Below are 114,406 nucleotides of genomic sequence, written 5' to 3'. Positions count from 1 at the left end.
CCGGCTTGGCGGCGTCGCGCGGGAGCACGAAGTCTCCGCCCACCGCAGTGGCGGAAATCGTGTCACCAGGCTTCAACGCCAACAGGGTCTTCTTGGCAGTGGACAATGGCTCGGCAGTTCCAACGCCGAAAGTTACTTCCGGAGCGCCGGGGGCGCTGGTGATGCTAAAGACGCGGCGGCGGCCCTTCCCGTCGGATCCTGAATGCGGCAGGTTCAGCTCCATGAATTGACCGGCTGTGAAGCGGACAGGGCGCTTTGGCTCGAACCGGAACTCCCTGGTACCCGGCGTGAGGGCACGGGATCCTTTGAACGCCAGCTCCACGCGGCCTCGCTGGCCGAGGAAGAAAGCGATGAGGTTGCCCACCAAGAGCGCGAGCTCAGGGGAATTGGCCACGAAGCCGAGGTTGTACGGAACCGCAAAGACAACGCCTACGACGCCGGCAAGCGCCAGTTGCTGCCAGCGGCGGGGAGGGAGTGTGAGCGGCTCGGTAAGCATGAAACCCACGAAGAAGAGCAGGGGGCGCTGGGCCAACGGCTGCCACAGGGCCTGGCCGAACGTCATGCCGCGGCCCAACAATTCCACACAGACGATACTTGTGGCCATCAGGAGGAAAACTGTGGCCATGAGTATTTTTCGGGTGCGGTAAAGGACCGCAAGCACCCCTGGAACAAGGAGCCACAACATGGCGGGCGTTGCTGCCCACCACGTGGCTATGTTCAGTCCAGTCAGGCCCGTGATGAAAGCGCCCGCGGCAGCCGGGTTGAAAACGTGGCGCCCACGGAAAGCCAATGCGTACTTGGAAGCGCTGGCCAGGACGCAAGCCAGCGCAACACCCACCATGTCGGTGGGGACGAACGTGGGCCAGAACAGGAAATACAGGAGCAAACCGGTAATGAGTGAAGACTCCGAATGCGGTGTGGTCCTGAAAACGACGGCAAGCAGACGGTTTGACGCATAGGTCACGCCCAGGCACAGGCAAAGGTGAACCAGCATCTGTGGCAGGCCAAACGTCAGCCACCCCAGGACGTTCAAAAGCAGGCTGTAGCCCGCCAGCACACCGAGCACCCACAAAATCAAGCGGTACATCGTGAACCGGCCCAACCAGGTGTCCAATCCCGACTTCATGGCATTCATGTGAACAGTCTCCCCTCAAAGCCAGCCGAAAATGTGGCTGTACCATCCGAAAACACCCGCAGCCACGAAAAGTCGAACTCAGCCTCAAGGAGGGCGGGCTCCACCATGAAGAGAGCCGTGGCCAGCGCATCGGCCACCATCGCGCTCGCAGCCATGGTCCAGGTGGCGACTGTGGTTTGAATGGGTTGCCCGGTGATTCCATCCAGTACGTGGTGCAGTCCGTCGCCCCAGGTCCGGCGGTTGGAAGCAGAAGCGCAGAGGGCGGAATTATCCAACTCCACAGTGCCGATTGCCTGCTTCGGGTTGTACGGATGTTCCAAGGCCACAGTCACGGGCAGGCTTCCCGCATGCAGCAAGTCACCGCTGCCATCCACAAGGAAGTCCAGATGGCCGGCGGAACGGAGGACTTCACCGATCAGGTCCACCAGCTGTCCTTTTCCTGCGGCGCCAACGTCCAGTACCAAAGGAACCTTGGCCGATACCGTGGCCCCCGACCATTCAAGGACGTCTTCCCACTTGGCCGCACCCTCCGGGCTGCCTGAAGGAATCAAGGTGTAGCTGGAGTCATAACCAAGGCGGTTCAAGCTACTGCCGATCAGGGGTGTCATGGACCCATTACTGAGCCGGTACAGCGTTTCGTAGACGTCGTGGAGGGCCACAGCGTGCCCGGGCAGGGAAATCCGCCCTGGCCCGCGCTGCAGTTTGGACACCAGGGAATCGGACCTGAACCGCGAATAGGTTTGGTCGTAATCAGCCACGGTTGCAAGCACTTGGCGCTGAACATCCGGCGCCAGAATCGCCGACGTGGAAATCTCCCAGTGCGTACCGATCCCTTCGAAGCTGAAGATGCTCCAGCCCGGGTGCGGCATGGCTGCTACTTTGCCTGGGACTTGATCTGTTCCACGGCTTCGTTGAAGCCGCCAGAGGTCAGGGATGAGCCGGCCACCTTGGAAACGTTGAGTTCGTCGATGTCTTTGCCGACGATCTGCGCCGCGATACCGCTGGCGAACTCGCCTTGGAACTTTTTCGTGTTTGGGTTGGACGGGTGAACGGTGATGTTCACGGCCGATACCTTGTCCCCGGCCAGCGTGAGCTCAACTCCAACTGTCTCCTGGCCGTTCGGCGATGTGTACGTTCCGTCTGCGCTGTATGTGCCGTCCTTATACGTTGAGCTACCGTTTCCAGCCGAAGCGGATGAAGAGGGACTGCCCGTCGAGGCCTGACCGCCATTCTGGGTAGCGGGCGACTGGGTTGAAGGGGCTTGCGTTGCCGGGGCGCAGGCAGCTGCCGTCCCGATGATGGAGACGCTGGCGAAGCCGACGTAGAGGCTCTTGCGGAGTGGCGTAGTCACGTTCTGCTCGTTTCAACTGGACAAGATGTGGTCAACGGATGGTTGCGGTCCCTGGATGACCGCTAAAGCCACCTCTTACGTCTTCACAACGTTGAAATCAGCGTAATGGTTCAGCCTGTGGGCGCCGCCAGCCGTTTATGTGTATCCGCTGTGTCCAACATATCCACATATACGAGCCTTAATTCCTCGAGTTCGCAGGCCCCCGGTAGGCTGGATACGTGACTCCCGAAGAACTCTCTGCTGCCATATCCACCTGCCTTAAGGACGCCGTCTCTGCCGGCGAAATCGCCTTGGCGGAATCCGCTGTCCCCGGCGAAGTCCGGGTGGAGCGCCCCAAGAACAGGGACCACGGAGACTGGGCCACCAATATCGCCCTCCAATTGGCTAAGCAGGCCGGCACGAATCCGCGCGAGTTCGCGGGGATCCTTAGCAATCGCCTGCAGGAAATCCCCGGCGTGACCGGGGTGGAAATCGCAGGCCCCGGCTTCCTGAACATCACCGTTGATGCTGCCACGGCAGGCGCGCTCGCCAAAGCGATCGTTGAGGCGGGCTCGGCGTACGGGACCAACCGGGCGCTCGCGGGCCATGTAGTAAACATGGAATTCGTTTCTGCCAATCCCACCGGTCCCCTTCATATCGGCCATACCCGGTGGGCCGCGCTCGGCGACGCGATTGCGCGTGTACTCCGGGCTTCCGGTGCCGATGTCACTGCCGAGTACTACATCAACGACGCCGGTTCGCAGATGAACGTGTTTGCCAACTCCGTACTCTCCCGGCTCCATGGCCGGGGCGTCCCCGAGGGCGGCTACCCCGGTGAGTACATTCGCGAACTCGGCGATGAAGTGCTCAGGGCCCACCCGGACATCCACGAACTGACGGACGAGGCTGCGCTGCCAGTCATCCGTGCTGCTGCCTACGAGGCACAAATGGCGGATATCAAGGCAACGCTGGCAGATTTCGGTGTGGAGTTCGACGTCTTCTTCTCAGAGAAGGAACTGCACGACGCCGGTGCCATCGAATCTGCCGTTGCCCGCCTACGCGAACAAGGCCACGTGTTCGACGACGGCGGTGCGGTTTGGTTGCGCACCACCGACTTCGGCGATGACAAAGACCGCGTCATGATCCGCGCCAACGGCGAACCGACATACTTCGCTGCCGATGCCGCGTACTACCTCTCCAAGAAGGACCGCGGTTTCACCGAGAAGATTTACCTACTCGGTGCCGACCACCACGGTTACATCAACCGCCTGAAGGCCATTGCGGCGTGCGCGGGCGACGATCCCGAAGTGAACATCGAGGTCCTCATCGGACAATTAGTGTCCGTCAACGGCGCCAAGTTGTCCAAGCGTGCGGGCAACATCATCGAACTCAAGGACCTCATTTCCTGGCTGGGCAAGGATGCAGTGCGCTACTCCCTGGCGCGGTTCCCGGCTGATTCGCCTCTAACGCTGGATCCGGAGCTGCTCAAGAAGAACAGCAACGAGAACCCCGTGTTCTACGTCCAATACGCCCATGCCCGCTCCAGGGGAACCGCGCGCAATGCCGCCGAGGCTGGCGTGGACCGTTCCGTGTTCGACGCATCACTTCTGGATCACGCGACGGAGAACGAGCTTCTCTCCTACCTAGGCAGTTACCCCTCCATCGTGGCCAAAGCCGCCGAGCTCCGCGAACCGCACCGCGTGGCACGCCACCTTGAAGTCATCGCCGGCGCCTACCACCGCTGGTACGACGCCTGCCGTGTCTCGCCGCAGGGCGAAGAGCCTGTCCAGGACGTCAACCGCACGCGACTGTGGCTCAACGACGCCACCAGCCAGGTGCTTGCCAATGGACTCGGACTGCTGGGCGTTTCAGCCCCGGAACGGATGTAGAGCCATGAACACGAACGCTTCGCCGCTGGCCCCTGGGTGGTTGGCTGTCCCTGAAGACCTCAACGCACTGCAGTCGCCCATGTGGGCTGCCGGAGTGGAGAAGAACGATGCCGGTGAGGTCACCATTGATGGTATTTCCGTCAGTGACCTGAAGGAACAATTCGGCACGCCCCTCTTCGTGATGAGTGAAACTGACTTCCGGTCCCGTGCACGTGCCTTCAAGGACGCCTTCGACGACGCTTTCGCAGACATCTGCGGGGGAGTGGACGTCTACTACGCAGGCAAGTCCTTCTTATGCACGGCCGTGGCCAGTTGGGTGGCCGAGGAAGGCCTGCGCCTGGACACGTGCTCAGGCGGCGAACTTGCCGTTGCAGCCCGCGCAGGAATCGACGGCGCCAACCTCGGTCTGCACGGCAACAACAAGTCCGATGCCGAGATCACCCGCGCGCTGGACATGAAGCTGGGCAGGATCGTGGTGGATAGCCTCGACGAGTTGGAACGTGTGGCGAAAATCGCATCGAGCCGCGGCGAAACGGCCAAGGTGATGCTGCGCCTGACCCCCGGTGTCCACGCCCATACGCACGAGTTCATCGCCACAGCACATGAGGACCAGAAGTTCGGGCTCTCCATGGCTGAGGACTCCACCGAAGAAGCCGGATTGTCCGCCGCCGAAGAAGCCGTAGCTGCAGCGACGTCCTACCCGAGCGTGGAGCTTCTGGGCCTGCACTGCCACATCGGCTCACAGATTTTTGAGCCGGACGGCTTCGAGCTGGCAGCAGAGAAGCTCCTGGGCTTCCTCGCCGTCATGCAGGCCAAGTACTCCATCGTCCTGCCGGAATTGGACCTCGGAGGTGGATACGGCATCGCCTACACCCCGGTGGACACGCCGCGCCCGCCAGCCGAGATCGCGCAGGCGATGGCCGCCGTCGTACGGTCCAAGTGCGCCGAGTTGGGCATCACATCACCGCGTATTTCCATCGAACCTGGCCGCGCCATTGTTGGCAGCAGCACGTTCACCTTGTACGAGGTCGGTACGCTGAAAACGGTCCGCGTAGACGCACCCGGTGAAGCCGAAGGGCAAGAGAACGTTACGTATCCGCGTCGCTATGTGTCGGTAGATGGCGGAATGAGCGACAACGCCCGTCCGGTGCTTTACGACGCGGATTATTCGGCGATTTTGGCGTCCCGTGACTCCGACGCAGCTCCGCAGCTGTCCCGCGTAGTGGGCAAACATTGCGAGAGCGGCGACATAGTTGTTAGAGATGTATATCTGCCCGCGGATGTGGCAGCCGGTGATTTGCTCGCAGTACCGGGTACCGGCGCCTATTGCTGGGCCCTCTCAAGCAACTACAACTACCTGGCCCGGCCTGGCGTTGTCGCTGTGCGCGACGGAGCCGCCAGGCTTATTGTCCGCGGGGAAACCGAAGAAGATCTCTTGAACCGCGACATGGGAGTGGCGAATGTCTGAAGTGCGAACCCTGAAGGTGGCCCTGCTGGGCTGTGGCAACGTTGGGGCCCAGGTCGCGCGGATTCTTATTGACGACGCCGAGGCATTGGCTGCACGCAGCGGTGCCCGTCTGGAGCTTTCCGGTATTGCTGTTCGCAATATCGATTCCCCCCGCGACGTCGAACTGCCGCGTGAACTCTTTACCACGGACGCCGAGACCCTGGTTAAGGACGCAGACCTCGTCATCGAGCTCATGGGCGGGATCGAACCCGCGCGTACGCTTATTGTCACCGCCATCCAGAATGGTGCATGCGTTGTCACCGGCAACAAGGCATTGCTCGCCCAGGACGGCCCCACTCTTTATGAAGAGGCTGACAAAGCTGGAGTCCAGCTGTCCTATGAAGCCGCGGTGGCCGGTGCCATTCCCATCCTGCGTCCGATTCGCGACAGCCTCTCCGGGGACCGCATCACCCGCGTGCTCGGCATCGTCAACGGAACCACCAACTTCATCCTTGACCAGATGGACAGCACCGGTGCCCAATTCGCGGACGCCCTCGCTGAAGCGCAGCGCCTGGGCTATGCAGAGGCTGACCCTACGGCAGACGTCGAAGGCCATGACGCAGCTGCCAAGGCCGCAATCCTGGCATCACTGTCCTTCCACACCCGCTTCTCCTTGGACGATGTCTACTGCGAAGGGATCACCAAGGTCAGCGCCGCCGACATCGCCTCGGCCAAGGAAGCCGGCTTCGTCATCAAGCTGCTCGCGATCGCCGAGAAGATCGACAATTCAGAAAGCGGCATTTCGGTACGCGTGCACCCGACGCTCCTGCCCCGCGAACACCCGCTGGCCGCCGTCCGCGGTGCCTTCAACGCCGTCTTCATCGAGGCCGAAAACGCCGGTGAGCTGATGTTCTACGGCCAGGGTGCCGGCGGTACCCCGACGGCGTCTGCCGTGCTCGGTGACCTCGTCTCCGCTGCCCGGCGCTTGGTCCTGGGTGGTCCAGGCCGAACGGAAACAACTACCGGGCACGTTCCGGCACTGTCCATTGACGCTTCCAACACCAGCTATTACATCGGTCTGGACGTAGCGGACCAAGCTGGAGTGTTGGCTCGCATCGCCCACATTTTTGCGGAGAACGGCGTATCCATCGAAATCATGCGTCAAACGATCCACCGCGATTCTGCCTCGAATGTTGAGTCGGCTGAGCTGAAAATCGTGACGCACCGTGCATCCGAAGCTGCACTCGCAGCAACCGTCGAGGCCGTGAAGGGCTTGGACGTCATCAATTCTGTGACATCCGTACTGCGGGTAGAAGGGGTCTAAGTGGCTCACCAATGGCGCGGAGTAATCCGCGAATACGCTGATCGTTTGCCCGTAACGGAAGCCACCAAGGTCATTACACTCGGCGAGGGCGGCACGCCCCTCGTCCACGCCCAGAAGCTTTCCGAGCTGACCGGCTCGCAGGTGTACCTGAAGGTCGAGGGCATGAACCCCACAGGTTCCTTCAAGGACCGCGGCATGACCATGGCCATGACTGCGGCCGTGGAAGCGGGCGCCAAGGCTGTGGTGTGCGCTTCCACCGGTAACACCTCGGCCTCGGCCGCGGCTTACGCAACGGCTGCCGGCCTCAAGTGCGCCGTGCTGGTCCCCGAGGGCAAGATCTCCATGGGCAAGCTCAGCCAGGCGATCGCGCACGGCGCCACGCTGCTGCAGGTTGACGGCAACTTCGACGACTGCCTGGACATCGCCCGCAAGCTTGGCGAGTCCTACCCGGTGTTCCTGGTGAACTCGGTCAACCCTGCACGTATCCAGGGCCAGAAGACCGGTGCCTTCGAGGTTGTGGACTCCCTGGGCGATGCCCCGGACATCCATGTGCTGCCTGTCGGCAACGCCGGCAACATCACTGCCTACTGGAAGGGCTACAAGGAGTACTCTGCTCCCTTCGAGACGGCCAACGGCACACTGCCCGCCGTTTCCACCAAGACGCCGGTCATGTGGGGTTTCCAGGCCGCAGGTGCCGCGCCGTTCGTTGCCGGGCACCCCATCACGGAGCCTGACACCATTGCCACTGCCATCCGCATCGGCAACCCGGCTTCATGGGACACCGCTGTCGCTGCCCGCGACGAATCCGGCGGCCTGATCGAAGCTGTCACGGACGAGGAAATCCTGGACGCCCACCGCTGGCTCTCTTCCAAGGAAGGCGTCTTCGTTGAGCCGGGCTCTGCTGCGGGTGTGGCAGGCCTTATCAAGAAGCACGCTGCTGGTGAAGTTCCTTCCGGCAAGACCATCGTCATCACTGTTACCGGCCACGGACTCAAGGACCCCCAATGGGCTCTCCGTACGGAGGACGGTAGCGACGTCCAGCCGGTCAAGGTTTCCAACGACGTCGTTACCGTTGCCGCGGAACTGGGACTGGAAGAAAAGTAAGAGTGGAACAAACGCAGCCCACCGCGACCGATCGTGAATTCGTCGCGGCAGGCCAGCGGCTGACCGTCAAGGTCCCTGGTACGAGCGCCAACCTGGGTCCCGGCTACGACAGCCTCGGCTTGGCCCTGTCCATTTACGACACCTTGACGGTGGAAACGCTCACCACCGGAGAGCTCGAATTCGAGCTCTCCGGTGAGGGCGCCGATACCCTTCCCCGCGACTCCAGCCATTTGGTGGTCCGTGCGATCGACCTCGCCTTGGACCGATTGGGTTTCAAGCACTCGGGCCTGAGGATCACGGCGGACAACGTCAATCCACATGGACGCGGATTGGGTTCCTCGGCCTCTGCAGTCGTGGCGGCCGTTACGGCTGCCAATGCTTTGGTTCCGAAAGAGGCACAGCGGGATCTCGACTGGATCCTTCAACTGACCAGCGAAATGGAAGGCCACCCGGACAACGTCGCCCCCGCGATTTTCGGCGGACTGGCGCTGTCATGGCAGGACAGCGAGCAGTACAGCAGTACGCGTGCTGAAGTAGCCCGGTCCGTGGTTCCCGTGGTGGCTGTTCCGGATTACGAACTCTCCACCGAAACTGCCCGGGGGCTTTTGCCTGCGTCTGTGGGCCACCACGCTGCTGCAATGAACTCCGGGCGCGCAGCGTTGCTGATCCACGCGCTGACCACCCAGCCGGAATTCCTGCTGCCCGGCACCGAAGACTACCTACACCAGAGCTACCGCGCCGAAGCGATGCGGCCCAGCGCAGACCTCATTGCAGCGCTGCGGACTGCCGGCCACGCCGCAGTGGTTTCCGGTGCTGGTCCTACGGTCATGGTTCTCGCCAACGGGCCCGGCGAGGCCGCAACGGTTGCCGAATTCATCGAGGCCTTCACAGCGGCCAACACACCCAACGTCAGTTGGCGCGTGATGACGCTGGCTGTGGACGTTGAAGGTGCTAGAGTGGAAGTGCACCGGCGGTAAAGCCGCGGGCAGTTCCCTGATTTTGGATCTTGGCGGTTTCGCTGTTCCTTTCGTCAACTGTGCCAACGTCTGGCGGTGCCGTCTCCTTCCGGCCTGTCTCAGGTGCCGCAGAACTCTCTCTGTTCCCTGAATATTCAGTCGGCTGTCCGGGCAACTGGATTCAATGAAGACGATCAGTATCCGGCCCTGTTGGCCACAATCCATCAGGCACGGCCGAAATCACCGGCTGCAGATCTGAACTGCAGCCCAGAACAAATCATCGCGTCCAGCTCTCGCTCTGGACGCCGTCGAGGGGGAAGGATCCTTCGTGACAGAAACCACTGAGCTGGCTTCAGCTGTGGACACAACAACTTCTGCTGCTGAGTCGTCAACAGCAGCAACCACCAAGAGCAGTGGCCTTGCAGGCCTTAAGCTCGCCCAGCTTCAGGCTCTTGCCAGCCAGCTGGGGATCTCGGGCGGGTCCCGTATGCGCAAAGGGGACCTGGTAACCGCCATTTCCGCCCATCGTGCCGGGACCTCTACCGCCAAGGCCCCGGCCAAGGCGTCGTCGAGGGCTGCCACCGCGCCCAAGGAAGCGCCGGCTGCCGAGGTCAAGGTTGCAGAAAGCAGCGCTCCTGCCGCTGAAATAAGCGCCGAAGCGCCGACGCAGGAAGCTCCTCGCGGACGTGGACGTGGCCGAAGCCGCCGCGCCACCAGCGATGGCGTTGTGGCAGCGGCAGACTCTGCTGCGCCGGCTGAAACGCAGACAGCGCCGGTTTCGGAGGCTGAAGCAGCACCGGAGGCCAGCGAAGCCGGCACCGAGCGCCGCCAGCCCCGCACCCGCAATCGCCGTCGCGGCGAGGCGGCTGCAGCTCCGGTCGAAACCGAAGAAGCCCCGGCCGCTGAGCAGCGTGCCGAGCGGACGGAACAGCGTGAGCAGCGTGCTGAGCGGACCGAACAGCGTGCTGAGCGGACCGAACAGCGCGAACAGCGTGCTGAGCGGACCGAACAGCGCGAGCAGCGTGCTGAGCGGACCGAACAGCGTGCTGAGCGGACCGAACAGCGCGAACAGGCTGACTCCGGCGATCAGTCGCAGCGTGAACGTCGTGACTCCCGCGGACGGCGCGAGGACAGCGTCGATACCGAAGAGACTGGCAACCGCCGCAACCGCCGCAACCGTCGTGATCGCAATGATCAGAACGACCGTAGCGACCGCCGCGGTCAGGACAGCCGGGACGGCAACACCCGCAGCGACCGCTTCCGCGATCGCAACGAACGCCGCCGTGGCCGTGCACAGGGACCGGATGTTGACGACATCGAAGTCACCGAAGACGACGTCCTGCTGCCCGTAGCAGGCATCCTGGATGTCCTGGAGAACTACGCGTTCATCCGTACGTCCGGCTACCTCCCGGGAGCAAACGACGTTTACGTTTCCCTGGCGCAGGTCAAGAAGTACAACCTTCGCAAGGGTGACGCCGTAGTTGGTGCCATCCGTGCACCACGCGAAGGTGAAGACCGCAACCAGCAGTCCTCACGCCAGAAGTTCAATGCCCTCGTTCGCGTCACTTCAGTCAACGGTAAGACGCCGGAAGAACTGAAGGACCGCGTCGAGTTCGCCAAACTGGTGCCGCTGTACCCGTCTGAGCGCCTGCGCCTGGAAACGGACCCCAAGAAGATTGGTCCGCGTGTCATCGACCTCGTGGCTCCGATCGGCAAGGGCCAGCGTGGCTTGATCGTCTCCCCGCCGAAGGCAGGCAAGACGCTCATCCTGCAGTCCATCGCCAACGCGATCACAACCAACAACCCTGAGGTCCACCTCATGATGGTGTTGGTTGACGAACGTCCCGAAGAAGTAACGGACATGCAGCGCACCGTCAAGGGCGAGGTCATTGCCTCCACCTTCGATCGTCCCGCAGATGACCACACCACGGTTGCTGAGCTCTCCATTGAACGTGCCAAGCGCCTCGTGGAAATGGGCATGGACGTGGTGGTCCTGCTGGACTCCATGACCCGCCTTGGCCGTGCGTACAACCTGGCAGCACCGGCCTCCGGCCGCATCCTGTCCGGTGGTGTGGACTCCGCAGCCCTGTACCCGCCCAAGCGCTTCTTCGGTGCAGCCCGAAACATCGAGAACGGTGGCTCGCTCACCATCCTGGCAACCGCTCTCGTCGAGACCGGCTCCAAGATGGACGAAGTCATCTTCGAAGAGTTCAAGGGCACTGGCAACATGGAGCTCCGCCTGTCCCGCCAGCTGGCAGACAAGCGCATCTTCCCGGCCGTGGACGTCAACGCATCCGGTACGCGCCGCGAAGAGAACCTGCTCTCGCCTGAAGAAGTCAAGATCATGTGGAAGCTGCGCCGCGTGCTTTCCGGCCTGGAGCAGCAGCAGAGCCTTGAGCTGCTGACCAACAAGATCCGGGAGACGCAGAGCAACGTCGAGTTCCTCATGCAGGTACAGAAGACGACGCTCGGAGCGAAGTCGGACAACGACAAATAGCGTTACGTGGGGTGGGGCCGTCAAGTATTTTTGCCGGCCCCGCCCCTTCGCGTTGCTACGACAGGCCCGATGCCACTCCCGGGCCGGCAAAATTACACGACGGCGGACTCGTCACCTTTGCGTCCAGCCGTCACCTCCCCGGCGCGGGAATTCGTGCGGCCTACGGAATCGTTGGCGCAAATTAGACTTGGATACGAGTCGAAAGAGGTTTGAAAATGTTTGAGTCCGTACAGGGATTGCTTGATGAGCATGCTGCTATCCAGGCGCAGTTGAGCGATCCTGCTGTTTATGCCGATCAGTCTGCGGCCCGGAAGTTGGGGCGGCGTTCTGCCCAGCTCCAGGGCATTGTGGAGGCGTACAACAAATGGCGCGGGCTCAATGATGATTTGGAAGCTGCCAAAGAGATGGCAGACGAAGATCCCGAATTCGCTGCAGAAGTTGTGCAGTTGGAGGAGCAGATTCCTGCGGCACAGGAGCGGCTGCGCCGTTTGTTGATCCCTCGTGATCCGGACGATGCCCGCAACGTGATTCTTGAAGTCAAGGGCGGCGAAGGTGGCGACGAAGCTGCCTTGTTCGCTGGCGACCTTCTGCGGATGTACATGCGTTACGCCGAGTCGCGGGGCTGGAAGACTGAAATGATCTCCGCCACCGAATCCGATCTTGGTGGATACAAAGACGTCGCCGTGGCCATCAAGGGCAACTCCAACGACCCCGCAGAGGGCGTCTTTGCGCGGTTGAAGTTTGAAGGTGGCGTCCACCGCGTGCAGCGCGTTCCGGTGACGGAATCGCAGGGCCGCATCCACACTTCCGCGGCGGGTGTCCTGGTGCTTCCCGAAGTGGACGAACCCGAAGAACTTGAAATCAACCAGAACGACCTCAAGATCGACGTCTACCGGTCCTCCGGTCCCGGTGGCCAGTCCGTGAACACCACCGACTCAGCAGTCCGCATCACCCACTTGCCTACGGGCATCGTGGTGGCCATGCAGAACGAGAAGTCGCAGCTACAAAACCGCGAAGCGGGTATGCGCGTGCTCCGCGCCCGGCTCCTGGCCCACCAGCAGGAACAGATCGACGCCGCCAACTCCGAACAGCGCAAGTCGCAGATCCGTACAATGGACCGCTCGGAGCGCATCCGCACCTACAACTTCCCGGAAAACCGCATTGCGGACCACCGCACGGGCTACAAGGCGTACAACCTCGACGCCGTGATGAATGGTGATCTGGAACCCGTTATCCAGTCGGCGATTGAAGCGGATGAGCAGTCCCGCTTGGACGCCCTCGGCGAATAGCCGAGCACCACGGGTATAGATATGACGTTTTACCCAGGACAGAGCCTCGCGGACGCGGTTCGCGAGGCTACTGCCGTTTTGTCCGACGCCGGTGTCCCCACCCCGCGCGTCGATGCCGAACTTCTTGCGGAGCACCTGTTGGGAGTGGGGCTGGGCCGGTTGCGGGCAATGCTCCTGGGTGATTCCCCCGCCCCTGAAGGCTACGCCGAACTGGTGGCTGAGCGTGCCGGACGCGTACCGCTTCAGCACATCACCGGCGTCGCGTATTTCCGCCACCTTGAGCTGCAGGTGGGGCCGGGTGTGTTTATTCCCCGGCCCGAAACGGAATCCGTTGTCCAGCTTGTCATCGACCACGTCGCCGGCATGTCCCACCCTAAGATCGTGGATCTCGGCACCGGTTCCGGAGCCATTGCCGGTTCAATAGCCCACGAGGTTCCAGGAGCCGAAGTCCATGCAGTGGAATTCAGCATATTTGCCCATGCCTGGGCCAGCAGGAACCTGGAACCGCTGGGAGTCACGTTGATCCAAGGCGATCTCAGGAATGCGCTGCCCGAACTCAACGGCAGCTTCGACGTCGTCGTTTCGAATCCGCCGTACATCCCAGCCGAAGCCATACCAAACGAACCCGAAGTGGCGCTGCACGATCCTCCTGAGGCACTGTACGGTGGGGGAGCTGACGGCATGGAACTCCCGACGGCGGCAGCAGCCTCTGCACGCCGCCTCCTGAAGCCTGGCGGCTACTTCGTCATGGAACACGCGGAAGTCCAGGCCGACTGGATCACCGGCATGTTGCGTCGCGCGGGACGTTGGCAGGACATCACCACGCACTTTGACCTTAACGGCAAGGAACGTGCCACGAGCGCGGTGCTGGCAAACAAGGCTCCTGATGAGTGAAAGAATAGCGCTGTGACCACAACCTACAATTGCACTTCCGATGACCAGCGGGCTGAAGGACTTCAACACGCGCAGCGTGCCATCAGCGAAAAGAAGTGCATCGTGCTGCCCACGGACACCGTATATGGCATCGCAGCAGACGCCTTTTCCCCCTTGGCCGTGACAATGTTGTTGGCTTCCAAGGGACGCAGCCGGCAAATGCCCCCGCCGGTCCTGATTCCACGCATCAATGCCCTGGATGGACTGGCGAGCGATGTGACTGCCGACGCCAGGGCTTTGGCACAGGCGTTCTGGCCAGGTGGCCTGACGCTCATCCTGCATGCCCAGCCGTCCTTGGACTGGGATCTGGGTGATACAAAGGGCACGGTTGCCCTGAGGATGCCCGACGACGAACTCGCCCTTGAGCTCCTGGGCCTCACCGGGCCACTGGCTGTCTCATCAGCCAACCGCACGGGTCAGGAAGCAGCCCAGACCGCTTCCGAAGCACGGCTGCAGCTGGCAGATTCCGTAGAGGTGTACCTTGAGGGCGGCTTCCGGCCTGTGCAAGGTACTGCTGCAGTGCCGTCCACGATCGTGGATGCGACGTCCTCGCCGTTCCGGGTAGTGCGTCAGGGAGCCATATCCCTGGAACGCCTCCGTGAGGTTGTTCCTTCCGTTGTGGGCGTTGACGAGCCCGTCTCCGAGGCGGCCACAACGCAAGAGGCACCGATCGAAGTAACGGAAGCCCCCGCCGTCGAGGATCCGGCCCCTGCTGTCTCAGCATCCGAGCCCGACGCCCCACGTGAAGTCAAGCCCGAATGATTCCAGACCGCCAGCGCGTCCCCGTCCTTGACGTCGACGCGACTCCGCTGCGCGTCAATGAACTGATCGATGCCCTGGGCGGACTCATCTCTGCCGGAACCACCGGTACTGTGCTGGGTCACAATCTTCACAGCATTACGCTCTTCCATTCGTGTGCAGATTTCCGTTTACTTTACGATCAAAGCTCGATCGTCCTCCTCGACGGCGCCCCGGTAGCCATGCTTTGGGGCTTGGCCCATAAACGGCAACTGAAGCCGCTGGGACAGGGCCCTATGGCATACCGGCTGGGTTCGATGGACTGGATTCCTGCCCTTGGGGGAGTGCATGGCCTGGAACGCGTGGCCGTGATCGGTGCCGGACGCGCAGCCAATACGCAAGCGGTGGCCCGGCTACGGTCGATTATTCCTGAGGCAACAGTAGACGGCATGCCCGGCGAAGGATGGGACGACGCCCTGGAAATCGCTGTCGTTGAGTGGCTAAAGAGCTTCCGTCCGCAACTGGTGCTGCTGGGCCTTGGCATGCCGCTCCAGGAGACCGTCCTGCGTCGACGACTCACGGAGTTTCCGCCCGCTGTGTATTGTGCCGTTGGCGGCGCCATCGAACAGGTTGCCGGCGTCCAGAAGCTCGCGCCACGTTGGCTCGGCCGCCTGGGCCTCGAATGGGCGTGGCGCCTGGTTCTCCACCCCGGCCGCGTTGCCTACAGAGTTTTTGTTGAACCGTGGAAGCTTGCGGGCCTGCTGATCCGGCGCCACTTCCAACCATCCCAGACCAAAGGCCAGTAAATGTCGTCCAAACCTGTTGTGGTCGCCGTCGTGGTGACCTTTAACCGGCGTGAACTCCTTGAGACCACTTTGGCGGGCATCACCGCCGGCACCGAGGTGCCGGACGCCGTCGTTGTCGTGGACAATGCCTCCACGGACGGAACGGCAGAATTCCTCAGAACCTACAGTGGCCCCGTCCCCACGGACGTCGTTACGCTCAATGCCAATGTGGGCGGTGCGGGAGGTTTTGTCGTGGGCATGGAGCGTGCGGTCCTGGACCACCGGGCCGACCACGTCTGGATCATGGACGACGACACCGAGCCGCAGCCGGGCGCACTTCGCGAGGCCCTGGAGGTGTCCGAGGCCTACGAGCAGGAAACGGGCGAAGCTCCCGCCTTCATCGCCAGCCGGGTGGTGTGGACAGACGGGCGTGACCACCCTATGAATCGCATGCGTCCACGCATTGGGGCCAGCGAGGCGGCGCGCAGCATGGCTACCCGCTTGGGCGCGGTACAGATTCGCAGCGCTTCGTTCGTTTCCGTCCTGATTCGTGCGGACGAGATCCGGCGTCACGGACTCCCCATTGCCGACTACTTCATCTGGAACGACGACCTCGAATTTACGGCGAGGGTTTCGCGCCACGGAACTGCCTTGGCCACCAACGCATCGGTAGCCAACCACCACACCAAAGTGTTCGGAGATGCAGGCGCGGACCCTGGTCCCCGTTTTTACTACGAAGTCCGTAACAAGCTCTGGGTCTACACGCGATCCAACGCTTTGGCCCCATGGGAAAAGGTCCTCTTTACCGGAGCGTCCCTGCGCAACTGGGCAAAGACCATTGCTTCTTCGTCGAACCGCAAAGTACTGCTTGAAGGCTTGTTCAAGGGCTTGCGGCACAGTTTGAAGGCACCCAGGTCCAATGCCGAAGTGCTTGAAGGCATCTACGCCCTGCGCAACGTCCAGGAGCCAGCCAAATAGAAGCCTGCCGCTTTGGCACAGCACATCTGCTGTGGCTTTGCGGCTGCGTCACGCCGGTAGTCACGGCCGTTGGCATTAGTATCGTGACTAGAGTCCACAGAAATCCCAGCATCATTCGGCACAGCCGGTGCAGGCATGGCGACGGAGTAGTTCCATTTATCGACAGACAGAAATCCACACCTTGACCTGCCCAGAACTGCATGGCTTTCCAGCGGCGCACCGGCTGCGTACGTTGGTCTGCGTTCCTGATACGGGCAGCGGGCAGCCTTCCGGAGCCGCGTCATGATCATGTATCTGCTGATGGCACTCACGGCTGCAGTGGTGTCTTATGCGGGAACGTGGGGAGCCCGCGTGCTGGGGAACAAATTGCGGCTTTACCGTCCCATCCGCAGCAGGGACATGCACTCCGCGCTCATCTCGAAACTGGGCGGGCTTGGCATCTTTGCGGGCTTTTTTGTTGCCCTTGTGGTGTCAAGCAACTCCTTCTTCGTCAAGGACATCTTCAGGCACAACGATGCTCCCTGGGGCATTCTCGCCGGAGCCGTAGTGATCGTGGCGGTGGGGGTGGCAGACGACATCCTCGACATCCGCTGGTGGATCAAACTCCTCGGGCAGGCAGCAGCCGCTTTCATCGTCGCGATTTGGGGTGTGAGGATGTCCGTGGTTCCTTTCATCCCGGAACCGATACTGATTGATTCCGAACTCATCCAGATTGTCCTGACAGCCGGGCTGATTGTTACCACCATGAATGCCGTCAATTTCATTGATGGCCTGGATGGACTGGCTGCCGGGGTAGCCACGATAGGCGGCGGGGCATTCTTCCTCACGGCGTACTGGGTCCACCGGAACAACCCTTCAACTGACAATTCAGATCTGGCGACACTCCTAATGGCCATCCTGGTGGGTGGCTGCATCGGATTCCTTCCGCATAACTGGTTTCCGGCCAAGATCTTCATGGGCGACTCCGGCGCCATGCTCATCGGTCTCCTGATGGCTTCAGCCGGTGTAGTGGCCACGGGCCAAATTGGATCCGGGCTCTATGACCGCGCCAACGGTATTCCTACGATCATCCCGATCGTCTTGCCGTTCGCCGTACTATCCCTTCCACTCCTGGATTTCGGAATGGCCGTGGTTCGCAGGACTGCGCGTGGGCAGTCTCCCTGGTCCGCAGACCGTGGGCACCTCCACCACAAGCTGGTGGACCTCGGGTACTCGCACCGCACGGCCGTCGTCATGCTTTATGTTTGGACCTGCATCCTGGCCTTCGGCGGCGTGGCCTTTGCGGTTTTCCCTTGGCAGATTGTTTTGATTGTGGTGGTTGTTGCGGCCCTTGTCATGGCCGCCGTAACGGCATGGCCATACTTCACCCGGAATGCGGCGAGGCCGGGGGAACGCTCATGACGTCCGGTTATGGTCACAGTTCTATCTCATGTAGAATTCTTTCTGCGGACAGTCACTCGCCCGTAACCCCACTTTGAGAATATGGCACCTGTGCCACGAGGATTGGTATCCCCATGACATCCAACGCCGATTCCGGACGCCCGTCCGGTAAACGTGTTGTTGGAGTTTCCGGGGAGACGTCCAATCTGTGGCTCCGCTTGCTGCTCTTGAGTTCCGCTGCTGCTCTAGCCGGCCTGGCCGTGACAAGTATCGTGGCAGCATTCATGAATGGCGGCCAAGGCGCGCTTTCAGCGGCTTTCGGGGCCGCGCTGGTCATGCTTTTCTTTGCGATCAGCCTCTTGATCGGTCATTTTGTTGGCCGCAATAACCCTTCCGGCGCTGTCGGCCTGTTCGTTGCGACGTACTTCGTAAAGGTCGTTGGATTTGCCGTGGTCCTATTTGTGATCGGCACTCCCGACTGGCTGCACGGCCGATGGTTCATCATCGGGGCAGTTGTGGCGGTGGTCCTTTGGCAGGCTGCAGAGATCTATGGTTTCAGCAAAGCCCGCCTGCAGATCTACAACGATCCTGCGGATGGGAAAGGCGGCCCTGATGTATCTGCGTAAGCGCAATTCCCGGCAGGCCAGCCCCGCTCAATCGCAAGGTGTGGCCAACGAATCTTCCGAGGCCGGAAACGATGGCGGATACAACGCCGGCATCGCCGTCTTCAGCTACATCGTTGGCGGGATCATTGTCTGGAGTTTGATAGGCTGGGGTCTGGATAATCTGTGGGGGACCCGCTGGATTGTGCTCCTTGGCGCTCTGCTGGGAGCCGCAGGAGGGTTCTATCTTTCCCATATGCACGGCCTCACCAGGCAAAGCTCTTCTTCTGGCGAGAGCAACGCAGACAGCGGTCCGTCCACGGACGGGGACAGTAATGCCAAATAATTTCACACGGAATATGGATGCGTCGAGCGCGTCCGGCTTCCAACCAATGCCCAATGATGGACACAGCAGAGAGGAAACGCGTTGATCGCGCTTGCGCTCCCCGCCCAGGATTCGGGGTCATTCACCCCACCCGGAATCGACGAAATGCACCTGCCGGCAATCCTGCCTTGGGGTGCGCACGATGGCTTCTCCAAGCAGATGCTGCTGGTGATCCTTTCGGTCGTCATTATCGCTACATTCTTCATCCTCGCTGCACGTAAGCAGCAGCTGGTTCCCGGCAAGCTGCAGTTCGCAGGCGAAATGGCCTATGGCTTCGTCCGCAACAGCATCGCCAAGGACATCATCGGCGGCAAGGACTTCATCAAGTATGTCCCGCTGTTGTTCAGCTTGTTCTTCTTCATTCTGGTGAACAACATCTACGGCGCCATCCCCGTGATCCAGCTCCCGAGCTTCTCGCACGTAGGCGGCGCCTATGTGCTGGCCGGCATCGTGTACTTCACCTGGATCATTATCGGCATCAAGAAGAACGGCCTGAAGTATTTCAAGCTCGCAACCGTTCCGTCCGGCGTGCCGTGGTACATCCTGCCGATCGTTGTTCCGATCGAAATCATCTCCAACTTCCTGGTCCGTCCCGTTACGCACAGCCTTCGTCTGTTCGCGACCATGCTGGCAGGCCACTTGATCGTCATGCTCGCCGGTTCCGGTATTGAGTTCCTGATCATGCAGGAGAACGTCCTCTTGAAGGGCACTTCCGTTCTCGTCCTCGTCGGCGCTATCGCCATGTACATGCTGGAGGCCCTGATCATGGCCCTGCAGGCTTACGTGTTCACGCTGCTGACCGCGATCTACATCGAAGGCGCACTGCACGCCGACAGCCACTAGGCTCAAAAACTTCCCCTTGAGGGGATTGAAGTAAACCAAACAACCTGCCACATGGGTGGCATCTTGAAAGGAAAAAAATGGAAGGCAATCTCAACCTCGTAGGTTACGGTCTGTCCGCAATCGGCGGTGGTATCGGTGTGGGTCTCGTATTCGCGGCTTACATCAACGGTGTTGCTCGTCAGCCGGAAGCTCAGCGCGTGCTGCAGCCGATCGCATTCCTTGGTCTGGCACTGACCGAAGCTCTTGCCATCCTCGGCCTCGTCTTCGCTTTCGTTCTCTAGTCTTCGGCTTCCGAACAAAGCGAATTCCGCAACCGAGTAGATAGGACGGGTGAAATATGAATCAGCTGATCATCTCAGCCGCCACTGAAGGCGAAGAGGCCACTAACCCTCTCGTTCCCAATGTTTGGGAAATGGGCGTCGTCCTCGTCGGCTTTGCTGTCCTCCTGTACATCGTGGTCAAGTTCATTGTCCCGATGTTCGAGAAGACGTTCGCAGAGCGCGCCGAAGCGATTGAAGGTGGCATCGCAAAGGCAGAAAAGGCTCAGGCCGAAGCTTCTGCAGCTCTCGAAGAGTACAAGCAGCAGCTCACCGATGCCCGCGCCGAAGCCAACCGGATCCGCGAAGAAGCACGCGCTGAAGGCGCCCAGATCCTCGCTGACCTGAAGGCCAAGGCAGCTGCCGAGTCTGCCCGCATCACCGAGCAGGCACACGCCGCCATTGAGTCCGAGCGCCAGGCAGCTGTTGTCTCGCTTCGCTCAGAGGTGGGTACTTTGGCTACCACGTTGGCTGGCCGCATTGTTGGTGAAGCACTCACTGATGATGAGCGCGCCGCACGCGTTGTGGACCGCTTCCTGGCAGATCTGGAGACCCAGAACGCAGGTGCAGCTAAGTAATGGCAGGTATATCGAGCGAATCGCTGACCACGGCGCTGGCGCAGTTGGAAGCCAAGCTTCCTTTTGCCTCGCTGCAGTTGGCAAAGGACCTCTTCGGAATCCTGGGAACGGTGGACAGCTCGGCTGGCTTGCGCCGCGCCCTGACTGACCCGTCCCGTAGCGGAGACGAGAAGTCGGCGCTGGTCAAGCAGCTGTTTAGCGGAAAAGTCTCCGCTGATGCTGCTGAAATCGCAGGCGGATTGGCTAGCTTACGCTGGGCATCTGCACGCGATATCGGCGATGCACTCGAGACTCTTGCCGCCACGGTTGTCATTGCCGTAGCTGAAAACAAGTCGGCCGTTTCTGCCTCTGGTATTACGGGGCTGGAAGAGCTGGAAAACGATCTGTTTGCTTTCAACCAGACCGTCGCTTCCAGCCACGAAGTACAACGTGCTCTGTCTGAGCCGCAGGCATCCGCCGCGGCCAAGGTGGTACTGGCCGAGAAACTTGTTCCTGGCATCAGCGAGGAAGCAAAGGTTCTCATTGGCCAGGCCGTAACACAGCCGCGCGGTGTCAAGCCGAGCAAGCTCGTCGAGTCCTTCGCCAAGCTTGCAGCAAAGCGTCAGCAGCGCTGGATTGCAACTGTCAGCGTTACCCGTCCGTTGACGGAAACGCAGGCCAGCCGTCTGCAGGCCGGGCTGGATGCCCTGTACGGCCGCGAGCTCAAGGTCAACGTCAATGTTGACCCGCGCCTGATTGGTGGAATCCGCGTCCAGGTAGGCGATGAAGTGCTTGACGCTTCAGTTATCGGCCGCCTGACCGACCTCCGCCGTCAGCTCGCTGGCTAGCCAGACAAAGCACAACTTAACTGATATAAAACCCGGTCATCGTGAGCAACGATGATCACGAAAACAGGAGAGCAGGGACTGCAGATGGCCGAATTGACCATCAACGCCGACGACGTCCGTAATGCGTTGAACGAGTTCGCGGCGTCCTACGAACCCGGAAACGCAGAGCGCGTAGAGGTTGGTCGTGTGACCACCGCAAGTGACGGCATCGCCCGTGTTGAGGGTCTTCCCTCGGTCATGGCGAACGAGCTGCTTCGCTTCGAAGATGGCACGCTGGGCCTCGCCCAGAACCTTGACGTCCGCGAGATCGGTGTCATTATCCTCGGTGACTTCACCGGTATCGAAGAAGGCCAGGAAGTTCACCGCACCGGTGAGATCCTGTCCGTTCCGGTTGGCGATGCCTTCCTCGGTCGCGTTGTCGACCCGCTGGGCCAGCCGATCGACGACCTCGGCGAGATCAAGGCCGAGACCACCCGTGCACTGGAACTCCAGGCTCCGGGCGTCACCGAGCGCAAGTCGGTTCACGAACCGATGCAGACCGGCCTCAAGGCTATTGACGCCATGATTCCGATCGGCCGTGGCCAGCGTCAGCTGATCATTGGTGACCGCCAGACGGGCAAGACCGCAATCGCTGTGGACACCATCATCAACCAGAAGGCCAACTGGGCTTCCGGCGATGTTACCAAGCAGGTACGTTGCGTTTACGTTGGTGTTGGCCAGAAGGCTTCCACCATTGCCGCAGTACGCCAGACCCTTGAGGACCACGGCGCGCTGGAATACACCACCATCGTGGCCTCCCCGGCCTCGGACCCCGCTGGCTTCAAGTACCTGGCACCGTATGCAGGATCGGCCATCGGCCAGCACTGGATGTATGGCGGCAAGCACGTTCTGGTGATCTTCGATGACCTGTCCAAGCAGGCTGAAGCCTACCGCGCCGTGTCGCTGCTGCTGCGTCGTCCGCCGGGACGTGAAGCTTACCCCGGTGACGTCTTCTACTTGCACTCCCGCTTGCTGGAGCGTTGCGCAAAGCTCTCCGACGAGCTCGGCGCAGGCTCGATGACCGGCCTTCCGATCGTCGAAACCAAGGCAAACGACGTTTCCGCCTACATCCCCACCAACGTGATCTCCATCACCGATGGCCAGATCTTCCTCCAGTCGGACCTCTTCAACGCCAACCAGCGCCCTGCTGTTGACGTTGGTGTGTCCGTCTCCCGCGTTGGTGGCGCTGCCCAGGTCAAGTCGATGAAGAAGGTCTCCGGTACCTTGAAGCTGGACCTTGCCCAGTACCGAGACATGCAGGCATTCGCCATGTTCGCCTCGGACCTGGATGCGGCTTCCCGCCAGCAGCTGACCCGTGGCGCACGCCTGATGGAACTGCTCAAGCAGGGCCAGTACTCACCGTTCCCGGTTGAGGACCAGGTTGTTTCCATCTGGGCTGGTACCAACGGCTACCTGGACGACGTCCCGGTTGAGGACATCAGCCGCTTCGAGTCCGAGTTCCTGGAGCACCTGAAGCACAAGTCTTCCATCCTGACCACGCTGGCTCAGACCAACGTCCTGGATGACGACACCGCCGCAGCACTGAAGGAAGCAATCTTGTCCTTCAAGAAGGGCTTCTTCGGTGAAGGCGACAACCGACTGGTTGGCGCCGGCCACGAAGAGCACGAAGCGATTTCCGGCGGCGACGTCGACCAGGAAAAGATCGTCAAGCAGAAGCGCTAGTTTCGATGACCTGTTCTGCCGGGGTCCGCAAGGGCCCCGGCAGGGCAGTACATCGAGAACTTAGGAAAGGATAAGTATGGGAGCCCAGATTCGGGTCTACCGTCAGAAGATCAGCTCGACGACGTCGATGCGCAAGATCTTCAAGGCGATGGAACTGATCGCTACCTCGCGCATCGGTAAGGCCCGCGCCCGCGTAGCAGCTTCACTGCCTTACGCGAACGCGATTACCCGCGCCGTTTCTGCTGTCGCAACTCAGAGCGAAATCGACCACCCGCTGACCACTGAGCCGGAGCAGATCCGCCGTGCCGCAGTCCTGATTATTACTTCGGACCGTGGCCTTGCAGGATCCTACTCCGCGAGTGTAATGAAGCAGGCTGAAGGTCTCACCGAGCTTCTTCACGCAGAAGGCAAGGAAGTCAAGGCGTACCTGATGGGCCGCAAGGCGCAGGCGTACTTCGATTTCCGCAACCGTGAATACGCCCGCAATTGGACTGGCGGCACGGATGCACCGGAATTCGAAACCGCACAGGAAGTCGGAGCTGCACTCCTCGAAGACTTCGCCACTGACTACGAAGAAGGTGGCGTGGACGAAATCCACGTCGTTTACACCCGCTTCAAGTCCATGGTGACGCAGGAGCCGACGGTTATCCGTTTGCTCCCGCTGGAGGTCGTCGAAGAAGAAGCTGCTTCGGAGTCCGATCTGCTGCCGTTGTACGAGTTTGAACCGGAAACGGAGCAGGTCCTTGATGCCCTGCTCCCGCGTTACATCGAGTCCCGCATCTTTGCAGCCATGCTGCAGGCTGCAGCTTCCGAGCTCGCTGCCCGCCAGCGCGCCATGAAGTCGGCCGGTGACAACGCCACGGAACTGATCAAGAAGTACACGCGCCTTCGCAACACGGCCCGCCAGGCCGAGATTACGCAGGAGCTTTCCGAGATCGTGGCCGGCGCCGACGCCCTCGCGTCCTAGCCGGTAACGGATTCGGCTCGAAGCCGCACCTGCACCAAACAGATAAACTTAACCCCACGCCATCTACTGAGTGAAGTGAGAGAGATGACTGCCACTGCTACCGAACACGTAGCAACGGCCGGTGCCACCGGCCGCATTGCCCGTGTTATTGGTCCGGTTGTCGACGTCGAATTCCCGGCTGACGCAATCCCCTCGATTTACAACGCTCTGACCACTGAGATCACACTCAATGGCCAGACCAAGACCATCACGTTCGAGACCTCCCAGCACCTGGGTGACAACCTCGTCCGCGCCATCTCCCTGCAGGCTACCGACGGACTCGTCCGCGGTACCACCGTGCGGGACTCCGGCGCTCCGATCTCCGTGCCCGTCGGCGACGGCGTCAAGGGCCACATCTTCAACGTCCTCGGCAAGCCGCTGGACGTCGAAGAATCCGAGATCAAGGCTGACGCCTACTGGCCGATCCACCGCAAGGCTCCGGCCTTCGCTTCCCTCGAGGGCTCCACGGAGATGCTCGAGACCGGCATCAAGGTTATCGACCTCCTCACCCCGTACATCAAGGGTGGAAAGATCGGCCTGTTCGGTGGCGCCGGTGTTGGCAAGACGGTTCTGATTCAGGAAATGATCACGCGTGTTGCCCGCAACTTCGGTGGCACGTCTGTGTTCGCCGGTGTTGGCGAACGTACCCGTGAAGGTAACGACCTCTGGGTCGAAATGGAAGAGGCTGGGGTTCTCAAGGACACCGCCCTTGTGTTCGGCCAGATGGACGAGCCGCCGGGAACGCGTCTGAGGGTCGCACTGTCGGCTCTCACAATGGCGGAATACTTCCGCGATGTTCAGAACCAGGACGTGTTGCTCTTCATCGACAACATCTTCCGCTTCACGCAGGCTGGCTCGGAAGTTTCCACGCTGCTCGGCCGCATGCCGTCCGCAGTGGGTTACCAGCCGAACCTTGCTGACGAGATGGGTCTCCTGCAGGAGCGCATCACCTCCACCAAGGGCCACTCCATCACGTCGATGCAGGCCATTTACGTGCCTGCTGATGACTACACCGACCCGGCTCCGGCAACGACCTTCGCACACCTCGACGCGACCACGGAACTTTCCCGTGAAATCGCCTCCCGTGGTCTGTACCCGGCCGTTGACCCGCTGACGTCGACCTCCCGTATTCTGGACCCCCAGTACATCGGCAAGGACCACTACAACACGGCTGTCCGTGTTAAGCAGATCCTGCAGAAGAACAAGGAACTCCAGGACATCATCGCCATCCTTGGCGTTGACGAACTGTCTGAAGAAGACAAGATCGTCGTGTCGCGTGCACGCCGTATCCAGCAGTTCCTGTCCCAGAACACCTACACGGCCAAGCAGTTCACCGGTGTCGAAGGCTCCACCGTGTCCATCAAGGACACCGTTGAAGGCTTCACCGCTATCTGCGACGGCGAGCTGGACCACATCGCAGAACAGGCGTTCTTCAACGTCGGTGGCCTGGATGACGTCGAGCGCAACTGGGCCAAGATCCAGGAACAGACCAAGTAGTATGGCTGAGCTCGAGGTTGAGATTGTCGCAGCGGACCACTTTGTGTGGTCCGGCGCGGCCAAGATGGTGAAGGCCCGCACCAGCGATGGTGAAATCGGAATCCTGCCGGGCCACTCACCCCTCCTGGCCATCCTGGCCGAGGGTGAGCTGGCAATCCAGCCGGTTTCCGGTGACCGTATTGCGGTAGTTGTCGACGGCGGATTCTTCTCCGTCGACAACGATCGCGTGGTCATTGTTGCTGACAACGCCCAACTGGGCGAAGCGGCTACAGCGGGGATCCGATAGCACGACCTTGATGGACGATTCCCTTATTCCGTTCATCGCCCTGGCAACGGCGTTTGCGTTGCTGATCTTCACACTGTGCCTTTTCGGGGTGCGCCGCTTCAATCTGCGGCGTGCCCTGGGCACGGTCGACGCCTCCATTTGCACGGCTGGAAACAGCTGGCAGATGGGGGTTTGTCGTTATCAGGACAATGAACTTGAGTGGTTCCGCTTGATGTCCCTCAGCGTGATCCCGAAGCATCGATATAAACGCAGTTCGCTGGAGCTGCTTGGCCGGCGTCAACCTACTGAGGAAGAACTCGTCAGGGTGCAACCTGGCGTGGTCGTGGTTGAACTTCAATACGAAGGAAGGAAGTTCATGCTTGCCATGAACTTCGATGCCTACGCAGGCCTGTCGTCCTGGTTGGAAGCCGGACCTGTTATCGGCGTTGGAACCTGGCGCTAGGCGTCATGGATTTCCTCCTGGACGTCAGCCTTGTTGATGGACCATTCCTTTGGTTGAGCATCGCCGGGGGTGTGGCGGGAGCGGCTTACCTTCTGTGGCGGCCCCGGCGTTCCTGGCCCCTGGTCGTGGCAGCCTGCTTGGCTGGTGCCATAGGCGTGGTGGCGCTGCTCCATTGGATTCTGGTTGATCTGATGGCCGTTTTCTCGGAAAACCTTCCATTTGAGACGTTGGCCTGGTCCGTTCCGGCGGTCTCAGCCGCCCTGCTGTGTGCGGCGCGCTTTCCCCGCACCACTTGGAAAAGCCGGGCTGGTAGCCTGGCAGCGATGCTTGGTGTGGTCCTGCTGAGCGTCGTCCAAGTGAACGTCTACTTTGGGCTCAACAACACTGTCGCGGACCTTCTTGGTACGGCAGTTGCCAGGATTCAACCGCTGGAGGCCAGCCTTCAACGTGCCCCGGACGCCAAGCCCGGCCCAGCGCCGTCGCTGTGGAAAGCTCCCGAATCAATGCCGCGCGGCGGCATCCTTAGGAAGGCGGAAATCCCGGGAACCACGTCCGGCTTCACCGCACGTGAAGCGTACATCTACCTCCCTCCGGCCTACCAGACCGCCGCACGACCAAGTTTGCCGGTGCTGGTGCTCTTTTCGGGCCAACCTGGTGGCCCGGCCGACTGGTTGACTGGTGGCCAGCTACGCGCCCAACTGGACAGATTCGCTGAAGACCATGGCGGTATTGCCCCGGTCACAGTCGTTGTCGACCCTAATGGATCGGGCAACGCCAATACTATGTGCATGGATAGCCGAATTGCGCAGGCAGACACTTACTTATCCCAGGACGTACCTGCCTGGATCGCTTCCACTCTGGACGTATCGAACGATCATCGGCTATGGGCAGTGGGTGGTTTCTCGTTCGGCGGTACGTGTGCGGTGCAGATGGGCACAAGCCATCCCGAGCTGTTCCCGTCGGTGGTGGGTTTTTCCGCTGAGCGGGAACCGTCGCTGGCGAAGGATCGTAACAAGACCATTGCGGACTCGTTCGACGGCGACGTAGCTGCGTTCGAGTCCAGAACCCCGTTGTTTTTGATGCAGCAACGAAGCTTTGCAGGCAGCGGCCTCTACTTGGCAGCAGGGGCAACGGACCCTGAGTTCACCGACTACATGCACGTTCTTGCCGACGCTGCCAAGGAAGCAGGTTTCACCACGCAAACCCAGTCCGTCCAACATGCTGGCCACTCCTGGGACGCAGTGGTCCGTGGGATGCCTGATGCTTTGGACTTCTTGTCTTCCCGTTGGGGTCTTCCCCAATGAGCCTCGCCTTGAAAGGCGTCGTGCAGCCGGTCCTGAGACAGGCCTACAAACATCTCCGCGCCACACCGTTTACCTCACTTGTGCTTGCCCTGTTTGTGGCAGTATCCATTCTTTCCGGGAGCATCCTGGCGGGCCCCGAAGAATCGATGCTGCCTGTGGCGGGCGTGACCCTGGCCGGTTTGCGGTCGGGGGAGTGGTGGTCGATATGGACATCCCTGTTCTTCACCACCAACCTGCTGGCATTCGTCACTGCGGCTCTCATGATCCTGTTCCTCTTGGGGCTTGCGGAGCGGCGTTTCGGTTTCTTGCGGACGGCTGGAGTTTTCCTGGGAAGCCAGTTTGCCTGCGTTGCGGCCTTCCTCACGGTCACCCAGGTAGCTCGGTACATCGATGACGGTTGGATCTCCAGGATGGTGGATACCCCGCTGATAGGACCGTATGGTGCCTTGATCGCCACAGCACTTGCAGCCAGTGCCCTGCTCCCAACGCTCTGGCAACGACGCCTGCGCACCGTAGTCCTCTCGCTGTCCCTGCTGTTGGTGCTGTATATCGGACACGCTGAGACGGTGATGGGCCTTGTGGGAGCGCTGATTGGCCTGGGGGCCGCGTGGTGGACCCAGAGCAGCCAAGGGCACCTGCACCTACACCGCTCCACAGGCCGCGAGGTCCGGAACCTGCTGGCGCTTACCATGGCGATTTTTGCTGCCGGCCCCATCCTTACGGCTGCCGCCAAGAGCCCTTCTGGTCCGCTGGCCTTACTGAGGGAAGTCATTCTTAACCCGCTCCCCACGCTGAGTCAATTGGAAAGCAATTGCGGCGGAACCATTGACGTGGCTTGCCTTGAGCTAAGCCGCCAAGGCTACACGGGCCCTTTCGGCCTTGCCCTGGCTGTTGTGCCTGTGGTGCTGCTCCTGATATGTGCCGACGGCATGCGCCGTGGCCGGCGGTTGGCCCTCGGGATAGCCATTGGTGTCCAGTTGGTAGTGGTGGGACTTTCGACCGTTTACTTGGGACTTTTCGCGAGCATGCCATTGCCTTCTGGGCGTCAAGTGGCCCTGATGAATCCGGCGGTTGCCCATCTCATCCCCTTGGTTCTGGTTCCGCTGACTCTTGCTTGCGTTTTATTCGCCTACCGCGGACACTTCCGTGTGGAGTCCTCCGCCCGTTTGCGGCGGCGTGTCTTCTGGCTGGTTGGACTCACCGGTGGGACGTTGGCCCTTGCCTACACTGCGGTGTGGCTGGCCTCCGGCGGCATGACGCGCGACGGCGGCTTGTTGGGTTTGGGTGCAGAACTCGCAAGGCAGTACTTGCCGGTTCCGTTGCCCAGCGTGTACCGCAAAGTGTTTGCTGAGCGCGACGCTTTTGAAGTCTTCCTGTTTTCCTACTCCGGTACCTTCTTCTGGCTTGTGGCGTTGATTGGGGTCTGGCTCCTTCTCATCCGAGGCCATCATTCCGCTGGGTTGGACCACTTGGGGCGCGATCGCGCACGTGAGTTGGTGAAAGCCGGCGGTGATTCGTTGTCCTGGATGGCGCTCTGGGAACCGAACAAATACTGGTTCACTCCGGGCGGCACAGGGGGAATGGCCTACCAGCAACACGGCCACGTCGCCCTGACATTGGCGGGTCCCGTGGGCCCAGCGGAGCACCACGCGGAAACCGCACGGGGCTTCCTTGAGTACTGCTCCCAACATGCGTTGATACCTTGCCTTTACTCGTGCACGGATGAGTTGTGGCCCATGCTTCAGGCCCGGGGTTTTCGTAGGGTTGCTGTCGCGCAGGAAACCCGATTGAGGATCAGGGACCTGGAGTTCCGCGGCAAGGAGTGGCAGAACGTCAGGACATCCCTCAACCGGGCAGCAAAGATGGGGATCACCGCCACATGGGGCCGGTATGCCGGGTTGCCCCATGCCCTGCGTGCGCAAGTGGGCGAGGTGTCCGAGGAATGGGCTGCACAAAAACGCGTGCCGGAGATGGGATTCACGTTGGGGGGTCTGGATGAGCTTGAAGACCCCGATGTGTTGTGTTGCGTGGCCACAGATGCAGAGGGGTTTGTCTACGGAGTGACAAGCTGGCTTCCTGTCTATCGGAATGGCAGCGTTGTGAGCTGGACTTTGGACTTCATGCGTCGCCGTGGTGATGCGTTTCCGGGCGTGATGGAATTCCTGATTGCCTCGGCCATCCTCCATCTCCGGGACTCCGTGGAGGTCATCTCGCTTTCCGGTTCGCCCTTGGCCCGGGAGAAGGGTGAGATTGATCAGCGCGCCGAGGGGCTCGCAGGGATGCTGGACTTGATTGGCCAAGCCCTGGAACCCGTTTATGGTTTCCGGTCGCTGGCTTCCTTTAAGTCCAGGTTCCAACCGGACTACCGCACGCTGTACATGTATTACCAGGATCCGTTACACCTCCCGGCAATAGGCAGGGCACTGAGCCGCGCATACCTTCCCGGATTGTCAGTGCGACAATCTGCCAGGCTACTGCGAACTCTGGTCGGTTGAATTGTCACCGCCTATTCTGCAAAAGGGTTTAGCATTTCTTCACTGTTTGTAACAGCAGTTGTCGAAATATCAGACATTTCAACGGCCTATCCGACTGTTAAACACGTTTGGTCCCGGCTGGAAGCCGGGACCAAACGTTTTGTTGAAACTGCAACAAGCATAAATCAACAGATAAAACTAGACGACCGTAACGCCGGTTGCCTGGGGGCCCTTGGCGCCCTGACCGATCTCGAACTGAACGCGCTGGTTCTCATCGAGGGTCTTGAAGCCGCCGGTCTGGATCTCGGAGTAGTGAACGAAGACGTCCCCATCCGAGTCATCCGGGGTGATGAAGCCGAAGCCCTTTTCAGCGTTGAACCACTTGACGGTTCCCAGTGCCATGTATTTCTCCTCATTATGGAACATCAGTCCGATACACCTCGTACCGGCCTTGTTACTCCGCGAGAAGATCCGGATTCCGTCCAGGCCTGGCCCTTCCGGTTTCGCAGGAGCTTCACGCTCGCAACTCGTCTTGCGAGCATGAAAACCACCTACACAAAGACTGCTACAACACTTTCATGTGCCGTGCCGGAGGTCAACGGTCTTTTAGGCAATTCGGGAAAATTTTCGGTAAAAAGAAGGTAACGCGGACGCCCACAATTCACGTGGGCTGAGTCCACTAAGCCAGCCACTGTCCGTTGCGCATGACTGCAGTAAGGCCGAGTTCCTGATCGGTAGTAATAACATCCGCGCGCAGGCCTCGACGCAATCCACCGATTTCGTCAGAGAGGCCAAGGATGGCTGCGGGCACCGCAGTGGCCGAACAGATGGCGTCCGGAAGGGCGACGCCCGCCGCCACGGTCTTGCGGACCACTTCCAGGAGCGTGGCTGTGCCGCCCGCGATGGAGCCAGTAGCATCGAGGGTTGCAACGCCATTGCTGACGGTCACCGGCGACGGCCCGAGCATATAGTTTCCGTCTGAAAGTCCGGCTGCGGCCATCGAATCCGTGACCAGGAGAATGTTGCTTGCGCCCACCAATTGAAAAACGGTAGCCACAATGCTGGGGTCCAGGTGGGTGTCGTCCGCGATGAGCTCCACCACGGCTTTCCCCGCCTGGGCGGTCCGCAGGCAAGCAGCAACCGGGCCCGGCGCACGGTGATGCATCGGCGGCATCCCATTGAAAAGATGCGTTACCGTCGGCAGCGAGCTGACGCCGTCGAACCCTGCAGATTCAAGTCCCTCACGGGCTGCAGCCAGCGACGCCGCGGCAGTGGCGTCGTCGCAATCCGTATGTCCCAATGACGGCGTCACGCCGTGGAAGGTCATCAAGTCCACCAAGGCGGCGGCACCGGGCAATTCCGGGGCATACGTCATGGTGGCAAGCTTGCCGGCGGCAGCACCGACGAGTTCGTTCATGAGGTCCAGGTCCGGCTCCAGCAGGTAGTCGGGATTCTGCGCGCCGCATCGTGCGTGGGAGAGGAAAGGTCCCTCAAGGTGGATGCCTGCTACGAGACCCTCGTCTGCGAGCTTCACGTAGAGCTCAATTCCCCGAAGGAGGTCCTCCCGGGGTGCCGTGACCATGCTGGCGAGGAGGGTGGTGGTACCGGAGCGATGCAGGAACTCCACAGCCTTACGGGCCGAGGCCTCCTCCCCGCCTGGGAAGTCGCCGCCATTTCCGCCGTGGCAGTGGACGTCCACCAAACCAGGGAAGATAAAGTGGCCGCTGGGCGCGCCGATGCGTATCGCGTGCCCGAATCCTTCAAACTCATCCGCGTCAAAGCCGTCCGCCGGACCTGCATACGCGATGCGGTCACCCTCGATGGCCAAGAGGCCGTCTTCCACCACCACGCCGTCGCTTACGAGTGTTCCCGTGAGGATTTGGTGGCTGGGCGCGGAAGAAGGGGCGAAATGGTGTGCGGCAGTCATGACTCTGATTCTAGTGGCCTGCGGCACACTCGCTAGAAGAGCCGGGACTCGCTGTCATCCACACCGCGCATGGCGTCATAATCCAGCGTAATGCAGTCAATTCCGCGGTCGTTGGCCAGGACTTTGGCCTGCGGCTTGATCTGCTGCGCCGCAAAAATCCCACGGACCGGTGCCAGCAGGGGATCCCGGTTCAGCAATTCCAGATACCGCGTGAGCTGCTCGACGCCGTCGATGTCGCCGCGCCGCTTCAGCTCAATCGCCACTGTGGCGCCGTTGGCGTCACGGGCAAGGATGTCCACAGGGCCAATGGCGGTGAAGTATTCCCTGCGGATGAGTGAATATCCGGTTCCGAGGGTCTCGATCTGCTCTGCCAGGAGTCGCTGCAGGTCAGCTTCCACGCCGTCCTTGATCAGTCCGGGATCAATACCCAGCTCATGCGAGGTGTCATGGAGTTGCTCATAAATGTTGATGATGAGCCGGTCATCTGTCTTGGCCGACTGCACGGTCCACTGCTCAACCACGCCCTCTTCCACCTCAGCCTCTTCAGGGGAGGTTACGCGGAGTGTGGCGGGAGGGCTCATCCAGTTCAGCGGCTTGTACGAGCCGCCGTCGGAGTGCACCAACACCGAGCCATCGGCCTTGACCAGCAGGAGCCGGGTGGCGAGTGGGAGGTGGGCCTTGAGACGGCCAACATAATCAACAGAACAACGGGCTATGACGAGTCGCACCCGCCTTACCTTACCGGGTGGCGGCCAGTCACTGGGGCAGAATGGAATTATGCCCCGCTCCAACCGCCCTCGCCGCAACGGCCCAAGCACACGTTCCAACAAACCTGCCGGCAAATGGGCGGACGAGGCCCCCGAGCTGGACTTGGAACGCGCCCGGGCGGGTATTGCCCGCAGGGAAAGCGCGCCGGACGGTGACTGGATGGTCCGCACAATGACGGCCAGGAAAGCGGAGAAGCAGTATATCTGCCCAGGATGTTCGACAGCCATCCTGCCGGGGATTGCACACCTGGTGGTGTGGTCAGACAACCACCTCTTCGGCGAAGCCGCCGGACTCGCCGAACGAAGGCACTGGCACACCAACTGCTGGACTTCACGGACCTACCGGTACCGCTGACCCGGTACTGCTAACCCGGTACGAATGGTCATGTGCCGCTGATCACCTCCCGCTGATCGGCCCCGCTGATTCGCTTAGGCTTGGAGGCATGACTTTCGACCCCGCCTCGTTCGTTTTCACTGCGCAGGATGCTCCGTCGGCGATCCGGGCCAGCACCGTCCTTCCCGCCCGCCGCGAGAATGTGGAATTCACCACCGAAGACGGAAAGGTCCTGCTGGGGGAGCTCGCCCTGCCGGAGTCGGGAGACATCACGGCGACGTTGATTACCCTCCACCCGCTGCCGACCCATGGCGGTTTCATGGACTCGCATGTCTACCGCAAGGCGTCCTACAGGCTGCCGGCGCTGGCAGGCGTGGCGGTCTTGAGGTTCAATACCCGGGGCACGCACTCACCGCGCGGTACCAGCCAGGGCCAGTTTGAAGAGGGCATCGGCGAGCGTTACGACGTCGAGGCGGCCGTCCGTTTCGCCGTTGAGCGTGGCCTGCCGAACCGGTGGTTGGTTGGTTGGTCGTTCGGGACGGAACTTGCGCTGATGTATGGCGCGGTGGAGCCGGTGGCGTCCCGGATTGAGGGGGCGGTCCTGCTGTCGCCGCCGCTGCACAGGGCCACGGATGTCCACCTTAAGGAGTGGGCTGCATCCGGCAAGCCGCTGACCGTGCTGGTTCCGGAACACGATGATTATCTTCAGCCAGCGGAAGCAGCCCAGCGCTTCAGCCTGGTACCGCAGGCCCGGCTCGTCGGCGTCGACGGTGCCAAGCACCTGTGGGTGGGGGAGAAGTACGCGGCGCGGGTCCTGGACGAAATCGTCGACGACGTCACTCCGGCAGGTGCCGGTGTGGACGGCCTGCCACGGGAGTGGGCGGGGCCGGTAGCCACCGCGGCTTGAACGTCCAGGAAAGTCAGTGCCTGTCTTGCCGCATAATGAAGACTTCCTTGATCAGCAGCATGATGGCCGCCGCCGTCGGAATGGCAATCAAAGCACCGAGGACGCCCAGCAGGCTGCCGCCGGCGATGACTGAGATCACGGCCACGGCGCCGGGAACGGCAACTGCCCGCTGCATGATGCGCGGAGAGATGAAATAGGCCTCGAACTGCAGGTAGGCAAAGTAGGCGATGGCGTAGATCACGGCCGTTTGCCAGCCGGCTGTGAGTGCCACGAGGATGACCACTACGGCGGCGATCATGCCGCCAACCAGCGGAATGAAGGCCAGCAGCGCCACCACGAAAGCAAGCAGGACGCTAAAGGGAATGCCGAGGATGCTCATGACGATGAAGGCAAAGAGGGCGTTCAGCAGTGCAACGCACGCCTGGCCAATCACATAGTTGCCAACCGAATCGGTGATCGCTTCCGAAAGGGCCTCGACGCGGGGCCGGCGCGACCTAGGCGCCAGGCGGTAGGCCCACCTCTTCATGGACGGGAGAGCTGCCAGGAAGTACAGGCTGAGCACAAGGACAATCAGCGTGCCAAACAACCCGTTGGCCACCGTGGAACCGAAGCCCACCACACCGCCGAAGATGCCGCCCATGGCTTCGGGGTCTTTGACGAACTTATCCAGTTCGGTGGTGATGCGGTCGCGAACGCCGAACTGGCTGTCCACCGTCCGGAAGAAATCAGAGTCGAGGAAGCCTCGGATCCATTCCGGGGCCTGCCGGACGATCTCCGACACCTGTTCAACGATGGTCGGAATCAACGTTGCAAAGAACCCGGCAACCGCGAGGACCAGGACAGAGACAGATATGAGGATGCCGCCAGGGCGCGGAACCTTTCGGGTCTCAAGCCAACGGACTACCGGGTCCAGTCCGAGGGCGATGAAGAGGGCCGCCACGATCCACAGGATCAGCTGGGTGGTATTGCTGGCGATGTAGAAGACCAGCAGCGCCACGCCGACACCCGCGGTGCCCATGAAGCCCACGTACAGCGGGTGTTGGGATGACATGCGGGGCCCTGGAGCGCCGAAACCATTGTCCTCGTCGGCCTTGATGCCTTCCGCTGCGGCAACGGCCTCGTCCTCGGGGGGCATCTCGAACCGGACACGGGTGCGGGCGCCGGGTATGGGCTGCCTCAGCTTGCGGGTTATCGCGGCCAGGCGTCCGGTGCGGACCGGAACGCTGGCGGAAGTCCCATCTGCGGGGGCGTCCACGACACTTGACCCTGACTCATCGATGGGACGGGGCTCCAAGTGGTCTTTCACGCGGTTCTACTGCCTTTTCTACGTTGTTGCACTGATTGTCTACGTTATTGCACGGTAAATACGGTGATGGCGCTGCGGAAGCAGGCGGTGGTGGCCCGGATATCATGATCATCGCCACACTATCAGGAGCCCGGAATCACGCCGTGGCGGCGCCAGTGCAGGGAACCAAGCGTCTCCATCGGGACGGGCCGATCTGACTCTTTGATAACAAAACGGTTACCCTTGAAGTTCAACGACCGCTGATGATAGGTGATCCTGTGCGTTTGAAGACTGCAGCCTTGCTGGTGCTGCTGGGCCTGCTGACGATGCTGGCCGGCATTGGCCAGCTGACCTTCTGGGCCCCCGCGGAGACCGTGACGGCCTCGGCTCCCAGTGACACAAAAGCTGCCCCGCTGACCGTGATCGACCAAAAGTTGATCGCCCTCCATGACGGGCCGGTGAAGATCAAAATCCAGGGCGAAGGCAACTTCATCGTTGCTACGGGCCGCCCGGACGACGTCGAAGCCTGGGTGGGTAAAACTGCCCACAACACCCTGACGGGTGTCTCCCAGGACCAGAAGTCCCTTGAAGTGGCCTCTACGGATGGCGAGGCAACAGCCCCTACTCCCGTGGGTTCGGACCTCTGGGTTAACACAGAAGACGCCAGTGGAGAGCTGGACTACACCTGGAATCCGCCTGCCGGAGGCGAGTGGTCCCTCCTGGTAGCCAGCGACGGAACCAAGCCGGCGCCGTCGTCAATTTCAATGACTTTCCCCAATAACGCAACTACGCCGTGGGCAGTGCCCCTGATCGTGCTTGGCATCATCATCATCCTTGCCGGAGCGGCCCTGCCGTTCGTAACCAAGGCCATCAGCAATCGCCGCAAGGGCGACGAGCACCGCAAGGGGGGCGACTTCGACGGGCCACACAGCGGCGGGGAAACCACCACCCTGCCGGTCCAGGCCCCGCCTGGCAACGCTGAAGGTCGCCGGGGCGCCGGAACGGAAGGCTCCAGCCTGCGAATTACTGCCGTTGCCGCAGCACTTGCTGCCGCCCTCGTGGGAGGCACGGCGATCGCCGCGCAGGCCACTTCCAGCCCCGGCGCGACGAACCCTTCCAGCCCCTCTTCTTCGGGTGCGACGGAAGGCGACGCAGCACCTGTGATGCTTGAGTCGCAGCTGCAGCGCATCCTTGAGCAGGTTGCCAGCACTGTGGACGCCGCAGACGCCGCAAAGGATGCTGCGAAGCTCGCGCCGCGCGTGGACAAGATGGAGCTCCAGGTCCGCACCCAGAACTACAAGATCCGCTCCACGGTTTCCGCTTACGAGCCCCGCATGCCGGTTCGAGCCACCAAGCTCCAGAGCAGCGTTATCAGTACCAAGCGCGACTGGCCCCGTACTGTCTTTGCCCTGACCCAGGGCGAGGGCAACGTCGTGCCCCAGGTCCTGACCCTGGTTCAGCTTTCACCGCGGGAAAACTACAAGCTGTGGGGCAGCGCTCCGCTGCAACCGGGCACCAACTTCCCGTCGTTCCCCGTCCCACGTGACGGAACCGCTCCTGCTGCGGCCGACGACAAGACCGGCCTGGCTTACAGCGGCAACGAAGCCTTGGGAATCCTCGGGGAGATGCTGACAACCCCCGACTCGCCGAACAGGAGCAAGCTGGCCGATGGTCAGTCCTCGCCCTACATCGCCGGTGCCCTTGCTTACCAGGCGGATACCGTGAAGAACGGAACAAGTGCCAACTTCAAGTTCTCCCATACACCGGTGAACAACCAGACCGTTGTGCTGCGCACGGCCGATGGTGGCGCCCTGGTAGTGGGCCGCTTGGACTTCGCCTTCGAAGGAACACCGAAGGCGGCTGGGGACAAGCTCATTCTTGAGGACGACTCCGCTGTTTTCGCCGGCGGCAAGGAAACCACCACCGGGATGGTTCTGAACTTCGCCGAGTCGGTGGCGGTATACATTCCGCCGGCGGGTTCTGCTGATCCCATGAAGCTTGTAGCAGCTACCCGGGGACTTGTGGGAGCCAGCTTCAAGTAGGGCATGCCCTTGGCAAGGCAGCGGCTAGAGTGGACGGTATGAGTTCGCCCGGATACCGACCCACTCCAGCCGCTGCCAGCCAGCTCAACCTGCGCGGCGCCGTCGACCTCTCGTCGTTGCGCCGCCCTGCCGCGCCACCCCAATCGCCGCCCGCCAACGGGGCTGCCGATTCCGGTACTCCGGAATCGGGTGGACCCAGCGGAGCCGAATCGGGACGTGCGCCCCTTCGCGTGGACGCCACCGAAACCAATTTCCAGGATCTGGTGCAGTTGTCCGCCCAGATACCTGTCCTCTTCCTTCTCTGGTCACGCTATGCCGCCGAATCTCCGGCTGTCCTGGATGCAGCCGAGCGCGTCGTCGAAAGCTATGGCGGACGTTTGGTTCTTGCTGCTGCTGACGTTGATACGTTCCCTCAACTTGCACAGGCCTTTCAGGTCCAGGCAGTTCCCACGGCTGTCGCGGTGGTCAAAGGCCAGCCCGTGCCGTTGTTCCAAGGTCCTGCGGATGACGAGCAGATCCGCAGCCTGGTTGATGAACTGCTCAAGGTGGCAGCTGCCAATGGCGTGACCGGGAGCATCGGTGACGCTGGGCAGGAGGGTGAATCGGAACCAGCACCACTGCCTCCCCTCCACCAAGCCGCCATCGATGCGATCGAGGCCGGAGACTACGCCGGAGCAGCCCAGGCCTATAAGCAGGCACTGCTGGAAATGCCCGCCGACGCCGATGCCAAAGCAGGTCTGGCGCAGGTGGAACTGATGGCCAGGCTCGAGAAGATCTCAGCCCCCGAAGCAGAAAACCTCCGGAAACTGGCCGCGCAGGAGCCTGATAATGTTCAGGCCCAGTTGGGCGTGGCCGACCTCGACATCTCCGGCGGCCACATCGAGGATGGATTCAACCGCATCATCGCGTTTATCGGCCGGAATTTCGGTCCGGAGCGGGAGACCGCCCGGCTACGCCTCCTTGAACTCTTCGAGGTGGTCGGTACGTCGGATGAGCGGGTGGCCAAAGCCCGTCAAGGACTTGCGAGGGTTCTGTTCTAGTGCCCTCCGCGCTGTTCACGCCCCTGCAGCTGCGTTCGCTCGGCATTGCGCATCGTGGATGGGTCTCACCCATGTGCCAGTACAGCTGCCATCCGGAAACCGGGGAAGGCGTACCCAACGATTGGCATTTGATGCACCTCGGATCGTTTGCCGCTGGTGGTGCGGCCTTGATCCTGAGTGAAGCCGCTGCGGTGAATACCGCCGGCCGGATCAGCCCGTTGGATGCGGGCCTGTACTCCGATGAGCAAGCGGCGGGCTGGGAAAGGATTGTGCACTTCGTCCACCAGCACGGCGCCGTTGACTGCAAGATCGGCGCGCAGCTCGCGCACGCCGGGCGCAAAGCGTCCACGTACTGGCCGTTTTCGGGCCGGTCCGGTTCCGTTGCCGCGTCCGACGGCGGCTGGGCTACGTTTGGTCCTACCACCCAGGCCTATGACGGCTATGCTGCTCCCCAGGCAATGGGCGAAGACGACATCCAGGGAGTAATTGCCGACTTTGCAGCTGCGGCTGCGCGCGCTGTTGCCGTAGGTTTCGATACCGTGGAGATCCATGGCGCCCATGGGTATCTTCTGCATCAGTTCCAAAGCCCTCTGATCAACACCCGGACGGATAGTTGGGGTGGCGATGAGGATGGGCGGAACCGGCTGATGCTTGCCGTGGTGGACGCAGTGCGGGAGGTCATTCCTGATTCCATGCCCTTGTTGTTGCGGATCTCCGCGTCTGATTGGGCTGAAGGGGGAGTGGACGTTGAGGCTTCCGTCCGCCTCGCGAAGGCAGCGTCGGAACACGGGGTGGACCTCGTGGATGTCTCCAGCGGCGGGGCGGTTGCACATCAGGACATCAGGCCCGCTCCCGGGTACCAGGCTGGATTTGCCGAACAGGTAAAGCGCGACGCCGGTGTACTCACCGGTGCGGTGGGCTTGCTGACAAGTGCCACCCAGGCCGAGGATATCGTGGCGAACGGGCGCGCCGATGCCGTCTTCATGGCCCGGGCCGCGCTACGGGATCCGCATTGGTGGCTCAGGGCCGCTTACGAGCTCGGACACGATATTTCCTGGGTTCCGCAGTACCAGAGGGCCATCCCCCGCCACGGCTTCTAGCGCCTCCCGACGCCACTGGAAGCCGGGGCTAGGCTGGACCCATGACGGAATCACGCCATGAACCAAGCCATGAACAAGTGTCCCAGCCATCGCATCCCCAGGCGGACTTGCCAATGCCGGCCCCAATGTCAGCCCTGTCCATCCGTGGCTTGGCCAAGCGGTTCGGCGGGAAGATTGCTGTCGATGGCGTGAGCCTGGAGGTTCCTGTTGGTTCGTTCTATGGAATGGTGGGTCCGAACGGTGCCGGCAAGACCACCACGTTGTCGATGGCCACTGGACTGCTGCGGCCGGACTTCGGAACGGCGTTGGTCCACGGCGTGGATGTCTGGGCCCAGCCCTTGGCTGCCAAGAAGCTCATGGGTGTGCTGCCGGACGGCGTCCGCTTGTTTGACAGGCTGACCGGGGAGCAATTGGTCATGTACGCGGGCCTGCTCCGCGGCATGGACCGGGACGTGGTTCGCCCTCGTGTAGCCGAACTGCTGGCCGCCTTGGACCTGGAAGCCGATGCCGGATCCTTGGTGGTGGACTATTCGGCCGGCATGACCAAGAAGATCGCCCTGGCTTCGGCGTTGATCCATGCTCCCCGCCTGCTGGTATTGGACGAGCCTTTTGAATCGGTGGACCCCGTATCTGCGGCCAATATCAGGGGCATCCTGGAGAGCTATGTATCTTCCGGTGGAACTGTCATTGTCTCCAGCCATGTCATGGACCTTGTACAGCGCATGTGCAGCCATGTGGCGGTCTTGGCAGCAGGGCGCGTGCTGGCTGCGGGGTCCGTGGATGAAGTGCGCAACGGTTCCACACTGGAGGAACGGTTCGTTCAGTTGGTGGGCGGCGGGCACCGGACGGAGGGGCTGGAATGGTTGCGCACCTTTTAAGCCTTAAGTGGCGGTTGCTCCTCAATGGCTTCAAGCGCAGCCCGGCACAGCTTATTGGCATGGGCATCGGGATCCTGTACGCACTGGGAATCATGGTCCTGTTGATCGGAGCATTGATTGCCCTGCGGTGGGCGGATGCTGAAATCGCCCATACCGTGGTGGTGTTGGGCGGTGCTGCAACACTGCTTGGCTGGGCGGTGGTTCCCCTTCTTGCTTCCGCGGCGGACATGACGCTGGATCCGGCACGCTTCACCACGTCCGCGATTCCAGCCCGGCAGCTGCTCACTGGCCTTGCCTTGGCAGGTTTCATAGGAATCCCCGGTCTCTCCACGGCTTTGACCGCGCTTGCCACTGTTGGCACTTGGTGGCGCAGTTTTCCAGCTGTGGCGGGTGCGTTGCTGGGCGCCATATTGGGGGCGCTTACTTGCATACTGTTGTCCAAAGTGGTGACGACGGCGACCACCAGCCTGGCGTCGTCCCGCCGGTTCAAGGACGTCAGCAGCATTGTCTTCTTCATCCCGCTCATGTTGATGGGTCCCATCATCGTGGGTATCGTCGACGGAGTCCGTGGTTCTGCGGACTATCTCCCTGCGCTTGCCCGTACAGTCTCATGGACTCCTCTTGGCGCGGCCTGGTCCCTGGGTGGGGACCTTGAGGCCGGAGATGTTGCTTCGGCCGGGCTGAAACTCCTCATCGCTGCCGCAACCGTTTCCGGACTGCTGCTGTGCTGGCACGTGCTGCTTCAGCGTGCCTTGGTGACGCCGCCGTACGCTGGAGGTTCGGCCAGGAAGGGCGGTAAGCGTGGCCTGTTCGATGTCCTGCCCGGCACTCCGGCCGGGGCGATTGCTGCCCGGGCTTTGATTTATTGGCTGAAGGATCCTCGCTACGCGGGCTCGCTGGTGGTGGTGCCACTATTTCCCGTGATCTTCTTCTTCAGCGGTAGCCAGAGCGGCGATTACAGCATGCTCATGCTTCTTGGGCCGCTGACTGCTTTTGTCATGGCCTGGTCCATCTGCGCTGACGTTTCCTATGACAACACCGCTTTTGCGCTCCATCTGGCATCGGGTGTCAGGGGTGTGGATGATCGCTTGGGGCGTGCCACGGCATGCTTGGCAATTTCCCTGCCTCTTGTGCTTCTGTTTGCCATAGGGCCGTTCTTCTTTACGGGTTCCTGGGAGTGGGCTCCGAACCTGATCGGTCTCTCCTTGGGTACGTTGTTCACGGGGTTGGGCCTGTCCTCAGTGATCTCGGCGCGATACAACATTGCGGTGCCCTTGCCTGGCGACAGCCCGTTTAAGAAGCCGCCCGGCAACGTTGCCCAGACACTCGCCGTGCAGATGATAGGCATGGGTGTCCTTGTTCTTTTGCTCCTCCCGCAACTTGCGCTCATGGGAGCCCAACTGTTAAGCGGCAGCGTTGTGCCGGGCTGGATTAACCTTTTGGTGGGCCCACTTCTGGGCGCAGCCCTTTTCGTTGTTGGCCTGCGCCTGGGAGGCAAATGGTTGGACGCCCGGGGGCCGGAGATGTTCGCCGAGCTCAGTGTGAACCGTTAGTCCCGTAATAACCATGGCAAGCTCATGGGACATGGGATAACCTCGTTGTCAGATACCTCGCAATTTCTACTGGAAAGGCTGTGACGATGGAAGTTGTCATTCTCCCCGGCACCAAGCAGATCGGCGCCCTGGCGGCAGATGCCATCGAAGCCCTTGTGCGCCGCAAGCCCAATGCGGTCCTGGGCTTGGCCACGGGTTCCTCTCCCTTGCCGATCTACGACGAATTGGCCCGTCGCTACGAAGCCGGCAGCGTGGACTTCAGCGAGGCGCACGGGTTTGCGTTGGACGAATACGTCGGACTGGAGGCCGGGCATCCGGAATCCTACCGCGAGGTTATCCGGCGGGAGTTCACTAACCGGGTGAATATCAAGCCTGAGAATGTGCATGGCCCGGACGGTGCCGCCGAGGACCTGGAAGCAGCCTGCCAGGCCTATGAGGATGCCATCAAGGCTGCGGGCGGCGTAGACCTGCAGATTCTGGGAGTGGGCACGGACGGCCACATTGGGTTCAATGAGCCCGGTTCATCCCTTGCGTCCCGCACCCGTATCAAAACCTTGATTGAGCAGACACGCAAGGATAACGCCCGCTTTTTCGACAGCATCGACGACGTTCCGCACCATGTGGTCACCCAGGGCTTGGGCACGATCATGGATGCCCGCCACGTCATCCTGGTGGCTACGGGTGCACAAAAGGCCCAGGCGGTGCGTGACTTCGTCGAGGGCCCGGTAGCTGCCATATGCGCTGCATCGATCCTTCAGATGCACCCGCACGCCACGATTCTGGTGGACGAAGCGGCTGCGTCGTCGCTGAAGTTGGCCGACTACTACCGCCACACCTATGACAACAAGCCGGAGTGGCAGGGCCTGTGACGGTAAGATGGATGCCATGACTACGCTTCCTCCGGATCCATTCGAAAACGACCCCATGCGCGAGCTTTCCGGAGCCGGTACGTCCACATCCACCATTGAGCGCGAGGAAACGCGCCAGGAAGTGGAGCCCGGCGACCGCGAGCGATTCGCGCATTATGTCCGCAAGGAAAAGATCATGGAGTCGGCTATGACCGGCGAACCCGTCATTGCCCTCTGTGGCAAAGTCTGGACGCCGGGGCGCGATCCCCAGAAGTTCCCCGTATGCCCGGAGTGCAAGGAGATCTATGAAGGCCTCCGTCCCGGCAAAGACGGTGGAGACAGCGGCCCGGGCAACTCCAAGTAGTGGGTGGGAAGAGAACACAGGCCCCATCTGATCGCGACCGCAGTGCGGTCCGTTGCCGCGTGCCCGGAGAGCCGGGGCTAATTTTCGCTGCCATCAGGCCGGGGGAGTCCGCATGACAGAAACATTATTTGGTGGCCCATCCCTGCCACCCGCCTATCCTGAACGCGCCGCATGGGGCACAGCTCCCAAGCTGCGTGCATGGCAGCAGGAGGCTTTGGACCTCTACATGGCCCGTCATCCGAAGGACTTCCTCGCCGTGGCTACGCCGGGTGCCGGTAAGACGACCTTCGCGCTGCGTATTGCAACCACGCTTCTGGACAGTGGTGTTGTTAACAGAATTACGATCGTCGCACCCACCGACCACTTGAAGCGGCAGTGGGCTGACGCCGCTGCCAGGGTAGGTATTGCCATTGACCCCAACTTCAAGAATTCCGATGGTCAGCATGGCCGTGGATTCGTGGGTGTCGCTGTGACGTATGCCCAAGTGGCGAGCAAGCCAATGCTTCACCGCGCCAAGACAGAAGCCGCCCGGACGTTGGTCATCCTGGACGAAATCCACCACGGTGGAGAGGCGCTGTCCTGGGGAGATGGCTTGCGCGAGGCCTTTGATCCAGCGGCAAGGCGCCTCTCCCTGACCGGTACCCCCTTCCGTTCCGATACTTCGCCCATCCCGTTCGTGGAGTACGCAGAGGACCGCGATGGTATTCGGCGCTCCAAAGCCGATTACACGTATGGCTACGGCAATGCCCTCCGGGACCACGTGGTGCGTCCCGTGCTTTTCATGGCCTACTCCGGCCAGATGCGGTGGAGGACCAGTGCCGGTGATGAAATGGCAGCCTCCTTGGGGGAAGCGGCGGTCACTAAGGACATCACCTCACAAGCGTGGCGCACTGCGTTGAACCCGGCCGGCGAATGGATCCCGGCAGTCCTCGCTGCCGCGGACAAACGCCTCAGCGAGGTTCGCCGGACTGTTCCGGACGCCGGTGGACTGGTCATTGCCACGGACCACGAGGACGCCCGCGCCTACGCAGGGCAGCTTAAGAAGATCACCGGTCAATCGCCCACCGTGATTCTTTCTGACGACTCCAAGGCTTCCAGCAAGATCGAGGACTTCTCCGAGGGAGACAAGCGTTGGATGGTCGCCGTCCGTATGGTGTCCGAAGGTGTGGACGTTCCGCGTCTCTCGGTCGGTGTCTACGCCACATCAACGTCTACGCCGCTGTTCTTCGCCCAGGCAGTGGGCCGCTTTGTGCGTGCCCGCAAAAGGGGAGAGACGGCGTCGGTCTTCCTGCCGTCAGTGCCGCCGCTCATGGTGCTGGCCAACACCATGGAGGCCGAGCGGGACCACGCGCTTGACCGGCCGGAAAAGGACGAGGACGGACTCTTCAACCCTGAAGAGAACCTCATGGCCGAGGCCAACCGCGAGGACAAGGCTTCGGATGAGCTCACCAAGGGCAAGTTTGAAGCCCTGGACTCGCAGGCTTCCTTTGACCGCGTCCTCTTCGACGGCGGTGAGTTTGGTACCGGAGCGGACATTGGCTCTGATGAAGAGTTGGACTTCCTCGGGATCCCCGGTCTTCTCGACGCCGAGCAGGTGGGGACGCTGTTGCGGCAGCGCCAGCACGAGCAGCAGTCGCGCAAGAAGCGCCAATCCCCGTTGGCAGCCGCGGCTTCTCCGGCCGTGCCCGATCACCGCATGCTCATGGACTTGCGCAACGAACTGGCCAAGAACGTCGCCGCATGGTCCGCCCGGACAGGCACACCCCATGGGGTGGTGCACACTAAACTGCGCGAGCTATGCGGCGGACCTGCCGTAGCCCAGGCGAACGAGGAACAACTGCAGGCACGCCTGCGTAAGTTGCAGGACTGGTTCATCGGCCGGAAGTAGCTGGTCCTGGCTGCCTTCAACCTAGCTGCGTTCGACCTCGACGCCGGCTGCCTCCAGTTCGTCGAAGGTCTCGCTGAGGTCCTCGGCGATTCCTGCTGTGAGTTCTGCAATGACCGTGGTGTTGTAGCCCGCTTGGACGGCATCAAGGGCAGTTGCCTTGACGCAATAGTCCGTCGCGATGCCCACGACAACGACTTCTTCGACGTCGTGGCTTTGGAGCCAGTCATCGAGCCCGATGGCATCTTCATCCAGGGCCTCGGACACGGCGGCGCCGGCCTTGAGGTCGCCGGAAGGGACGTCGTCCTCCGGTGCGAGGACGCCCTCGAACCCGGAGTAGGCCGCGGTGTACTGTCCTTTGCGGAAGTAGGCCTGGATGTATTCCGGGTCCAGGTCCTCGTGGAGTTCGGCCCCTTTGGTCCGGGCGCGGCAATGTGGCGGCCAGGAATCCACCATGTCCGGATCATCGGAGAAATGGCTTCCCGGTTCGATGTGCCAATCCTGGGTTGCCACGATGTGGTCGAAGTGCTGCTGGTTTGCGTCCACGTACTCGGTGATGGCACCGGCTACTGCAGCGCCTCCTTCGACGGCGAGGGTGCCGCCCTCGCAGAAGTCGTTCTGGACATCGACGATGATCAGGGCCCTGGACATCAGTTCTCCTCGTAGATGGTGGGGATGGCGGCCTCGCCGCGCTGCAAGCGGTTCACTACGGCAGGCAGTTCGGCCATGCTGGCGGCGTGGCGTTCTTTGGCGCGGACCACTCCTTCGGGGCCTGTCCAGCCGGGCAGGAGTTCGCCATTCTTGATGAATTGCTGCAACAACGAACGGTCATTTCCGTCGTCCTCCGGCCGGTGGCCTATTCCAACGATCTCCTGGGTGGCCCGCCCGTGTTCGTTGAGTTTGCGGAGGGCGTATTTGCGTCCGCCTACGCTGGCTTTGTTCTTGGCCGCCTTCGCAACCGAGATGAACTCGCCGGCGTCGTTGGTCCTGCTGACCAGCTTGTACACCATGCTCGCGGTCGGAGCGCCGGAGCCCGTAACCAGGGACGTGCCAACCCCGTAGGAGTCCACCGGAGCGGACTGCAGGGCCGCTATGGCGAATTCGTCGAGGTCGGAGGTGACCACAATCCGGGTATCCAGGTTTCCAAGGTCATCCAGTAGTTGCCGGACCCACTGGGCCTGGGCAACAAGGTCGCCCGAGTCCAAGCGGACGGCGCCCAGTTTGTCACCTGCGAGCTCGACGGCGGTGCGCACGGCCGTCTCGACGTCGTAGGTGTCAACAAGCAGCGTGGTTCCCGGCCCGAATGCAGCGATCTGTGCTTCGAAGGCCTCGCGTTCTGTGTCGTGGAGGAGCGTGAACGAGTGGGCGGCAGTGCCCACCGTCTTGATGCCGTATCGGCGTCCGGCCTCGAGGTTGGAGGTGCTGGCGAAGCCTGCGATCACGGCGGCGCGTGCTGCCGCCGTCGCGGATTCCTCCTGCGTGCGCCGGGAGCCCATCTCGATGCACGGGCGGTTGCCGGCCGCTGACGTCATCCGTGATGCGGCGGAAGCGATGGCACTGTCGTGGTTCAGGACGGAGAGGATGTAGGTCTCCAGGATGCAGGCTTCGGCAAACGTGGATTCGACGATCAGGATGGGGGAGTTTGGGAAGTAGGCGTCGCCTTCCGCGTAACCCCAGATGTCTCCGTTGAATTTGTAGTTGGCGAGGTAGTCCAGTGTCGCCTGGTTGACCACCTTGTTCCGCTCAAGGAACGCGAGCTCGGCCTCACCGAAGCTGAAGTCGGCGATCCCTTCCAGAAGGCGGCCGGTTCCGCCAACCACGCCGTAGCGGCGGCCGTCAGGCAGTCGCCGGGCGAAGGCTTCAAACACCGAGCGGCGGTGGGCGGCCCCGGAGTGCAAGGCGGCCTGAAGCATCGTCAACTCGTAGTGGTCGGTGTACAAGGAAGTGGCGGGGTGGTCCCAAGACGTGGCTCTACTCACGAATTCACTCTAGTGCGAGCCGCCATAGAATGGACAGATGACCCCTAGCGTTGCATTTGGCACGGACATTGATGAGCGGACGGAAGCTGCAGAGCAGACGTCCACCGATGTCCTGACCGCCCCGGATATCCCTTGGAACCTGGTGATCTGGAATGATCCCGTCAACCTCATGAGTTATGTCAGCTATGTGTTCCAGACGTACTTCGGTTACTCCGAGTCCAAAGCACACAAGCTCATGATGGAGGTCCACAGGAAGGGCCGTTCCATCGTGGCGCATGGGAGCAAGGAACAGGTTGAGCAGCACGCAGTAGCCATGCACGGCTTCGGCCTCTGGGCCACCGTGGAGAAAGCGGCAAGCGGAAACGAAGCACCGGGGAAGGGCGGCCGCCAGCGTGGCTAAGGCATTCAAATACGGACTCAAGGGAATCACCGGTTACCTCGAGCCGGCCGAACGGGATCTTTTACGGGGGCTGCTGGACGATGTCATCTCCATGCTGGAGTCCGATGTCAAGGAGAACGAGGACCCGCTGACCGCGTTGATCGGCTTGGACATGGACGTGAAGCAACCGAGCGATCGCGCCCTGTTGCGGCTTTTGCCAAACGTCATGAAGGACGACGACGGCGGCTCGCTTGAGTTCCGGCAACTCACCGAACGCTCCGTTCGGGAAAACAAGATTGGCGCGTTGAAGGCTACAGCCATGGGTCTGGACAAGGACGATCTTGTACTGACGCCGGAGGACGCGACACGCTGGTCGATGGCGTTGAACGACGTTCGCCTGGTATTGGCCGAACGGCTGGACATCCGCGACGAAGCGGACGCCGAGCACATCCACAGCATGCAGGACTGGAGCCAGGCAGAAGATGTGGAGAGTTACCTGGCGTTGGTCTACAACTTCACCACCTGGCTCCAGGAGTCGCTGGTGCAATCGATGATGGCGGCAAGGCAGGCAAAATCCTGATCAGAAAGGCCACCGCTGGGCCGCTGTTTGTGACACATCAGACACGAGGCGGAGGCCACAGGTAATGGCCGCAACACAGGGGAAGCCTTATTCTCGAATAATCATGACTTCAGCATCTGGCAGTTCAACGGGCGGCAGTTCACCAGGCGGCAGTTCTAGAGGCGCCGGATCACCAAGCGCCGCGGCAGGGGCCCCGGTTGCTGCCTCCCCGGGTGGGCTGCCGGTCTCCAACGAGCTCATGGGATCCCGCCCGATTGGCGTCTTCGATTCCGGTGTGGGTGGATTGACGGTAGCCCGGTCCATCATCGATCAACTCCCCAACGAATCAATCCTGTACGTGGGGGATACGGCCAATGGTCCCTATGGGCCGCTGCCCATCGCCGAAGTCCGGGCCAACGCCCTGGGCGTGATGGACGAGCTGGTGGATTCGGGCGTGAAGCTGCTGACCATTGCCTGCAACTCTGCCTCTGCCGCCGTCCTCCGGGATGCTCGTGAACGCTACACGGCGCGTTACGGCATCCCTGTTATCGAGGTCATCCAACCAGCAGTGCGGCGAGCGGTGGCGGCCACCCGTTCCGGCAGGATCGGTGTCATTGGAACGTCCGCTACTGTAGGCTCGCGCGCCTACGAGGACACTTTCGCGGCAGCCCCGGATCTTGCCATCACCTCTGTGGCTTGCCCGGCCTTCGTGAGCTTTGTTGAAGCCGGCATCACCACCGGCCCGGATCTCCTTGCAGCGGCCAATGAGTACTTGGAGCCACTCAAGCACGCCGGCGTGGACACTGTGGTGCTGGGCTGCACGCACTACCCCTTGTTGACCGGGGTGATCTCCTTTGTCATGGGCGAGGACGTGACGTTGGTGTCCAGTGCGGAGGAAACCGCCAAGGACGTCTACCGTGCCCTGGCCAATCACGGTATCCAGCGAACCGATACCAGTGCCCCGAGCCATGAGTTCATAGCAACAGGCGATGCCGTCCAATTTGAGACACTGGCGCGCCGCTTCCTTGGCCCGGAGGTCTTGTCCGTCAAACACGTTGACCACGTAGCTGCGCAATACCCCACCGGCAGCCTTGCGCGCATAACCCCGGAAATGCTGGAAGCGGCACGGACCGGGGCCGGATTGTCGCGACGTTCCTACTTCGTGCAACCGGAAAGGGGACCCAGCCCAGGTTCCAGCGCACCCTTGGGACGTGGCCTGTGAAACTGACCATCGTGGGCTGTACGGGGTCCTTTCCCGGTCCCGGCTCGCCGGCGTCGTGCTATCTGGTGACCGCACACGACGGTGAGCGGGAATGGAAGATCGTGATGGACCTCGGGAGCGGAGCGTTGGGAGCCATCCAGCGGTACACGGATCTTGAGGACATTGACGCCATTTTCCTCACGCACCTGCACCCGGACCATTGCATGGACCTGTGCGGCCTTCACGTAGCCGTCCGGTGGAAGCCCGGCGGTTGGGGTCGGGACCGGATCCCCGTGTGGGGGCCTGCAGCCACCGCGGACAGGATGGCGACAGCCTACGGGCTGGATCTGGATCCGGGCATGCACGAGGAGTTCGACTTCACTCATTGGGCTGAACAGAAGCCTGTTACGGTTGGCCCGTTCACGGTGACCCCTTACAGCGTCAACCATCCAGTGGAGGAGGCATACGCACTTCGCGTCACTGCAACGGAGCCAGCCAAGGACGGTACGCCGGTGACCCGGGTGCTGACATATTCGGGGGACACCGATTCCTGCCAGGGCCTGGAAGATGCCGCCAGCGGCGCCGACTTGTTCCTGTGCGAGGCCGCGTTCGAGGAAGGCCGCGATGACGGCATCAAGGACGTCCACCTCACGGGCAAGCGTGCCGGGGAGGCCGCCAGGAACGCCGGAGCCAAGCGCCTGCTCCTGACCCACATTCCGGTGTGGACTTCGCAGACCAAAGTAATGTCCGAGGCAAAGCCGGTGTTTGCCGGGGACGTCGCTGTTGCCGTCGCCGGGGTCCACTACACCATCTAGGCCGATCAAGGTGGTGCCGTGCGCGCCCGACGTGCCGTCCGGCGTCGGGCGTTGTCACATCGTCGCTAAGCTTGAAGCATGACTTCTGAAGCTACAGCCACACCCGTTATCCGCGCCGATGGCCGGACGCCCGACCAATTGCGTCCCATCAGCATCACCCGCGGCTGGTCCAAGCAGGCCGAGGGCTCGGCGCTCATCGAGTTCGGCAACACGCGGGTACTGTGCACAGCTTCCCTGACGGAGGGTGTTCCCCGCTGGCTCAAGGGCGAGGGCCGTGGCTGGGTGACCGCCGAATACGCGATGCTTCCCCGGGCAACGAACACCCGCTCCGACCGCGAGTCCGTGAAGGGGAAGATCGGCGGACGCACACACGAGATCTCCCGCCTCATTGGCCGTTCGCTGCGCTCCATCATCGATACCAAAGCGCTCGGCGAGAACACGATCGTCCTTGACTGCGATGTCCTGCAGGCCGACGGCGGTACCCGCACCGCTGCGATCACCGGTGCTTACGTGGCACTTGCCGAAGCGATCCGCTTTGCGCGCGAAAACAAGCTCATCGCCCGCAATGCCGAGCCGCTGGTAGACACGATTGCTGCCGTTTCGGTGGGCATCATCGATGGCGTGCCGATGCTGGACCTCCCGTACGTCGAAGACGTCCGTGCCGAAACCGATATGAATGTGGTGGTCACGGGATCCGGGAAGTTCGTTGAGGTCCAGGGCACCGCAGAGGGCGCCCCGTTCGACCGCGATGAACTCAACGCCTTGCTGGACCTCGCCCTGATCGGCACGGGCCAGCTTGCGGCCATCCAGCGCGAGACACTGGCGGAGGCTCCGTGAGCGGCGACGGTGCCTCCAGTGCTCCGCGGCTGGTCCTGGCAACACATAACCAGGGAAAGCTGAAGGAACTTCGCGAGTTGCTGCGCGGCCAGGTCCCAGGGCTCGACGTCGATACCCAGGTGGTGGACGCAACTGCTGCCGGTGCGCCGGACGTCGCCGAAACCGGAGTCACTTTTGCAGAAAACTCACTGCTTAAGGCGCGTGCCGTGGCTGAGGTAACGGGTTTGGTAGCCATCGCTGACGACTCGGGGCTTGCCGTTGACGTCTTGGGCGGTGCACCGGGCATCTTTTCCGCCCGATGGTCGGGAAAGCATGGGGACGACGCAGCGAACCTGCAATTGCTGCTCGCCCAACTCTCCGACGTACCCGACTCCTTCCGCGGGGCCGCCTTTGTCTGCGCAGCAGCCTTGGCAGTGCCCGGGGCAGATGGAATCAGCCACGAAACAGTTGAGTACGGGCAGCTCGAAGGTACGCTGCTGCGCGAGCCCCGGGGGGAGGGCGGGTTCGGTTATGACCCCGTGCTCCAGCCGGTGGGAATGGATCGCAGCTGTGCGGAACTGACATCCGAGGAAAAGAACGCCATCAGCCACCGGGGCCAGGCGTTCCGGGCTTTGCTCCCCGCAATCGTCGCCGCACTTTCGGGTGTCCACTCCAGTTAGCGGGGGATCAACGAAGAAGGCACCCGGCCAACGCCGGGTGCCTTCTCCTGTCTGCCGTCAACTTCGCTAAAACCTACTTGTCGCGGTGTTTTCCGCCTTCGTGCTCCTCGATGAATTCCTCCACGGGGTTGCTCCCTTCCGCGGCAGCCTTACGCTTGGCAACGACGCCACGGGCTACCTCGATGATGATGGGAATGACCGAGATCAGGACAATGACGATGAAGATGATGTCCAGGTTGCTGCTGACCCACGGAACGCGGTCCCCCAAAAGGTATCCAAGCAAGGTGACACCACCGCCCCAGAGCGTGGCGCCGATCACGTTGAAGAGGAAAAACTTGCGCTTGTCCATTTGTGCCACGCCGACGATCACCGGAACGAACGTGCGGATGATGGGGACGAAGCGGGCAAGGATCAGGGCTTTGCCGCCATGCTTCTCAAAGAACGCATGGGCGCTTTCGACGTTCTCCTTCTTGAACAGCCGGGAGTCCGGGCGGTTGAAGATGGCAGGGCCGGCCTTTGAACCAATAAGGTAGCCGGTCTGGTTGCCGATGATCGCCGAGACGATGATGAGGCCCGCAAGGGCCCAGACATTGAACTTGATGGTGTCTGTGGCCACCAGGAGACCAGCGGTAAAAAGCATGGAATCGCCGGGCAGGAAGAAGCCCACCAGCAGGCCGGTTTCAGCAAAGACGATGCCGCAAACCAGCAGCACAACCCACGGCGCCAAGGCTGGATCAGCCAGGAAGACCTGGGGGTTCAGCCAGTCCGGCAGGAACGAGGCCATGGGCGGACGCACTGGTCCCGCGCCCCCGAAAGTGGATACGGCAAAGTCGCTCATCGCAGAAAAGATCACCCATCAAGCCTACTGGACGGCCGTCGTCGTAACCCTCACCACAAAGCGGCCGGAAAGACAGCCCCGCCGCGGAAACGGGCAAGAGCGCACCCTTTGGAGCCTGTAACCTTGTCCAGTGGCATTGGACTTTACGGCGATCGACTTTGAAACAGCCAACGGCTTCAGGGGGTCGCCGTGTTCGGTCGGCCTCAGCAAAGTCCGCGGCGGCGTTGTGGTGGAGGAAGCCTCCTGGCTCATGCGGCCACCGGAGAACCACGACCATTTCGAGTTTCACAACACACGCATCCATGGCATCCGTGCCGAAGATGTTGCCGGACGTCCCAGGTTCGGAGAACTCTTCCCGGAAATCGGTGCCTTCATCGGTGACGACGTCCTTGCAGCCCACAACGCAGCCTTTGACCTGGGTGTGATCCGGTCCGGCTTGGAGGTCTCCGGGCTTGCAGGCCCGGCTTACGAATACGTCTGCACGGTCATGCTGTCCCGCCGCTGCTACTCGTTGGTGTCCAACTCGCTGCCTTACGCTGCGGAGGAAGCCGGAGTGCCGCTGGTCAACCACCACGATGCCGCCGAGGACGCACGCGCCTGTGCAGGAATCCTGGTGGACATCGCCCGCCGTAACAACGCCAACAGCATCGCGGAACTCTATCTTTCGCTGGGCCTGACGTTACCCAGGCAACCAGCGTTCGATCCCATGAACGGCCTCTCCAAGCCCACCCTCGCCGCTCTCGCAGGCAGGACGACCGCCGGCAGGGCGACCGCAGGCAGGGCGACCGCAGGCAAGAACGCAAATAGCCCGGCGGAGCAAACCTTGGAAGCCGCCCTGAGCGGTCCCGGACGTGCATGGTCAGCGTGGCCCGAGGAAGGCCCTAATCCGTTGCCGAATCCCACGGCCGAACCCGGGCATCCGCTATTCGGCCAGACGGTGGTGTTCACTGGCGACCTCATCATGACCCGCCCCGAGGCCAAGTCCCGGGCTGCAGAGATGGGTGCACGCCCCGAAAGCAGGGTGACCGCGCGCACCACGGTCCTTGTGGTGGGAGATGGATTCGTGGCCGGGGACCTGCGTGCCGGGCGGCTGACGGGCAAGGCCAAGCGGGTCTTGGAACTCCACGCGAAAGGCCAGCAGATCGAAGTGGTCTCGGAGGGCGAGTTCCTGCAAATGGTTGGCGGTAACTAGCGCCGTCGTTCTGTTTTCACAGGAAACATGGCGCTGCGACGAGCGTGAGGCGAGGGCTGGTCAGCCTGTGGTGACAGCGAGCAGCCGGTCCGCCATGCCACGAATGACCTCCGTGCCTTCCAGGGCCCCGAGCCATTCGGCAGGAAGGCATGCTTCGCCGTAGTAGGCGCCCAAAATGTTCCCGGCGATGGAACCGATGGAATCGCTGTCGCCACTGTGGTTGATGGCCACCGCGATGGCCTGGCGGAAGTGCTCCATGGGCTCGCTGACTTGCGTGGACAGGACGGCATAAAGCCCGACGGCGAGTGCCTCCTCGGCAACCCAGCCCTCACCCAGCGCCGTGACCAGCTTTTCAGGACTAAGGGGAGTGGGCTCCGAGGACAACCTCAACGCCGCTTCCAAACGCTCGGGCAGTTCGGGGGCTTTGGTGGGCACGCCGTTGACGTAGTCCAAGGCGCCGGTAGCTGCGGTTCGGATGTCGCCACCGGCCACAATATTGTGGATCAACAAACTGAATGCAGCAGCGCTTAGCCGCGCTGACGGGTGTCCATGCGTCAATGACGCAGCATCTGAACTGAGTTTGTAGACGGCCTCACGGGAAATATGGGGAACGAGTCCGAAAGGTGCCGAACGCATGACTGTGCCACAGCCCTTGGAGTCGGGGTTGACTGGCCTGGCCACAGTGCCCATTTCTCCTGAAGCCAATCCGCTGAGGCACGTGTTTCCCGGAGCCCGGCGACGCCGCAGGACTTCCTGGCCGTCAATCCATCGCGGTTGTGGAACGGGAGCAGAAGGGGACACGGCAACGTCCTGGGTTGCCAGCCAGCGAAGGTAAGCCAGCCAGAGGCAAGCGATTTCATCCGCGGCGACCCCATCGTTGGCCCATTCGAGGGCGTCTACCAGGCCGTCCACTGTGTACAGCGTCATCTGGGTATCGTCCGAAAACTGGCCGACGGCGTCGAGCTGGTCAAAGGAGGTGAGGCCGGCGGAACCGTAACGGGCACGGATGGCCTCGAGGCGATCGAACTCCACTGCATAGCCAAGTGAATCGCCCAAGGCGCCTCCCAACAACGTCCCGTGGACGCGGGATTCAAACGACGGGCTGGTGGGGGAGGAGGCTTCAACACTCATGCAATCAACTTACCGTGCCGTGGTAGGCCGGTGATGTGGTAAGCCGCTGATATGGTGAGGAGGCTGCCCAGCACTAGGAAACTTGGAGAGAGAACGTGCGTGAACCGGCTTGGCGACGGACAGGCAAGACACCTGACTACAGGTTTTCCTTGGCGAACGAACGCACCTTCCTTGCGTGGATCCGGACGTCATTGGCGTTGCTGGCGGGAGCCATTGCCATCGATCAACTGGCTCCGAACATTGCCCCACAGCCGGTCAGGATCGTCCTCTGTGTGCTCTTGTCCCTGATCGGCGCTGGTCTGGCTGCGCTTTCCTACCGGAGATGGGGGCAAATGGAAGCTGCGATGCGCAACGAAGAAGCCTTGCCGTTCTCCTGGCTCATGCTGTTGATGACTATCGTGGTGGCCGTCGCGGCCTTCACCTTCGCCGTCTTGATATTGGTGGCCCGTTGACCGGGGAACCGCGTTGATGATGCAGGCCTGGAGAGCATGGAGGCCTGGTGGCCATGGACGTCCGTGATCCCGGCCTTCAGCCGGAACGCACCACGCTGGCCTGGCGGCGAACGCTCATATCGCTAATGGTGGTTGATCTGTTCATCTGGCGCAGTTGGCTGACCTCGGAGCCCTCTACGGGCCATCTGGTTCCTGGCCTTCCCGGCCTGGACTACCAAGGCATTTGCGCCCTTATGGCCGCTGCCGCCACCATCGTCCTGGCTTGTGCGGTGTGGGTCCGTTCACGGCAGCTTCACGGTGGAAACGAGGCAGCCTCGGCGCGACTCATCTTTGTCAGTACCCTTGCCGTGATAGGGCTGGGCGGAACAGCGATCGCGGCCATCGCCTTGGGCGGCTAAGCTCGGAACGGGACCCAGCGTGGACCCAGCATCTGTTCAGATTCGACTGGCAGGATGCTCAAGTATCCCTCGGCCAGCATCGAAGCCGATCAGCGGGTCCACACCACCAATCGTAAGGAACCATTCGACATGACCTCACCTGTGCAAGCCACGTCCGACCCCGAACCGGGCCTCCTCGCGCGGCTGTCGGCTGAAGCCGTCGGTTCGCTGTTTGTTGTGCTCGTAGCGGTGGGTGTGTCGATTTTCTCGAACCCGTCCTCAGCGCCCCTACCCGCTGCACTCGCTACGGGCCTGACCGTTACTGTGGCCATGCTGGCCTTCGGTCATGTATCCGGTGGTCACTTCAATCCAATAATCACGCTGGGCAACCTGATTGCCGGCCGTATTCGTGCGGTGGCGGCCGTTGCCTACCTTGCGGCCCAGATCATCGGCAGCGTGATCGGCGCAGCCTTGGCCTATGTGGTAGTTCTGACAGTTCCGGTCTTGACGGATGCGCGGGCAGCCTTCGGTTCTGTGGCGGCAGGCTATGGCGAGCATGCCGCTGCCCAAACCCAGATGGCGGGGGTCTTGATCGTTGAGGTTGTTGGCTCTGCCTTGCTGGTTGCGGTGTTCCTCGGAGCGACTGCCGGACGCCGTGCGTTTCCGGCCGTGGCTCCCTTTGCCGTAGGCCTTTGCGTTGCCGTGTTGCTGCAGTTTGGCCAAGTCCTTGGCAACCTTCCCTTTAATCCGGCACGCGCAACTGCCTTGGCTTTCTTCAGCCCTTCGTGGGCGATCGAAGGATTGTGGCTCTTCTGGGTGGCCCCGCTGATGGGCGCCGCACTTGCGGGACTCGCCTTCCGTGGCTTTGGCTACGCCTCCGCTGCCACCAGCCTTGGAGATGACGCCACGTCAGCGGCGGCCGGAACCTTCGAGGACGAGCACTTGGACGCCGACGACACTGACGATTTCCAGGCAGATGGAGAGGCCGCGGAGACCGGGGTTGTCCGGAATGAACCTGCCGCAGCTGATGACGCGCGTAACTTCTTCGACGGCAAGAAGGGCTAGGAGACTGACAGGATCGACGGCGGGCGGCCTGTCTGCGCTTTTTTGTCGGTGCCCAACGTTAGCTTGAAAATATGCGGTTACTCCATACCTCGGATTGGCACCTCGGCCGGTCGTTCCACGGCGTTGGCATGCTTGAAGCCCAGCGCGGTTTTGTGGACCAGTTGGTGTCCTTTGTCGAAGCAAAGTCAGTGGACGTCGTCCTCATTGCGGGCGATGTTTACGATCGCGCCCTGCCTGGACTGGATGTCGTCAAACTTCTCGACGACGCCTTGGTGCGCATTACCCAGGCCGGGGCCACTGTAGTGCTCACCAGCGGCAACCACGATTCCGCCATTCGGCTCGGATTCGCATCCCGCTTGCTCGAACGTGGAGGAGTTCACCTCAGGACGAGGGTGGAGGACCTGGACGTTCCGGTGCTTATTCCCTTCGAAAAAGATGGCGACAGCAGCGCCGCACTTGCGATCTACGGGATCCCCTATTTGGAACCACGGCTTGTCGCGGAGCGGCTGGCGGTGGAGGCCGCGAGTCATTTCGAAGTAACGCGTGAAGCATGCGAGCGGATTCGGCGCGACGTCCAAGCCCGCCGGAAGTCCGGAACGGTGCATCCGGTGGTCCTGGCACACACCTTTGCCAGCGGAGGGATCACTTCGGACAGTGAACGGGACCTGAGCATAGGCGGCTTGGGCGCCGTGCCCCTGGATCTCTTTGAGGACTTTTCGTACACGGCCCTGGGTCACCTGCACGGTCGGCAGGAGCTTGCCCCGCACGTCCGCTACTCCGGCTCCCCACTGGCCTATTCGTTCTCCGAAGCCAAACATCGCAAGGGCGCTTGGTTGGTTGATGTCGATGCCGACGGGAGCATCGATGTCCAGGAAGTTCCGTGGGAAGCTGCCAAGGGTTTGGCGGTGTTGCGAGGCAAGCTGAACGATCTCCTCGAGTCAGACGAGCACTCCTGGGCAGAGGCGGCCTATTGCCAAATAACACTCACGGACGCCCAGCGGCCCGCCCAGGCCATGGAACAGCTCCGCACCCGCTTTCCCGACACCCTGGTCCTCTCTTTCGACCCCGAGGGTGCCGGGACCCAGGAAAAAGTCAGTTATAGCAGCAGGTTGGCAGCGGCCCAGGACGACCTCGAGGTCTGCTGCGGGTTCCTGGAACATGTTCGGGACCGCAGCCCCGGATCTGCGGAAGAGGCTGCCCTGCATGACGCTCTCGAGGCCATCCGCTTGGAGGAAGCTGAACTGTGAGAATTCATCGACTCGACATTGAGGCCTTCGGGCCGTTTGCCACCGCGCAGCACATCGATTTCGATCAACTCAGTGCGCAGGGCTTGTTTCTCCTTAACGGTGCCACCGGGGCTGGCAAGACCAGCATCCTGGACGCCATCTGCTTCGCTCTATATGGGTCCGTTCCCGGTGCCCGCCAGGAAGGCAAGCGCCTCCGCAGCGATCATGCAGCCCCCGGCGCGGAACCGCGTGTGGTGTGCGAATTCTCGGCCCGCGGCAGGCGTTTCGAAGTCAGCCGTTCGCCGGCCTGGGAACGGCCGAGCGCTCGTGGCCGGAACGGGTTCACTACCCAACAAGCCAAGACCCTGCTGCGGGAGTGGGTTTCCGGGGGCTGGGAGGAAAAATCTTCGCGGAATGACGAAGTAGGCGCCGAGCTCTCGGACCTTTTGGGTATGGACCGGGACCAGTTCACACGCGTCGTGATGCTGCCCCAGGGCGACTTTGCCGCATTCCTGCGTTCGAAAGCGGCTGACCGGCTCGAACTCCTCCAAAAACTCTTTGGGACGCAGCGATTCGAGGCCGTGGAGCGGCAGATAGCACGTCAGGCGGCGGAGGCAGCCCGTGCGGTGGAGGACAACGCGGCAGAACTGACGATTCTGCTTGGCAGGGCCGCCTCGGAACGGGAGCAGTTGGGGCTTTCGGATGCCGTAACGGATGTGGAAACAGCTGCCAGAGCGCCCGAGGTATGGCTCGCGGCGCTGGAGACGGAGTTGCTCGCAGAAAGCGAGCGGCGAAATGACGAAGCCAGCGCAGCTGATGCCCGGGCCGTGCGGCTTGCGGAGCAGCTTCAAGAGGAGCAGGACAAAGCCCAGCGGCATGCCCGGCTGGCTGCCGGGATGCAACGGCGCGTACTGCATGAATTAGCTGCGGCGCGGGCACTGGAGAACAAGGAAAAGCTTGGAGGGCATCGGCGTGCGGCTGTCCTTGGGGGACAACTGGAGGCCGTGGATGCCACGGAGGGGAAATACCGGTCTGCGCTCGGAGATAGGGACAAGACCCGCGAGCAGCTCCTATCCGCCGGCTTGGATGCGGCACATCCGGTCGCGGCCTTGGAGAAAGTAAAGTCCACCCTCGCCGTACTCGATGCCAGGCTTCCGGACGAGCGGCGTATGGAGGATGTGGCCAGCCGCCTGGCAGCCAAACGGGAAGAACATTCCAACCATCTGGCAGCCGCCCAAGCAGCAGGAGAATCGTTGGAGCGCCTTCGCGCCGATGAATCCGCACTGAGGGCTGGGATGGAACCACTGGAGCCCTTGGCTGCCCAAGCCGATGACCTGGAACGGGAGGCGGCCGCTGCGGCCGGACTAGTCTCGGTTGTGTCCCGTCATGCAGCAGCCGCCGCCGAGTTGAAGGAGGTCAGTGAGCGTCACGCCCAGGCACGCAGCAAAACACAGGACCTCAGGCAAGCTTGGCTGGACGTGAGGGAGGCCCGCCTTGCCAACGCAGCCGGTGAGCTCGCGGCAGCCCTTGCACCGGGGCATGCTTGTCCTGTTTGTGGCAGCAACGATCACCCAAGCCCGGCAGCGGCGGCTCGTTCGGCGCTCTCCATCGCCCAGGAAGAAGACCAGGCCAACCAACTTTTTGAAGCCAGCGAGAAGGCTCTGGAACGCATCACGGAGGAGGTATCAAGCGCCGCCCAGTTGCTGGCGGGCTTGGCCGCCCAGGGTGGCTCAGCGGACCCGGACGAATCGGCCGCGCGCCTGGTGGCATCGGAAGCTGCGGCCTTGGAAGCCCGGAAAGCACGTGGCGCGTTGGATAAGCTCCGTAGCAAGCAAGACGCACTCGCCAAGCGCATCACATTGCTCCAGGAGGAACACTCCGGCTCCATGAATGCCGCTATGCAAGCAGCCTCAGCTGTAGAACTGCTCCAGGAACAGCACCGTGCGCTTGAGGACGAGCTCGAAGGCCTGAGGCAGGGCTTCCCCAGCCTTCGCGAGCGGTCAGGGGCCCTCACGTCCCAGCGGCTGCTGCTTCAGGCAGAAGTGGATGCCGTCAACGAACTCCAGCGTGCCGGGACCGCACGCATGGAAGCGCTCGCAGCGCTGGAAAGGGCCCTGCCCGGGTCAGGGTTTTCCTCGGCCGAGGATGTGCGTCGCGAGCTCCTGTCAGCGTCGGATGTTGTGGCTCTGGAGAAGGCGTTTGCGGATTTTGAGGCCGAGGGCGCCCGACTGGATGAACTGTTCGCTGGTGAGGACCTCGTCATGGCAGCCAAGGAAGTCAGCATCGGCGAGCTTCCCCTGCCGGAGGACGAGCTCAGCGTCGCGAAGACTGAGGCTGCCCGCGCCATGGAAGCCGCAAAAGAACTGGCGCTGTCCGCTGGGCTCGCAAGCAAGGCGGCCCGGTCTGTGCAGCGGATCCGCGTGGAGTATCGGAACCTTGCCGAGGCAGGACGGGAACCTCGCCAGCATGCCACCTTGTTGGCTGGGCTGGCGGACACCCTTCGTGGGGCAGGCGAAAACAACTACCGCATGAGCCTGAACAGCTACGTGCTGGCTGCCCGCCTGGAACAGGTGGCGATCGCGGCGTCGGAGAGACTCGTTGCGATGAGCGATGGACGCTACACGTTGCAGCACACGGACGCCCGGGCTGCGCGCAACCAGAAATCCGGTCTTGGACTGGAAGTGGTGGATGAGTGGACCGGCCAGCGGCGTGATACGTCCACCCTCTCAGGCGGAGAGTCCTTCATGGCCTCTTTGTCGCTGGCCCTTGGCTTAGCGGACGTTGTGCAGCAGGAGGCCGGTGGTGTGGACATCGAAACGCTGTTTGTGGATGAAGGATTCGGGAGCCTGGACGAGCAAGCCCTTGAACAGGTCATGGATGCCTTGGAAGGTTTGCGCGACGGCGGCAGGGTTGTGGGGCTGGTCAGCCACGTCGCAGAAATGAAGCAACGCATCAGCAGCCAGCTTCATGTGGTCAAGGGCAGGCATGGTTCCTCGGTGGTTGTTGCCGAAGCAATGCCTGCCTGAGCCCGGATCCGATAGACTTGATCCGTTACACCGGGTCGCGCGCATCGGGAGGAGGGACGATGCGCAGACTTTAGCGAACCCGGAACAATGGAAAAATCTTCTTTGGCTTCCAAGCCACTGCCTTCACATCAGACCCCGACGCCGTCCACCAACCGATCGCGCCTGCCCGGGAGGTTCGCGCGGCTGCCCGAACTGGCCGGACCGGGGTTCCTGCCCCTTGGACTCTTCGCAAGGCTCCCTTTGGCAATGCTTACCGTGGGGACCTTGACCCTGGTTACAGCGGTGAGCCATTCATACGCAATCGGTGGCATGGCCGCCGGGGCCGTGGGCATCGGTTCAGCGGTGGGCGCTCCTGTCCTTGGTTCGCTGGCTGATCGTGCCGGCCAACGTATCGTCCTGCTTGTGGCGGCGGTGGTCAACACCTTGGCCGTCGTCGGCCTTCTTGCCGCCGCCTACGTGACCCCAAGCTATAGCTCCGTGGTGGACGCGACAGGCGTGCTCGTAGCAGGTTTCCTCGCTGGCGCGAGCTGCCCACAGGTTGGCCCCATGGCCCGTGTTCGCTGGATGGCACTGACCACCCGGAACCTGTCCTCAGCCCGAAGTACCAGTGCTTCCAGGAGAGACAGTGCTTCCAGGAGAGACAGTGCCGGAACTGAACCGGTAGTTCCCGCGGGAGGTAGCCGGAGCGTCGCCGGCAGCCGTGCCGATCTTGACACAGCACTTTCCTATGAGGGCACGGCCGACGAGGTCACCTTCGTGCTCGGACCGGCCTTGGTTGGAATTCTGGCCAGCCTCATTGCTCCGTGGCTGCCGCTCGCCGTGGCAGCGGTCATGACCATCACGCTGGTCCCTGCCTTCGCCGTCCACCCCAGCCAGCAGGCCGTGGTGCCGGCACCGCGCAAGGCTGCTGGCGCCGTCGTCGGCAGCGCCGGTGACCACGCCGCGGGACGACGCAACCGCTGGGCAGGCGCCGTCGTGGCTGTGCCGGTCGTGGCGATGGTGTGCATGGGTACCTTTTTTGGTGCTACGCAGAATGCCCTGAGCGCTTTTGCTGCCCAGTACGCTACCGCGGAAATTGCTGGTCTCCTCTACTCCGTGATGGGTTTGAGTTCGGCCGTGGCGGCGCTGTCCGTTGCGTTCTGGCCACAGCGCTTCAGCCTTGCTGCCCGATGGGTAGCTGCTGCCTTGGCGATGTCTTTGTTCGCACTGTTGCTGCTGGTTCCGGCTGGCATTTGGCCCATGGTGTTCGTGCTGCTCTTGCTGGGAATCCCGGTGGGTCCAGTCATGGTCACGGTGTTTAGCATCGGTGGTGTGGTTGCCCCTGCTGGCCGCATGGCTACGGTGATGACAGCCCTGGCCAGTGGGATAGTGGCTGGCACGGCGCTGGGTTCCTACCTTGCCGGGCAGTTGGCGCAGACGCAGGGCCCGGGGGCGGCCTTCCTGGTATCCATGGCTGCCGCAGCAGGCTTGTTGGTACTGGGAATTCTGACGTATCTGGTCATGAAGCGCCGGCCTCAGGAATAGTCCAGGGCTCCGGCGAGGGAGCGGGCCATCAACTCCACCAGGCGCATGGACCGCTCTTCATCGGGGTCGGCCAAGTGCTGCATGCTGATGCCGTCGATGCCCGAAATGAAGAGCCGGGTGATGTCCTCCAGGTTGTGGGGGACTGGCTCGCCGGCAGCATCGACCGCGCCACGGAAGAGCTCCAGCGTTGAACTGACCCAGCCGTCGTACATGGAGCGGTTCATCAGCAGGGCCTGGGGCTGGTCATCTGCTTCGACGCGGAACCGCCGGAGCAGCAGTTCGAAGGTGGTCACCTGCTCGTGTGGGTTCTCCAGCATTCGCGTCCAAATGCGCCGTGCATGGGCGCCGATCATATGGCGCAGGCCCAAGCCCGGATCAGCCACTGGCTCCAGTGCTTTCGCGTAGTCCCTGCTCAGGAAGTTGTAGACCTCTTCCAGGAGTTCGTCCTTGCTTCGGAAACAGTAGTGGAGCGCCGCAAGGGGCGCGTCGGCTTCGCTGGCGATCCGGCGCGTAGTTGCCGAGGCGAGTCCATCCTGGGCGATGACCCGCGCCGCAGCCTCAACAAACTGCAGCCGCCTAGCTTCGGCGGGAACCCTGGCCATCCGCGCCCCTTCCTGTCCTCAGTCTTTCCGTGATCAGGCAGCCCAATCATCGGTCTCATCGATCCTAGGCGTTCTGAGCCCAAGCGTGCTTTGGCAATACCGCGCGGACCTTGGAAAAGATCCTGAAAAGAATTTTACCGGAAAACCTAGTCAAGTGACCCAGTCAAGCGACATACTCTTTCTAGAACGTTGCCTGCATCACAGTGGATGCAGTGATCTAGGGAGAACCGATGCAAGAATTTGCCGATCTGGTGATCGTCAATGCCTCGGTCCACACAATGGACCCGGCAGAACCTGACCGGATGGCTCACGCCATAGCCGTCAAGGATGGCCGCGTCATGGCGCTGGGAACGGAAGAAACCGAGCGGGCGATCGGGCCCGTCACTTTAGTTGTCGACGCCGCCGGAGGCGCTGTCATTCCTGGCATCAACGATGCCCACCTGCATTTCGTCTCGGCAGCGATGGCCGCCTTTGGTTACGTACGGCTGGATTCATCAGTGGCGGCTGACTGGGCGGCAGTGGTGGATGTCGTCAACAATGCGCCCGCCGGCGAGGACGGCTGGGTTCGCGCACATGGTTGGGACGAGGCACTGCTCGGACCAGCAACCGGACAATTGCTGGATTGCCGCCCGGGTACGCCGGTTGTGGCGTTCGACAGCACGGGCCATCAACTTCTGGCCAACCGGGAGGCGCTGCGTCGTGCCGGCATCTCTGCTTCTACTGCAGACATCGACGGCGGCAAACTGGTACGGGCGGCCGATGGCAGCCCAACAGGCCTTCTTCAGGACGGTGCCATGCAACTCGTCTCAAGGATGATGCCACCGGTGCCGGAGGCCACGCTTCGCCCCGCGCTGCTGCAACTCCAGGAACAGCTGCACTCGCTGGGCATTACCTCGCTCACGGATCCCGGCCTGGGTCCTGCAAGTGCCGGACTCATGGACGGCGCAGGCTCGACGGCGGCGCTTGAGTTACTCGGGGACCTCGCCGTGGCTGATGAACTGACGCTAAGGATCAATGTCCTGATGCTGTTCGCGGGAACCGGGGGAGCCAACGCGAACGCGATCGACGAGGGCTTGAAGAGCGGCCTGGCGGAAACGTACCTGAACAGGGGCATTGATCCGGCGCAGTTGCGGATTGCCGGCGTCAAGGTCTTCGCCGACGGCATTCCCCGCAGCGGTACCGCGTGGATGAGCGAACCTTACGGAAAGGCCTGCACGCACGGCCGGCTGGTGATCCAAGGTGCCGATGACGCTCAAAGGGTCGCGGAACTGAACAATATCCTGGGGCTCATCAATGACGCGGGAATGCAGGCTGGAGTCCACGCCACGGGAGACGCAGCCACGACCGCGGCCGTGGAAGCGATCGTGGCAGTATCCGATAGTCCCGGGCAAGGTGGTTCCAAAGCAGGAAACCGCCATTACATCATCCACGGCGCCTTCAGCGATACCGAAACCCTCGCCACGATGTCTTCCCACGACATCGGCTACAGCACCAACCCGCTGATCCGCGAGGAAGCCGGGGACATGATGCGCCAGGTACTGGGCGAGGATCGGTTTTCCCGCCACCAGCCACTGCGTTCAGCACTGGATGCCGGCGTGCACTTCAACCTGGCCTCAGACGCGCCCGTGACCAGCCCGGATTGGCGCCGCACTGTAGCGGCTGCTGTTCGACGGGCCACCCGGTCCACGCCGGGAAACTCCGGTGATCCTGAACGGATAACCGGGCGCCAAGCACTCGCTGCGATGACCATTGACGCGGCCTGGCAAGATCACGCCGAACATTTCAAAGGAGCCCTGATACCGGGAATGGCCGCGGATCTTTGCCTGCTGTCAAACCCCTGGCCGGATGACGGGGAGATCGAGAAGCTCCTCGATGCCGAGGTCAGGCTCACGCTGAGCGGTGGCCGCATAGTCCATCAGTCCAACACCTAGAACAATCCCCATCCGTTCCAACCATTTCGCGATTCAAGGAGCACCACATGCGACGCAGTATTCCTTTGGCACTGGCCGCAGTACTGTCCATGGCACTTGCAGCCTGCGGCGGCGGGTCAAGCCCGGCTTCCACCCCGGCCGCTGACGGGACCACCACATTGAAGGTGGGTACCATCGGTATCGGATCCGATGCCGCGATCCAGCTTGCCATCAATAAGGGCTATTTCAAGGAACAGGGTCTCAACGTCGAGACTTCCGTTATTGCCAACCCGCCCGCCGGTATTGCAGCTGCCCAGAGCGGACAGATCGACCTCACCTATACACCCTCCATCCCGCTGCTGAATGCCCTGAGCCAGAACGTGCCACTCAAGATCATCGCTGCTGCCGATGGCTATAAAGACGGCGCAGGGAAATCCAGCGATCTCAACCGGGTCGATGACACAGGGCTCCTGGTCCAGAAGGCATCGTCGATCTCCCGGCCCAAAGACCTCGAAGGCAAGAGCGTCAGCGTCCCGGCCCGCAAGGCACAGTTGGAGGTCACAGTCAGCAAGCTCGTCAAGGACGACGGCGGCGACCCCGCCAAGGTGAACTGGATGGTCCTGGATCCTTCGTCGGCCCTTCAATCCCTGAACTCCGGACGCGTCGACGCAGCGTCACTCGTTGCACCTTTCACCTCGAAGGCGATGTCCGAGGGCAACAGGCTGCTGGCATCCCCTGGCGTCGAATTCTTTGAACAGGGCGCAATCGGTCTCTGGGTATCGGGTGCCAACACCGTGAAATCCAAGGAGAAGGCCTTGCAGGGTTTCAAGGCAGCCATTTATAAGGCCAACGCCTACGCCAATGGCCACATCGAAGAGGCGCAGCAACTCAGCGCTGAGATCACCAAGACCCCTCTGGACGTCGTGAAATCAGGAGCAGTGAACTACTGGCCTGAGGACGTCCGCACAGAGGACATCGAAAGGGTCAACAAGAACCTTGCGGACCTCGGTTTCCTTAGTGCACCTGTGAAGCTGCCGGGCGATCTTGTCTTCGGAAAGTAGGCGCGAACCGAGCATGGGAGATTCATCATGAAAGGGTCCATTCGCCCGTTGACCTTCAGCGCGCTGGGCATTGCGGCAGCGCTGATCATCTGGCAGGTGCTTGCCGAGGCAAAGGTGGCAGGAAATGCCCTGCCGCCAGCCACCACTGTATTCAGCACCCTGGCAACCATCCTGGGGACGGCTACGTTCTGGTCATCGTTGGGAGCCACGATCGGGATTGCCGTGCTCGCGCTGGCTTTGTCTGCGGTGGCAGGCGTCGTCCTGGGGCTGCTTGTCGGGAGTTTTGAGACCGTCAGGTTCGCTACCTTGGCGGTGCTGGAATTCCTGAAGCCCGTTCCGCCCATCGTTATTCTTCCCCTGGCCGTGCTGGTGCTCGGCCCAACAGGAGAGATGTCCATGTTCCTGGTGGTGTTCGGCTGCCTCCTGCCGATCATCATGCAGACTGTGGACGGAGTCCAGAGCACCGATCCCGTGGCGAGGGACACCGCACGGTCCTATGGGATGGGCGAGTCCGAGATCCTTGCCCGAGTGGTGCTTCCCAGCGCCATGCCCTATATCGGAACAGCCATGCGGGTGGCAGCACCGGCCGCGCTGGTGGTCACTGTAGTGGCGGGCCTGCTCGGCGGTGGTCCTGGCCTTGGCCAAAGCATCTACCAAGCCCAGGCAGCCGGTGACTACGCCAGCCTCTATGGTTTGGTGATCGTGCTGGGTGTCCTGGGCCTGTTCTTCCAAGGCGCCACCCGTCTGGCCGAGCGCCGGGTCCTGCGCTGGCATGAGTCCTACCGTGAAGTGGTGCCGTGATGAGAAACCCCACAATGAGAAACTGGTTGATCGGCGCGGGTGCGCCCGTGCTGCTGTTGGCGGCATGGTGGCTCCTGTCCGAGAACTCCACAGACCCCTTCTTCCCGCCATTGCGGACCATCCTTGTCCGGTTCCAGGAGCTATGGCTCTTTGAGCACTTCCAGTCGGACGTATTGCTAAGCCTGGGAAACCTGTTCCTGGGATTTGCCATTGCCGCCGTTGCGGGGATTGCCATCGGGTTTGTGACGGCTCTTGTTCCCCCGGTTCGCTGGATGGTGGATCCTTTGATCCACTTCCTTCGGGGAATCCCGCCGGTTGCCCTGGTACCGATTTTCATTTCCCTCATTGGATTCGGCACGCAGATGCGCGTGACCAGCATCGCGTTGGCGGCGCTCTTCCCCACGATGATCGCGACGGTTGACGGTATCCGTGGGGTGGGGAACGATCTCATGGATGTGGCCAGGGTCTATAGGCTGACCCGGAAGGAACGGGTTCTGAATGTCCTCCTTCCCGCGGCCGCGCCGCAGATCTTCTCCGGCTTGCAGGTCAGCCTGCAGGTTGCCTTCATCGTGATGATCGCCAGCGAGATGCTGGGCAGTTCCCAAGGCATTGGAGCCATGACGCTGCTGGCACAGCAGAGCTTCATGACCGCGGACATGTGGGCTGGGATCCTGCTCCTGGGCGTCATCGGATTCCTGGTCAATGTCCTCTTCAGCGTGCTCAAGCGCAAGGTCCTGTCCTGGTACATCGGCTCCCGACGCATGGCGCGTGCAGCATGAGCATCCGACAGGCTACGAGCCTTTCCACCCGAAACAGAAAGTCCGCCATGGCACAGCAACCAGAAACCCGCATCAACGCAACCACCCCACGGTTGGACGTGGCACACCTCGCGAAGAGCTACGGCAGTGGGGAAAAAACACATGCAGTCATCGAAGACCTCACTTTTACCGTGGATGCCGGCGAGGTTGTCTGCATCGTCGGTCCCTCCGGCGTTGGAAAGACGACTCTCCTGAAATGCCTGGCCGGGCTCCATCCTGCCAGCAGCGGACGGGCAGCCATTGATGGCCGGACCATCAGCGGCCCGCCCCCCGAAATGGCGCTGGTGTTCCAGGACTACAACCGTTCCCTCATGCCATGGCTCACCGTCCGGAAGAACCTCATTCTTCCTTTGCGGCACCTCAAGTTGCCCGCTGCGGAACTGAAGGAACGCTGCGACAGCGCATTGGCAGCCGTCGGGCTTTCCCACGCGGATAACCAATACCCCTGGCAACTGTCCGGCGGCATGCAGCAGCGCGTGGCGATCGCCCGCGCCCTCGCGTACCGGCCGGAGATCCTCATCATGGACGAGCCCTTCGCTTCGGTGGACGCACAGACCCGCTTCGACCTCGAAGACCTGTGCCTGAAGATCAGGCGCGACTTCAACATGACCATTCTGGTGGTAACCCATGACATCGACGAGGCAGTCTACCTGGCAGACCGCGTGGTGATCCTGGGTTCCAAACCCGCCCGCGTCCTGAAGATCGTCGACGTCGACCTGCCGGCTCCCCGCGACCAGATCACCACGCGCTCACTCCCGGAGTTCGCGCTCCAGCGCACCGAAGTGTTGTCCCTCATCAAGAGGCCGGCATGACGGGGGAGCACCGCGCTGCGGCCAAGGGCCGGCCCAACGTCCTGTTCTTCATCGCAGACCAATTAAGGGCCGACCACGTGGGCTTCGGCGGCAATCCCAACGTCCGGACACCGAACCTTGATGCGCTCGCAGCCCGGAGCGTGGTTTTCGACAATGCGACCGTGGCGAACCCTACCTGCATGCCTAACCGGGCCAGCTTGATGACTGGCAGGTGGCCCTCGGCGCACGGGACGCGCTGCAACGGAATAACTCTGGATCCGCTGACGCAGACCGTTCCCGGATCCTTGGCCGCGAGCGGTTACCGCACTGTGGGGGTAGGAAAACTCCACCACCAAAACATGGGATGGGAGTTTGAGCCGCACCAGGCAAAGGAGATCCGGACCACCGATCCCATGCTCCTTGATCCGGCCGTGGGCGACGCACGCCGGCAAGGCTACGCGCCGGGCTGGGATCGCTGGGAGAACCGCGATGCGCATGATGAGCGCTTTATCGGGCTCCCGGCTGACTATTACGGCTATCAACATGTGGACCTCGTCATTGGTCATGGGGACCGGCCAGGAGGCCACTATGTTCATTGGGCGAGGGAACGTGGCATCGACCCGGAGACGTTGGGCGGGGCGGGCAACTCCGCCAGCCGGTACGGCGGATGGGACCAGGTGTACCAGACAGCCATTCCCGCCGAGGTACATCCCACCAGCTACGTGAGCGAGAAGGCAATCGAGCATCTGAAGGACGCGGCAGGCCAGGACCAGCCCTTCTTCATGTTCGTCTCCTTCCCTGACCCCCACCATCCTTTTTCACCCCCGGAAGGCTATTCGGACCTCTACGATCCCGGTGCCCTGCCCCTGCCACTGGGTTTCGACCAGGACCATTCAGCGTCGCCGCCGCACATCCAGGCAATGATGGAGCACCGGGGCCAGCCGAACCCCGACCCCACCATGACCTGGGCAGCAACGGAGGAACAGTACAGGCACGCGGCGGCGGCACAGTACGGCCTGATCACCATGATGGACGAGCACATTGGCCGAATCCTGGACGAGCTGGAACGCCAGGGCCTGGCCGAGGACACCATCATCGTTTTCACCAGTGACCACGGAGACTTGTTTGGGGACCACGGCCTCATGCTCAAGCACTTTGTCCACTACCGCGCAGTCACAAATGTTCCCTTGCTGCTGCACGTTCCCGGCACCTCACCGTGCCGCACCGGGGCACTGGTTTCCAGTGCCGACCTGGCGCCAACCTTGCTTGAGCTCACCGGTGCCACGGCGTACCGGGGTATCCAGGGCCGCTCGCTGGTTCCGCTGCTGCACGGGGCTGCGGAGGGCCACCGTGAAGCTTTGCTTGTAGAGGAGGAGCAGCCGTTTGGGCTCGACGGGCTTCCAGGGCCGGTGAGGATGCGGACGATCATCACGGCAGAGGGCCGGCTGACAAAGTACTTCGGTACCGGCGTGGCCGAACTTTACGATCACCGCACCGACCCCGGGGAGCTGCTCAACCGGGCGGGTGATCCGGCCTTCGCTGGGTTGGAACTCCGACTGCTGCGGGCGATGCTGGATGAGATGGCTGCCGTGGCAGACGAAGGGACAGCCCCGACGGCGGCAGCCTAGCCACCTTCACGGAATCCCAACTGCCCAAAGACCGGACTGCCCGACGTCGGTCGCTTGGGTCCCGGCGAAGGTTTCCGTCAGCGGCTGTTGCGGTAGCCGGTGGGGGAGTTCCCGAAGGCAGCCCGGAAGATCCGGCTGAAATGCGCTGCGTCAGTAAACCCCCATCGCGCTGCAATGGCCGTAACCGGCCGGTCAGCCAGAACAGGGTCCAGGAGGTCGCGCCTGCAGCGTTCGAGCCGGCGCTGCCGGATGGACGCGGCCACGGTGGTGCCAATCTCCTGGAAAAGATCGTGCAGGTGGCGGGTGGAGATGTAGTGGGCCGCGGCTATGCTTCCCGGGGAAAGCGCGGGGTCACCCAGATTGGCCTCGATGTAGTCATGGATCCGGCCCAGGAGGAGGAGGTGTGGATCGCGGCCGGTCTCGATCAGCTGGTCGAGCTCGCCGTTGAACAAGGTAGTGACGAGGTCCAGTGCGTTGTGGACCAGGCGGAGGCCATTGGCCCCCGAGAGGGCTTCGAGGTTATCGGCAAGCTTGACAAGGAAGGGGCTGATGAGCTCGCCGAGGCCTTCATCGCCAGGAATCCGGAGGGCGGTTACGTGGCCCATGGCTTCGGCCGGCAAGTCGAGCAGGACGTGCGGAAACATGAGCACCAAGGTGCGGAAGTCGTCGTCGAACGTTAGCTGGTAAGGACGGGAGGTGTCGTAGATGGAGAGGTCCCCGGGACGAAGCACCGCTTCGCGTTCGTCCTGAACCAAACGGCCGGAACCGGAGAGCTGGATGCTGAGCTTGAAGAAGCGTCCCGGGGACTTTGCGATCAACTCAGGCGTTCGCAGGACCGTATGTGGGCCAGCCGTCACTTCGACCACGGAGATTTGACCCAGGACCCGGGCTCGCATGGTCCCGTGGAAGGCAGAATCCTTAGGACCTTTGGCCAGTAACGGCACAAAGGACGCGGAGATGGCCCGGCTCCATTCCTGGAACGAATCCGCCACCACTGTGTGCACGGTTGCGGGGCCGGTATCAGCCGCGACGGTCATCAAACTCCCTTTCAATGCCCGCCGTACCTGGTGGCACCGGTACAGAATGCCACCAGCGCGGACGTGAGCTTGCCCACGATTCTACACCGGGGGACTTTGCCCGGGATGGGCTTGCGTGCACCGACAAACACCTTGCCGTGTGAGACAAGTCACTCGGTGCCTTTGGGGTGGAAGATTGCGGAATGACCGACACCGTGCCGCGCAATCTCCGTCCGGCACCGAGGCAGGAGCACAATATGAGCGTGGATATCCCCGTCAAGGGCAAGATCGCTGGGCCAGCAGATACCAAGAGGCGTCTTGGCGTCCCAGCCGTGACCTTCATGATTATTGCGGCCTCCGCGCCGCTGACCGTCCTTGCAGGCGGAGTGACCACCACTTTCGCGGTCACCGGCGTAACAGGTGTTCCGCTTTCGTTCTTGATTCTTGGCGGCATCCTGGCCCTCTTCGCGGTAGGGTACGCGGCCATGAGCCGTTACGTCACTAACGCCGGGGCGTTCTACGCCTACATCGCGCAGGGTATTTCCAGGCCAGCCGGTGTGGGTGCCTCGTTGGTCGCGTTAATGGCATACAACCTCATGCAGGTGGGCATCTATGGGCTCTTCGGCTTCACAGTTTCCTCACTGCTCTCGGCCCGGTTGGGCATCAGCGTGCCCTGGTGGATCCCAGTGCTGGTCTGCATCGCAATTGTGGGCTGGCTGGGCGTTAACCGGGTGGACCTCTCGGCAAAGGTGCTGGGTGTCCTGGTGGCCCTGGAATTCCTGGTGGTCATTGCCTATGACCTCATCAGCCTGGCCGTAGCGCCGGAAGGAGTCACGGCAACCTCGTTCAGCCCGGAAAGCCTGTTCGTCCCTGGCATTGGTGCGGTCCTTTCCTTCGGAATCGCTGCCTTCATGGGCTTCGAATCCGCCGCCATCTACGGCGAAGAGTCCAAAGATCCCAAGCGCACCGTTGCCCGGGCCACCTTCGCAGCGGTTGCAATCATCGCCCTTTTCTATGCGGCCTCGGCGTGGGCAATGACTGTGGGCGCAGGCCCGTCCGCAGTGATCGAAACCGCCACCAACAGCGGTCCGGACATGATCTTCGCCTTCCTTGGCACCAACGGAGGCGTACTCCTGAGCGATATAGCGCAAATTCTGTTCGTGACCAGCCTCTTTGCTGCACTGGTCAGCTTCCACAACGCCGTGGCGCGCTATTTCTTCTCGCTCGGGCGGGAACGCGTCATCCCGCCGTTCTTCGCAGCTGTCCGTACAGGGAGCCGCGCACCCTTCGCTGGCTCCCTGGCGCAGACGCTGATTGCCGTCGTCGTGACTGTTGCCTTCGCCATCGCGGGATCCGGGTCTGAACTTGGTGAACTGTACCCGGTGCTGACCATGTTTACCTGGCTGACCAACAGCGGGGCTTTGGGGCTGGTCCTGCTCATGACAGTAGTGTCGATCGCAGTGATCGGATTCTTCCGCCGAAACCAGCATGGGGCCGGGCTTTGGGTACGGGTTGTGGCGCCTGGCCTTGGCTTTGTCCTCCTGGCGATTGTGTTTGTGCTCATCCTTGCCAACTTCAATGTCCTGCTTGGACAGACGGAATCGACGGCCGCTACGTTCGTCCTGCCCTTGGTAGTGCTGTTGCCGGGTCTGGTGGGAATCGCATGGGGGCTGCGCCTGCGGCACTCGCAGCCCGGCCTTTACGCCAGGATCGGCCACGGCTCCGAGGACTGAGACTGCTTCGGGCGCGGAAAGCAGCAGCGCCACAGGAAAAGAAGCCCCGGCGGGTGCCGGGGCTTCTTTTCGTTCCTATTGCGGCTGCACATTCAATCCGGGCAAGCTACACCGACGGGTCAAGCTCCGGTGCGTGGTGGGTGATGCTGATCAACCTGCCATGGGCGCCGAAGGTGAAATGCACGGGTTCGGTGCCGGCCTCATCCCATCCGAAAAGGCTGCCGTGCGAGCGGATTGCTTTGGCGTCCCGGTGATCGGCGATGGTGACAGAGCCACAGGGTATGACCTTTTCGCGCCAGGTAAAGACAAAAATACCGGGCCGGATTTCGAAGACGGTGTTGGAATCGGTGTCTGCGAGCCCCCGCTCGGGACCCGCGAGGCACTGCCAGGTGTACCAGGTGGGGCTGAGGTAGATGTGTTCGTAGGCGTGCGCATCGCTGTACACCCATTCGACGCGTCGGCCGATCAGGGCCGGGCTTTCCGCGATTGCTGCTCCATCGGCGGTGAAGCCTTCAAGGGTCCCAGTGCGGAAATCGTGGTGGACTGCGGTTGAGCCTTGGGATGCGCGCCCCAGCAGTGCGCCGATATAGAGCGCCCTGCCGTTGGCCAGATCCAGGATCAAGGAAACGGCGAGGTCCCGCTCAACGGGACTATGCCACTGGGCGTAGTAGAGCTCTCCGGTGACAATGAAAGCCTCATAGGGCGCCGTCCCGCTGTGCCCGGCCGCAGCCCACTGGACTTCTTCGTCATCGAAGCTGAAAGTCATGGGTCCGCCATCGCTGCGGACGGTAAATTCCTGCCCCGCCAGGTCCTGGACGGTGGGGGCTTTGTTGGCATCGAAGCCAGGTGCCAGGCCGTCCAGCGGCAGCCAGTTGGAGGTGTCAAGAAGATTGAGGCTCATGGGTTCCTTCTCAGTGCTCGACGATAAGAAGGGCAGGAAAATTCCTGTCCTTCTTCGAGTATTGGGCTCCCATAGCTGTGGGTCTTGTGCTGTGAGGCAGGGCATTTGACCCAGGAGGAATGCTTCAGGCCAACTGGCTCTCGATCCGCATGGCGCTGGCGGCCAACTCCTTGCCTACGGCATCGGCGTCCTGGTCCAAACGGATATAGACCACCGCTATTGCGGCTGGCCGTCCGCCAGGGACGTGGATTGGTGCGGCGATTGAGGACAACCCCGCGATGACTTCGTCGTGGCTGGTGGCGTAGCCGGTGCGTCGGGCCTCGTGTGCTTCAGCGCGGTAAGGGATGCCGGCCCCTACTTGGCGCCAACGGTCCTCGGTCATGGTCGACTGGATAGCGATTCCCGGCGCGCCAATACCTATAGGGTGGCGGCTTCCCGGATGTTGGGCGAGAGCCGCGCCGGAATGCCGGGGTTCCACGGTGACCAAGGTGACGCATTCCTGGTGGTCCCACACGGCCAGGAAGGCGGTCATGTGCAGGGTATTTGCCAGTTGGGTGAGCTCAGGCAGGGCAGCTGTTTGCAGGTTCCGCGAGACACCCCGGGCCAGGACCGCCAGTCCAGGGCCCGGTTGCACCCGTCCTGAATCGTCCCGGATCAGGAGCGAATGGTCCTCCAGCGTCCGCAGGATGCGGTAGGCAACAGAGCGGTGCACTCCAAGGGCTTCGGCTAGTTCGGCAATGCTGAGGGGGCGTTCGGCCTCGGCAAGGATCTCCAGCGCACGGATTCCCCGTGAGAGGGTCTGCGACGGCGGCGCCTGGGTTGCTGCTTCCTGCGGACTTTTGACGTCGCTGCGGGGACTCATGCGAACCATCCTATGTTGGCGGGAGAGAGCATGCGGCGGCCAACTCTTGTGTTGCTCGCCTCACCAAGTTATCGTTCCATATACGAATTGGTGATTCAACTATAGAACAGAGTTGTTCTCGAGCCTCACGGTCACCTTTACGGCTGTGAAAATGCTGTGCCCTGGGTCACGGTATGTAGTACTCTTTCCTAACTGACCGTTCTGTCGGTTAATGCAAGCCACGCGCCGACCAGTCACTCTCACCCCTGGAGTTCCAATGACCGCAACTTCCACTGTCGACTCTCCGTCGGGCCCAAGCAGTAGGCGCGAAGAGCGCCGGGTCCTGGCGGGGACCCTGGTTGGCACCACCATCGAGTGGTACGACTTCTTTATCTTTGCCCAGCTCACGGCAACACTGTTGTCGCCGTTGTTCCTGACTCCGCTCGAAAAATCGAATCCCGGAGTGGCGCAAATCCTGTCCTTCGCCACCATCGGCATCAGTTTCCTGTTCCGGCCGCTGGGGGCCTTTGTTGCCGGGCACCTTGGCGACAGGCTGGGGCGCAAGGCCGTTTTGGTCATGACACTGGTAATGATGGGCGCTGCCACGGCGCTGATCGGTGTGCTGCCTACCTACGGGACAATCGGGCTGTGGGCTCCCATCCTGCTGATCACCCTGCGAGTGGTCCAGGGCTTCTCGGCAGGTGGCGAGTGGGGTGGCGCTGCCCTGATGGCTGTGGAACACGCTCCGATTACCAAGCGCGGACTCTTCGGTGCTTACCCGCAGATTGGTGTGCCAATCGGCATGATCCTGGCAACCGGCCTTCTGTTTTTCCTGCAGTCGGGCATGTCGAAGGATGACTTTGCCGCCTGGGGTTGGCGCGTGCCGTTCCTGCTCTCGGTGGTTCTGATCGTGGTGGGTTACCTCATCCGCCGCGCTGTTGGGGAAAGCCCGGTCTTTAAGGAAATCGCCCAGCGCAAAGCGGAAAGCAAGGCGCCCCTGAGCGAGCTCTTCCGGAAGAACAAGAAGGAAGTCGTCCTCGCAGCCCTGATCTTCATCGCCAACAACGCCGCCGGCTACCTGCTGATCGCCTTCTTTATCTCCTATGCCACCAAGGCGCTGAAAATGCCTGCGCCGCCGGTCCTCCTCGCAACCACGGTTGCTTCCTTTGGATGGCTCATTTTCACCATGGTGGGAGGCTGGCTCTCGGACAAGATTGGTCGCGTAAAGACGTTCCTGCTCGGTTACGGCTTGGTCTTCGCGTGGATGATCCCCATGTTTGCCTTGATCGATTCCAAGGACATCCTGCTCTATGGAACGGCCCTGTTCGTCCTCACTATTGGGCTTGGTTTGTCCTATGGTCCGATGTCCGCCATGTACGCGGAGATGTTCCCTGCGCACGTCCGCTATTCGGGAATCTCCATCGGCTACGCCTTGGGCGCTATCCTCGGGGGTGCCTTTGCACCTTTGATAGCCCAGGCGTTGTTGGACACCACCAAATGGTCCGGCTCAGTGGGCCTATACATCATGGGCCTGTGCATCATTTCTGCCGTGGGCGTGATTCTTGCCAAGGAAACCAAGGGCCGTCCCCTCGGTTTCAGCGTTCACCACTAGGCCGGGATCAGTTCCAGTCCGGGCGGGCGCGGTCGTGAGGCCGGGCCCGCCCGGGGCGTTAAAATGCTATTTCGCCCCGGGAGTCTTCGCGCCTTCGAGCTGCTCCACGACGTCGGCGTCCGTCAACTGCTCGAAGCGCTCATAAAAGGCTCCAACAGCGTGGAATTTACCCGGAGTGTGCAGCGCCATCACGAAGTCGCAGACCCGCGCCAACGATGTTGAGGCTTCCAGCGAGGCCACGGGAACGGCTGCGACGATTGTGCCGGCACCTGCCGCCCGCACGGCCTCCACGGCCGCACGCATGGTGGCCCCGGTAGCTAGGCCATCGTCCACCAAAATGACGGTCATACCTCGAAGATCGTGCTCGATTCCCGGATATTGCCTTGCCCGGCGAAGTAGTTCGGCGCGCTCATGTGCCTCAACGGCATCCAATGCGGCTTGGCTGATGCCATGGGCGAGGACGTGTTCCTTGAGCGGCTTGTTAACGATGCGGACGACGTCGCCCTGGCACCACGCAAGTGCGCCATAGGCAGTCTCCTCGCGTCCAGGTATCCCCAGTTTGCGGACCAAAATGGTACCGAAGGGCAGATACAGCGCGTTGGCCGCAGCCACGGCCAGGGGCACGCCTCCACGGGCAAGGCCAAGGACGATGGTGTCTTGCCGTTCCCTGAACTGGGGGAGTCCTTCGGCCAGGCGCCGGCCGGCTTCCGCCCGGTCCTTGAAACGCATGCCCATCTGCCCCACTTCCACGTAATTTGGCTTCTTCCAGCGTACCTTTCAAAGCTTGCCGGGTGAGGCATCCGCTGGAAGCATGGCCTTGTGAACAAGCCCATTGGATACTGGATCAAAAGGCTCGACGCCGCGCTGGAACTCCAGCTCGATGCCACGCTGGCCAGGGTCAGGCTGAGCCGGCGGCAGTGGCAGACCCTGGGCACCTTGGCGGAGGGAACGGTCCGCCCTGATGAGCTGGATGAGATCATGCGCCCGTTCTGGGGCGATGACATCCGTTTGAGGGAGCGGGAGCTTGCCTCCTTGGTTGGCCGGGGAATGATCATTATGATTGATGACCGTCTGGCGCTTAGCGAGCTTGGCCGGGAGAAGTACCACGAGGCCCTCCGCTATGTGGAAGCCGCCCGCAAAGACCTTTCCATGGGCATCGGAATCGATGAATACGCTATGGCGTTGAGCGTCCTTGAACGAATGAGCCTTAATGCGGAGAGACTGAGCCGTTAGCGCCAGCTGAGCACAAGAGTGTCAGCAAGCGCAGTAGTGTCAGCCGGCACAGCGGCTACACGCCCAGGAACTCGATGGCGGCGTCCTTGAAAGCCCGGCTGGTGATCACGTTGGTATGCGTGCGTCCCGGGACCACCAAGGTCTCCACCATGGCACCCCGCTTGCCGGCAATGGACGCAAGCTCCGGCATGGTGGCCGCGCGATCGTCTTTTTCGCCCGCAACCAAAAGGACGGGCACGTGCGGTGCAGCTTCGGCAGGATCGAAGGGCTCACCCTTGATGGCCTCGATAAGTGAAAGCATGGCGAACAGGTCATTGCTCGGCAGCAACTGCGCCATCTTCAGCAGCCCCGCTGTGGACTGGTCCGCAATGGGTGTGCCATCGGCCAGGTGCCGCTGAGCGGCGGCGAGGTCGAAGGCTGCCAAGGGATCCGCTGAACTCGGTCCGCCCAGGACGATCCGGTGAACCAGGTCCGGCTGTGTCGCGGCGAACTCCCAAGCCAGCCGGGATCCCAAGGAGTAACCCACGATGTCCAGTCCCGTGGAAGGGTCGCCGTCGCGCAGGGGCCGTGCGCCGGCGTCGGTCACAATCTGCAGGAGGTCGGCGCGAATCCGGCTAGGCGTGTAGGAATCCAGGTCCTCGGGGGAGTGGCTTTGGCCGTGACCGGGAAGGTCCACCGTGATGACCCGGCGGCCGGCTTCCTGGAGCGTGGTGATCCATCCGCTGTCCGCCCAGTTGAGCTTGCTGGATGAGGAGAAACCGTGGATCAACAGGACGGGTCGTAGTCCGGCATCGGTGGTGGGTTCATGCACTTCAACGAACAATTCGGGGTCGGTGCCCTCAACTGTGTGCCTGTGCTGTTCCACGGTGTGCCTGCCGGTCATCATGTCAGTCCTCATCGAGTACGGCGCTCAGGCGGACCCGGCGCTTGGGTGCTTCGTCCTTGGGAACAGTGCCCACGATCCCGGCGGTGTCATCCGGTACCTCGAACACGATCAGCGGTTCGCCGACGTTGATGGTGTCACCGGGCGCCCCGTGAATACGCACCACTTTACCCGCCTGGGGGCTTGGCAATTCCAGCGCCGACTTGCTCGTTTCGAGCTCGACGAGGGGTTGGTTGCGTTCCACCTGTTGTCCCGGTGAGACGAGCCAGTCAAGCACGATTGCCTCGATGAGGCCTTCACCCAGATCGGGGAGCGGGAAGGAAATTTCAGCCACGGCGGTACTCCAATACGCGTTGGATCCCAAAGAGGATGCGGTCGATGTTCGGAATGTATTCGTCCTCCAAGTCGCCGGAGGGGTACGGCACGTCGAAGCCTGTCACGCGCTCTACCGGAGCCTTCAGCGTGTCAAAGCAGCGCTGCGTGATCAGTTGCGCGACTTCGGCGCCAAGGCCCGAGGTCAGGGGCGCTTCATGTACGACGACGGCGCGTCGCGTCTTCCCGACGGACCTCGCCAGGGCTTCGGCGTCGATCGGTTTCAGCCAGCGCAGGTCCAAGACCTCGACGTCGATGCCATCTTCCGCTGCAAGTTCTGCTACCTGGAGGCAGCGGGCCACCATGGCACCCCATGCGACGAGGGTCAGGTGGCGGCCTTCCCGAGCCACGCGGGCGCCGGTGAGGCTGCCTCCGTCGTCCATGCCGCCGTCGGGCGTTGCTGGACCGGGAGTCGCGGTGGTGACGTCCACCGGCCCTTTCTGCCAGTAGCGGGACTTGGGTTCCATGAAGATCACCGGGTCCGGACGTGTCGCCGCGTACTTGAGCAGGTGGTAGGCGTCGTGCGGGTTTGACGGAGAGACCACCTTCAGTCCCGGGACGTGCGCAAACAGCGCTTCCAGGCTTTCGCCATGATGTTCAGGGGCACGGATGCCGCCGAAGCTGGGGACGCGCAGCGTGATGGGCATCGGAAGCGTACCGCGGCTGCGATAGTTCATACGCGCGATCTGGCAGATGATCTGGTTGATCGCGGGGTAGGCGAAGCCGTCGAACTGGACTTCCGGAATGGGGTGGAAGCCGGCCATGGCCAGGCCCACCGACATGCCCAGGATGCCGGACTCGGCTAGTGGAGTGTCGAAGACGCGGTCCTCGCCGTGCTTTGCCTGGAGGCCATCGGTGATGCGGAAGACGCCGCCGAGGCGGCCGCAGTCTTCGCCGAAGATGACCGTCTTGGGGTCATCGGCCAGGATTTCGTCCAGTGCGCGGTTGAGGGCCTGCTGCATGGACATGTGCAGAACGGGGGCGGCCGTGTCAGTCGCTGTCCCCGGCGTTTTTGTGATCGTCTCAGGCATGTTCGGACTCCTTGCGCCACGCAGCGGCTTGGGATTGAAGGGCGGGCGTTGGTTCCTGGAAGACCAGGCTGAACATTTCGGCCCCCGGCCGTGGGCCAAGGGCCTCGATGCCGGAACGAACGACTTCCTCTTCCTTCTCGGCTCTCCGTTGTGCCTCGGCGAAAAACGCTTCATCCGCTACGCCGTCGGCGAGGAGCCGCTGCCGAAACCGCTCAACGGGATCCTCGCCAGCGCTGAGCCGTTCCTCATCCAGGCTGCGGTATCGGCCGGGGTCGTCGGCGGTGGAGTGCGGGCCGCGGCGGTACGTCATCGCTTCAATGACAACCGGTCCGTGACCTGCACGGCAATGGGCGAAAGCCGCTCGTGTGGCCTCGTAAACTGCGACGACGTCGTTGCCGTCCACCTGCACGGAAGGGATGCCGTATCCGGCCGCGCGCGCCGCGACCGAGCCGCCGGCAACCTGGCGTTCCGTGGGGACGGAAATGGCCCAGCCGTTGTTCTGGATGAAGAAGACCACCGGCGCCTTCATGACCGCGGCGAAGTTCATGGCCTCGTGGACGTCGCCCTGGGATGATGCTCCGTCGCCGAAGTACGTCATGGCGACGCCGGTTTCACCCTCCGGCAAGCGGGAGAGTGTCTGGCCGTGGGCCCAGCCGACGGCGTGGAGCACGGAGCCCGCAACCACCGCTTGGATGGGAGCAAACCGGGACTCCAGGGGGTTGTACATGCCTCCATGCCAGGTCGCCTTGTGCGTGGACATGTAGCCCACCATGTCCAGGCCCATAGCCCGGGCCACGCCCATCTCGCGATAGGTCGGGAAAACGAAGTCGCGGCTCCGGTCCACGGCGTAGCCGCTGCCCACCTGTGCGGCTTCCTGGCCGAGCTCGGGCGCATACCCGGGAATGATGCCCTGACGTTGCCAGGCGACGGCCGCGGAGTCCAAATGGCGGACTGAGGCCATCAAGGAGTAAAGCTCGCGCAGTTGTTCGTGCGTGAGCGGAGCCGCGTCATCGACGGCGGCAAACACGGGTTTCGTAGTCATGGCTGTGACCCTAGTCACCAGTCAGGGGTGTGCGCAATCAGCTATGTTTCAACGAAACACTTTGTACAATTTGGACAAGCAAAGAGGTCCTGTGCAAAACAAATTGCACAGGACCTCTTAGTTTCAATGAGCAGGCGGCTACTTGGCGTGCATCGACTGCTTTCCGGCCTTCGCCTTGGCATTGAGGAAGCAGCCAGCGGCGATAACCAGGATCAGGATGAACGTGCCGATCAACTGGCCGGCACTCTCGGGGTTGGCAAGGCCAACCGCGAGGATGATGCACAGCAGGACAATTCCCAGGATGGTGAGGGCAGGGAAGCCCTTCATGCGCAGTGGCAGTTCGGTGCCTTCGCGGTCGGCCCGGCGGCGCAGGATGAACTGGGAGACCAAAGCGGTGCCCCACACCATCAAGCACGTGGAACCCACCAGGTTCAGGAGGGCTGGCAGTACGTGCTCTGGGAAGAGCAGTTCCAGCACGGTGGCGATGAAACCGAAAGCAACGGAAATTCCGACGGCGGCCACTGGCACCTTGGAGCCGTTCAGCTTGGACAGGAAGCCGGGAGCCTCGCCGCGCTCTGACAAGGAGAAGATCATTCTCGAGGCGCCGTAAAGGTTGGCATTCAGGGCCGAAAGCAAGGCAACTACGGCCACCAAGGTAATGGCGGCGCCGGCTCCCGGGATTCCGGCCAGGTCCAGGACGCCTGCGAACGGGGACTTCAGTCCTTCGGAGCCAACGGGAAGAGCCGCCGCGATGACAAAAACAGAGCCGATGTAGAAGACCAGGATGCGCCATACCACCGTGCGGATCGCCTTGCCAACGCTGTGCGCGGGGTTTTCGGTTTCAGCAGCAGCGACGCTGACGATCTCCGTCCCGCCGAAGGCGAAGATCACGACGAACAGCGCGGACGCGATTCCCCCGATGCCATTGGGTGCAAAATCCCCGAAGGTGGACAAACCCGGCGAGGCTACGTTGGGCAGCCAGCCGAACAGCAGTGCCGCGCCGATGAGGAGGAAGATGACGATAGCGGCAACCTTGAGGATGGCGAACCAGAATTCGAACTCGCCAAAATTGCGGACGCCCACGAGGTTGATGCCTGTGAACGCCACCATGAACACCAGGGCGAGAACCCAAACCGGAATCACCGGCCACACGGTGAACAGCAGGCCCGCCGCGCCAAGTGCTTCGGCGGCGATGACCACCACCAGCTGAAGCCACCAGAGCCAGCCAATGGTGCCGCCAGCGGTCTTGCCCATGGCTTTTTCGGCGTAGACCGAGAATGCTCCGCTGTTGGGATTTGCGGCGGCCATCTCTCCCAGGGCCCACATGACCAGGATGATCAGGGTTCCCGCTACGAGGTAGGAGATCAGGACTGCCGGGCCGGCGGCCTGGATTCCTGCGCCGGAGCCCAGGAAGAGTCCTGCTCCGATGGCGCTTCCCAGCCCCATCATGGTGAGCTGGCGTGGCTTGAGCGAATGGCCAAGGCCGGTTGTCGGGACGGGAGCCGCGATGGACTTCGTTGTCATACGTGTCTACCTTCTATGGATTTCATACTCGGTTTAGCTGGCTGCCTCTTGGGCTGGGCAAGCTGGGCGTCGACGACGCAGCAAGAGCCGTGGAATAATTCTCGCAGTTTGTAAGATACATCACTTTTTGCCGTGGCGATGTGATGGGTAAGAATCCCCGGGGACAGGAACTTTGATGCTGGTCGATGCGCTTGATGCAAAAATTGTACGTTTCTTCACGGATTCACCGAGGTCATCGGTGTTGGAGGCCTCCCGTGTGCTGAGGGTTGCCAGGGCTACGGTGCAGTCCCGGATTGACCGAATGATTGAAAACGGAGTGATCGGCTCCTGGGTTCCGCAGCCGGATCCCGCCAACTTCGGTTTTCCCGTGGTGGCGTTCTGCTCCGTTACCATCACTCAGGAAATTGGCCATGACGCCATCATCCAAAGCCTGAGTGCGATTCCGGAGATCATCGAAGTCCATACGGTCACCGGCAATTCGGACCTCATGGTGCGTATCGCGGCCCGTTCCAACCCGGACATGCAGCGCGTGTTGGACGCCATGATCGCCACGAAGTCCGTGGTCCGTTGTTCCTCCGTCATTGTGCTCAACAGCCACATCCAGGGCCGGACCCTGCCGCTGATGGAAGCCGCGGCCAAGTCAGTGTGACGCAAAGCATTTTGCCTGGAGGCCGCAGAGTCGTACCATTAGTTCTAGTCAGAGTGACTTTAACTCAGATTCCAGTGTGTGGAGGAAGATCTCCAGGCGGCGACGAAGCGAGGTGAACGCCGTGAATCCGATCTCAGCGAACGTTGCTGAACGCCGCTTGGCGCCGCCGTCGTTGGCTATTTCAACGGTGATCTTCGCCCTCCGTCCCAGCGAAAAATCCGGTCGTCCCACACTGTGGCTTCCGCTGGTCCGCAGGATCCGCGAGCCCTACAAGGACATGTGGGCCCTTCCCGGTGGACCCCTGGCACACGACGAGTCTCTCCAGGACGCGGCATCGCGCAACCTCCGGGAGACAACGGGCCTGGCGCCGCAATATCTTGAGCAGCTCTACGCATTCGGCGGGCTGCACCGCTCGCCCAGCCAGAGGGTCGTATCGATCGTCTACTGGGCCCTCGTCCAGCCGACCGAAGCCGCCCTCGCGGACGAATCGGAAAATGTGCGTTGGTTCCGGGCGGACCGGCTTGGCGAACTCGCCTTCGACCACAACGCGATCGTGGACTACGCACTCTGGCGGCTCCGGAACAAGATGGCCTACGGTTCCATCGCCTACCACCTGCTGGGAGAGTTCTTCACTCTCGCGCAGGTTCGCGAAGTCTACGAGGCCGTCCTGGACCGTCAACTGGACCCGGCGAACTTTCGCCGGCACATCAAAGCCACACCGGAAATTGAAGAAACCGGTGAATACCTGCAGGGCGGAAAACACCGTCCGCCACGCCTCTACCGCTTCACCGGCACGCCCGGCCTCGGGCCAGATAACAGGAGTACACCATGAGCAGCGTCAACACTGCCGTCCAGCTGATCACGCGGGAGGAAGCCGAAAAGGGGCTTTCCGCAGCAGGATCCACCTGCAGCCCGGCCCTGGCCAAAGGCCCCTGGGAGTATGACCTCGCCGAGGCACTTGCCGGTGCGCCCGCGTACGGGCCAGGAGCCTCCAGCAGCGACGTCGCTCCCAAGGAAACACCGCGCCAGGGACAGCTCCCGGACGAGTACAAGCGGGCAACGGATGACGAACTGGATGCCCGGATCCGCGCTGCCAAGGCAACGCTCGGGGAGCGCGCCGTCATCCTGGGCCACTTCTACCAGCGGGACGAAGTGATCCAATACGCCGACTTCGTGGGCGACTCCTTCCAGCTGGCCAACGCTGCACTGACCAAGCCGGATGCCGAAGCCATCATTTTCTGCGGTGTCCACTTCATGGCAGAGACCGCCGACATCCTGTCCACGCCTGAGCAGGCTGTCATCCTGCCCAACCTCGCGGCAGGCTGCTCCATGGCGGACATGGCTGACGAAGACTCCGTGGAGGAATGCTGGGAGCAGCTCGAGGAAATCTTCGGCACCGACACCGACGCCGAGGGGCGCAATCCCGTCATCCCCGTCACCTACATGAACTCCTCCGCCGCACTGAAGGCCTTCTGCGGCCGCAACGGCGGAATTGTCTGCACCTCCTCCAACGCCAAAGTTGTCCTGGAATGGGCCTTCGAGCGCGGGCAACGGGTCCTGTTCTTCCCCGACCAGCACCTGGGCCGCAACACCGCCAAGGCCCTTGGCGTCCCCCTGGAGCAGATGCCCATGTGGAACCCGCGCAAGGAACTGGGCGGCAACGATGAACAGACGCTGCTGGACTCCCGGGTAATCCTCTGGCACGGCTTCTGCTCGGTCCACAAGCGCTTCAACGTAGGCCAGATCGAGAAGGCCCGCCTCGATTTCCCGGGCGTCAACGTGATCGTGCACCCCGAGTGCCCCATGGAAGTTGTGGATGCCGCGGATTCCGCCGGTTCCACCGACTTCATCAAGAAGGCCATCGCGGCCGCAACCGAACCCACCACGTTCGCCATCGGCACCGAGATCAACATGGTGAACCGTCTCGCCGCTGAAAACCCGCAGCACACCATCTTCTGCCTGGACCCGGTCATCTGCCCCTGCTCCACCATGTACCGCATCCACCCCGGCTACCTCGCCTGGGTGCTGGAGGAACTGGTCGAAGGGCGCATCGTCAACCGCATCACCGTGGACGACGCTGTGCAGGAAAACGCCAAGATTGCGCTGGAGCGCATGCTGGCGGCCAAGCCCGCCTAACCCGCTACCCACACCGGTCTTCCGGACTATCCGAAACGAGCCTCACATGACTTCAGGAAGCCTTGCTGAAGCACCCAAGCCCAAGCGGCTGATCGTCGTCGGAAGCGGCATCGCAGGACTGTACTCAGCCCTGCTGGCAGCCGAAGCCGGAGCCGAGGTGGTGCTGCTCACCAAGGGCGCGCTCGCAGACAGCAACACATACTTCGCCCAAGGCGGCATCTCAGCCGTCCTGGACGAACCCGCTCCGGGTGACACCGTTGCTGCCCATATCGCTGACACCCTCAATGCCGGCGCCGGCCACTGCGATGAGGAAGCAGTGCGGGTGCTGTGCACCGAGGCCCGGATGGACATTGCCGGGCTTGGGCGCTTCGGCGTCCGTTTCGACCATGACGACGACGGCGATCCCTCCTTGGGGCTGGAAGCCGCCCACTCTGCGCCCCGCATCCTCCACGCTGGGGGCGACGCCACAGGTGCCCGGGTAGCAGCTGCACTGATCAAGACTGTGCTGGACTTCCACGCCGCTGGAAGAATCCAGGTGATCGGGCATGGCCAAGTCACATCACTGTCGCTGGACAGCGGCCGCGTAGTGGGCGTCACCTTCCTGCAGCACGGGCGTTGGCAGGATATCCGCGCTGACGCGGTCCTCCTTGCCACCGGAGGGGCTGGACAGTTGTTTGCCCAAACCACAAATCCGTCCGTTGCCACCGCAGACGGACTCGCCCTCGCCTGGCGGGCTGGAGCCGAAGTCACAGACCTCGAATTTTTCCAGTTCCACCCTACGTGCATGGTCCGCACTGGGGATGCCCTGGAAGCAGAAGGCAACACTGACCCCCTGCTCATCTCCGAAGCCGTCCGCGGCGAAGGCGCCGTTCTGGTAGACGCCAACGGTCAACGCTTCATGCCTGACTACCACCCGGACGCCGAGCTCGCCCCCAGAGACGTCGTCTCGCGCAGCATAGCCCTGCACCTTGCAGCGCTCGGAGACCCCAACGGCCACGTCTTCCTCGACGCAACCGTCATCGAGGAAGAGCGCGGGAAAGGCTTCCTCGAGAAGCGCTTCCCCACTATCAGCAAACGCACCCGCCAAGCCGGCTTCGACTGGAGCCGTGAGCCCGTTCCGGTCGCTCCAGCGGCGCACTACTGGATGGGCGGCGTGGTGACCGACCTTTACGGCCGCACATCTGTGCCGGGCTTGCTCGCCGCGGGCGAGGTTGCTTGCACCGGAGTCCAAGGCGCTAATCGGCTGGCCAGTAACTCGTTGCTCGAGGGGCTGGTGTTTGGGCGGCGGGCTGTACGTGCGTTCCTGGGAGGTACCGGGGACCGCGGCGCCGCAGGTCCCTTGGCGCCTGCGCTCGCGCCTCGCGCCGGCGATCGCCTCGCAGGCTCGGCGGCCGGCTCGGGCGCTCACGCGACAACGGCGCTGTCGGGACCTCCGGCGCCGCTCGATGAGCTCGATGGTTCGCTTAACGACGCGACGCCAGCTGTTGCCTTCTCGCGCTGGGCTCTTCGTCGGCTCATGACCGCTAAGGCTGGCGTGTTGCGTACCGGTCAGTTGTTGTCCGAGGCCGCAGAAGCTCTTGGTTCTTGGGAGAGTGAAGTTGTTCCCTTGGAGGTTCCTGACTCTTTGGATCCTCGGGAGCATGAGGATTCCAACTTGCTGTTGGCTGCGCAGTTGCTCGTTCATGCTGCACGGGAGCGGCGTGAGTCGCTTGGGGCGCACTACCGCAGTGACGGCGTGAAGGAGCCAGACGTCGTCGACGATTTTGACAAGCGTTACACCATGAGCCGGAAAGCGAGCCTCGTCAATGACTGACCTGACCTCCATAACCAACCTGACCCTCCCCGCAGCGCCTGTACGGGACATCCTGGAGCGGGCCTTCGCGGAGGATGCGCCCAGCGGTGATATCACCTCGCAGCTGCTGATCCCCGTCGACGCGCGTGCCACGGCAGTCCTGAATGCCCGCGTCCCGGGTGTTTTCAGCGGTGGAACGGTATTCCGCGACGCCATGAAACTCGTTGACCCGGACACGGACGTCCAGCTGCTGCTGGCCGACGGTGAAACGTTCGACGCCGGCACACACCTCGCCCGCGTCACCGGCAGCGCACGCTCGGTGTTGTTGGCCGAACGCGTCGGGCTCAACCTCGTGCAGCGGATGAGTGCCATTGCCACCAAGACCGCAGAATTCGTCAGGCTGGTTGAAGGGACCCGTGCCAGGATCACGGATACCCGCAAAACCACGCCCGGGCTGCGTGTCCTGGAACGTTATGCCGTCCGCTGCGGCGGGGGAGCGAACCACCGGTACAGCCTCTCGGACGCCGTGCTGGCCAAGGACAACCACCTGGCCGTCATGACAGGCGGAGACTCTGCCAAACTGACCGAACTGCTCGTAGCCGCCAAGGCCCAGCTCGGACACACCACGCACTTTGAAGTCGAGGTGGACCGTGCAGAGCAGATCGAACCAGTGCTCGCCGCGGGGGTGGACACCATCATGCTGGACAACTTTTCCATCGATGAACTCAGGGCAGGCGTCAAGCAGGTAGATGGACGAGCCAACGTGGAAGCCAGCGGCAACGTCAACCTCAACACCGTGGCAGAGATCGCCGCAACGGGCGTGGACGTCATCTCGATTGGCGGGCTGACGCACAGTGTCGCCGCGCTGGACCTCGGCCTGGACGTCGAACTCAAGACAGTCTGACTCTCCATGATCTTCCTGGACGCAGCAGCCACCACGCCAGTCCGGCGTGAAGTACTCGAAGCCATGTGGCCGTACCTCAGCGGCGAGTTTGGCAACCCATCCAGCCATCACAGCCTGGGCGAAGCGGCAGCCACTGCGCTCGCCGAGGCGAGGTCCGCCGTCGCGATGGTCCTCAATTGCCGCGCGGGCGAGGTGACCTTCACCTCGGGTGGAACGGAGGCTGACAACCTTGCCGTCAAGGGAATCGCACTCGCCCGGCAGGCAGCCGATCCCACGCTTAAACGGGTGGTGATAAGTGCCATCGAGCATCCTGCGGTGGAAGAATCCGCCCGCTACCTCGAACGCGTGCATGGCTTCACTGTGGACGTCGTGCCAGTGGACCCGAACGGGCTGGTCACAGTGGATGCGCTCCGGGCCGTTCTTGGGCCGGAGACAGCCTTGGTGAGCATCATGTATGCGAACAATGAGATCGGGACGGTTCAGCCCGTGGCCGATCTTGCTGCCGCAGCCCATGCGTTTGGCATCCCCTTCCACACTGATGCCGTTCAAGCGGCAGGCTGGTTGAGCGTGGACGTCAAAGCCTTGGGCGTGGATGCGCTGAGCCTTTCCGGCCACAAGCTGGGCGCGCCCAAGGGATCCGGTGTCCTGTTCACGAAGGGCCGCATGCGCCTGGAGCCCTTGGTTCATGGGGGAGGCCAGGAGCGGGGAAAGAGATCCGGAACAGAGAATGTAGCCGGGGCCGTGGCATTGTCCACGGCACTGACGCTGAGCCTGCGCGAGGAGCCGGAGTTGGCGGCCCGGGTTTCGGAGCTGCGAGAGCGGTTCGTCTCGCACATTCTTCAAACCGTTCCGGGCGCCTTGCTGACAGGGCATCGGAGGCAGCGGCTGCCGTCGATCGCGTCGTTCTGCTTCCCTGGAACCAGCGGTGAATCGGTCCTGCTTGAGCTGGAGCGCCTTGGCGTGGTCTGCTCCAGTGGCTCCGCCTGCGCGGCGGGATCGGACGCACCATCGCCGGTGCTGCTGGCGTTGGGCATTGCCCCGGAGATAGCCCAGACAGCCGTCCGCTTCAGCTTCGCCTCAACGGTCACCGAGGCCGAACTTGAGCAAGCCGCCGCATCCGTGGAAACCGCCGTCGGGCGTGTCCGGAACCTGGCGTCCCCCAACCCCAACTAGCTCGCATTAGTGGTTGTTTTGAGAGCCCAGGGCAACCACTACTGCCAGTCACTTGGGGTTTCTAGACGTGCCGGGCGCGGCGGAATATCCAGTGCCTCAGCAGGGTGAACCGGACGCCTGTAGCGACGAAGCCCGAGAGTGTGGTGGTCCAGAGTTCTTCGCTGACAGTGGCCTCGGGGCTCACAAGGTGCAGGATGCCCAGGCTCCCGCCGGTGATGACCAGGGCAATAACAATGACGATCAAGCCATGCACGTGGTCCTGGCCGCGTTTCCTGCGGCCCCTGATCTTGAAGGTCAGCCTGCGGTTCAGCGCTGTGTTCATGAGCGAGGTGACGATCAAGGCCACCGCGTTGGCGAGCTGGGGATCAATCCAGGGGCGCAGCAGCGCGTAGAGGGCAAGCGAACTCGCCGTGCAGAGAATACCGACGCCGGTGAAGCGGATCAGTTGCCGCACCACGGGATACTTGAGGAGGCCCGCATGCCTCTTGCGGGCAGGCTTGGCGGGGGGAGGCGGGCGCAGTTCGGTGGCGTCTGCGGCTGTCTCCATGAGGTTAAGCCTGACACACTATGCGGGCACGTCCTCCCAGGAAGCAGTGGTGACGGGGTTGTGGAGCTCGCCTATTCCTTCCACTCGGCACACCACGGTGTCACCGGGCTGAATACGCGCGCACTCGGCGGGGAAGCCAGTCAATACCAGGTCGCCGGGGTGGAGGGTCATGAACGAGGTCAGGTAGACCATGATTTCGTCCACTTTCCAGCCGAGGTCGGCGGAGCTGGCGGTTTTGAGCCCGGCGCCGTTGTGGACGATCCCGATGGAAAGATCTGCGGTGTCCAGATCGGTGACAATCCACGGACCCGCAGGCGTAAAGGTGTCCTGGCTCTTGGCGCTGATCCAGAGTTCGTCGGTCTTCTGGAGGTCGCGTGCAGAGACATCGTTCCCGATGGTGTAGCCGAGGATTGCCGACCCCGCCGTTTCCAGCGTCAAGCCCCGGGCGGTACGGCCGACGACGACCGTCAGCTCAGCTTCCGGGTCCACGTAGCCCACCTTTGAACTCAGCTGGATGGCTTCGCCGGGGCCGATGACGCTCGACGCAGCCTTGTGAAAAGCCTGCGGGGGAAGGTCCCTGCCCGACTGCCCGGTGTTGTGGGCCATGCCAAGGACGTTGGCGGGCACGGATGGGGCAAGGAATCTGAAAGCATTTTCGCTCACTTGAACACCTGGCTCCCAGCCATCGCGCGCGGGGCTACTGGCATTTGTCCTTGATGCCTGGAAAGGGGAATCGATAACCATCCAATGCTTCCCAGCCTCGGAATCGAAGTCCGTGGCGTCATTGGCCACGAAGAATTGCTCGTGCAGATCCTGCGAATCAAGGGGGCGGACGCGGGCGATGCGTCGGGGAAGGTGGGAAGTCATGATGACATCCTACGTCCTGCAATGTGTTGTGGGGCCTGCTTTACGCCCCAAGACTCCATCTAAGCCCGCACAAGTGCCCCCGCAAGGCATCAGACCAGCTGCGCCGATCCGAACGCAACGCTGAAACGGTCACACCAGAGCACCACCGATGACAGCCCGGAGAGGTCCACTCCAGATGGGATGACGTAGTTCTGGTTCCCATGGGTGGCTTTGATGGGGCCCAGGTCCACATATCGGCCCGAGCGGTATTTGTACCAATCGCCTCCTGCTTCAAGGCTGCTGAGCCAGACCTTGACGTCCGGACCATCGCTGCTGGCCAGGTTGTCCAGCCTCAGCACACGCGTGCCGTCGGGCAGTTCCAGAAGCTGTGCAGCACCAGTGGTCTGGTGCTCCTGGGACTGGAAATTGCCGGAGCCCAGCACTAGCGGGTCAGTCCTGACTGCCAGCGTTGAAGCGGGAGGAGCCTCAGCCACCGGCAGGGCCTCGTTCACGCGGCTGCTCGTGAAAAGCCGCCAGGGCTGGAACAGCGCGGCCCCAACGATGACCACGATCAAGACCGCCACGCCCGCCATGCTGGCAAGGACTCTGTGAGCACGGATCATGCGCCCGATTCCGTTCATGCTTCAAGGCTAGGCTTCATAGCTGGTCCGAGGGTGTTCCAGAGCTTACCGTTCCGTGACGTTGCGCCACCCCAGCGAGCTCCATCAATTGCGCAGTTCCACCAATTGCGCAGTTCCACTAATTGCGCAGTTCCACTAATTGCGCAGTGCCGGCTCTTCAGGACGCGCTAGCTGTACTGCCCAGGGACGTTGGTTGGGTGAATGTGATGACTCGCTGGAGTCGTTGACCCAAAGGTGAGGACCTCCGGTTGCACAGTGGAGTTGCTTAGACAACCGCTGAGGCGACCAGGAGGTCCTCATGTCCCACGCTAATGCCGCTTTGACGCCACGCCAACGTTTACGCGTCGCGCGTCTGGTCGTAGAACACGGTTGGCCGGTGTCGCGGGCCGCCGAACAGTTCAATTGCTCCTGGCCGACGGCGAAGCGCTGGGCTGAGCGCTATGCCGCGATGGGCGAGGCAGGCATGGCCGACAGATCCTCCCGCCCGCACAGGGTGGCGAACCGGACGCCGCAGCAGCTGGTGCGCAAAGTCGTGCATCTGCGCTGGAAGCAACGGCTGGGGCCGGTCGCGATCGGCGCGAAGCTGGCCATGCCGGCCTCGACCGTGCACGCGGTTCTGGTCCGGTGCCGGCTGAACCGCCTCCATCACGTGGATAAACGCACCGGCGAGATCATCCGCCGCTACGAGCACGACAGGCCCGGGGCGATGATCCACGTCGATGTGAAGAAGCTCGGCAATATCCCCGACGGCGGCGGATGGCGCTACGTAGGCCGAAATCAGGGCGACCGGAACCGTGCAGCGACACCGGTCAGGTCCGGCAGCCGCAGCCACCCGGTCATAGGCACTGCCTATGTGCACACGGTCATCGACGACCATTCCCGGATCGCCTACGCCGAAATCCATGGCGACGAAACAGCGGCCACCGCAGTTGGAGTGCTCAGGCGTGCCGTGTCCTGGTTCGCTGCCCGCGGCGTCACCGTCGAGCGGGTCCTGTCAGACAACGGCTCGGCCTACAAGTCCCACCTCTGGCGAGATACCTGCCGGGAGCTGAACATCAAGGCAAAGAAGACCCGGCCCTACCGCCCGCAGACCAACGGAAAGATCGAACGCTTCCACCGAACCCTCGCCGACGGATGGGCCTTCAAACGCTTCTACGCCACCGAATCAGCCCGCAGAAACGCCCTCCCGGCATGGCTGCACCACTACAATCACCACAGGCCCCACACCGCAATCGGAGGCCACCCGCCCATCAGCCGCTTAACCAACCTGTCTGGGCAGTACAGCTAGCCGGCTCCCAAATACAGCTCGCCGACCGGTACCTCGGCTGAGAGCCTGTTGGCCGGACCGGCAAGCGGGCACGCCCAGGCTTCGTTGTAGGCACAAGAGGGGTTATACGCAAAGTTGAGGTCGAGGATGAACTCCTGCCGTTCATCTATGCGGCGAACACCATGGTAGGCGCCCTTCACGGTGTCCAGGAGGTACCTTCCGGCACCGTAGCTTCCACCCTCTTTGCCGGCGGTAGCGTCGCGCAACGGCACGAAGATGCCGCCGCCGTAGCTTCGCAGCCGCCAGACGGCCAGTGATCCCAGTCCCGGCAACTCAAAGGTTCCGATCCTCACGAACGGAACTACGCCGTCGGTCCCTGTTTGGACATTCATTTCCTGTCCCGTGCCCTCGGGCGACAACGGAACGTACATCCGGAACGCGGGGTCATAGTCGGCCGTGCGTAACCCGGAGAATGATGCTTTCATTTCTGCTGTCAGTGCCGACGCCGGATGGGTAGCAAACATCCGGTCCCGCTCCTGGCGCCAATAGTTGTGTGCATCGAACGGATCCGTAGCCGCGAGCTGCCGCACCTGGTCATAGAGGGCGAAGGTCCGCAACCGCCAATCCGCAATATCAACAGCGGACATGGTGGGCATGTTGTCCTCGAATGCGTCGTGCTGATCGGGAGCCATGTCTTCAGCCTAGTACGCAGTCAAATCCCGTGTTCGGCCTTCGCCGCCGATAAGCTGTGCGCATGAAGGGCGCTATCCACCTGAACGGCCTGACGGCGAAGCTGCGCCTCGGCGCACTGGCATTGGGTGTCATCCTGCTCACGGCAACCGCGGCCTGTTCCACTGAGAACAAGGGGCCGCAGGTTTCCCCGACTGCCGGCTCCCATACCAATAGTTCAGAGTCAGGCCTCCCGTCCGAGGGCTCTGGGTTGAAGAGTACGACGCCGGCCGGGGACGCCGTCTCCAGCCCGCCGTCCGTGGCACCCGGCTCAAGCTCTGGCCCGAGCCCGGCAGCCACGGCGCTGACCTGGAAGACCTACACGGATCCCGCCAAAAAGGTCAGCTTCGAACTCCCCGGGGATTGGATTGCACAGTCCGTCACGGCTGAAGCCGGTTCACTGCCAGGTGCCCTGAGGGTCGAAGTCAAAGATGGCGGGGGCCGATACATCGCGACCCTCCAGACTGGCCTACCCCCTGCAGGTCCTATCGCTTGCCCCGCTGGCCAAAGCCATCCTTACGTTGTGATCAGCAGCGTGCCACTGGATGTCCCGCACTCCGACGGTCCGGACACCATCGATCCCCGCGTCGTTTTCCGCGTGATCCAAGGCTACAAATTCTTTGGATCCTATGGCATCACCAACATGGTGGGCGGCGCGGACGGCCAGGCCTGCGAACTCAGGAACCGTGTGCAGGGACCTTCCGGCAAGGGCGACTACTCCTTCGGCGATGTCACGGCAATCCATGCCTTCGCCGCAGATGAAAAAGTGGCTCCGGCAAAGACCTTCGACACCTTGGACCTGGCCGCGAAGTACGCCGCCCATGATTCTGAATTCGCCAACGTCCAGCGGATGCTACTGTCTCTGAAGGTCAATCTGTAGTCCTGCGGTTCGCTGATCCACACCATGGCGGCATCGGGGCTGTCCCGCCGCAACCCACCCCGGAGATTAATGGAACGCAACGTTGCTGCCAAGCTCGTTTTCAAGACTGTAGCCAACACGAAGGTGGCCATGGCCATCGCCGTGGCCAACAATCCGGGGTATGCGTCAGTGGCTGAAACACTCTCCATCACCATTGATGGTAATGAGGTTCCCTTCGCTGAGCTCAGCGACCATCACGGGGGGCGTTTCCAGTACATGGAGTTCACGGAGCCGAGCGAGGTAACGGTTGACTACCAAGCGACCGTCCATGGCTTCGCCCACCGCGAGACGCCCACTCCGATGGAACTCATCCGGTATGTGCGGCCAAGCCGGTATGCCGAATCCGACAGGTTGCTCCCCACCTCTTATGCCGAGTTCGGCAGCCTCAGTGGGGCGGGACTGCTGCACGCCGTCCGCAACTGGGTCAATGGAGAGCTGCGTTACGTCAGTGGATCCTCGCGGGGCACTGACGGTGCCGTGGAGACGCTCCTGCACCGCCGTGGTGTTTGCAGGGACTTCGCCCATTTGGCCATTGCCCTCTTAAGGTCCAAGGATGTCCCCGCGCGTCTCGCTGCGGTGTACGCACCCGGTCTGAGTCCCATGGACTTCCACGCCGTGGCGGAGGCCTATATCGATGATGACTGGCACATCATCGATCCCACCGGGCTGGCCCCCCGCGAGTCCATGCTACGCATTACCGCTGGTCGCGATTCTTCGGACACAGCCTTCCTGTCCACTGTGGGTGGCAGCCTGTCACTTAAGACGCTCAAGGTCAGTGCGTCGGTCAACGGTGACCTCCCGGTGGAGGATCCCGGGCGGCTCGTCAGCCTACGCTGAGATGACGGAAGACGGCGGGCCGCGATCAGCCCGCCGTCTTCCCGTACCCGCCCGTCTTCAAACCCGGCAAGCCTACCCGTGCGCGGCTTGGTGTCCTGCCACCGAGGCCCGCAGTTTCTCCGTCAGCCGCAACAGCTCCCGCTGCTCCTCGACCGTAAGTGCGGGTCCGACGAGCTGGGCAATGTCCCGCACGTGTTCCCGACCGATTGTTTTCTGCAGCTCACTGCCTGATTCGGTCAGGGACAGCAGTACTCCACGACCGTCGTCGGGGGCTGTTGTCCGCTCCACCAAACCGCGCTTCTCCAGGCGGTCCACCAAACGGCTCAGGCTGGATTGGCTCAGCAGCACTTTGTCATTAATCTCGTTCAAGCGCAGCTGGCCCGAAGGGCAACGGGAGAGCGTGAAAAGGACGTCATACTCTTTGACAGGCAGGGACTTGAACGCAGGACCTGACTGAAGCTTCCGCATCACCGCCACCTGGGAACGGAACAAGGACTCCCAGGTTTCGGCGGCGAGGCGAACGGCGGAGGACGCCGAGGGGCTGGACATCAGGCCTCCTGACCCGGGGCCCCAGCTGGAGCGGACTCGTTGACGCTGGCTTCCATGGCCGCGGCAACGCGGGAAGCGTGGGTCGGCGCGTCCGGCACGTGGGCCGGCTTCAGGGCAGCGTATTCCTTGCGCAGCACGGGGAGGACTTCCTCACCGAAGAGGTCCAGCTGCTCCAGGACGGTCTTCAGGGGCAGGCCTGCGTGATCGATCAGGAACAACTGCCGCTGGTAGTCGCCGAAGAACTCACGGAAGGTGAGCGTCTTCTCGATGACTTCCTGCGGGCTGCCCACGGTCAGGGGCGTTTGTGAGGTGAAGTCCTCCAGCGAAGGTCCGTGGCCGTACACCGGTGCGTTGTCGAAGTAGGGGCGGAACTCCTTGACGGCGTCCTGAGAATTCTTCCTCATGAAGAACTGGCCACCCAAGCCCACGATTGCCTGGTCTGCCGTGCCGTGCCCGTAGTGCTCGTAGCGCTCGCGGTAAAGGCCGATCAGCTGCTGGTAGTGCTCCTTGGGCCAGAAGATGTTGTTGGCGAAGAAACCGTCGCCGTAGTAGGCAGCTACTTCAGCGATCTGCGGCGTACGGATGGATCCGTGCCAGACGAAGGGGGCAACGCCGTCCAGAGGGCGCGGTGTAGACGTGAAGTTCTGCAGGGGTGTGCGGAACTTGCCGGACCAATTGACCGTATCCTCATCCCACAGCTTACGGAGCAGGCTGTAGTTTTCGATCGCGAGCTCGATGCCGTCCTGGATGTTCTTTCCGAACCAGGGGTACACGGGAGCCGTGTTGCCGCGACCAAGCACCAAGTCAACCCTGCCATCGGAGAGGTGCTGGAGCATCGCGAAGTCCTCGGCGATCTTGACGGGATCGTTCGTGGTGATCAGCGTGGTGGCCGTCGAAAGTGTGATGCGTTCGGTTTGGGCCGCGATGTAGGCGAGGGTGGTGGTGGGGGAGGAAGAGAAGAAGGGGCGGTTGTGGTGCTCGCCCAAGGCATAGACATCCATGCCGATCTCTTCGACTTTCTTGGCGATGGCCACGGAAGCCTTGATGCGTTCGTTTTCCGTGGGGGTACGGCCTGTGGTGGGGTCAGTGGTGATGTCGCTGACGCTGAATACGCCGATCTGCATGATGTGCCTTTCTCCCTGCCCGTGGTCCCGGGCTCTGTAAACAGTGTATCCCAAACTAGATGCATTTGCATGTATCACTGCCTGTAACAGGACAGGGCCGGGAATTGTTCCCGGCCCTGTTGGCTGTGATGCGGCTCTACTCCGCGGGGTTGTTCGCCGCCCGGCGTCCCGTCACGCGGGGCACCATTCCAGTGGTCCAATCGACAAAGTCATCTGGCCCGGTCGCGTCATTTCCTTTACCTTGCGTTACGTCGGGGCGCTGCCGCAACTGCTTCAGGAGTTGATTCTTCTCCCGGCGTCCCTCCACCAGCTTGTAAAGGACGGGGACAAGGATGAGTGTTAGCGCCGTCGAGGAGACAAGGCCACCGATCACCACGATTGCCAGCGGCTGCGAAATGAAACCACCACCACCAGTGAGCCCCAGGGCCATCGGAGTCAGCGCGAACACCGTGGCCAACGCCGTCATCAGGATGGGGCGCAGGCGCTGGCGGGCGCCGTGGGTGATGGCATCGGCCACGCTCATGCCCGCCGCGCCGTTGTGCGGCTTACGGTATTGATTGATGAGGTCGATGAGCACAATTGCATTGGTGACCACAATGCCAACCAGCATCAGCATGCCAATGAGCGACGGCAACCCTAGAGGGACACCGGTGGCCAGCAGCAAGCCCACGGCTCCAGTGGCGGCGAACGGAACAGAAACCAGCAGGATCAGGGGCTGCACCAGCGATTTGAAGGCAGCAACCATAATCACGTAGACGATCGCGATCGCGGCCAGGAGAGCCAGGCCAAGTTGTCGGAACGATTCTGCCTGCTGCGTGGTGGCTCCACCGATCGTGGCAGTGACGCCGGCAGGCAATTCGACGGACGCCAACCGCTTCTGCACCTCGGTGCTGACGCTGCCCAGGTTGGACCCCGACGGCGTGACGGTCACCTTTGCGGTCCGCTGGCCGTTGCTGCTCGTGATGGACACGGGCGTGTCCACTTGTTCGACGGTGGCGATACTTTCAAGCGTTACTGGACCACGCGCCGTCGGAAGTGGCAGTGCACGTACCGCCGCGATGCTGGTAAAGCGCGTTCCCTTTCCAATCTGGACCGGGTAGTCGTTGGTCTCGATTCGTACCGTACCTGCCGGGACCGGGCTCACGGTGGACGCCAGGAAGCCGCCCACTTGTTCCTCGGTCAGTCCAGCCGCCACTGCCTTTGAACGATCCACGCGCACTTGGACGACAGGCTGGTTTGCGGCGAGGTTGGTGGACACCTCGGTACTGCCCGGTACGCCCTGCATGGCATTGACCATGGCATCACTGGCGGACTGGAGATCAGCGGAATTTGCGGCCTTGATGGTGACGTCCACAGTGGAGGAGGTGCCAAAACCGCCCTGCTGGGAGCCCACGGTTATTTTTCCTGCAGCTCCCGTAAGTTTGGACCGGACGTCGTCCTGGAGCTTCTTCTGGTCTACTTTTTCGTCCGTGACAATCGTGAAGGTCGAGTTGGAGGAACCCGTGGAAGTCAGCGCGGCGAAACCAGTCTGGGCATTGCCGGAGGTTACTTGGAAGTCCTTGATGCCATTCACGCCGCGGAGGATTTCCTCGATCTTCTTAGCCTCATCGCTGGCGGCCTGCAGACTTGTTCCGGCCGGTAGGACCTGGCGCACGGTCATGCTGTTCTCGCCCGAGCGTCCCAGAAGGTCCGTGGCAAGCAGGGGCGAGACAGCGGCTGTTGCTGCAAGCACCAAGGCTGCTGCAGACAGGGTCATCACGGGGTGCTTCTGCGTCTTCGCGAGAATTGGCAAATAGCCGCGCTGGAGCAGGCTCCGCTTTTCCGCTTCGCGTGCCTTCTCGGCAGTGTCCTTGTTTGTTGCCTCCGCACCGTTGCGGGGGGAAGACAGGAACCAGTAGGCAAGGACGGGAACGATCGTGAGGGAAACCAGGAGGGAAGACAACAGGGCGATGGTTACCGTCAGGGCGAAGGGTCGGAACAACTCGCCGGCCAGGTCGCCCACGAACGCTATGGGCAGGAAGACCGCCACCGTGGTGAGGGTGGACGCCGTAATGGCGCCGGCCACCTCGCGGATTGACGTGATGATGGCGGTCAGCTTGTGCTCGCCGTAGCTCAAGTGGCGCTTGATGTTCTCGATAACCACAATCGAGTCGTCAACAACACGGCCGATTGCAATGGTGAGTGCGCCCAGCGTGAGGATGTTCAAGGAGTAGCCCGTGGCCGAAATGCCGATGAAGGTGATCAGCAGGGATAGCGGGATGGATACGGCGGTAACCAGCGTGGAGCGGACGGACATGAGGAAGACCAAGATGACGGCGACTGCGAATCCCAGTCCGAGGAGGCCTTCGGTGGTGAGGTCCGTGATGGACTTTTCAATGAAAGGAGCTTGATCGAAGGCAGGAGTGAAGACAGTGTTGTTGCCCAGCTCGGCTTCCATCGGTGCTATGGCAGCGCGGACCGCATGCGAGATCGCCACGGTGTCGCCTTCGGGCTTCTTGGTGACGGATATTGCCAGCGATGGCTTGCCATTCGTGCGCGTGATGGAGGTGGCGGCATCGTCCTCGATGCTGACATCGGCCACAGTTCCGATGGTTGCCGAATCCTTTGCGCCCGATAGCGGTAAGCCTTTGATGACGTCGAGGGAATCAACCGGGCTGCCGAGCTGAAGCGACAGGGATTTGCCCTGGTCCTCAATGGTTCCCACGGGAACCAGCGTCCCGTTGTTCTTCAGCGTGCTGCTGATGGACTGGACGGATGCGCCTTTGGCCGCAAGATCGGCGGGGCGGGGCTGGATCAGGATGTGTTGCTTGGCGCCGCCAGTCAGGTCGGCGCCGCGGACACCGTCAATCTTCTGCAGCCGGGGGATGCTCAAGCGCTGGAGGTCGGCATTAAGTTCGCTCAGCGGTTTATCCGAGGAAACGGCGAGGAACACGATGGGAAAGTCGCTAATGTTGCCCGCAATGGACTGAGGCTCCACGTCCGCCGGAAGCACGCGTTTGGCGTTGGAAATCGCGCGGTCGATCTGGTTGCGTGCACGGTCAAGGTTGGAGCCGTACGTGAACACCATGGTGATCTGCGAAACACCATTGCGGGACGTTGAGGTGGTGGACTCGAGTCCCTCAACGCTGTTCAGGGCCGTCTCAAGTGGCCTGCTGAGCTGTTTGTCCACTACTTCGGGAGAAGCGCCCGGCATGGACGTGATAACTGTGATCTGCGGAAACTCGATCGACGGAATGAGTTCCTGTTTGAGCGAGCCCATGGTGATCACGCCGAACACCGCCGCAAAGACGGTGATCAGCGCGATCAGGGCACGGTTTCCCAGGGACAGCGTGGCCAGGCGGAACATTGCATAGTCTCCTGAGATCTACGGAATAATTCGGCTGACGGGAACCGGCCGCAGCCCCGGCGGGCCTAGCTCTGGAGGGCGTTGGCCACTTCCAGCTGCAGCGACCGTGCAGTGCTTGCCTCAAGCTCCGCGGCAAGTTCAGGGTTCTCGTTAAGCTTCACGCCATAGCCCGGCATCATGTCCTTGAGCTTGGACTGCCAGCCCTTGAAGTTCTTGGGGAACGTCTTCTGCAGCAGTTCAATCATGATCGGGACCGCGGTGGAAGCTCCCGGGGACGCTCCCAGCAGCGCGCCGATGGAACCATCGCGGGACGCAATGACCTCGGTGCCGAACTGCAGGATGCCACCCTTTTGCGGGTGCTTCTTGATGATCTGGACACGTTGGCCTGCAGTGATCAGCTCCCAGTCACCGCCCACAGCCTCGGGGTAGTACTCGCGCAGGGATTCCACCTTCGCTTCGTGGCGCTTGGCCACCTCCTTGATGAGGTACGCCGTGAGGTCCATATTGTCCTTGGCCACTGCCAGCATGGGAATGATGTTCCCCGGGCGGATGGACAGCGGGAGGTCCAGGTAGCTGGAGGTCTTCAGGAAGTTCGTGGAGAAACCGGCATACGGTCCAAAGAGGAGGGAGCGTTTGCCCTCAACGAACCGCGTGTCCAGGTGGGGTACGGACATGGGCGGGGCGCCAACAGATGCCTGGCCGTAGACCTTGGCGCTGTGCTGGGAGGTGATGGACTGGTCTGTGCAGCGGAAGAACTGGCCGGAGACGGGGAAGCCGCCATAGCCTTTGCTTTCCGGGATTCCCGAGGCTTGAAGCAGGTGGAGTGCGCCACCACCGGCACCCACAAAGACGAACTTGGCGTGGATGCGGCCATGCTCACCAGATTTGGGGTGCTTAAGGGAAAGGTCCCATCCGCCGCCTGCCGCACGGTGGATGTTGGTGACGTCGTGGCCAAAGTTGACCTCGGCGCCGGTGGCCTGCAGGTAGCCGGTCAGCTCACGGGTTAGTGCGCCGAAATCGACGTCGGTGCCTTCCGCCGCGCGGGTGGCTGCAACGCGCTGCTTGCGGTCCCGGCCCTTGACGATGAGCGGAGCCCACTTGGCGATCTTGTCCTGGTCCTCGGTGTATTCCATGCTGCGGAACAGCGTGTTGGGCTTGAGGGCCTCGTACCGTGTCTTCAGGAAGTTCGCGTGATCATCGCCAATGACAAAGCTCATGTGCGGAACAGTGTTGATGAAGCCCTTGGGAGAGCCAATAACATTGCTGTCCACCAAATGGGACCAGAACTGGCGGGACAGTTGGAACTGTTCGTTGATGTGGATGGCCTTGGAAGGATCCACGGATCCGTCCTTGGCTGCGGGGGAGTAGTTAAGCTCACACAGCGCAGCATGTCCGGTGCCGGCGTTGTTCCATGGTCCGGAGCTTTCGAGTCCCGCTTCGTCGAGTCGTTCAAAGAGGGAGATGGTCCAGGTGGGTTCGAGTTGCTTGATGAACGCACCAAGGGTGGCACTCATGATTCCGCCGCCAATAAGGACGACGTCGGCATGTTGAGTCTTGGAAATGAAGGTCACGATCAATCTCCGTTAGCGGCGGCACTGGCTGTCACAGAATATCCCCGGGCAGACGCAATACTGAAATTGCGGGGAATCGTCAAGGCTTTAGGCGGACGTTTGTGAAAACTTCGTTGAGGACTGGTGAAGCGGGGTAGCTTTCCACCTTGTCGGACAGGGCCAAGGCAGAGATAGGGAAGGCTATCGGCACGGCGGGCACCGACGCCGCGATCTCGGCATTGATGGACTGGTACTGGGTATTCCGTTCATCACCATTGGGCAGGGCGCGGGCCCGCTCGATCTTATGGAAGACTTCCGAATCCGTATAGCCGAACTCACCCCTGGCCTCTCCGAAAAGGGGCCCCAGGAAGTTGTCAGCATCCGCGTAGGAGCCATTCCAGCCGAGCAGGTGAAGCGCGTGGTCGCCAGGGGACTGTACCTTTTGCAGATAGCCGTCCTCCCAATCCACGGGGACCGGCTTGATGTTGATGCCTACAGCAACGAGCTCGCGACTGATCTCGGCGTAGATCTTCTCCGGCGTGGGCATATACGCCCGGGTGGCGTTCCGCGGATAGTAGAACTTCAGTTCCTCGCCCTTGTAGCCGGCCTTCTCCAGAAGCTCCTTCGCCTTCTCCGGGTTGTAACCCAAGGAAGGAGCATTGTTGTTGAAACCACTGAGCTTCGGGGGAACAAATTGTGAAGCTTGCGCCGTGTTGTCGATGAAGAACCTGCGGATCAGTGATTCCTTGTCGATTGCCATCTCGATAGCTTGGCGGACCTCCAACTTGTCCAAGGGTGCCACCGCTTGGTTCATGCCCAGGTACATCACGGAGAACGGGTCACGCTGGATGATCTGGACGCCCTTTTTTACGAGTTGGTCAAAGGTGCCGGAAGTCACAAGATCGTAGGCGTCGATCTTGCCGTCCAGGAGCGCTTGCTGCCGCGTTTCAGCGTGGTCGTAAGGGACGAAGTTGATGGTGCCGATTTGGCCCCTATTGCCCCAGTAGCCCTTATAGGTGGCCAACGTTATCTTGTGTTCGTCCCAGGTGCTGAAAACGTAAGGACCTGTCCCCACTGGATGGCTGGCGTAGGCCGAGACCGCCTGGCCATTCTGCACCTTGTCCAGGACGTTGGCCTTCTGTCCTTCCAAAGCCGTGGGGGAGGACATCGCAAAGGCGGGGAGCGTCAGCGCCTGCAGGAAGCCCGTGAAGGGTCGGGTGAGGTTGATCTGGACGTTGCTGGCGGAAAGCACCTTGCAGTCCTTGAAAATCGAAAACACCGGCTCGTCCGAATACGCCTTGAAGACGCTTTGGAAAGAGATCCCCGGCGCTTGTTTCCTCAGGTCCGCGGGAAAGGTAAACCAGCGGTTGAAGTTGGCGCAGACGGCGGCAGCATCGAACGGCGTTCCATCATGGAAGGTCACTTTTTCACGGAGCTTGAAGTCGTAACTCAGCCCGTTGTTGCTGTCTTTCCATTCCGTGGCGAGCAGTGGAGTGGTTTGACCGGTTGTGCCGTCCACGCCCACCAGCCCCTCAAGGACCTGACGAGTGATGCGGTATGACTCAGAATCCGCTGTCATCGCAGGGTCGAGCCCCAACGGCATGGACGCCGTGCCGAAGTTGAAGGTGGCCGTCGGCTCCGCAACCGCCGTGCTGCTTGCTGATGAGGACGCTGCAGGGCCCGGCGTTCCGGTACACGATGCCAGGCCCAGGGTCACGGCGACTGCCGTGAACATTTTTCCCAGCCGCCGTATCTTGCTGCTTGCCACTCTTGTCCCCTCAAGCCGGTCGGAAGTGCTGTGGCCGGCTTCGGCCAGACCGCATTCCAGTCTAGTTGAACGCCCTCAGTGCCCGTTCGGGCGTGTTGTGCGGGGCGTGGTCCCCGTCTGCTTGAGGAAAAACACCCCGGGTCCGCATGAACCGCTCAGCGAACCGGGGGTGTTTCAGAATCCGTGGCTCTTAACCACTGCGTTACTGCTGTGTTGCTCGAACCACTGTGCGCAAGGGGGGACTTGAACCCCCACGCCCGAAGGCACAGGAACCTAAATCCTGCGTGTCTGCCAATTTCACCACTCGCGCTGGCTGGCCACTGGACTGCCCATGGGCTGACCGGAGCCTTCTTCCGGCCTCCAGTGTACCCGCTACTTGTCCAGTTTGAGGTCGCGGCGGAGCTTGGCGACGTGGCCTGTTGCCCGGACGTTGTATTGGGCTAAGTGGACCTTTCCGTCCGGATCCACCACGATCGTGGAACGGATCAGGCCCATGTAGGTGCGGCCGTAATTCTTTTTCTCGCCCCAGGCGCCGTAGGCGTCGGCTACCGAGTGGTCTTCGTCCGAGAGCACGGGGAATGTCAGTTGTTCTTCGCCCGCGAACTTGGCCAGTGCCTTGATGGAATCGGGAGAAACTCCCACTACTTCGTAGCCTGCAGCCTGGAGGGACGCGAGGCTGTCCCGGAAATCACACGCTTCCTTGGTGCAGCCTGGCGTAGATGCTGCTGGATAAAAGTAGACAATGGTCTTTCGTCCACGGAAGTCCGAAAGATTGACGTCGTTGCCATCTTGGTCCCGAAGTGTGAAGTCCGGAGCTACATCACCCGGAATAAGACGTTCTGCCATAATTTGCTCCTTGCTAACGTTCGCGACTCCCCAGCTTAGTGGCCAGAAGCAACGGCAACACGTGCCGCGCGCATATACTGGCGGCATGCCAGATATGGAGAGATGGCCCACCACGCGATTGCTATCAACGGCAGCGCGACTCGTGGAAATCTCGTGGAATGAAAAATTGAAGAACATCGGACTGACGCATGCCGGCGTTATCGCCATGGAAGTCCTTGCTGCGAAGGGGCCCATCACGCAGGCGGCGTTGGCTGAAGTTGCAAGGGTCAAGGCGCAGACCATGGGCACCACACTTGCAAGGCTTGAACTGCATGGACACGTGAGCCGTCAGCGAAGCGATTCGGATCGTCGCAGCCACGTTGTGACGCTTACAGACGCAGGCTCCGCAGCTTTGGCCGAAGCGGTGCGACTTGAGCAGGACGTGCTCGCACCGGTTGAGGTAGATACCGCCCGGCTGCGGGAGGAACTTAGGACCGTGGTACGGGGACTTGCCGGGATACCCGCGCTTGACCGCCCGGCAGGGGACTCCAACCCTCCGGCCTGAGGGCCGACCCGCCCGAGGAAGCAGAAAGGCTCCGGATCGTCGCAACGATCCGGAGCCTTTCCTTTCTGTGCACCCCCCGGGACTCGAACCCGGAACCCATTGATTAAGAGTCAATTGCTCTGCCAGTTGAGCTAGAGGTGCAGCTATTGATTCGGTCAATCCAGGGAATCATATTCCCCATTGACGTCCGCAACGACAGATAACTCTACACCACTTTTTGCCGGTGACTAACCAGAATTATTCCAGCATGATGTATTGCACGAAGAGTGGTGTTCGAGCAGGACAAAGGCAACGAAAAAAGGCCTTGGAGTGAATATCACTCCAAGGCCTTTCCTTGGTGCACCCCCCGGGACTCGAACCCGGAACCCATTGATTAAGAGTCAATTGCTCTGCCAGTTGAGCTAGAGGTGCAGCTGTTGATTTCGACCAACCCGATGGCTTTGTTTCCCTCGGCGATCTCCGCAACGACAAGTAACTCTACACGACTTCAGCGGATGAGGGAAATCGGCGGCGCCGAGGCTTGTTGCTTCACGGGTGGGGCCGCAAAATCAGCGCAAAATCAGGGTTTCTGTTGTTGCTGAGGACCCACAACGTCCCATCAGGAGCCCTGGCGACGTCCCTCAGCCGGCCGTACTCGCCTGTGAAGTAAGCCACAGGTGTACCGGCTTTGTCGCCGTTGAGCGGCACGGCCCAAAGCCGTTGGCCACGAAGGGCTCCGGTGTAGGCCACGCCGTCGGCAATTTCCAATCCGCTGGGCGACGCGTCAGCGGTTGAAGGCCACACAACTTTGGCGTCAATGAGGCCGTTCCGGCCCGGGGCGCCTGTCACGGTGGGCCAACCGTAGTTACCGCCAGGGGTGATCAGGTTCAATTCGTCGTCCACGTCCGGACCAAACTCGCTGGCCCACAACCTCCCTTCACTGTCCCATGCCAAACCCTGAACGTTCCGGTGTCCATAGCTATAGACGGGGTTGTCGCCGAACGGGTTGCCCGGAGCGGGGCGTCCTTCGGGAGTTAGGCGGAGGATCTTCCCGCCCAAGGCGTTCGTATCCTGGGGTTGTTCCCGTCGCTGCGAATCGCCGGTGCCTACGTAAAGGAACCCGTCAGGGCCGAAGCGGATCCGCCCGCCGTTGTGGGTTGAAGCCTTCGATATTCCGGAAAAGACCACTTCAGGGCCGCCCAGGATCAACTTGCCTCCTGGCTCTTCCGACAAGCGCATTCTGGCGATCCGGTTGTCGGTGGCTGACGTGAAATAGGCGTAGAGCCAACGGTCGGTGGTGAACCCAGGAGACAGTGCAAGGCCCAGCAGCCCGCCTTCACCACCAGGTTCGACGCCGGCAACCTCGCCCATGGTTGTAGCCCGGCCATCACGAATGCTCTTGACCTGGGCCGAATCACGTTCGGATATCACCGCTGTGCCGTCCGGCAGGAAGACGACGGACCACGGCAGCTGTAGACCGACGTCGAGCTTTTGCTGTACGTCCAGTTTTCCTGGAACAGCTGGCGCCGACGCCGATCCGGTCCCAGTCCCCGGCGATACGGAGACGCTGGAACTGATGGGGCCATCAGGCGTGGCTGCCGGCCCGGGTGATGACGGACTACCCGTGCAAGCTGCCAGAAGAAATACCGGCAGTAGAAGCGCTACGGCACGAACCGGCATTACTGCACCACTGGCAGGTACCCGGCAGAAACCGGCAGCAAGCCGGCCGCCTGCCTCTCCTGGAAGCCTGTCCATATCGCGCTCTCCCGCGAACGATCCCCGAAACTGAATCAGTAATTGTCCGGTTTAGTGCCTGTCCGGTTTAGTGCCTGTTGCGCGGCGGGGGGCGGAATCCGGCCGCTTCCGCGTGTGCGGCCGATTCAAACCAGACATCGGCGCTGGCTTCGTCGTAGCCGGCGGTATCTTCATCGTGATAGGTCATGGTCGCGGCATCGGCCTTGACTGGATAGCCATCGGGGCCACTGCCGTCCGCTGCGGCTCCTGCGGAGCCAACCCCGTATGGATGCTCCGCGGCCAGATGGCCTGTTGGGGCGGTTGAATCGTCGTCGGCCATTTCAGAGGCCGCGGTCTCGGCACCAGCCAGCGTGGCCGAGTGCGGGTCTGTATATTCGTGATGGTGGATCGGGGTTCCGCCTGCATCGGTCCACGAGGATTCCCACTCTGCCTTGTCTGCGGCACTGTCTCGTGCCTCATCCATTTTTGACGTGTTATCGGCACGCGTTACGTCATCCGCTGTGACCCCGTCCGCGGGTTCGGCAACAGCGGGTTCGGCAACAGCGGGATCGGAAATGGCGGGCTCGGAAACAGTGGGCTCCGCCACCATGGGTGCGGACGGCGGCGTCCCGGCAGCCTCCCAGTCATCGACGTCCCCGGCTGTGACCTGTGCGTCCGAATCCACCACCGGTTCGTCGACTACGGGCTCCTCCACCTCAGGCGTTTCAATGACAGGTTCGTCCACGGGTGGTCCGGCGTGTGCTTCTGCTTCTACGCGTGATTCCATACTGGATTCGGTGGGGCCGCTGCCCTCGGCCGCTGCCTTCCCCATATTCGTGACGCCAGCCAAGCCTGCTACGCCTGCCACGGCCGTAGCTGTATCAGGCATGGGCATCGCGTCGCTGGGTTCCATGGCGGCGGGAGCGGTGGTGCCCGGCCGGCCCGGGGTCCCCGTGCTATGGGTATCGCCTAACGGTGCAGTTGGTGAATTTTTGGCGTTGTTGCGGCTCAGGAGCCACCAAACAATCGCGACGATCAGCACAATAACAATGACCCAAATCAACCAGTCCATGGTGAGGCCCTTCTGCTCACAGGGTGCAGTTAGTGGTATTTCCGACGTTACGTGGCTGCTAATGGGGTGTCCAGCGTTTAGGCGCGGTCCACCGCCGGTTGTGATGCAGTTGGTGTTCTCGTGGAAATGGCCGGTTTTCCGTCGGGGAAGAGGAAATATTCTTCTCTTGGTGCTTAACCCGGGCCGATTACGTCGTAGGCCGCTGCCGTGGACACATAGACTTTGGAACATGAGCGACGCCACCCAAATTGCGACAGATACCAAACCGGACATCAAGCCCCGCAGCAGGGTCGTAACCGACGGAATTCACGCCGCGCCCGCGCGTGGTATGTTCCGTGCCGTTGGGATGGGGGATGACGATTTCGCCAAACCGCAAATTGGTGTAGCCAGTTCCTGGAACGAAATTACGCCTTGCAACCTCTCCCTCAACCGTCTTGCCCAGGGTGCCAAGGAAGGCGTCCACGCAGGCGGTGGATTCCCCATGCAGTTCGGCACCATCTCCGTCTCGGATGGTATTTCCATGGGCCACGAGGGCATGCACTTCTCCTTGGTCTCACGTGAAGTCATTGCTGACTCCGTGGAGACCGTCATGCAGGCCGAGCGCATCGATGGTTCTGTCCTCCTGGCTGGTTGCGACAAATCCCTCCCCGGAATGCTGATGGCTGCCGCCCGGCTGGACCTCGCCAGCGTCTTCCTCTACGCGGGCTCGATCATGCCCGGCTGGGTCAAGCTTGAGGACGGCTCCGAGAAGGAAGTCACCCTGATCGATGCCTTCGAGGCTGTTGGTGCCTGCGCCGCAGGCAAGATGAGCCGCGAAGACCTTGACCGTATCGAAAAGGCAATTTGCCCGGGCGAAGGCGCTTGCGGCGGTATGTACACTGCGAACACCATGGCCTGCATTGGCGAGGCGCTGGGCATGTCCCTTCCGGGTTCAGCCGCCCCACCCTCGGCCGACCGCCGTCGTGATGAGTTTGCACGCAAGTCCGGCGAAGCGGTGGTGAACCTGCTCCGCCTGGGCATCACCGCCCGCGACATCATGACCAAGAAGGCTTTCGAGAATGCCATCGCCGTCACCATGGCCTTCGGTGGTTCCACCAACGCGGTGCTGCACCTGTTGGCTATTGCGCGCGAGGCCGAGGTGGAACTGACGCTGGACGATTTCAACCGTATCGGTGACAAGATCCCGCACCTTGGCGACCTCAAGCCGTTCGGCCGCTACGTCATGACTGACGTGGACAGGATCGGTGGCGTTCCGGTCATCATGAAGGCACTGCTCGACGCCGGTCTGCTGCACGGTGACTGCCTCACCGTCACCGGCAAGACGCTTGCGGAGAACCTCGCCTCAATCAACCCGCCGGACCTCGACGGCAAGATTCTCCGGGCACTGGACAACCCCATCCACAAGACTGGTGGCATCACCATCCTGCACGGCACCATGGCTCCGGAAGGGGCCGTGGTGAAGAGCGCCGGCTTCGACGCGGATGTCTTTGAGGGCACAGCCCGCGTCTTCGAGCGCGAGCAAGGGGCCCTGAATGCACTCGACAATGGCGAGATCCACAAGGGCGATGTCGTGGTCATCCGCTATGAAGGACCAAAGGGCGGTCCGGGCATGCGCGAAATGCTCGCGATTACCGGTGCCATCAAGGGCGCAGGCCTGGGCAAGGATGTGCTGCTTCTGACTGATGGGCGCTTCTCCGGCGGTACCACCGGTTTGTGCATCGGCCACGTTGCGCCTGAAGCGGTCGACGGCGGTCCCATCGCCTTCGTCCAGGACGGCGACCGCATTCGTGTGGACATCGCGGCACGTTCGTTCGACCTCCTGGTGGACGAATCTGAGCTTGAAGCCCGCAAGGTTGGCTGGGAGCCGCTGCCGGCAAAGTTCACCAAGGGGGTCCTGGCCAAGTACGCAAAGTTGGTCCACAGCGCCTCGACCGGCGCTTACTGCGGGTGATGCCTGCCTCGGACTCCGCCTGCCTTTGGGCAGGGGAGTCCGATGGGCGGACACCGCTGTCCATATGGTGAGATACGATAGTGGTCAATTGACACGTATCTCATTTAGAGGGAACACTGAACGCATGATCTCATTCGTTACCGTCGGCGTCGTCGTACTTACCAAGCGCGTGGCTTAGCCCGACTGGTAACGAACTGTCACGCGCAACCCCTCGAAAAGCCGGAAGGCTGAGGGGTTTTTTTATTACCCGCGGTCGCTCGGTGTGACCGCGTGCAATGCGCAAAGCAGTGAAGCAGTACCAAGAAGCAAGACCCATCAATTGAAGATCCACTAAGGAAGAGTCCGATGAGCAAAGGATCGCCGATCAGCCCCTCGCTGATGGCTGCAAAGTCCGCTGGAGCCCCAAAGGCTCCGGAAAAGGTCGACCGTACGGCTGAAGCCGTCGTCGTCGACACTGCTGCACCTCTCTCTCCTGTACTTGGGCCGAACAACGTTGTACCCCCAACGGTGATGACCGGCTCGCAAGCAATTGTCCGTTCGCTCGAAGAACTCGGCGTGGACGATATTTTCGGTTTGCCCGGTGGCGCGATCCTGCCCACCTACGACCCCTTGATGGCCTCCAGCATGAATCACATCCTGGTCCGTCACGAACAGGGAGCCGGCCACGCCGCGCAAGGCTACGCCATGGTTACCGGACGGGTTGGCGTTTGCATCGCCACCTCGGGACCCGGTGCCACCAACCTCGTTACCGCCATCATGGATGCCCACATGGACTCCGTGCCGATGGTGGCCATTACCGGCCAGGTCGCCAGTGGCGTCATTGGTACGGACGCATTCCAGGAAGCGGACATCGTGGGCATCACGATGCCCATCACCAAGCACTCCTTCCTGGTGACCGACCCCAATGACATCCCGCATGTCATGGCAGAAGCTTTCCATCTTGCTTCCACCGGCCGTCCAGGACCCGTCCTCGTGGACATTGCCAAGGATGCCCAGGTTGGCCAGATGACCTTCTCTTGGCCTCCGAAGGTTGACTTGCCGGGCTACCGTCCCGTGGTCCGTGGCCATAGCAAGCAAGTCCGCGAAGCCGCAAAGTTGATCGCTGCCTCCAGCAAGCCCGTTCTCTACGTGGGTGGCGGTGTGGTCAAGGGACACGCCTCTGCAGAACTCATGGAACTGGCGCTGGCAACCGGAGCGCCGGTAGTCACAACCCTGATGGCCCGCGGGGCCTTCCCTGACTCGCATCCACTCCATGTTGGAATGCCGGGCATGCACGGTTCAGTATCCGCAGTCACCGCCCTGCAGCAGGCAGACCTCCTCATCACCCTCGGTGCCCGGTTCGATGACCGCGTCACGGGTGTGTTGAAGACGTTCGCTCCTTTCGCCAAGGTGATCCACGCAGACATCGATCCCGCGGAAATCTCCAAGAACCGGACTGCCGATGTCCCCATTGTCGGTTCAGTGAAGGAGATCATTCCTGAACTGACCGAGGCCGTTAAGACGCAGTTCGAGCAAAGCGGCGCACCCGACCTTGACGCCTGGTGGGCGTTCCTGGGCAACCTGCGGGACACCTACCCCTTGGGCTGGACTGAGCCCGAGGACGGATTGTCGGCCCCGCAGCGCGTCATCAAGCGCATTGGCGAGCTCACGGGTCCGGAAGGTATCTACGTGGCCGGAGTGGGCCAGCACCAGATGTGGGCTGCGCAGTTCATCAAGTACGAGCGCCCCCACGCCTGGCTGAACTCCGGGGGAGCCGGAACCATGGGATACTCGGTTCCTGCAGCGATGGGTGCCAAGGTTGGCGAACCGGACCGCGTGGTCTGGGCCATTGACGGCGACGGCTGCTTCCAGATGACCAATCAGGAACTGGCAACGTGCGCCATCAACAACATCCCCATCAAGGTTGCCATCATCAACAACTCCTCGCTGGGCATGGTCCGCCAATGGCAGACACTGTTCTACGAAGGCCGCTACTCGAACACTGATCTGAACACTGGCCACGACACCGTCCGCATTCCGGACTTCGTGAAGCTGGCGGATGCCTACGGTTGTGCCGCATTGCGTTGCGAGCGGGACGAAGACATCGATGCCACCATCCAGAAGGCGCTTGAAATCAACGACCGCCCCGTGGTGATCGATTTCGTTGTCAGCCCCAACTCAATGGTGTGGCCGATGGTCCCCGCAGGTGTCAGCAATGACCAGATCCAGGTTGCCCGCAACATGACCCCGGAATGGGAAGAGGAGGACTAGGCATGAGCCGCCACACACTGTCCGTTCTGGTCGAAGACAAGCCCGGCGTGCTGACCCGCGTTGCCAGCCTCTTCGCCCGGCGCGCATTCAACATCAACTCCCTGGCTGTGGGGCCCACCGAGGTTCCCGGCATGTCCCGCATGACGGTTGTCGTCGATGCCGACGGCGACCTCATCGAGCAGGTCACCAAGCAGCTCAACAAGTTGATCAACGTGATCAAGATTGTTGAGCTGACTTCCGAATCTTCCGTACAACGCGACCACATCCTGGTCAAGGTACGTGCGGATGCCGCGACACGCCTGCAGGTAACCCAAGCTGCAGACCTGTTCCGTGCCGCCGTCGTCGACGTCTCTACAGACTCGTTGGTGATCGAGGCAACCGGTACCCCCGAGAAGCTTGCTGCACTGCTCTCAGTGCTCGAGCCGTTCGGCATCCGTGAAATCGTGCAGTCCGGCACCCTGGCCGTTGGACGGGGATCCCGCTCCATGAGTGACAGGGCGCTCCGCTCCGCGTAGGAAACAGGCATAGGCCTGCGTTAGCATGCCATGCCGAGCGTTGCGTCCAGTACCGCAGCACCACATCAATATCCAGAAACCACTCAAGAGGAGTTACGCAAGTGACTGAAATGTTCTACGACGACGACGCAGACCTGTCGATCATCCAGGGTCGCAAGGTTGCCATTGTCGGCTACGGTTCCCAGGGCCACGCCCACGCACTGAACCTGCGCGATTCCGGCGTCGAGGTTGTTATCGCGCTGAAGGAAGGGTCGAAGTCGACCGCCAAGGCAGAGGACGCCGGCTTCACGGTCAAGAACGTTGCCGACGCCGCCGAATGGGCCGACGTCATCATGATCCTGGCGCCGGACCAGCACCAGCGCTCCATCTACAACGACTCCATCAAGGACAAGCTGACCGAAGGTAAGGCCCTGGCTTTCGCCCACGGCTTCAACATCCGTTTCGGTTACATCGAGCCCCCTGCCGGCGTCGACGTCATCCTGATCGCTCCGAAGGCTCCGGGCCACACCGTGCGCCGCGAGTTCGAGGCCGGCCGAGGCATCCCGGACATCATCGCCGTTGAGCAGGACGCATCCGGTTCTGCTTGGGAGCTGGCGAAGTCCTACGCCAAGGCCATCGGTGGCACGCGTGCCGGTGTCATCAAGACCACTTTCACCGAAGAAACCGAAACGGATCTCTTCGGCGAGCAGTCCGTCCTCTGTGGCGGTGTTTCCCAGTTGGTGCAGTACGGCTTCGAAACCCTCACTGAAGCCGGCTACCAGCCGCAGATCGCCTACTTCGAGGTCCTTCACGAGCTCAAGCTCATCGTTGACCTCATGTGGGAGGGCGGCATCGCCAAGCAGCGCTGGAGCGTCTCCGATACCGCAGAGTACGGCGACTACGTTTCCGGCCCGCGCGTCATCACCCCCGACGTCAAGGAAAACATGAAGGCTGTCCTCGCGGACATCCAGAGCGGAGCCTTCGCGAAGCGCTTCATCGAGGACCAGGACAACGGCGCCGTCGAGTTCAAGGAACTGCGCGCCAAGGCAGAGCAGCACCCGATCGAAGAAGTTGGCCGCGAGCTGCGTTCCCTGTTCTCCTGGCAGCAGCAGGACCAGGACTACGTCGAAGGTTCCGCAGCCCGCTGACCCTTTTGCCAGTGCCCCAAGCACTGAAACCGACGCCCGTCCGGCGAACAAAGCCGGGCGGGCGCCGCTGTTTGCAGCCGCCCGTCCCCACGCGGCGTCCTGTGAATTTCTTCACAACTTCCCCAACCCGGCCGTAACATCGTTCACCGGCACCGGAATCCCTGTCCAGGTTCGATATTCTGGGCTGGTCCCGGCGTCGTGTCCGGGCCCCGCATCCGCTCCTTGTCCAGTCCTGTCCCAAGTTGTCCAAAGTAAGGTGCCACCCCGTGTCAGCCACCAAACCCGTCGTCCTCCTCGCTGAGGAACTTTCACCCGCCACCGTCGAGGCATTGGGCCCGGACTTTGAAATCCGCCAAACCGACGGCGCCGACCGTTCCCAGCTGCTGTCCGCCATCGCCGACGTCGACGCAATCCTGGTTCGTTCGGCTACCCAGGTTGATGCCGAAGCCATTGCCGCTGCGAAGAACCTCAAGGTCATCGCCCGTGCCGGCGTGGGACTGGACAACGTGGACATCAAGTCCGCAACGCAGGCCGGCGTCATGGTGGTCAACGCCCCAACGTCCAACATCGTTTCAGCGGCCGAGCTTACGGTGGGCCACATCCTGAGCCTCGCCCGCCACATTCCCCAGGCCAGCTCCGCGCTGAAGAACGGTGAGTGGAAGCGTTCCAAGTACACGGGCATCGAACTTTTCGAAAAGAAGATCGGCATCATCGGCCTGGGCCGTATCGGTGCCCTTGTGGCAGCCCGCCTGCAGGGCTTCGACACCGAGATCCTGGCCTACGACCCCTACATTACGGCCGCTCGTGCCGCGCAGCTCGGGGTCAAGCTCGTCACCCTTGATGAACTCCTGGAAAACGCTGACTTCATCACTATCCACATGCCAAAGACCCCCGAGACCGTGGGCATGCTTGGCGCCGACGCCTTCCGCAAGATGAAGGAAACGGCCTACGTCGTCAACGTGGCCCGCGGTGGCCTGGTGGACGAGGAAGCACTCTACATCGCCCTGAAGGAAGGCCAGATTGCCGGTGCCGGCGTGGACGTCTTCGTCAAGGAACCAAGCACGGACCTGCCTTTCTTCGAACTCGACAACGTCGTCGTGACGCCGCACCTCGGAGCATCCACTGACGAGGCCCAGGAAAAGGCCGGCGTCTCGGTGGCCAAGTCCGTTCGGCTTGCCCTGGCTGGCGAGCTCGTCCCGGATGCCGTGAACGTTGCAGGTGGCGTGATCGCCCCGGACATCCGCCCGGGTATTCCGCTGATCGAAAAGCTCGGCCGGATCTTCACGGCGCTGACCCATGCGTCGCTCACCCAGATCGACGTCGAGGTTGCCGGCGAGATTGCCGCACTGGACGTCAAGGTGCTTGAGCTCGCTGCTTTGAAGGGCGTCTTCGCTGATGTCGTCACGGAGCAGGTCTCCTACGTCAACGCCCCGGTCATCGCCGAGCAGCGTGGCATCAATACGCGCCTGATCACCACCCCGGACGCCGAGGACTACCGCAACGTCCTCACGATCCGTGGTGCGCTCAGTGACGGTTCCCAGATTTCCGTTGCGG

Annotated in this window: 105 protein-coding genes and 3 tRNA genes (2 of these 108 only partly in view); 72 read left to right on the top strand and 36 right to left on the bottom strand. The window is 62.0% G+C overall.

Going from position 1 to position 114,406, the window contains the following annotated elements:
- The 3 genes in view from ACZ5G6_RS15715 to ACZ5G6_RS15705 are tightly spaced (at most 5 nt apart) and all read right to left on the bottom strand, a layout consistent with a single transcriptional unit that may run on beyond the window.
- Positions 1-1,135: the 5' portion of an FAD-dependent oxidoreductase gene (locus tag ACZ5G6_RS15715; RefSeq protein ID WP_223933498.1), read on the bottom strand. Its footprint begins 368 nt before the window's first position; only the first 1,135 of its 1,503 coding nucleotides appear in the window; its start codon is at positions 1,133-1,135; the stop codon falls past the left edge of the window.
- Positions 1,132-2,004, bottom strand: coding sequence for an FAD:protein FMN transferase (locus ACZ5G6_RS15710; protein ID WP_223933496.1), 873 nt, complete (start codon positions 2,002-2,004; stop codon positions 1,132-1,134). The genes ACZ5G6_RS15715 and ACZ5G6_RS15710 overlap by 4 nt, the downstream gene beginning before the upstream one ends.
- A gap of 5 nt (positions 2,005-2,009) precedes the next feature.
- Complete coding sequence (locus ACZ5G6_RS15705; RefSeq protein ID WP_223933495.1) at positions 2,010-2,486, bottom strand: FMN-binding protein; 477 nt, start codon at positions 2,484-2,486, stop codon at positions 2,010-2,012.
- 218 nt (positions 2,487-2,704) lie between these two features.
- On the opposite strand from ACZ5G6_RS15705, the gene argS reads away from it, so the two are divergent.
- From argS to ACZ5G6_RS15580, 25 genes are all read left to right on the top strand, one after another.
- Complete coding sequence (gene argS / locus ACZ5G6_RS15700; protein ID WP_498686445.1) at positions 2,705-4,354, top strand: arginine--tRNA ligase; 1,650 nt, start codon at positions 2,705-2,707, stop codon at positions 4,352-4,354.
- A 4-nt stretch (positions 4,355-4,358) separates the two neighbouring features.
- Positions 4,359-5,822: a diaminopimelate decarboxylase gene (lysA, locus tag ACZ5G6_RS15695; RefSeq protein ID WP_498686442.1), complete on the top strand. Its 1,464-nt coding sequence runs from the start codon at positions 4,359-4,361 to the stop codon at positions 5,820-5,822.
- A complete protein-coding gene (locus ACZ5G6_RS15690) occupies positions 5,815-7,125 on the top strand; it encodes a homoserine dehydrogenase (RefSeq protein ID WP_223933491.1) in 1,311 nt (436 codons plus the stop codon). The genes lysA and ACZ5G6_RS15690 overlap by 8 nt, the downstream gene beginning before the upstream one ends.
- Complete coding sequence (gene thrC, locus ACZ5G6_RS15685; RefSeq protein ID WP_498686440.1) at positions 7,126-8,229, top strand: threonine synthase; 1,104 nt, start codon at positions 7,126-7,128, stop codon at positions 8,227-8,229.
- A 2-nt stretch (positions 8,230-8,231) separates the two neighbouring features.
- Positions 8,232-9,206 (top strand): homoserine kinase, encoded by a 975-nt coding sequence (gene thrB, locus ACZ5G6_RS15680; RefSeq protein ID WP_498686438.1) that lies wholly within the window; start codon positions 8,232-8,234, stop codon positions 9,204-9,206.
- 307 nt (positions 9,207-9,513) lie between these two features.
- Positions 9,514-11,682 carry a transcription termination factor Rho gene (gene rho, locus ACZ5G6_RS15675; RefSeq protein WP_498686436.1) on the top strand — a complete coding sequence of 723 codons (2,169 nt, stop codon included), beginning with the start codon at positions 9,514-9,516 and terminating at the stop codon, positions 11,680-11,682.
- A gap of 215 nt (positions 11,683-11,897) precedes the next feature.
- Complete coding sequence (gene prfA, locus ACZ5G6_RS15670; RefSeq protein WP_223933485.1) at positions 11,898-12,971, top strand: peptide chain release factor 1; 1,074 nt, start codon at positions 11,898-11,900, stop codon at positions 12,969-12,971.
- A 21-nt stretch (positions 12,972-12,992) separates the two neighbouring features.
- Positions 12,993-13,865 (top strand): peptide chain release factor N(5)-glutamine methyltransferase, encoded by an 873-nt coding sequence (gene prmC, locus ACZ5G6_RS15665; RefSeq protein WP_498686434.1) that lies wholly within the window; start codon positions 12,993-12,995, stop codon positions 13,863-13,865.
- A gap of 12 nt (positions 13,866-13,877) precedes the next feature.
- Positions 13,878-14,666, top strand: a complete 789-nt coding sequence (locus tag ACZ5G6_RS15660) for an L-threonylcarbamoyladenylate synthase (protein ID WP_498686432.1) — start codon at positions 13,878-13,880, stop codon at positions 14,664-14,666.
- Complete coding sequence (locus ACZ5G6_RS15655; RefSeq protein ID WP_223933481.1) at positions 14,663-15,448, top strand: WecB/TagA/CpsF family glycosyltransferase; 786 nt, start codon at positions 14,663-14,665, stop codon at positions 15,446-15,448. Before ACZ5G6_RS15660 ends, ACZ5G6_RS15655 begins: the two co-directional genes overlap by 4 nt.
- Positions 15,449-16,405 carry a glycosyltransferase gene (locus ACZ5G6_RS15650; protein WP_498686430.1) on the top strand — a complete coding sequence of 319 codons (957 nt, stop codon included), beginning with the start codon at positions 15,449-15,451 and terminating at the stop codon, positions 16,403-16,405.
- 282 nt (positions 16,406-16,687) lie between these two features.
- Complete coding sequence (locus ACZ5G6_RS15645) at positions 16,688-17,806, top strand: MraY family glycosyltransferase (protein WP_223933478.1); 1,119 nt, start codon at positions 16,688-16,690, stop codon at positions 17,804-17,806.
- A gap of 113 nt (positions 17,807-17,919) precedes the next feature.
- On the top strand, positions 17,920-18,411 hold the full coding sequence (locus tag ACZ5G6_RS15640; RefSeq protein WP_223933476.1) for a Cg1360 family ATP-synthase-associated protein: 492 nt from the start codon (positions 17,920-17,922) through the stop codon (positions 18,409-18,411).
- A complete protein-coding gene (locus ACZ5G6_RS15635; RefSeq protein WP_223933474.1) occupies positions 18,398-18,733 on the top strand; it encodes a hypothetical protein in 336 nt (111 codons plus the stop codon). Before ACZ5G6_RS15640 ends, ACZ5G6_RS15635 begins: the two co-directional genes overlap by 14 nt.
- 81 nt (positions 18,734-18,814) lie before the next feature.
- A complete protein-coding gene (gene atpB, locus ACZ5G6_RS15630) occupies positions 18,815-19,615 on the top strand; it encodes a F0F1 ATP synthase subunit A (RefSeq protein ID WP_216923956.1) in 801 nt (266 codons plus the stop codon).
- Between the two features lie 77 nt (positions 19,616-19,692).
- Entirely contained in the window at positions 19,693-19,896 is a 204-nt protein-coding gene (atpE, locus tag ACZ5G6_RS15625) for an ATP synthase F0 subunit C (RefSeq protein ID WP_009356484.1), read from the top strand.
- Between the two features lie 56 nt (positions 19,897-19,952).
- Positions 19,953-20,510 (top strand): F0F1 ATP synthase subunit B, encoded by a 558-nt coding sequence (locus tag ACZ5G6_RS15620; RefSeq protein WP_216923955.1) that lies wholly within the window; start codon positions 19,953-19,955, stop codon positions 20,508-20,510.
- Positions 20,510-21,337, top strand: coding sequence for a F0F1 ATP synthase subunit delta (locus ACZ5G6_RS15615; protein ID WP_223933472.1), 828 nt, complete (start codon positions 20,510-20,512; stop codon positions 21,335-21,337). Before ACZ5G6_RS15620 ends, ACZ5G6_RS15615 begins: the two co-directional genes overlap by 1 nt.
- 84 nt (positions 21,338-21,421) lie before the next feature.
- Entirely contained in the window at positions 21,422-23,059 is a 1,638-nt protein-coding gene (gene atpA / locus ACZ5G6_RS15610) for a F0F1 ATP synthase subunit alpha (protein ID WP_223937609.1), read from the top strand.
- Positions 23,060-23,135: 76 nt separating this feature from the next.
- Positions 23,136-24,026 (top strand): F0F1 ATP synthase subunit gamma, encoded by an 891-nt coding sequence (locus ACZ5G6_RS15605; RefSeq protein WP_223933470.1) that lies wholly within the window; start codon positions 23,136-23,138, stop codon positions 24,024-24,026.
- Between the two features lie 84 nt (positions 24,027-24,110).
- Positions 24,111-25,562 (top strand): F0F1 ATP synthase subunit beta, encoded by a 1,452-nt coding sequence (atpD, locus tag ACZ5G6_RS15600; protein WP_223933468.1) that lies wholly within the window; start codon positions 24,111-24,113, stop codon positions 25,560-25,562.
- Between the two features lies 1 nt (position 25,563).
- On the top strand, positions 25,564-25,848 hold the full coding sequence (locus ACZ5G6_RS15595; RefSeq protein WP_216923952.1) for a F0F1 ATP synthase subunit epsilon: 285 nt from the start codon (positions 25,564-25,566) through the stop codon (positions 25,846-25,848).
- Between the two features lie 10 nt (positions 25,849-25,858).
- On the top strand, positions 25,859-26,290 hold the full coding sequence (locus ACZ5G6_RS15590; protein ID WP_223933465.1) for a DUF2550 domain-containing protein: 432 nt from the start codon (positions 25,859-25,861) through the stop codon (positions 26,288-26,290).
- 5 nt (positions 26,291-26,295) lie between these two features.
- Entirely contained in the window at positions 26,296-27,594 is a 1,299-nt protein-coding gene (locus tag ACZ5G6_RS15585) for an alpha/beta hydrolase (protein ID WP_498686421.1), read from the top strand.
- Positions 27,591-30,089 (top strand): phosphatidylglycerol lysyltransferase domain-containing protein, encoded by a 2,499-nt coding sequence (locus ACZ5G6_RS15580; protein ID WP_498686419.1) that lies wholly within the window; start codon positions 27,591-27,593, stop codon positions 30,087-30,089. The genes ACZ5G6_RS15585 and ACZ5G6_RS15580 overlap by 4 nt, the downstream gene beginning before the upstream one ends.
- Positions 30,090-30,266: 177 nt before the next feature.
- On the opposite strand, the gene ACZ5G6_RS15575 is transcribed toward ACZ5G6_RS15580, so the two are convergent.
- The 3 genes from ACZ5G6_RS15575 to nucS form a co-directional block, all read right to left on the bottom strand.
- Positions 30,267-30,470, bottom strand: coding sequence for a cold-shock protein (locus tag ACZ5G6_RS15575; RefSeq protein WP_018776337.1), 204 nt, complete (start codon positions 30,468-30,470; stop codon positions 30,267-30,269).
- A gap of 277 nt (positions 30,471-30,747) precedes the next feature.
- Positions 30,748-31,995: an N-acetylglucosamine-6-phosphate deacetylase gene (locus ACZ5G6_RS15570; RefSeq protein ID WP_223933460.1), complete on the bottom strand. Its 1,248-nt coding sequence runs from the start codon at positions 31,993-31,995 to the stop codon at positions 30,748-30,750.
- Between the two features lie 32 nt (positions 31,996-32,027).
- Complete coding sequence (gene nucS, locus ACZ5G6_RS15565; RefSeq protein WP_223933458.1) at positions 32,028-32,723, bottom strand: endonuclease NucS; 696 nt, start codon at positions 32,721-32,723, stop codon at positions 32,028-32,030.
- 49 nt (positions 32,724-32,772) lie between these two features.
- Between nucS and ACZ5G6_RS15560 the strand changes: the two genes are divergently transcribed.
- Both ACZ5G6_RS15560 and ACZ5G6_RS15555 read left to right on the top strand, forming a co-directional pair.
- On the top strand, positions 32,773-33,117 hold the full coding sequence (locus ACZ5G6_RS15560; RefSeq protein ID WP_223933456.1) for an Rv1322 family protein: 345 nt from the start codon (positions 32,773-32,775) through the stop codon (positions 33,115-33,117).
- Positions 33,118-33,205: 88 nt separating this feature from the next.
- A complete protein-coding gene (locus ACZ5G6_RS15555; protein WP_223933454.1) occupies positions 33,206-34,003 on the top strand; it encodes an alpha/beta hydrolase in 798 nt (265 codons plus the stop codon).
- A gap of 13 nt (positions 34,004-34,016) precedes the next feature.
- Here ACZ5G6_RS15555 and ACZ5G6_RS15550 read toward each other — a convergent pair whose 3' ends face one another.
- A complete protein-coding gene (locus tag ACZ5G6_RS15550) occupies positions 34,017-35,309 on the bottom strand; it encodes an AI-2E family transporter (protein WP_498686415.1) in 1,293 nt (430 codons plus the stop codon).
- 242 nt (positions 35,310-35,551) lie between these two features.
- On the opposite strand from ACZ5G6_RS15550, the gene ACZ5G6_RS15545 reads away from it, so the two are divergent.
- From ACZ5G6_RS15545 to ACZ5G6_RS15510, 8 genes are all read left to right on the top strand, one after another.
- The gene (locus ACZ5G6_RS15545; protein WP_498686413.1) at positions 35,552-37,330 is read left to right on the top strand and encodes a DUF8094 domain-containing protein; all 1,779 of its coding nucleotides are present in this window, start codon (positions 35,552-35,554) and stop codon (positions 37,328-37,330) included.
- Positions 37,331-37,368: 38 nt separating this feature from the next.
- Entirely contained in the window at positions 37,369-38,370 is a 1,002-nt protein-coding gene (locus ACZ5G6_RS15540) for a co-chaperone YbbN (RefSeq protein ID WP_223933448.1), read from the top strand.
- Positions 38,370-39,470 carry an NADH:flavin oxidoreductase/NADH oxidase gene (locus tag ACZ5G6_RS15535; RefSeq protein WP_498686410.1) on the top strand — a complete coding sequence of 367 codons (1,101 nt, stop codon included), beginning with the start codon at positions 38,370-38,372 and terminating at the stop codon, positions 39,468-39,470. The genes ACZ5G6_RS15540 and ACZ5G6_RS15535 overlap by 1 nt, the downstream gene beginning before the upstream one ends.
- A 113-nt stretch (positions 39,471-39,583) precedes the next feature.
- Entirely contained in the window at positions 39,584-40,348 is a 765-nt protein-coding gene (locus ACZ5G6_RS15530) for an ABC transporter ATP-binding protein (protein ID WP_223937608.1), read from the top strand.
- The gene (locus tag ACZ5G6_RS15525) at positions 40,330-41,901 is read left to right on the top strand and encodes a transporter (protein ID WP_498686408.1); all 1,572 of its coding nucleotides are present in this window, start codon (positions 40,330-40,332) and stop codon (positions 41,899-41,901) included. Before ACZ5G6_RS15530 ends, ACZ5G6_RS15525 begins: the two co-directional genes overlap by 19 nt.
- Before the next feature lie 86 nt (positions 41,902-41,987).
- A complete protein-coding gene (gene nagB / locus ACZ5G6_RS15520; RefSeq protein ID WP_498686407.1) occupies positions 41,988-42,770 on the top strand; it encodes a glucosamine-6-phosphate deaminase in 783 nt (260 codons plus the stop codon).
- A gap of 7 nt (positions 42,771-42,777) precedes the next feature.
- Positions 42,778-43,113 (top strand): DUF3039 domain-containing protein, encoded by a 336-nt coding sequence (locus ACZ5G6_RS15515; RefSeq protein ID WP_223933444.1) that lies wholly within the window; start codon positions 42,778-42,780, stop codon positions 43,111-43,113.
- A gap of 112 nt (positions 43,114-43,225) precedes the next feature.
- Positions 43,226-45,001 (top strand): DEAD/DEAH box helicase, encoded by a 1,776-nt coding sequence (locus tag ACZ5G6_RS15510; RefSeq protein WP_223933442.1) that lies wholly within the window; start codon positions 43,226-43,228, stop codon positions 44,999-45,001.
- Positions 45,002-45,022: 21 nt separating this feature from the next.
- Here ACZ5G6_RS15510 and ACZ5G6_RS15505 read toward each other — a convergent pair whose 3' ends face one another.
- The gene (locus ACZ5G6_RS15505) at positions 45,023-45,649 is read right to left on the bottom strand and encodes an isochorismatase family protein (protein ID WP_498686405.1); all 627 of its coding nucleotides are present in this window, start codon (positions 45,647-45,649) and stop codon (positions 45,023-45,025) included.
- Positions 45,649-46,938, bottom strand: a complete 1,290-nt coding sequence (locus tag ACZ5G6_RS15500) for a nicotinate phosphoribosyltransferase (protein WP_498691905.1) — start codon at positions 46,936-46,938, stop codon at positions 45,649-45,651. Before ACZ5G6_RS15500 ends, ACZ5G6_RS15505 begins: the two co-directional genes overlap by 1 nt.
- 76 nt (positions 46,939-47,014) lie before the next feature.
- Between ACZ5G6_RS15500 and clpS the strand changes: the two genes are divergently transcribed.
- The 6 genes from clpS (at position 47,015) to rdgB (ending at position 51,427) form a co-directional block, all read left to right on the top strand.
- A complete protein-coding gene (gene clpS, locus ACZ5G6_RS15495) occupies positions 47,015-47,377 on the top strand; it encodes an ATP-dependent Clp protease adapter ClpS (protein ID WP_223933436.1) in 363 nt (120 codons plus the stop codon).
- Positions 47,370-47,936 carry a DUF2017 domain-containing protein gene (locus ACZ5G6_RS15490; RefSeq protein ID WP_223933434.1) on the top strand — a complete coding sequence of 189 codons (567 nt, stop codon included), beginning with the start codon at positions 47,370-47,372 and terminating at the stop codon, positions 47,934-47,936. Before clpS ends, ACZ5G6_RS15490 begins: the two co-directional genes overlap by 8 nt.
- 64 nt (positions 47,937-48,000) lie before the next feature.
- Complete coding sequence (gene murI / locus ACZ5G6_RS15485; protein WP_498686401.1) at positions 48,001-49,137, top strand: glutamate racemase; 1,137 nt, start codon at positions 48,001-48,003, stop codon at positions 49,135-49,137.
- On the top strand, positions 49,134-49,931 hold the full coding sequence (locus tag ACZ5G6_RS15480; RefSeq protein WP_223933430.1) for an MBL fold metallo-hydrolase: 798 nt from the start codon (positions 49,134-49,136) through the stop codon (positions 49,929-49,931). The genes murI and ACZ5G6_RS15480 overlap by 4 nt, the downstream gene beginning before the upstream one ends.
- A 78-nt stretch (positions 49,932-50,009) precedes the next feature.
- Positions 50,010-50,768: a ribonuclease PH gene (rph, locus tag ACZ5G6_RS15475; protein WP_254186194.1), complete on the top strand. Its 759-nt coding sequence runs from the start codon at positions 50,010-50,012 to the stop codon at positions 50,766-50,768.
- Positions 50,765-51,427, top strand: coding sequence for an RdgB/HAM1 family non-canonical purine NTP pyrophosphatase (gene rdgB / locus ACZ5G6_RS15470; protein ID WP_498686398.1), 663 nt, complete (start codon positions 50,765-50,767; stop codon positions 51,425-51,427). Before rph ends, rdgB begins: the two co-directional genes overlap by 4 nt.
- A 73-nt stretch (positions 51,428-51,500) precedes the next feature.
- On the opposite strand, the gene ACZ5G6_RS15465 is transcribed toward rdgB, so the two are convergent.
- Positions 51,501-52,265 (bottom strand): DedA family protein, encoded by a 765-nt coding sequence (locus ACZ5G6_RS15465; RefSeq protein WP_223937607.1) that lies wholly within the window; start codon positions 52,263-52,265, stop codon positions 51,501-51,503.
- A gap of 130 nt (positions 52,266-52,395) precedes the next feature.
- Here ACZ5G6_RS15465 and ACZ5G6_RS15460 point away from each other — a divergent pair, with 130 nt between their 5' ends.
- Entirely contained in the window at positions 52,396-53,457 is a 1,062-nt protein-coding gene (locus tag ACZ5G6_RS15460) for an exonuclease domain-containing protein (RefSeq protein ID WP_498686396.1), read from the top strand.
- Positions 53,458-53,517: 60 nt separating this feature from the next.
- Here the strand turns inward: ACZ5G6_RS15460 and ACZ5G6_RS15455 are convergent, their stop codons facing one another.
- The gene (locus tag ACZ5G6_RS15455; RefSeq protein ID WP_498686394.1) at positions 53,518-54,588 is read right to left on the bottom strand and encodes an ADP-ribosylglycohydrolase family protein; all 1,071 of its coding nucleotides are present in this window, start codon (positions 54,586-54,588) and stop codon (positions 53,518-53,520) included.
- A 149-nt stretch (positions 54,589-54,737) separates the two neighbouring features.
- Between ACZ5G6_RS15455 and ACZ5G6_RS15450 the strand changes: the two genes are divergently transcribed.
- The 6 genes from ACZ5G6_RS15450 to ACZ5G6_RS15425 all read left to right on the top strand — a co-directional run bounded on the left by ACZ5G6_RS15450 (position 54,738) and on the right by ACZ5G6_RS15425 (position 62,258).
- Entirely contained in the window at positions 54,738-55,040 is a 303-nt protein-coding gene (locus ACZ5G6_RS15450; RefSeq protein WP_498686392.1) for a YidH family protein, read from the top strand.
- 53 nt (positions 55,041-55,093) lie between these two features.
- Complete coding sequence (locus tag ACZ5G6_RS15445; RefSeq protein WP_223937606.1) at positions 55,094-55,438, top strand: DUF202 domain-containing protein; 345 nt, start codon at positions 55,094-55,096, stop codon at positions 55,436-55,438.
- Positions 55,439-55,567: 129 nt separating this feature from the next.
- Positions 55,568-56,482 (top strand): MIP/aquaporin family protein, encoded by a 915-nt coding sequence (locus tag ACZ5G6_RS15440; RefSeq protein WP_498686390.1) that lies wholly within the window; start codon positions 55,568-55,570, stop codon positions 56,480-56,482.
- A gap of 71 nt (positions 56,483-56,553) precedes the next feature.
- Complete coding sequence (locus ACZ5G6_RS15435; RefSeq protein WP_498686388.1) at positions 56,554-57,729, top strand: exonuclease SbcCD subunit D; 1,176 nt, start codon at positions 56,554-56,556, stop codon at positions 57,727-57,729.
- Positions 57,726-60,734, top strand: a complete 3,009-nt coding sequence (locus tag ACZ5G6_RS15430) for an AAA family ATPase (protein WP_498686385.1) — start codon at positions 57,726-57,728, stop codon at positions 60,732-60,734. Before ACZ5G6_RS15435 ends, ACZ5G6_RS15430 begins: the two co-directional genes overlap by 4 nt.
- An 87-nt stretch (positions 60,735-60,821) precedes the next feature.
- Positions 60,822-62,258 carry an MFS transporter gene (locus ACZ5G6_RS15425; protein WP_498686383.1) on the top strand — a complete coding sequence of 479 codons (1,437 nt, stop codon included), beginning with the start codon at positions 60,822-60,824 and terminating at the stop codon, positions 62,256-62,258.
- Here ACZ5G6_RS15425 and ACZ5G6_RS15420 read toward each other — a convergent pair.
- Positions 62,249-62,860 (bottom strand): TetR/AcrR family transcriptional regulator, encoded by a 612-nt coding sequence (locus tag ACZ5G6_RS15420; protein WP_223933413.1) that lies wholly within the window; start codon positions 62,858-62,860, stop codon positions 62,249-62,251. The genes ACZ5G6_RS15425 and ACZ5G6_RS15420 overlap by 10 nt on opposite strands.
- A gap of 230 nt (positions 62,861-63,090) precedes the next feature.
- On the opposite strand from ACZ5G6_RS15420, the gene ACZ5G6_RS15415 reads away from it, so the two are divergent.
- The 6 genes from ACZ5G6_RS15415 to ACZ5G6_RS15390 are packed head-to-tail and all read left to right on the top strand — an operon-like array spanning position 63,091 to position 69,869.
- Positions 63,091-64,791, top strand: a complete 1,701-nt coding sequence (locus tag ACZ5G6_RS15415; RefSeq protein ID WP_498686381.1) for an amidohydrolase — start codon at positions 63,091-63,093, stop codon at positions 64,789-64,791.
- Between the two features lie 47 nt (positions 64,792-64,838).
- Positions 64,839-65,831 (top strand): ABC transporter substrate-binding protein, encoded by a 993-nt coding sequence (locus ACZ5G6_RS15410; RefSeq protein WP_498686379.1) that lies wholly within the window; start codon positions 64,839-64,841, stop codon positions 65,829-65,831.
- A 27-nt stretch (positions 65,832-65,858) separates the two neighbouring features.
- On the top strand, positions 65,859-66,632 hold the full coding sequence (locus ACZ5G6_RS15405) for an ABC transporter permease (protein WP_498686377.1): 774 nt from the start codon (positions 65,859-65,861) through the stop codon (positions 66,630-66,632).
- Positions 66,632-67,411, top strand: coding sequence for an ABC transporter permease (locus tag ACZ5G6_RS15400; RefSeq protein ID WP_498686375.1), 780 nt, complete (start codon positions 66,632-66,634; stop codon positions 67,409-67,411). The genes ACZ5G6_RS15405 and ACZ5G6_RS15400 overlap by 1 nt, the downstream gene beginning before the upstream one ends.
- Entirely contained in the window at positions 67,408-68,262 is an 855-nt protein-coding gene (locus ACZ5G6_RS15395) for an ABC transporter ATP-binding protein (protein ID WP_498686373.1), read from the top strand. Before ACZ5G6_RS15400 ends, ACZ5G6_RS15395 begins: the two co-directional genes overlap by 4 nt.
- Positions 68,259-69,869 carry a sulfatase family protein gene (locus tag ACZ5G6_RS15390; RefSeq protein WP_498686371.1) on the top strand — a complete coding sequence of 537 codons (1,611 nt, stop codon included), beginning with the start codon at positions 68,259-68,261 and terminating at the stop codon, positions 69,867-69,869. Before ACZ5G6_RS15395 ends, ACZ5G6_RS15390 begins: the two co-directional genes overlap by 4 nt.
- 77 nt (positions 69,870-69,946) lie before the next feature.
- Here ACZ5G6_RS15390 and ACZ5G6_RS15385 read toward each other — a convergent pair whose 3' ends face one another.
- Positions 69,947-70,906, bottom strand: coding sequence for an AraC-like ligand-binding domain-containing protein (locus ACZ5G6_RS15385; RefSeq protein WP_223933401.1), 960 nt, complete (start codon positions 70,904-70,906; stop codon positions 69,947-69,949).
- A gap of 236 nt (positions 70,907-71,142) precedes the next feature.
- On the opposite strand from ACZ5G6_RS15385, the gene ACZ5G6_RS15380 reads away from it, so the two are divergent.
- Positions 71,143-72,618, top strand: coding sequence for an APC family permease (locus tag ACZ5G6_RS15380; protein WP_498686368.1), 1,476 nt, complete (start codon positions 71,143-71,145; stop codon positions 72,616-72,618).
- A gap of 106 nt (positions 72,619-72,724) precedes the next feature.
- Here the strand turns inward: ACZ5G6_RS15380 and ACZ5G6_RS15375 are convergent, their stop codons facing one another.
- Both ACZ5G6_RS15375 and ACZ5G6_RS15370 read right to left on the bottom strand, forming a co-directional pair.
- A complete protein-coding gene (locus ACZ5G6_RS15375) occupies positions 72,725-73,519 on the bottom strand; it encodes a MoaF C-terminal domain-containing protein (RefSeq protein WP_223933397.1) in 795 nt (264 codons plus the stop codon).
- 124 nt (positions 73,520-73,643) lie between these two features.
- A complete protein-coding gene (locus ACZ5G6_RS15370) occupies positions 73,644-74,390 on the bottom strand; it encodes an IclR family transcriptional regulator (protein WP_223933396.1) in 747 nt (248 codons plus the stop codon).
- Between the two features lie 247 nt (positions 74,391-74,637).
- Here ACZ5G6_RS15370 and ACZ5G6_RS15365 point away from each other — a divergent pair, with 247 nt between their 5' ends.
- Positions 74,638-75,972 carry an MFS transporter gene (locus tag ACZ5G6_RS15365; RefSeq protein WP_223933394.1) on the top strand — a complete coding sequence of 445 codons (1,335 nt, stop codon included), beginning with the start codon at positions 74,638-74,640 and terminating at the stop codon, positions 75,970-75,972.
- A gap of 66 nt (positions 75,973-76,038) precedes the next feature.
- Here the strand turns inward: ACZ5G6_RS15365 and ACZ5G6_RS15360 are convergent, their stop codons facing one another.
- Entirely contained in the window at positions 76,039-76,722 is a 684-nt protein-coding gene (locus ACZ5G6_RS15360) for a phosphoribosyltransferase (protein ID WP_498686362.1), read from the bottom strand.
- A gap of 69 nt (positions 76,723-76,791) precedes the next feature.
- Here ACZ5G6_RS15360 and ACZ5G6_RS15355 point away from each other — a divergent pair, with 69 nt between their 5' ends.
- Positions 76,792-77,205 (top strand): winged helix DNA-binding protein, encoded by a 414-nt coding sequence (locus ACZ5G6_RS15355; RefSeq protein ID WP_223933391.1) that lies wholly within the window; start codon positions 76,792-76,794, stop codon positions 77,203-77,205.
- A gap of 55 nt (positions 77,206-77,260) precedes the next feature.
- Here the strand turns inward: ACZ5G6_RS15355 and ACZ5G6_RS15350 are convergent, their stop codons facing one another.
- The 5 genes from ACZ5G6_RS15350 to ACZ5G6_RS15330 form a co-directional block, all read right to left on the bottom strand.
- Entirely contained in the window at positions 77,261-78,091 is an 831-nt protein-coding gene (locus tag ACZ5G6_RS15350) for an alpha/beta fold hydrolase (protein ID WP_223933389.1), read from the bottom strand.
- A 1-nt stretch (position 78,092) separates the two neighbouring features.
- Entirely contained in the window at positions 78,093-78,422 is a 330-nt protein-coding gene (locus ACZ5G6_RS15345) for a biotin/lipoyl-containing protein (protein WP_223933387.1), read from the bottom strand.
- Positions 78,415-79,491, bottom strand: a complete 1,077-nt coding sequence (locus ACZ5G6_RS15340) for an alpha-ketoacid dehydrogenase subunit beta (protein ID WP_498686359.1) — start codon at positions 79,489-79,491, stop codon at positions 78,415-78,417. The genes ACZ5G6_RS15345 and ACZ5G6_RS15340 overlap by 8 nt, the downstream gene beginning before the upstream one ends.
- The gene (locus ACZ5G6_RS15335; protein WP_498686357.1) at positions 79,484-80,533 is read right to left on the bottom strand and encodes a thiamine pyrophosphate-dependent enzyme; all 1,050 of its coding nucleotides are present in this window, start codon (positions 80,531-80,533) and stop codon (positions 79,484-79,486) included. Before ACZ5G6_RS15335 ends, ACZ5G6_RS15340 begins: the two co-directional genes overlap by 8 nt.
- 138 nt (positions 80,534-80,671) lie before the next feature.
- Positions 80,672-82,057: an amino acid permease gene (locus ACZ5G6_RS15330; RefSeq protein ID WP_498686355.1), complete on the bottom strand. Its 1,386-nt coding sequence runs from the start codon at positions 82,055-82,057 to the stop codon at positions 80,672-80,674.
- Positions 82,058-82,232: 175 nt separating this feature from the next.
- Here ACZ5G6_RS15330 and ACZ5G6_RS15325 point away from each other — a divergent pair, with 175 nt between their 5' ends.
- The 6 genes from ACZ5G6_RS15325 to ACZ5G6_RS15300 all read left to right on the top strand — a co-directional run bounded on the left by ACZ5G6_RS15325 (position 82,233) and on the right by ACZ5G6_RS15300 (position 88,711).
- Entirely contained in the window at positions 82,233-82,706 is a 474-nt protein-coding gene (locus ACZ5G6_RS15325) for an Lrp/AsnC family transcriptional regulator (protein WP_216923913.1), read from the top strand.
- A 112-nt stretch (positions 82,707-82,818) separates the two neighbouring features.
- Positions 82,819-83,538 (top strand): NUDIX hydrolase, encoded by a 720-nt coding sequence (locus tag ACZ5G6_RS15320; RefSeq protein ID WP_223933379.1) that lies wholly within the window; start codon positions 82,819-82,821, stop codon positions 83,536-83,538.
- Positions 83,535-84,842 (top strand): quinolinate synthase NadA, encoded by a 1,308-nt coding sequence (gene nadA / locus ACZ5G6_RS15315; RefSeq protein ID WP_498686352.1) that lies wholly within the window; start codon positions 83,535-83,537, stop codon positions 84,840-84,842. Before ACZ5G6_RS15320 ends, nadA begins: the two co-directional genes overlap by 4 nt.
- A 46-nt stretch (positions 84,843-84,888) precedes the next feature.
- Positions 84,889-86,655, top strand: a complete 1,767-nt coding sequence (gene nadB, locus ACZ5G6_RS15310) for an L-aspartate oxidase (protein WP_498686350.1) — start codon at positions 84,889-84,891, stop codon at positions 86,653-86,655.
- Positions 86,656-86,665: 10 nt separating this feature from the next.
- Positions 86,666-87,538 carry a carboxylating nicotinate-nucleotide diphosphorylase gene (gene nadC, locus ACZ5G6_RS15305; RefSeq protein ID WP_498691902.1) on the top strand — a complete coding sequence of 291 codons (873 nt, stop codon included), beginning with the start codon at positions 86,666-86,668 and terminating at the stop codon, positions 87,536-87,538.
- Positions 87,539-87,544: 6 nt separating this feature from the next.
- Positions 87,545-88,711 (top strand): cysteine desulfurase family protein, encoded by a 1,167-nt coding sequence (locus ACZ5G6_RS15300; RefSeq protein ID WP_498686348.1) that lies wholly within the window; start codon positions 87,545-87,547, stop codon positions 88,709-88,711.
- A gap of 61 nt (positions 88,712-88,772) precedes the next feature.
- Here the strand turns inward: ACZ5G6_RS15300 and ACZ5G6_RS15295 are convergent, their stop codons facing one another.
- The 3 genes from ACZ5G6_RS15295 to ACZ5G6_RS15285 all read right to left on the bottom strand — a co-directional run bounded on the left by ACZ5G6_RS15295 (position 88,773) and on the right by ACZ5G6_RS15285 (position 90,745).
- Positions 88,773-89,258 (bottom strand): GtrA family protein, encoded by a 486-nt coding sequence (locus ACZ5G6_RS15295; RefSeq protein WP_498686346.1) that lies wholly within the window; start codon positions 89,256-89,258, stop codon positions 88,773-88,775.
- 18 nt (positions 89,259-89,276) lie between these two features.
- Positions 89,277-90,125, bottom strand: coding sequence for a fumarylacetoacetate hydrolase family protein (locus ACZ5G6_RS15290; protein WP_498686343.1), 849 nt, complete (start codon positions 90,123-90,125; stop codon positions 89,277-89,279).
- An 89-nt stretch (positions 90,126-90,214) separates the two neighbouring features.
- Complete coding sequence (locus tag ACZ5G6_RS15285; RefSeq protein WP_498686342.1) at positions 90,215-90,745, bottom strand: DM13 domain-containing protein; 531 nt, start codon at positions 90,743-90,745, stop codon at positions 90,215-90,217.
- Between the two features lie 298 nt (positions 90,746-91,043).
- Here ACZ5G6_RS15285 and ACZ5G6_RS15280 point away from each other — a divergent pair, with 298 nt between their 5' ends.
- Positions 91,044-92,033, top strand: a complete 990-nt coding sequence (locus ACZ5G6_RS15280; RefSeq protein ID WP_498686341.1) for an IS481 family transposase — start codon at positions 91,044-91,046, stop codon at positions 92,031-92,033.
- On the opposite strand, the gene ACZ5G6_RS15275 is transcribed toward ACZ5G6_RS15280, so the two are convergent.
- The gene (locus tag ACZ5G6_RS15275; RefSeq protein ID WP_223933362.1) at positions 92,030-92,704 is read right to left on the bottom strand and encodes a DUF1684 domain-containing protein; all 675 of its coding nucleotides are present in this window, start codon (positions 92,702-92,704) and stop codon (positions 92,030-92,032) included. The two genes, ACZ5G6_RS15280 and ACZ5G6_RS15275, sit on opposite strands and share 4 nt — an antisense overlap.
- A 62-nt stretch (positions 92,705-92,766) precedes the next feature.
- Between ACZ5G6_RS15275 and ACZ5G6_RS15270 the strand changes: the two genes are divergently transcribed.
- Both ACZ5G6_RS15270 and ACZ5G6_RS15265 read left to right on the top strand, forming a co-directional pair.
- Positions 92,767-93,621 (top strand): hypothetical protein, encoded by an 855-nt coding sequence (locus ACZ5G6_RS15270; protein ID WP_498686339.1) that lies wholly within the window; start codon positions 92,767-92,769, stop codon positions 93,619-93,621.
- 69 nt (positions 93,622-93,690) lie between these two features.
- On the top strand, positions 93,691-94,497 hold the full coding sequence (locus ACZ5G6_RS15265) for a transglutaminase-like domain-containing protein (protein WP_498686337.1): 807 nt from the start codon (positions 93,691-93,693) through the stop codon (positions 94,495-94,497).
- A gap of 72 nt (positions 94,498-94,569) precedes the next feature.
- On the opposite strand, the gene ACZ5G6_RS15260 is transcribed toward ACZ5G6_RS15265, so the two are convergent.
- From ACZ5G6_RS15260 to bcp, 7 genes are all read right to left on the bottom strand, one after another.
- Positions 94,570-95,046 (bottom strand): MarR family winged helix-turn-helix transcriptional regulator, encoded by a 477-nt coding sequence (locus tag ACZ5G6_RS15260; RefSeq protein WP_498686335.1) that lies wholly within the window; start codon positions 95,044-95,046, stop codon positions 94,570-94,572.
- The gene (locus tag ACZ5G6_RS15255) at positions 95,046-96,170 is read right to left on the bottom strand and encodes an LLM class flavin-dependent oxidoreductase (protein WP_223933355.1); all 1,125 of its coding nucleotides are present in this window, start codon (positions 96,168-96,170) and stop codon (positions 95,046-95,048) included. Before ACZ5G6_RS15255 ends, ACZ5G6_RS15260 begins: the two co-directional genes overlap by 1 nt.
- Before the next feature lie 136 nt (positions 96,171-96,306).
- On the bottom strand, positions 96,307-99,516 hold the full coding sequence (locus ACZ5G6_RS15250) for an efflux RND transporter permease subunit (protein ID WP_498686333.1): 3,210 nt from the start codon (positions 99,514-99,516) through the stop codon (positions 96,307-96,309).
- 65 nt (positions 99,517-99,581) lie between these two features.
- Positions 99,582-101,087 carry a malate:quinone oxidoreductase gene (locus ACZ5G6_RS15245; protein ID WP_223933351.1) on the bottom strand — a complete coding sequence of 502 codons (1,506 nt, stop codon included), beginning with the start codon at positions 101,085-101,087 and terminating at the stop codon, positions 99,582-99,584.
- Positions 101,088-101,166: 79 nt separating this feature from the next.
- Positions 101,167-102,834: an ABC transporter substrate-binding protein gene (locus ACZ5G6_RS15240; protein ID WP_223933349.1), complete on the bottom strand. Its 1,668-nt coding sequence runs from the start codon at positions 102,832-102,834 to the stop codon at positions 101,167-101,169.
- Positions 102,835-103,062: 228 nt separating this feature from the next.
- Positions 103,063-103,144, bottom strand: a tRNA-Leu gene (locus ACZ5G6_RS15235).
- Between the two features lie 62 nt (positions 103,145-103,206).
- The gene (gene bcp / locus ACZ5G6_RS15230) at positions 103,207-103,680 is read right to left on the bottom strand and encodes a thioredoxin-dependent thiol peroxidase (protein WP_223933347.1); all 474 of its coding nucleotides are present in this window, start codon (positions 103,678-103,680) and stop codon (positions 103,207-103,209) included.
- A gap of 85 nt (positions 103,681-103,765) precedes the next feature.
- On the opposite strand from bcp, the gene ACZ5G6_RS15225 reads away from it, so the two are divergent.
- Positions 103,766-104,224, top strand: coding sequence for a MarR family winged helix-turn-helix transcriptional regulator (locus ACZ5G6_RS15225; protein ID WP_223933346.1), 459 nt, complete (start codon positions 103,766-103,768; stop codon positions 104,222-104,224).
- A gap of 68 nt (positions 104,225-104,292) precedes the next feature.
- Here ACZ5G6_RS15225 and ACZ5G6_RS15220 read toward each other — a convergent pair.
- From ACZ5G6_RS15220 to ACZ5G6_RS15205, 4 genes are all read right to left on the bottom strand, one after another.
- A tRNA-Lys gene (locus ACZ5G6_RS15220) sits at positions 104,293-104,365 on the bottom strand.
- 194 nt (positions 104,366-104,559) lie between these two features.
- Positions 104,560-104,635: transfer RNA gene (locus ACZ5G6_RS15215), tRNA-Lys, on the bottom strand.
- 117 nt (positions 104,636-104,752) lie between these two features.
- Entirely contained in the window at positions 104,753-105,883 is a 1,131-nt protein-coding gene (locus tag ACZ5G6_RS15210) for a PQQ-dependent sugar dehydrogenase (protein WP_498691900.1), read from the bottom strand.
- A gap of 142 nt (positions 105,884-106,025) precedes the next feature.
- Positions 106,026-107,009, bottom strand: coding sequence for a sunset domain-containing protein (locus ACZ5G6_RS15205; RefSeq protein WP_498686328.1), 984 nt, complete (start codon positions 107,007-107,009; stop codon positions 106,026-106,028).
- 229 nt (positions 107,010-107,238) lie between these two features.
- Between ACZ5G6_RS15205 and ilvD the strand changes: the two genes are divergently transcribed.
- The 5 genes from ilvD to serA form a co-directional block, all read left to right on the top strand.
- Positions 107,239-108,960 (top strand): dihydroxy-acid dehydratase, encoded by a 1,722-nt coding sequence (gene ilvD, locus ACZ5G6_RS15200; RefSeq protein ID WP_223933344.1) that lies wholly within the window; start codon positions 107,239-107,241, stop codon positions 108,958-108,960.
- A gap of 345 nt (positions 108,961-109,305) precedes the next feature.
- Complete coding sequence (locus ACZ5G6_RS15195) at positions 109,306-111,210, top strand: acetolactate synthase large subunit (protein WP_223933341.1); 1,905 nt, start codon at positions 109,306-109,308, stop codon at positions 111,208-111,210.
- Between the two features lie 2 nt (positions 111,211-111,212).
- Positions 111,213-111,725: an acetolactate synthase small subunit gene (ilvN, locus tag ACZ5G6_RS15190; protein ID WP_216923893.1), complete on the top strand. Its 513-nt coding sequence runs from the start codon at positions 111,213-111,215 to the stop codon at positions 111,723-111,725.
- Between the two features lie 101 nt (positions 111,726-111,826).
- A complete protein-coding gene (gene ilvC / locus ACZ5G6_RS15185) occupies positions 111,827-112,852 on the top strand; it encodes a ketol-acid reductoisomerase (RefSeq protein WP_498686324.1) in 1,026 nt (341 codons plus the stop codon).
- Positions 112,853-113,118: 266 nt separating this feature from the next.
- Positions 113,119-114,406 carry the 5' portion of a phosphoglycerate dehydrogenase gene (serA, locus tag ACZ5G6_RS15180; RefSeq protein ID WP_223933339.1) on the top strand. Its footprint extends 308 nt past the window's final position, so the window shows 1,288 of its 1,596 coding nt (coding positions 1-1,288); it begins with the start codon at positions 113,119-113,121; its stop codon lies off the right edge, out of view.

The organism is Arthrobacter sp. TmtSoilC51 (assembly GCF_055388015.1).
Note: the sequence above shows the minus strand (reverse complement) of the source record. Positions and strands in the feature narration are given on the sequence as shown.

Bases quoted from the DNA above. Each gene is read 5' to 3' on its own strand.
- ACZ5G6_RS15710 (WP_223933496.1), bottom strand. From the start codon at position 2,004: ATGCCGCACCCGGGCTGGAGCATCTTCAGCTTCGAAGGGATCGGTACG.
- lysA (WP_498686442.1), top strand. From the start codon at position 4,359: ATGAACACGAACGCTTCGCCGCTGGCCCCTGGGTGGTTGGCTGTCCCT.
- ACZ5G6_RS15690 (WP_223933491.1), top strand. From the start codon at position 5,815: ATGTCTGAAGTGCGAACCCTGAAGGTGGCCCTGCTGGGCTGTGGCAAC.
- prfA (WP_223933485.1), top strand. From the start codon at position 11,898: ATGTTTGAGTCCGTACAGGGATTGCTTGATGAGCATGCTGCTATCCAG.
- prmC (WP_498686434.1), top strand. From the start codon at position 12,993: ATGACGTTTTACCCAGGACAGAGCCTCGCGGACGCGGTTCGCGAGGCT.
- ACZ5G6_RS15655 (WP_223933481.1), top strand. From the start codon at position 14,663: ATGATTCCAGACCGCCAGCGCGTCCCCGTCCTTGACGTCGACGCGACT.
- ACZ5G6_RS15650 (WP_498686430.1), top strand. From the start codon at position 15,449: ATGTCGTCCAAACCTGTTGTGGTCGCCGTCGTGGTGACCTTTAACCGG.
- ACZ5G6_RS15645 (WP_223933478.1), top strand. From the start codon at position 16,688: ATGATCATGTATCTGCTGATGGCACTCACGGCTGCAGTGGTGTCTTAT.
- ACZ5G6_RS15640 (WP_223933476.1), top strand. From the start codon at position 17,920: ATGACATCCAACGCCGATTCCGGACGCCCGTCCGGTAAACGTGTTGTT.
- ACZ5G6_RS15635 (WP_223933474.1), top strand. From the start codon at position 18,398: ATGTATCTGCGTAAGCGCAATTCCCGGCAGGCCAGCCCCGCTCAATCG.
- atpE (WP_009356484.1), top strand. From the start codon at position 19,693: ATGGAAGGCAATCTCAACCTCGTAGGTTACGGTCTGTCCGCAATCGGC.
- ACZ5G6_RS15620 (WP_216923955.1), top strand. From the start codon at position 19,953: ATGAATCAGCTGATCATCTCAGCCGCCACTGAAGGCGAAGAGGCCACT.
- ACZ5G6_RS15615 (WP_223933472.1), top strand. From the start codon at position 20,510: ATGGCAGGTATATCGAGCGAATCGCTGACCACGGCGCTGGCGCAGTTG.
- atpA (WP_223937609.1), top strand. From the start codon at position 21,422: ATGGCCGAATTGACCATCAACGCCGACGACGTCCGTAATGCGTTGAAC.
- ACZ5G6_RS15605 (WP_223933470.1), top strand. From the start codon at position 23,136: ATGGGAGCCCAGATTCGGGTCTACCGTCAGAAGATCAGCTCGACGACG.
- atpD (WP_223933468.1), top strand. From the start codon at position 24,111: ATGACTGCCACTGCTACCGAACACGTAGCAACGGCCGGTGCCACCGGC.
- ACZ5G6_RS15595 (WP_216923952.1), top strand. From the start codon at position 25,564: ATGGCTGAGCTCGAGGTTGAGATTGTCGCAGCGGACCACTTTGTGTGG.
- ACZ5G6_RS15590 (WP_223933465.1), top strand. From the start codon at position 25,859: ATGGACGATTCCCTTATTCCGTTCATCGCCCTGGCAACGGCGTTTGCG.
- ACZ5G6_RS15585 (WP_498686421.1), top strand. From the start codon at position 26,296: ATGGATTTCCTCCTGGACGTCAGCCTTGTTGATGGACCATTCCTTTGG.
- ACZ5G6_RS15580 (WP_498686419.1), top strand. From the start codon at position 27,591: ATGAGCCTCGCCTTGAAAGGCGTCGTGCAGCCGGTCCTGAGACAGGCC.
- ACZ5G6_RS15575 (WP_018776337.1), bottom strand. From the start codon at position 30,470: ATGGCACTGGGAACCGTCAAGTGGTTCAACGCTGAAAAGGGCTTCGGC.
- ACZ5G6_RS15570 (WP_223933460.1), bottom strand. From the start codon at position 31,995: ATGACTGCCGCACACCATTTCGCCCCTTCTTCCGCGCCCAGCCACCAA.
- ACZ5G6_RS15560 (WP_223933456.1), top strand. From the start codon at position 32,773: ATGCCCCGCTCCAACCGCCCTCGCCGCAACGGCCCAAGCACACGTTCC.
- ACZ5G6_RS15555 (WP_223933454.1), top strand. From the start codon at position 33,206: ATGACTTTCGACCCCGCCTCGTTCGTTTTCACTGCGCAGGATGCTCCG.
- ACZ5G6_RS15545 (WP_498686413.1), top strand. From the start codon at position 35,552: ATGATAGGTGATCCTGTGCGTTTGAAGACTGCAGCCTTGCTGGTGCTG.
- ACZ5G6_RS15540 (WP_223933448.1), top strand. From the start codon at position 37,369: ATGAGTTCGCCCGGATACCGACCCACTCCAGCCGCTGCCAGCCAGCTC.
- ACZ5G6_RS15530 (WP_223937608.1), top strand. From the start codon at position 39,584: ATGCCGGCCCCAATGTCAGCCCTGTCCATCCGTGGCTTGGCCAAGCGG.
- ACZ5G6_RS15525 (WP_498686408.1), top strand. From the start codon at position 40,330: ATGGTTGCGCACCTTTTAAGCCTTAAGTGGCGGTTGCTCCTCAATGGC.
- nagB (WP_498686407.1), top strand. From the start codon at position 41,988: ATGGAAGTTGTCATTCTCCCCGGCACCAAGCAGATCGGCGCCCTGGCG.
- ACZ5G6_RS15515 (WP_223933444.1), top strand. From the start codon at position 42,778: ATGGATGCCATGACTACGCTTCCTCCGGATCCATTCGAAAACGACCCC.
- ACZ5G6_RS15510 (WP_223933442.1), top strand. From the start codon at position 43,226: ATGACAGAAACATTATTTGGTGGCCCATCCCTGCCACCCGCCTATCCT.
- ACZ5G6_RS15505 (WP_498686405.1), bottom strand. From the start codon at position 45,649: ATGTCCAGGGCCCTGATCATCGTCGATGTCCAGAACGACTTCTGCGAG.
- clpS (WP_223933436.1), top strand. From the start codon at position 47,015: ATGACCCCTAGCGTTGCATTTGGCACGGACATTGATGAGCGGACGGAA.
- murI (WP_498686401.1), top strand. From the start codon at position 48,001: ATGGCCGCAACACAGGGGAAGCCTTATTCTCGAATAATCATGACTTCA.
- rph (WP_254186194.1), top strand. From the start codon at position 50,010: ATGACTTCTGAAGCTACAGCCACACCCGTTATCCGCGCCGATGGCCGG.
- ACZ5G6_RS15465 (WP_223937607.1), bottom strand. From the start codon at position 52,265: ATGAGCGACTTTGCCGTATCCACTTTCGGGGGCGCGGGACCAGTGCGT.
- ACZ5G6_RS15455 (WP_498686394.1), bottom strand. From the start codon at position 54,588: ATGAGTGTTGAAGCCTCCTCCCCCACCAGCCCGTCGTTTGAATCCCGC.
- ACZ5G6_RS15445 (WP_223937606.1), top strand. From the start codon at position 55,094: ATGGACGTCCGTGATCCCGGCCTTCAGCCGGAACGCACCACGCTGGCC.
- ACZ5G6_RS15440 (WP_498686390.1), top strand. From the start codon at position 55,568: ATGACCTCACCTGTGCAAGCCACGTCCGACCCCGAACCGGGCCTCCTC.
- ACZ5G6_RS15435 (WP_498686388.1), top strand. From the start codon at position 56,554: ATGCGGTTACTCCATACCTCGGATTGGCACCTCGGCCGGTCGTTCCAC.
- ACZ5G6_RS15425 (WP_498686383.1), top strand. From the start codon at position 60,822: ATGGAAAAATCTTCTTTGGCTTCCAAGCCACTGCCTTCACATCAGACC.
- ACZ5G6_RS15420 (WP_223933413.1), bottom strand. From the start codon at position 62,860: ATGGCCAGGGTTCCCGCCGAAGCTAGGCGGCTGCAGTTTGTTGAGGCT.
- ACZ5G6_RS15415 (WP_498686381.1), top strand. From the start codon at position 63,091: ATGCAAGAATTTGCCGATCTGGTGATCGTCAATGCCTCGGTCCACACA.
- ACZ5G6_RS15410 (WP_498686379.1), top strand. From the start codon at position 64,839: ATGCGACGCAGTATTCCTTTGGCACTGGCCGCAGTACTGTCCATGGCA.
- ACZ5G6_RS15405 (WP_498686377.1), top strand. From the start codon at position 65,859: ATGAAAGGGTCCATTCGCCCGTTGACCTTCAGCGCGCTGGGCATTGCG.
- ACZ5G6_RS15400 (WP_498686375.1), top strand. From the start codon at position 66,632: ATGAGAAACCCCACAATGAGAAACTGGTTGATCGGCGCGGGTGCGCCC.
- ACZ5G6_RS15395 (WP_498686373.1), top strand. From the start codon at position 67,408: ATGAGCATCCGACAGGCTACGAGCCTTTCCACCCGAAACAGAAAGTCC.
- ACZ5G6_RS15390 (WP_498686371.1), top strand. From the start codon at position 68,259: ATGACGGGGGAGCACCGCGCTGCGGCCAAGGGCCGGCCCAACGTCCTG.
- ACZ5G6_RS15385 (WP_223933401.1), bottom strand. From the start codon at position 70,906: ATGACCGTCGCGGCTGATACCGGCCCCGCAACCGTGCACACAGTGGTG.
- ACZ5G6_RS15380 (WP_498686368.1), top strand. From the start codon at position 71,143: ATGAGCGTGGATATCCCCGTCAAGGGCAAGATCGCTGGGCCAGCAGAT.
- ACZ5G6_RS15375 (WP_223933397.1), bottom strand. From the start codon at position 73,519: ATGAGCCTCAATCTTCTTGACACCTCCAACTGGCTGCCGCTGGACGGC.
- ACZ5G6_RS15370 (WP_223933396.1), bottom strand. From the start codon at position 74,390: ATGGTTCGCATGAGTCCCCGCAGCGACGTCAAAAGTCCGCAGGAAGCA.
- ACZ5G6_RS15365 (WP_223933394.1), top strand. From the start codon at position 74,638: ATGACCGCAACTTCCACTGTCGACTCTCCGTCGGGCCCAAGCAGTAGG.
- ACZ5G6_RS15350 (WP_223933389.1), bottom strand. From the start codon at position 78,091: ATGATGACCGGCAGGCACACCGTGGAACAGCACAGGCACACAGTTGAG.
- ACZ5G6_RS15340 (WP_498686359.1), bottom strand. From the start codon at position 79,491: ATGCCTGAGACGATCACAAAAACGCCGGGGACAGCGACTGACACGGCC.
- ACZ5G6_RS15335 (WP_498686357.1), bottom strand. From the start codon at position 80,533: ATGACTACGAAACCCGTGTTTGCCGCCGTCGATGACGCGGCTCCGCTC.
- ACZ5G6_RS15330 (WP_498686355.1), bottom strand. From the start codon at position 82,057: ATGACAACGAAGTCCATCGCGGCTCCCGTCCCGACAACCGGCCTTGGC.
- ACZ5G6_RS15325 (WP_216923913.1), top strand. From the start codon at position 82,233: ATGCTGGTCGATGCGCTTGATGCAAAAATTGTACGTTTCTTCACGGAT.
- nadA (WP_498686352.1), top strand. From the start codon at position 83,535: ATGAGCAGCGTCAACACTGCCGTCCAGCTGATCACGCGGGAGGAAGCC.
- nadB (WP_498686350.1), top strand. From the start codon at position 84,889: ATGACTTCAGGAAGCCTTGCTGAAGCACCCAAGCCCAAGCGGCTGATC.
- ACZ5G6_RS15300 (WP_498686348.1), top strand. From the start codon at position 87,545: ATGATCTTCCTGGACGCAGCAGCCACCACGCCAGTCCGGCGTGAAGTA.
- ACZ5G6_RS15295 (WP_498686346.1), bottom strand. From the start codon at position 89,258: ATGGAGACAGCCGCAGACGCCACCGAACTGCGCCCGCCTCCCCCCGCC.
- ACZ5G6_RS15290 (WP_498686343.1), bottom strand. From the start codon at position 90,125: ATGACTTCCCACCTTCCCCGACGCATCGCCCGCGTCCGCCCCCTTGAT.
- ACZ5G6_RS15285 (WP_498686342.1), bottom strand. From the start codon at position 90,745: ATGAACGGAATCGGGCGCATGATCCGTGCTCACAGAGTCCTTGCCAGC.
- ACZ5G6_RS15280 (WP_498686341.1), top strand. From the start codon at position 91,044: ATGTCCCACGCTAATGCCGCTTTGACGCCACGCCAACGTTTACGCGTC.
- ACZ5G6_RS15275 (WP_223933362.1), bottom strand. From the start codon at position 92,704: ATGGCTCCCGATCAGCACGACGCATTCGAGGACAACATGCCCACCATG.
- ACZ5G6_RS15270 (WP_498686339.1), top strand. From the start codon at position 92,767: ATGAAGGGCGCTATCCACCTGAACGGCCTGACGGCGAAGCTGCGCCTC.
- ACZ5G6_RS15265 (WP_498686337.1), top strand. From the start codon at position 93,691: ATGGAACGCAACGTTGCTGCCAAGCTCGTTTTCAAGACTGTAGCCAAC.
- ACZ5G6_RS15260 (WP_498686335.1), bottom strand. From the start codon at position 95,046: ATGTCCAGCCCCTCGGCGTCCTCCGCCGTTCGCCTCGCCGCCGAAACC.
- ACZ5G6_RS15255 (WP_223933355.1), bottom strand. From the start codon at position 96,170: ATGCAGATCGGCGTATTCAGCGTCAGCGACATCACCACTGACCCCACC.
- ACZ5G6_RS15250 (WP_498686333.1), bottom strand. From the start codon at position 99,516: ATGTTCCGCCTGGCCACGCTGTCCCTGGGAAACCGTGCCCTGATCGCG.
- bcp (WP_223933347.1), bottom strand. From the start codon at position 103,680: ATGGCAGAACGTCTTATTCCGGGTGATGTAGCTCCGGACTTCACACTT.
- ACZ5G6_RS15225 (WP_223933346.1), top strand. From the start codon at position 103,766: ATGCCAGATATGGAGAGATGGCCCACCACGCGATTGCTATCAACGGCA.
- ACZ5G6_RS15210 (WP_498691900.1), bottom strand. From the start codon at position 105,883: ATGCCGGTTCGTGCCGTAGCGCTTCTACTGCCGGTATTTCTTCTGGCA.
- ACZ5G6_RS15205 (WP_498686328.1), bottom strand. From the start codon at position 107,009: ATGGACTGGTTGATTTGGGTCATTGTTATTGTGCTGATCGTCGCGATT.
- ilvD (WP_223933344.1), top strand. From the start codon at position 107,239: ATGAGCGACGCCACCCAAATTGCGACAGATACCAAACCGGACATCAAG.
- ACZ5G6_RS15195 (WP_223933341.1), top strand. From the start codon at position 109,306: ATGAGCAAAGGATCGCCGATCAGCCCCTCGCTGATGGCTGCAAAGTCC.
- ilvN (WP_216923893.1), top strand. From the start codon at position 111,213: ATGAGCCGCCACACACTGTCCGTTCTGGTCGAAGACAAGCCCGGCGTG.